Here is a 113,717-nt window from a genome sequence, read left to right on the forward strand (position 1 = left end):
GTTTCCGTGATGAAGATTTACGTGCCGATCGTCAGCCTGAATTTACCCAGATTGATATTGAGGCATCGTTTGTAGATGAGAACGATATCATGGGGATTACTGAAACCATGATTCGCCAGCTGTTCCAAGAAGTGTTAAGCGCTGAGCTTCCTGAGTTCCCGCGGATGACGTGGCAGGAAGCGATGGATCGCTTTGGCTCTGATAAGCCAGACTTGCGCATCCCGCTTGAACTGACTGACGTTGATGACCTAATGCAGCAGGTCGATTTTAAAGTCTTTTCTGGTCCGGCCAGTGCCGATGATGGCCGCGTAGCGGCGCTCAAAGTGCCCGGCGGTGCTAAGCTCTCGCGTAAAGAGATTGATGAGTACACCAAGTTTGTTGGCATTTACGGTGCTAAGGGCTTGGCATGGATTAAGGTCAACGAGCGCGCTAAAGGGCTTGAGGGTCTGCAGTCACCGATCGTCAAGTTTATGGAAAATATCGTTGAAGAGCTGCTTGATCGCGTAGGCGCGGAAGATGGCGATATTATTTTCTTCGGTGCAGATAAAGCGCGTATCGTCAACGAAGCCATTGGAGCGCTGCGTGTCAAGCTGGGCGCTGACCTGGAGCTTTACACCCAGGAATGGGCGCCGCTTTGGGTTGTCGACTTCCCCATGTTTGAGGCCGATGACAGCGGTCGTTTAAGTCCGCTACACCATCCGTTTACGGCACCTTCGTGCACACCTGTGGAGCTCAAGGCTGATCCAGCTAAAGCGCTTTCGCGGGCTTATGACATGGTGCTTAATGGTACCGAGCTCGGTGGCGGCTCTATTCGTATTCATGACCAAGCCATGCAGAGCACCGTATTTGATATTCTTGGCATTGGTGAGGAAGAGGCCCAGGAGAAATTCGGCTTCTTGCTGGATGCGCTTCAATACGGCGCGCCCCCGCATGGTGGCTTAGCGTTCGGTCTGGACCGTTTGGTGATGCTGATGGTCGGTGCTAAGACTATTCGTGAAGTGATTGCTTTCCCGAAAACCCAAAGCGCGGCCTGCTTAATGACCAATGCGCCGGGTGAAGTCAGCCCAGAGCAGCTAAAAGACCTTCACATCCGCCTACGTCAAAAAGTTAAGGCGGAAACAGTCGCAGAATAAAGCGCCTGTACCGTTGACCAGCACCGACGCTACGGCGTCGGTGTTTTTGTATGCTGCTCTGATAGTTAGGCCTAATCCACTCGAGTAACGGTGTTATGGATGAGAGAAAGCCTGCTGTACCCATACGCATACTGGGCATTGATCCTGGCTCCCGCGTGACGGGTTACGGCGTTATTGATGTGATTGGCGTCAAGCCTTGCTACGTAGCGAGCGGCTGTATCCGCACCGCTGACGGCGCTTTAGAGCAACGCTTGGCACAAATTTATGCAGGACTCAGCGAAGTCGTCGGTTTGCACAAGCCTTCTCAAGTAGCTATTGAGCGTGTTTTTATGGCTAAAAATCCGGATTCAGCACTTAAACTGGGCCAAGCAAGAGGAGCCGCATTAGTCTGTATGGCAAATCACGGGTTAAGTCTTGCCGAGTATGCCGCACGACAAATCAAACAGTCGGTGACGGGCCAGGGTGGTGCGGATAAAGCTCAAGTGCAACATATGGTGACGGCTATTTTGCAGCTCTCGGCCACTCCGCAAGCAGATGCCGCCGATGCGCTTGCCATTGCGTTAACCCATGCCTACAGCGCAACGGGGCTTACTGGCACGGTGACGCGGGGTCGCAGCCGCTCTGCAGGGCGCTGGCGTCTTTAAATCGACAATATGTAAAGTCTTACTACTGGTCATCTGTACATAGTCACTTTATAGTAAACGGCTGTTTTTACTCTATCGTTTTCACCCGAGCGCGAGCGACTTTATGATTGGACGTCTGAGTGGCCAGTTACTGGCAAAGCAACCGCCTTGGATCGTGATCGACGTTCATGGCGTAGGTTACGAGCTAGAAACGTCAATGAACACGTTGGTAGCATTACCTGCAGTCGGGGAAAGCGTTTCGTTATTCACACATCTAACCATTCGTGACGACGCTCACCTGCTATACGGTTTTGGAAGAGAGCATGAGCGTGCTCTGTTTCGAGCACTGATAAAGGTCAACGGCGTGGGGCCTAAGCTGGCGTTAGCGATTTTGTCGGGCATGGACGAAGATGCCTTTATGCGCTGTGTCCGAGACGATGACAGTAAGGCGCTAACCAAGCTGCCAGGCGTGGGGAAAAAAACCGCCGAGCGGCTGATCATCGAAATGCGCGATCGCTTTCCAGAGTGGGAAGATGGTAGCAATGCATTACTGCCTCTTGAGGCTACCAATGGCCGGGGCTCTGCACGAGACAACCTCGCCGATGCGGAGGCCGCATTGGTAAGTTTGGGGTATAAACTCACCGAAGCATCAAAAATGTTGGCGGACATAGACTCTAATCAGTCGACGGAGGCGCTTATTAAAGCCGCGCTGACGCAACGTATGAATGGCTAGCCGTAAAGGTTGAGCATAGACCGTTGTTGAATTTACGATTAAAAAACGCACTTAAAAAATGCACTTGAAAAAAGAGCACTTATGTTAGAACACGATCGGCTGATCGCCGCTGAGCCTGAGCACGGTGAGGTGCGCATTGATTACGCAATTCGCCCCAAGCGGCTGGATGAGTATATTGGCCAGCCCCGCGTTCGCGAACAGCTGGAAATCTTCATTGGCGCCGCTCGGTTACGTGAAGAGAGCCTAGATCATACTCTGGTGTTCGGGCCGCCGGGGTTAGGTAAAACCACGCTGGCTCATATTATCGCCGCTGAGATGGGGGTGGGCATGAAGTCTACCTCCGGGCCAGTGCTTGAGCGTGCCGGCGACTTAGCCGCTATGCTGACCAATCTAGAGCCTGGCGACGTGCTTTTTATCGATGAAATTCACCGCCTTTCTCCCGTCGTCGAAGAAGTCTTATATCCCGCCATGGAAGATTTTCAGCTGGATATCATGATTGGTGAAGGCCCCGCTGCGCGTTCCATAAAGCTAGACCTTCCTCGTTTCACGTTGGTCGGCGCCACCACCCGTGCAGGATTATTAACCTCACCACTGCGCGATCGGTTTGGCATTGTTCAGCGTCTTGAATTTTACAATCTGGAAGAGCTTACCGAAATTGTTTCGCGCTCAGCGCGCCTACTCGGCGTAGAAACCAGCCACGAAGGAGCTGTTGAAGTGGCGCGTCGTTCACGAGGAACGCCTCGTATAGCGAATCGCCTATTGCGCCGAGTGCGCGATTACGCCGAAATGAAGGGCAACGGTGTGGTTGATGTAGCAATCGCAGACGCAGCACTCAATATGCTCAATGTAGATCATCATGGGCTAGATCATATGGACCGGCGGCTCTTACTGGCTATGATCGATAAATTCGATGGCGGCCCGGTGGGTATTGATTCATTAGCCGCAGCGATTAGCGAGGAGCGAGACACCATAGAAGATGTGATTGAGCCTTATCTTATTCAGCAAGGTTTAATCATGCGTACACCTCGTGGGCGCGTCGTCACACGTCAGGCTTGGCTACACTTTGAGCGCGTTCCTCACGAACAGGCGTCCGACATGGAAGGGGAGCGACGCCCGTGAGTGTCTCTACCGCCGCTAGTTATCGCCTGCCGCTACGTGTTTATATGGAAGATACGGATGCAGGCGGCATTGTTTACTACGTTAATTATCTGAAGTTTATGGAGCGTGTGCGCAGTGAATGGTTACGCGAACTAGGCCTTAATCAGCAAACGCTGCTAGACGAAGGTACACAGCTAGTGGTATACCGCTTGGCCTGTGATTATGCAAAGCCTGCCTGTTTGGACGATGCGTTGGAAATTAGTGCACGGGTAACTAACGTCGGGCGCTGTCGGATGACCTTCGAGCAGCAAGTTTGGCGCGCTGAGGAACTCCTATGCACTGCCACAGTCGAGATAGCATGCTTGAGTAAAGAGCGTTTACGGCCAAAAGCTTGGCCACCCGCGCTTAAGATTTTGATACAGGCCTCTTAACCAAGAGGCCATTCACTGCGTCGGAAATACCGACCCTAATAGATTGATGAGGGCACCTGTGAACGATAACACCATGTCCATTCCCCACCTGATAATGAATGCCAGTACCGTCGTACAGCTGGTAATGCTGCTACTTGTGGTGGCGTCAATCCTCTCTTGGGTGGTGATTTTTCAGCGCAGCATAGCGCTGCGCCGTGCCAAGCAAGAATACAACCAATTTGAAGAGTCTTTTTGGTCCGGTGTCGACTTGAATGAGCTCTATCGAGAGATTCCAGTTGATGACCCTCGACACGGGGCTGAACACGTTTTCCAAGCTGGGTTTCGTGAATTCAACCGGCTAATGCCTAAAACGAGTGACGCTAGCACCGTGTTAGAGGGTGTACAGCGTAGTATGCGCGTGGCGTGGTCACGGGAAGAGGATCGCTTAACGCAGCACTTGGTCTTTCTAGCCACTGTTGCTTCTGCAAGCCCTTATATCGGTCTGTTCGGGACGGTCTGGGGTATCATGGGGTCATTTCAGGCACTGTCGTTGACCCAGCAGGCAACCTTGTCAACGGTTGCGCCATGGATTGCGGAAGCGCTGATTGCAACGGCGATGGGCCTGTTTGCCGCTATTCCAGCGGTTATTTTCTATAACCGTCTCTCTAATGACGCTTCTCGGTTGCTCGGCAAATATGAAGATTTTGCGGAAGAGTTTCACGCTATCTTGCACCGTAATCTGCAGGGTCGTGACAGCAAACCGAGCGCAAGTTAAGGGAGACGGCTATGCAAGGACCATTTAATCGTAGCGGTAAAAGCAAGCCGATGGGGGAGATTAACGTCGTCCCCTTTATCGACGTTATGCTGGTACTGCTGGTGATTTTCATGATCACTGCGCCTATGTTGACTCAGGGCGTGCAAGTTGAGCTGCCTCAGGTTTCGTCTCAGCCGATTGATGAGCAGGAAAATGATCCGATCATTATTTCGGTTGACAGTGACGGTGGTTACTTCATCACTCTCGGCGAGGACTCCACCTCAGTAACGCTCGATGAAATGTCCCAGCGCGTGGTGGCTATTTTGCAACGGCGTCCTGGAACACCGGTGATGGTGCGTGGCGACCGCAATGTGGCCTATGGCCAAATTGTTGTGCTTATGAGTACCCTCCAAGGTGCGGGGGTTGCCAACGTTGGGCTGCTTTCTGAGCCGCCGCAAGATGGGTAAGGGCAAAGCGTATATGGCAGGAAAGTCTTCTCACGACCCCCAAGATGTTGGCTATAAATGGCCCACCGTTTTGGCGATAGGCGTGCACGCTGCCATTGTGCTGTTTAGCTTGGTTAGCTTGCCCAGCCGAACGGCAGAGCCTGATAGCTCTTCGATTGTTCAGGCGACGTTAGTGAGTACGGAGACATTTACCGATCAAGCGCAGCAGGCAACGGATCAGCAGGCGGCCATGAGTGCGCCAGCTGACGCGCCTACAGAGCCTGATGCTCCCGATGAGCCTTCTGCAAGCGAGCAGCAAGCAGCAGCAGAAGCGGCTCAACGCGCTTCTCAAGCTGAGGCTCAGGCATTAGAAGAAGCGCGCGAGGCGGCAGAAACCGAAGCTCAGCGCCGTGCGGCAGAAGCGTCCGAGCAAGCTGAGCAGCAGGCAGCAGAGACAGCGGAGCGTCAAGCTGAAGCAGAAGCCGCCGCAGAACGTCAGCGTGAAGTAGAAGATGCCCGACGCCAGCAGGAGGCGGCGGAGCAAAAGCGTGAGGAGGAAGCAGCCGCCGAAGCCGAGCGCGAGCAGGAAGCCGCGGAACAGCAGCGCGAAGAAGAAGAGGCCGCCGAAGCCGAGCGTCAACGCGAAGCGGCAGAGCAGCAGCGTAAAGAAGATGAGGCCGAAGCCGCACAAAAACGTGAAGCTGAAGAGGCGCGCCAGCGTGAGGAGCAAGAGGCCGAACGCGAGCGGGAAGCCGAAGCCCAGCGTCAGCGTGAGGCACAAGAGCAGCAGCGTCGTGAAGCTGAAGCAGAAGCGGAGCGTCAACGTCAGGCCGCGGAAGCAGCGGAGGCCGCCATGCAGCGCCAGCTAGCCGGTGAAGCCGAAGCAGCTGCCAATGCACAGCAGGCTGCGCAGGCGGCCAATAGCTTTATCAATATCGTTCGTCGTGCGGTTGAGCAGGCCTGGTTGATTCCGGCCGGTGCAAGTGATTCGATGAGTGCTACGCTACAGGTACGTCTTGGTCCATCGGGTGAACTGTTAGCAACGTCGATTGTGACATCAAGCGGCGATAGTGCTTTTGACAGGTCTGTCATGCAGGCCGTGGAACATGCTGCACCGTTTGGTGAATTGAGAGATTTACCAGCCGATCAGCAGCGTAATTTACGTCAGTTTAATCTGCGATTTACTCCGGGAGATGTTCGCTGATGCAAAGCTTGAGCAAAGTGTGGTTGTTCTGTGTGCTGCTGTTCGTCAGTAGTGCAGTGAGTGCCGACAACTTGACGATTGAAATTACTCGAGGTAGCGATCAGGCGCTACCCATTGGCGTGGTGCCGTTCGCAGGTTCAGACGGCATGCCCGAAGATGTCGCACAGATTGTGCAGGATGATCTTGAACGCAGTGGCTATTTTGCCCCGCTAGCACGTAGCGCTATGTTTGAGACGCCCAGCCAGTCTGACGATGTTCAGTTCGGCACATGGCATTCTCTTGATGTGCGCTACTTGGTCGTCGGCAGCGCGCAACCAACCGATGGTGGCTTTGAGCTGCAGTTTGAGCTCATGGACATTAGCGGTCAGCGTAGGATGATCGGTGAGACAGTCACCGTAAGAGGTAATGATCTTCGCGGTGCTGCTCACTATATTAGTGATCAAATCTTTGAAGAAATCACCGGCATCCGTGGTGCGTTCTCAACCAAAATTGCTTATGTGACTGCCCAAGGTATTGGCGATAATATGCAGTTTGGTTTGTACGTTGCCGATGCCGATGGGCGTCGCAGTGAGCAGGTATTGACCTCTGATGAGCCGATTATGTCACCATCATGGTCACCCGACGGTAGTAAGCTTGCCTACGTATCTTTTGAAACAGAGCGCCCTGCCATCTATATTCAAGATGTAGCAACCGGTCAGCGCGTTCAGGCAACGTCATTTGACGGCATTAACGGTGCACCTGCGTGGTCGCCAGATGGTCGTCGTATTGCGATGTCACTGTCTAAAGATGGCCAGCCCGAAATTTATATTATGGATGTCGGCAGCAGTTCAGTAGAGCGCATCACCAATAATAATAGTATTGATACTGAGCCAGCTTGGGCGCCAGACGGCCAGAGTCTGCTGTTTACCTCTGATCGCAGCAGTGGCCCACAGCTTTATCAGTATTCGATGGGCGGTGGTGAGGCTAAACGCCTGACATTTACCGGCAACTACAACGCTCGCGGTCGCTATTCTCCTGATGGCGAGCAGATATTCTTGATACATCGTTCTAGTCGCGGGTATCAAGTGGCACGGCAAGATTTAAGCGGCGATCGCTTAGTCGTATTGAGTGAATCAACAAGAGATGAATCTCCTAGTGTTGCGCCGAACGGGACCATGGTAATCTTCGCTACCCAAGAGGGTAATAGTGGGGTACTAAGTGCTGTTTCTGCCGATGGACGCTCTTCATTTAGACTGCCATCAGCACAAGGTGATGTACGTGATCCAGCTTGGTCACCCTTCTTAAATTGATCGACTTAATTAACTAACATCGAAAATCGAAAATCGAAAATCGAAAATTTTAGTTTTCAGGCAAGGAGTCTGATTATGCAACTTAAACCGTTGGCTCGCTCATTAGCAGCAGTGCTATCTATCGTGGTAATCGCTGGCTGTTCCAGCACCGGCGGAACCCAAGATGGTGACTCGTACGGTAGCCAGGACGGCAGCACTACAGGTTCTAACACTTCCGGTACAGGCACAGGTAGCCAGTACGGTTCATCTACTGGTTCAGGCTCAGGTTCTGGTCAGCAAGCTGATTCGCGCATTCCGGAAGTGCGCACCATTTATTTCGATTTTGACCGTGACACGATCAAAAGCGAATATGAATCTGTAGTGATGGCCCATGCGCGTTACCTACGTGCCAACCCGAATGCACAAGTGGTTCTCCACGGGCATACGGACGAGCGCGGTACTCGCGAATACAACATGGCGCTAGGCGAGCGTCGTGCGGGAGCGGTAAAGCGTTTCTTAAACATCCAAGGTGTTTCCAATTCGCAAATGAGCGTTGTTAGCTATGGCGAAGAACGTCCGGCAGTGAGTGGTGAAGGCGAAAGCGCCTCTTCACAAAACCGTCGCGTTGTATTTAACTACTAAGTATTTAACTACGGTTGATTTCGGCGTGCTTATGGCACGCCGTTTTTCATCGATGGAGTTGTTATGAATCACAGTCTCAAACGTTACTTTGGGAGGCTGTGCGGTGCGGGAGCCTTAGTGCTCCCGCTGTCCGTATTGCCGTTAATTGCCGTAGCACAACAGCCGCTTGTCCAAGACCTTTCCAATGCTCCCAGCAATGGCTTTTATCAGCAGGCGCAGCGTGAAGAATCGTCTGGCGGCAATCTGGTGTTGTTTAATCAGGTGCAGGAACATCAGCAAGAACTTCAACAACTGCGGGGGCAAATAGAAGAATTACGCCACCAGCTAGAGCAGTTGCGTCGTCAATCTCAGCAGCAGTACCTGGATATTGAAGACCGGTTGATGAGCAGTGGCCCTACTCAGATTGAGCAGTCCACACCGGCCGTAGAGCCTGAAGCCGCTGAGCAAGTCGTGAATGCGCCTTCTACTAAAAACGTAAGTGAAGACGCGCAGGCTGATTACCAGGCAGCCTTTGCACACGTGCAAGCCCGGCGTTTTTCAGAAGCCATTGCAGCGTTTGAAGCCTTTGTTACTGATCACCCAGATACTAGCTTAACGGCTAACGGTCATTATTGGTTGGGTGAACTTTACGCCGCAGAAGGCGAGCTAGGGGAGGCCGACCAGTCCTTTAGCCGCGTTATCAATGATTATAGCGGCAGCAGTAAAGTGCCTGATGCTCTTTATAAGCTGGGCCTGGTCAAGGCGCGTCAAGGTGAAGCAGAAGGTAGTCGCGAGTTGCTTGAGCAAGTGCGTGACGACTACCCACAAAGCAGCGCCGCAGGTCTTGCGAACGACTTTTTACGCCAATCAGCCAGTTAACAACGTTTGCTTGAAGGAATCAGCATGAGCTGCAAGATCGACTATCAACCAGCGCCCAGCCTATTGGAAAATCGCATTGTGTTGGTAACCGGTGCAGGCGATGGAATTGGCCGCGCAGCCGCATTGAGCTATGCCCAGCATGGGGCGACCGTTATTTTGCTAGGACGCACTATTGCTAAGCTAGAGCGCGTTTATGATGAAATCGAAGCGGCAGGTGGGCCTCAGCCAGCCATTTTTCCGCTGAACTTTGAAGGTGCCACGCTTAAAGATTTTCATGATATGGCCAAAACGCTGGACAAAGAGTTCGGCCGTTTGGATGGCCTCTTGCACAACGCAGGGCTGTTAGGCCGTATCACACCGTTTGATCAGTACGATCCCGAGCTGTGGCAGCAAGTCATGCAGGTCAATATCAATGGCCCAATTTGGATGACCCAGGCGCTGCTGCCGTTATTGCAAGAGTCTGATGATGCCTCGGTAATCTTTACCTCTTCCAGTGTTGGTCGCAAAGGCCGTGCCTATTGGGGCGCTTATTCTGTCTCTAAGTTTGCCACTGAAGGGTTTGTCGATGTACTGGCCGATGAATTACAGAGCCAACCCAATATCCGCATTAACTCGCTGAATCCAGGTGCTACGCGCACTCAAATGCGCCGTTCTGCCTTCCCAGGTGAAGACCCGGCTGCGCTGCGCTCACCCGAAGCCATTATGCCGACCTACTTATGGTTAATGGGGCCTGACAGCACGGGAGTCAGCGGCCAGAAGCTAGATGCTCAGCCGCCGCGCATATAATAAATGTCTCGATGCCTGACGGCGCTTAGCGTTTAAATTCGCTTAGGGCATCGACGAGCGCTTCGCATTCTTCAAACCAGATGTCTGCAGGCCAGTCCTTATAGTTGTCCTCTTTGCTAATATAGCCATAGCCCACCGCTACCGCCGTCATTCCGGCTGCTACGGCGGCTTCTATATCGCGAACATGATCGCCAACATACCAGCACTGCTCCGGCTTAACGTTCAAGCGCTTGGCAGCTTCCCATAGTGGTTCAGGTGCCGGTTTTTTGACACTCAAGTCATCCGCGCATAGCAGCGCCCCTGGCTGTAAATTCAGCTTTTCGAGCAGTGGCAGGGTATATCGGCGCGGTTTATTGGTCACAATTCCCCACGGTTGCCCATTGCGATGCCAATCATTCAGCCAAACGTCCAAAGGCGAAAAGACTCGGCTATGAACAGCGACGGCCTGTTCGTACGCATCCAGTAAAAACTCTCGTGCCTGTATATGTTGTGACGAATCAATATCGAGCCCAAGCGCCAGCGTCACCAGCGCATTACCGCCGTTAGATACCTCACGGCGTATTACCTCAAACGGGAGTGGCGCTAAGCCATGATGGCTGCGCAACACGTTGGTGGCATTCGCCAAATCCGGTGCGGTATCGACGAGGGTGCCGTCTAGGTCAAAGAGAATCGCTTGCGGTGCTTGCTTGGTCATTTAACTGCTCACCTTGCGGCAGTACATCATGTAGTTGACCGAGACATCGTGGCTAGCCAAGCGATAGCGGCGTGTTAAAGGATTGTAGGTAAGTCCTGTCTGTTCACGCACTTCTAAGCCGCTGTTGCGCGACCAAGCGGCCATTTCTGACGGGCGAATAAATTTTGCATAGCTATGGGTGCCGCGGGGCAGCAGTTTGAGTACATATTCCGCCCCTAAAATGGCAAACGCATAGGATTTTGCGGTTCGATTTAGCGTTGAGAAAAATACATAGCCGCCCGGTCTTACAAGGACGCTGCAGGCCCTGATCACTGATGCGGGGTCGGGCACATGTTCGAGCATCTCCATGCAGGTAACCGCATCATAAAAACCGGGCTGCTTGGCCGCCATGGCCTCTACGCTGATGTGCTGATAATCTACTTCAACACCACGTTCTTGCGCATGCAGGCGGGCTACAGCAAGGGGGGCTTCACCCAAGTCAATGCCCGTCACCTTAGCCCCGCGATGGGCCATAGACTCGCTCAAAATACCGCCGCCGCAGCCTACATCAAGGACTTTTTTTCCGGCTAGACCAGCGCGGGCATCAATAAAATCCAAGCGCAGCGGATTTATCTCGTGCAGCGGTTTGAATTCGCCCTGTTGGTCCCACCAGCTGCTCGCAAGTGCCTCAAATTTAGCGACTTCCGATGCATCGACGTTGCCTTGATAGTGGTCAGCAGTGCTATCCTGTGGTGTCGCTTGCATAGTGTGGCTCCCGTTGTCATTGCACAGCTGGTGAAATAATTACACGCTGCCCAATCGTTATCGTCTAATGCGAGGTGGCATCCACCCGCGCCTTCAGTATTATGGACATTCTAACCACTCCTGTGTCGGAACGCATGAAAAGGACCTCTCTATGATTCGCAAGGCCGTGCTCCCCGTGGCTGGATTTGGCACTCGCTGCTTGCACGCATCGAAGGCTATTCCCAAGGAGATGATTACGATTGTTGATAGGCCTGTGATTCCATGAGCTGTTAGCCATGCTATGTATTTGCTACGCTCGCTTATGCTCGTCGTCATCTTGAGCTTGGAAAAGCTTTTCAAACGCTGCTGTCGCGTTACCACCTAGGAGAGTAATGCATGCGGGTGCTACTTTATGGAAGCGAATTAAGTGCCGCGACCGCCGCTGCCGCGTTAGCTTGGGTAGGCCATCAAGTGCAGTGGCTGCCACACGCGGACGCGCCCTGGTCTGCTCTTTCACAGGTCGACTGGCTACGGAGCGAACCTCAGTTGAGGGCGCACCTTGAGCAGGGCTTAGCGGAGGGCACGCTTCAAGTCATTGAGCAGCTGTCAGAAGCCGCTATCCCTGACGTTATCTGGTTAGCGTTATCACCTGCTCAACGCGGCGCTGCCAGCACGCTGCTTGAAGATCCGCTGTTAGCCGATCAGCATGGTATTGTACTGGTCAATAATTCAACCTTTCCGGTAGGGGAAACCGAGCGTCTGCATACGCTGATGGGCGCTCAGCACACCAGCGTAGCCCTTCCTGACACCTTAGAAGAAGGCCGTGCTTGGGATTCATTTACTCGCCCGACGAGGTGGCTGCTGGGTTGTGATGATGCCACCGGCGAGCAAGTGGCAAGAGAGCTTTTACGCGCGTTTAATCGGCGCAGCGAAGTATTTCAGTGCATGCCGCGCCGTGCCGCCGAGTTAACGAAGCTAGCCATTAATGGCATGCTGGCGACGCGCATTAGTTACATGAATGAAATAGCCGGTTTGGCGGATACGCTAGGCGTTGATGTTGAGCATGTTCGCCAAGGGATGGGTGCCGATTCTCGCATCGGTTTTGAATATCTGTATCCAGGCTGTGGTTTTGGTGGCCCTAGCTTCTCGCGTGACTTGATGCGCTTAGCCGATGTTCAGTTGCAGAGCGGCCGCTACTCAGCCCTGCTTGAGCAGGTAATGGACATCAACGAGCAGAAAAAAGAGACGCTGTTTCGTAAACTATGGTCGCACTTTGGTGGCGAGCTTGCGGGCAAAACAGTCGCGATTTGGGGCGCTGCCTTTAAGCCTGGTACCGCACGTATCGATCATGCCCCGGTGCTGACGCTGCTTGAGGCATTATGGGCCCAGGGCGTGACGGTTCAGTTGCATGACCCCGCCGCCGTCCCAGCGCTTCGGGCTTTTGTGGGTGAGCGCGATGACCTGCGTACGTTTACCCATGACCCCTATCAGGCGTGTGAAGGGGCCGACGTGTTGATGCTAGTCACAGAATGGAAAACGTATTGGAATCCTGACTGGCATCGGCTAGCGTCGTTATTAGACGCTAAGCTAGTACTAGACGGACGTAATATTTATGATCCTGAGTTCGTTGCCAGCTGTGGAATAATGTACCGGGGAATAGGCCGCCGTGCCGATCCAAAGACTTTTTGAGGAAATGTCATGCCAGACGCTAGCGCCTCCTCTCGTATTGTACCCGACGTGGATCAAAGCTTGACGACGCAACCTATACGCCATCGAAAAGGGCCAGCGCTCTGGCCGCTGTGGCTATTCATATTTTTGATCATGGGGCTGTTGATTGTGTCGGCGGCTGGACTTTGGTATGAGCGTGAACGATTGTTAGATGAACTGCGCGTGGTCAGCGGAGAGGTGTCCAATGTTCATGCCCGGCTTGATTCAGGCGACGGTGATGTGCAAGACACGATTACCTTTGTGCAGGCGCAAATGTCGACGCTGTTCCAAGAGCAAGAGCAGCTATCTGTTTCGCTTATTGATACTCGCGAAGAGCTGTACGGCCTGCTCACTAATAGTGATGATATGGTTTCAAGTGATTCAATTAATGCTCTCGCACAGCAGATAAAGCAGTTTCAAGAGCGGGCGGCGCTTCGCGATAGTCAGCTGATGGCGATTCGTGAATCGCTTAATACACTAGAGCAGACGGGCGTATCGGGTCGACAAAGTTTGGTTGAAGAAGTTGCCCATTTAGAGCAACTCACTGACCAGCGGCTTGAAGAACAGGATAGCCAGATCGACAGCGCTAGCCGCTCTTGGGAAGGGCAGTTGGAAGCACAAAGAGACGAGTTCGCAACGCGATTCGACTCGTTTGAAGCAGCGCTCGCTGATAGTGAAGACCCGGTTGACCAGGAAGCTTTGCAGGCATTAGAGCAGCAGTGGAGCCAGCGCTTAGGTACACTTGAAAGCGACCTGCGCCAGGTGCGTCAAGCGCAGTTAGCCTTCAGTGCTCAGTTAGAAATGTTGCGTTAAAGGAAGAAAATTCTGACGTCGACACCTGTGATTTGCTAATGCATTAAATGGGTAGAACGATGAAGCCGCTGATATAGGTTAGGAAAAAAATGTATGGGAAGACAGCAGCGATGGACTTCAGCTACAGGGCGAATTTTTTTTGTAGCGCTACCACTTTTTTGTGTATCACCTGGGGTATGGGCCGTTGATGCGACCATTGAGGGCGTCACCGGAGAAGTCGATAAAAACATTAAAGCCTACTTACAGAATGTCGACGCCGAGCAATATACCGACGTTCGCTTAGAGGGCGAAGTGCGCCGCCGCGCTCAAGAAGCCATGCGCGTATATGGTTACTATGAGCCAGAGATAACGCTGGAAAGAAACACCGACGACCGTGTGTGGCTGACCATTGAGCCGGGGCCGCAAGTAAAAGTCGAAACACTATCCGTTAACGTTGAAGGCGATGCGAGAGATGACCCGCCTTTTCAAGATGCATTAGAGGCGTTTCCTCTTAAAGAGGGTGACGTATTACGCCATGCACCGTGGGATCGCCTTAGTGGTCAACTGTCCGGCCTAGCCATTGAGCGCGGGTATTTTGACTGGGGGTTTACCGACAAGCGCATGGAGGTTCGCCCGTACTTGCAAAGTGCTCGCTTGTACATGGATTTTGACAGCGGTGCGCGCTATCAATTTGGCCCCACCTCGATCAAGGGGAGTCATATTGACCTTGACCGTCTTCGCCGTATACAGCCCTTTGAGTCTGGCGATCCCTATTTGGCAGAAAATTTAGCGCTTTATAGTCAACGTCTCGCTGACACAGGCTGGTTCAGTTCTATTTCCGTGCGCCCACGTCTCGCAACCGCTCAGGAGTTAACTATTGCGCCTCCTGGCGATAGTGATCCTTGGTGGAGTGAGGCTACGGCCTCTCAACCGCAGCGCCCGCGTTTGAGCAGCGCTGCCTTAGCCGGTGCACTCAGTATTAATAAACCCGATGATAAAGAGCTTCCTATTGATGTCAGCGTTGAACCTGCGGATCGCCATCAGTTTGAGGTAGGTATCGGTTTCGCCACCGATGTGGGCCCGCGCCTTCGCTTTGGCTGGGAACAGCCGTGGATCAATCGCTATGGCCATAGCCTTGACCACGATCTCTATTTATCTGCACCAGAGCAACGTTTCACCGGGGTATACGATATACCTCTTGAAAACCCGTTACGCGATAGCTACCGGCTTCAATACGGTGTTCGTAATCTTGATGACAACGATACTGAGTTGCTAGAAGGCACCGTGGAATTTGCGCGGCGCTGGCAGTTTGACAATGACTGGGTCCAGCTGCTGTATCTTCGCACCAGCTATGTAGACTTTGTTCAGGGCGGCGAGGCCGATAAAGTTTGGCTCTTCTATCCCGGTGTTCAGTGGACGCGTACCCGCACGCGGCCCCAGCGCTTCCCTCTATGGGGCGATCGTCAGCAGCTTTCGTTCGAATACTCAGACACCGTTTGGGGCTCGGATGCCCAGTTTGCACGCATGACGGGGGATACGGAATGGATTCGTACCATCGGTAACGATAACCGCTTTTTAGCGCGCATCAGTGTAGGGGCGATAGAAACGGAAGACTTTGATAAGTTGCCTCCATCGCTACGCTTTTTTGCCGGCGGTGATCGCAGCGTACGCGGCTACTCTTATGAAAGCCTCTCTCCGCGTAATGATGAAGGGCGTCTACGGGGTGGTCAGCAAATGCTGACGTCGACACTGGAGTATCAGCGGCGAGTTACCGGCGACTGGTGGGCAGCCACGTTTGTTGATAATGGTGATGCCTTTGATGACTGGGCTCCCGATGATCTGAAAACCGGTGCGGGCGCAGGCGTACGCTGGATTTCGCCGGTGGGACCAATTCGCTTAGACATCGCCCACCCTTTTGATGATGAAGACGCTTTTCGCGTGCATTTTTCCATCGGACCGGAATTCTAGGAGAAAGACTTGTCACAGGTTGAATCATCTACTGCTGAAAAGCGCCATGTGCTGTCTTCGAAATCTCGAATCTGGCTGTTGGTTTGGAGTCTAGTGCGTCTCGTTATCCTGCTGCCCATTTGGCTGTTTGGGCTTGTAGCGTTAATTCTGGGTGCCGCGCTATCCCCCTGGGGAACGGGCATGTTGCTTTCACAAGGCGAGCAGCGCGATTTTTTCTCCTACGCCCATCATGAAGGCGGTTTACTCGATCATTTCGTGATTGAGGATTTTCAGCTAAGGCTAGGTGAAACTCGTATTAGCATTGATGAGTTTGAACTGGCGTGGGCCGATGACTGTGTACTGTCAAAGCGCTTATGCATTGATACGCTTCGTGTTGTGGGGGCGGATGTTCGGCTAGGGGCCGCCAGTGAGCAGGAGCCCCCTCCCCAGGAAGACAGTGCGCCGCTCTCGATTCGCTTTCCCTTTCCTATCGAACTGCGCTCGTTACAGCTAGAGGACGTCAGCCTCCGACTTGCCGATGGTACCGAGATCTCGTGGCTTTCGTTAAATTCCTCAATCGTTGCGGAAGGTAACGAGGTACGCCTCGCGCCAACGCATTTAGAAGCGCCTCGCGTCTATTTGCCGCCATCCCCTGGTATTTTGCTAACCCAAGGGATAGATACGCCGCTTTATGGTGAGGCTATTGATGCTTCTATAGCGCTCCATCAGCCACAAAACGATGCAGTAGAAATCGCCGAATCAGTCGAACAACCGCTTGAAGCACGAGAGCGTCTTGCACTGCCGGATATCACACTGCCCGTCAATGTTCAGATACCTGAATTTACCGTCAGTGATTTCCGTTTAGAAGGTGCCGTTGAATATAGTGTTGAGAGCCTGCAATTAGGGCTTTTAACTGACGGTAGCGACGTTGAGGTAACGCAGTTGTCGGTCGTGACCCAGGATGCCCAGGCAGAATTAACGGCAGAGACTACCCTGAGCGGCAACTATCCTTTAGCGGCCCGTTTAGATGTAGAGCTTTTCTTACCTGAACTGTTTCCAGAGCTGAACGGTGAAACGCTGACCCTGGTGCTGTCTGGCTCAATGGATGCGCTTGAGGCGCAGCTTGAGGCCGCCGGAGTGGTGAACGCTACACTTAGCGGGCAGATTGATGCGCTAGCGCCCACGTTGCCTTTCCAGCTGCGCTTGCAAAGTGAGCAAGTGCAGTGGCCGCTGCTGGTTAATGAGACAGCCACTGCTTCTAACGAGGTTGCCGATACGCTTGAGGGCGACGATGCCGTCGATCCTTATATCATCGACGATTTAGACCTACAGCTCACGGGTACTATTAGCGACTACCGTGCCCAGCTTGGTCTTTCTGTGCAGGGCCCCAGCGTTCCGCAAACCCAAGTGAATCTCAGTGGTCAAGGCGATCTTGAACACTTCAGCTGGCAGCCTCTCACTCTGGCCGTGGGCGATAGCACTTTGAGTAGCGAAGGCACCGTCAATTGGCTAGCACCGTTGCAGGTAGATGCGAGTGTGCGCTTGGATCAATTTGACCCGGGTCTTTTTGTAGATCAGTTAGACGGTAATTTAAATGGTGATATTGAGCTGTCAGTGCGCCAACTAGAGGATCAGTGGGCTATAAGCGTGCCCAATCTGGCCATTGATGGCGAGCTACGCGACTATCCGTTAACCCTGCAAGCAGCCTTTGACGCTAACAGTAATGTGGAAATTGATATTGATGAACTGCTGTTTACTCAAGGTAATAACCGCGTAGAAGCGGCAGGCCAAATCAGTGAACAAGCGATGTCGTTGAATGCGGATATAGCCCTGCGCCAATTGCAAACGCTGTCACCAGATCTTGCCGGCACCTTGGTGGGTACACTGCAGGCAAGCGGTAGCTTTAACCAACCTCAGTTAGTTGCCAGCTTGCAAGGTGGCGCACTGCGCTTTGCTGAAAACCGTATTGAACAGCTTGAGCTAACCGCTGATGTGAAAGGGCTAGAAGATCCGCTGTTAGATGTTCAGTTAGCCATGACCAACGTATTCGCGGGTGGTCAATCACTGTCAGATATTACAGCGACGTTGTCGGGCCGTCTTTCGCAACATCAGTTAGAGCTGACGGTTCTGGGGCAAAATGATGCGGTGCTAAGCCGTGCTTTGATCGCGCTAGAAGGCCGCTTTAATCAGCAAAGTCAGCAATATCAGGCACGTTTAACGCCCTTAGAAATTGATTCTGAAGCGGGCACCATTCGCCTCGAAGCGCCGCTAGATTTACGCTACAACCTTGCCGATGGTCAGGCTCGCTTGTCACCGTTTTGCTTGCGTCGTGAAGAAGGTGGCCTTGTGTGTTCTGAAGAGGTAATTACTGCCTCGGCGCAACAAGGTAATGCAACGCTGACGGTGCGTGAAGTTCCAATGGAGATGCTAGAGCCCTTTTTGCCCGAAGAGTGGCAGTTAGAAGGTGATACCACGGCGGATCTGGCCGCAAATTGGCGGCGGGGCGGCGCTCAATGGCAGGCGGATCTTCGCATCTTAAGCGATGTGGCAATTACAGCAGTCAATGATTATGGCCAGCCAGTTCAATTGCCCAAAATCAGTTTAGATGCGCAAGTTGAGGCTAACCAGGCTCAGGCTGATGCGGACATTGCGCTGTCTCTCGCAGAGGCGGGGGATCTAAATTTAAACCTCTCGATTAACGATCCGTTAGGGCGCGGCGTGCTGGATGGGGAGCTGCGCGCCAATAATGTTTCGCTAGAGCCTTACCGACCAATGGTTGTGGGCATGGATCGCTTGGCTGGGGATTTGACGGGCAGCGTACAAATATCGGGAACGACCAGTCAGCCTGATTTACAGGGTCAGCTTGGGCTGCGCAGTATCCAAGTTAATGGTCCTGACATTCCGGTTGATGTTCAGGATGGTGAGCTCATCGTTTCATTCGATGGTGAGCAGGGCGATATTAATGGATTTCTAGCGGCTGAGCGCGGGCGTTTAGAAATAACCGGTGATGCTTATTGGCCAAGCGGCGATGACTGGCGCATTGGCGTGGACTTAAACGCCGTGCAGGAGCCAATCCTGGTCGTATTACCGCAGTTTGGCCGGCTGGAAGCTGCGCCGGATATTCGCGTGCGAGTGACGCCGGAAAGGCTGCAAGTAAGGGGCGATATCAACGTGCCCTGGGCTCGCCTTGAAATTGGCGATATGCCGTCATCCGCAGTAACGCCCAGTGGCGATGAAGTGATTATTACCGAGCGTGAGGATCGCCAGGCGGAGATTGAAAGGCAGCGTGTTGCTGCCAGCGGGGAAGGGCCAAGTACGTCGGATGAGCTTGCCGCGACCGGTATGGAGCTCGATATACTGGTAACCCTGACACTGGGTGGCGATATGCAGTTCGCGGCCTATGGCTTAGAATCAGGCCTTGGGGGATCGCTAGAAATTCGTCAAAGCGGCGGGGCATTGCAGCTGTTTGGCGATGTTAATCTGGTTGACGGTCGGTTCCAGGCTTTTGGGCAGGACCTATTGATTCGTCGCGGTGAAATACTGTTCAGCGGTCCTCCTGGTCAGCCTAGGCTTGATTTCGAAGCGATTCGTAATCCGGATGTAACCGAGGACGATGTCATCGCTGGTCTGCGGGTAACGGGCAACGCCCAAGAACCTAATGTAGCGATATTCTCTGAACCTGCGATGAATGAATCGAGCGCATTATCTTATCTGCTACGTGGCCGCGCGCCGGATGCCGCGGGTGGCGGTATTGATAGCGCTTTGACAACCGCATTAATTGGCATGTCACTGGGGCGGACAGGCGGTGCAGTGGGCTCAATCGGCCAAGCTTTTGGTATTGATGACTTGGCCCTAGATACCACCGGCACTGGTGACGATAGCCAAGTTGCCGTGAGTGGTCAGCTGACGGACGATCTGCGAATTAGTTACGGGGTGGGAATTTTCTCGCCAATTGCAGAACTAACCTTACGCTATACGCTTTTGCGTAATCTTTATTTGCAGGCCGTATCAGGCGCCAACCAAGCGGTGGATTTGATTTATACGTTTACCCGCTCTGGTAATCCTGAAATTCTCAAACAGCAATAAGTGAGGGCGATATGTCGCTATTTTCCAGCACTGTTTCAAGTACTGTTTCAAGTACTGTTTCAAGTACAGGCCGCGTATTGCCAGGCCGCGACGCCCCGATTGAAACGAGTGAAACACACACTATTAGTGGCCACTCGTTACATCCACCATTTCCCCAGGGCTATGAGGAAATAGTGCTGGGTATGGGATGCTTTTGGGGCGTAGAGCGGCTTTTTTGGCAGCTGCCTGGTGTCTACGTGACGGCAGCAGGCTACGCTGGAGGCGAAACTCCGAATCCGACTTACGACGAGACCTGCACAGGGCGCACTGGCCACACTGAAGTAGTGAGAGTGATCTTTGACCCTCAGCAAGTGACGCTTGAAACGATCTTGCAAGTATTTTGGGAGCAGCACGACCCTACTCAAGGGGACCGTCAGGGAAATGACACTGGCTCGCAGTATCGTTCAGCCATTTTCACAACGGGGGCTGCCCAGCAAGCGGCGGCTGAAAAGAGTGCCGCTGCTTTTCAACAGGCATTGAGTAACGCGGGTAAGGGGCGTATTACCACGGAAATTAAGCCGCTGGATGTTTTTTATTACGCTGAGGCTTATCACCAGCAGTACCTCGATAAAAACCCTAATGGCTACTGTGGCTTAAAGGGGACCGGCGTTACCTGCGCTATTAACTAAGTGAGTACTGTTTGAGCTAGAAACGCGCCTGTCGCAAGTGGCAGGCGCGGTAAGGGCGTTTAATCGCCTTGATGCAGGCGATCAATGCGATAAAGCGTTTCGACTTGCTCTAAGCCAGTGATAGTGCAGTTAAGGTCTTTGACACGGCCATCGCTTAATCCGTAGACCCACCCATGTACTGAGATATCCTGACCGCGCTGCCAGGCACGCTGCAAAATCTTAGTGCGACATAGACTATTAACCTGTGCTTTGACGTTAATTTCACACATACGGTCAATCTGATCCTCTATAGGAAGATGACTGAGAGCATTTCTATGCTGGTTGTACTGTTCGCGCACCGAGTGCAGCCAGTAATCGACGACGCCGCACTCGCCTCCGGTCATGGCCGCCTTAATGCCGCCACAGCCGTAGTGACCCACAATCATAATATGGCTAACTTTCAGCACGTCCACGGCAAACTGAACCACCGACAGAGCGTTCATGTCTGTATGGTGGAGTAAATTGGCTACGTTACGATGTACAAATACCTCCCCAGGCGGGAGCGCAATGATTTGGTTGGCTGGCACGCGGCTATCGGAACAACCAATCCACAAATAGTCAGGGTTTTGCTGACTGGAGAGGCGCTTAAAGTACTCAGGATCTTCCTCGCACATGCGCTCAGCCCAGGCACGATTATTATCCAGTAGCGTCGCAATAGCATCAGACATAGAGTCTCCATAATATTAAGTCGCTTGCAGCTTCAGATAATATGAAGCAATAGCAAGTATCAAATAGTAGCGGATGGTTTTAACCTTCTCTGAGAGCTAGGTCAACAAAGATAAGTTGCAATTGTTGGCATTAAAATTTTTCAATCGATAGGAGCAAACCATGGCAGACGTTTCCAAATACGACTACGACCTGCTGGTGATCGGCGCTGGTTCTGGCGGTGTGCGTGCCGCGCGAATGGCTGCAGCAACCGGCGCTAGCGTGGCAATTGCCGAAGATCGATACCTGGGCGGAACCTGTGTCAACGTTGGGTGCGTGCCTAAAAAACTCTACTCATATGCTGCGCATTTTCATGACAGTTTTGACGATGCAGCAGGGTTTGGCTGGCAGCTTCCCGGACCCGCGCATTTTGAGTGGGCGACCTTGCGCGACAATAAAATCAGCGAGATTAAACGTCTAAACGGTATTTATCAGCGCATGCTAGAAAGCGCTGGAGTTACTCTATTTAATGCCCGGGCACGGTTGGTCGATGCCCATACCGTAACGCTAAGCGGTGAGCATGGCGACACGTCAGTGACCGCACAAAAAATTCTGCTCGCCACCGGTGGCTGGCCTTGGGTTCCTACTTTTCCAGGCAGCGAATATGCCTTAGATTCAAATCAAATCTTTGACCTGGATACGTTTCCTAAGCGTTTTCTCGTGCTGGGTGGTGGCTATATTGCGGTTGAGTTTTCCAGCATCTTTAATGGGCTCGGAAGCGAGACGCACCTTGTTTATCGCGGTGAGCTATTCTTGAAAGGCTTTGATCAAGAGGTTCGCGAGTTCACCCGCACTGAAATGGAAAGAAAGGGCGTCAACCTTCACTTCAATACCAATATCGAACGCATTGAAGCGACCGACAATGTCTATAACGTCCACCTCACCAGCGGTGACATGCTTGAAGTCGATGTAGTGTTAGCCGCCACTGGGCGTAAAGCCAATATTGGCGATTTAGGGCTTGATCATCTTGGCTTGGCGTTGGATGAATCGGGAAAAGTGCCCGTTAATGAGCGTTTTGAAACGGATGTTCCCTCGGTGCTAGCACTGGGTGACTTAACGGCTGGGCCCGAATTAACGCCGGTGGCCCTGGCAGAAGCGATGCAGGTCGTTGATTATCACTTTTCAGACAGTGTGCCCAAGCCGTTAGATTACGCCACGATACCAACGGCTGTTTTTTGTCATCCTAATATCGGCACCGTGGGGCTTTCTGAAGAGGATGCGCGTGAAAAGTTTACTAATATCCGCGTCTACAGCACCGACTTTCGTGCCATGAAGCACACGCTTTCGGGTAGCCAAGAGCGTACCTTAATGAAGCTGGTAGTGGACGACGCGACCGATGTTGTTGTGGGCGCTCACATGGTCGGTGACGATGCCGGTGAACTCATCCAGGGAATTGCCATCGCGGTAAGGGCGGGGCTGACCAAGCAGGACTTTGACCGGACGGTGGGTATTCACCCAACCGGGGCAGAAGAGTTCGTTACGATGCGAACGCTGACACGCACGTAAGTCTCTTAAATTATATAAGTCGCTTGGATTATAAATGCGATTTTCTAGCGGCCTTGTATAACAAATAATTATGGAAATAGGGGCGGAGAATAATATGGTTTTTGAATTGCTCATAATCAGCTGTTATAATGGTCGTCAAATTCGCTACAGCAAAGCATAACTATGAGTACGCCGACGCAACCTTTTACTCCTTCTGCAGACCTTGCTAGGCCAACGGTCGCGGATGCCGTGGTAGGGCATGCAGAGACTCCATTATTTATACGTAAGCCGAATGCAGACGATGGCTGGGGCGTATATGAGCTGGTTAAAGCCTGCCCGCCGCTGGATGTAAATTCCGCCTACGCTTATTTGCTACTCGCCACTCAGTTTCGTGATACGTGTGCCGTAGCAACCAACGAAGGCGGCGAAATCGTTGGTTTCGTATCCGGCTATGTAAAAGACAATGCTCCCGACACATATTTTCTGTGGCAGGTGGCCGTTGGTGAAAAGGCACGTGGCACCGGGCTTGCTCGGCGTTTGGTGGAAGCCATTATGTCGCGTCCTGAGCTTGACGATGTACATCACTTGGAAACGACTATTACCCCCGATAACCAGGCTTCATGGGGGTTATTTCGCCGCCTAGCAGCACGCTGGCATGCGCCGCTTAACAGCCGCGAATACTTCTCTACTGAACAGCTTGGAGGAGAGCATGATCCGGAAAACTTGGTGCGTATCGGCCCGTTTCAAACAGGTCGAATCTAATACGCCGCTTTTATTAAAGTAAAAGCACGTTCTTAACATACTGTTTTCCCGCTCATGTTGCTCCGGGCTAAAGACGCCCTAAAGCAAAATGATCAACTAAGGAGGTCGCTAATGCAGACCCAGACACTTGAACGCATGGAATCCAACGTACGTACTTATTCACGCTCATTTCCGGTGGTGTTTACCAAAGCGCAAAATGCGCGTCTAACCGATGAGAATGGTCGCGAGTACATTGATTTTCTAGCCGGCGCGGGCACGCTCAATTACGGCCACAATAATCCGCACATGAAACAGGCGATGATTGATTACCTGGCCACTGATGGCGTTGTGCACGGTTTGGATATGTGGACCAATGCAAAACGTGATTATTTAGAGACACTGGAAGAGGTCATCTTCAAGCCACGTGGGCTTGAGTATAAAGTGCACTTGCCAGGTCCGACAGGCACTAATGCCGTAGAAGCTGCCATCCGTTTAGCGCGTGTTGCCAAGGGTCGCCACAATATTGTGACCTTCACCAACGGTTTCCATGGCGTCACCATGGGGGCGCTAGCAACCACCGGTAATCGTAAATTCCGTGAAGCAACCGGCGGCATACCCACTCAAGGCGCTAGCTTCCTGCCTTTTGATGGCTATATGGGTGAGCATACTGACACGCTTGATTATTTCGAAAAACTGCTCGGCGATAAGTCTGGTGGTCTAGATATTCCTGCCGGTGTCATTATTGAAACCGTGCAAGGCGAGGGCGGTATTAACGTGGCAGGCCTGGATTGGCTGAAACGTTTAGAAGGTATTTGTCGTGCCCACGACATCCTGCTAATTATTGATGACATCCAAGCAGGCTGCGGCCGTACCGGTAAGTTCTTTAGTTTTGAGCATGCCGGTATTACGCCCGACATTATTACCAATTCAAAATCACTTTCTGGTTTTGGCTTGCCGTTTGCGCATGTTCTTATGCGTCCTGAGCTGGATAAATGGAAACCGGGCCAATATAACGGTACGTTCCGTGGTTTTAGCTTAGCAATGGTAACGGCCACCGCTGCTCTTAAAAAATATTGGTCCGATGACACCTTTGAGCGTGATGTTCAGCGTAAAGGGCGTATTGTAGAAGAGCGTTTCCAAAAGCTGGCGGCGCTGCTAACAGAAAGCGGTATGCCGGCAACTGAACGCGGCCGCGGCCTGATGCGCGGGATTGACGTAGTGTCGGGTGATATCGCTGATAAGATTACCAGCAAAGCATTCGAGAATGGCCTGGTGATTGAAACCAGCGGCCAAGATGGTGAAGTCGTTAAATGCCTTTGCCCGCTGACCATTACCGATGAAGATCTGCTGGAAGGTCTCGATATTCTTGAGATGTGTGTCAAGTCGGTGGCTGGAAAGTAAGCTGTTGTTACGTAAATTAAGACGATAGCAGTACGTTTTTTAATTGGGGATATAGTGGCTGGTAACCGCCAGTCACTTTGAAACGGAGTACTTTTATGATCGTTCGTAACCTTGAAGAAGCGCGTAAAACAGAACGTCTTGTGACCGCCGAAAACGGTAACTGGGACAGTACTCGCCTTATTTTAGCCAACGATAATGCAGGTTTCTCGTTCCACATTACCCGCATTTTCCCCGGTACTGAGACGCACATTCATTACAAAAACCATTACGAAGCGGTGTTTTGTTATGAAGGTGAAGGTGAAGTAGAAACTTTAGCCGATGGCAAAATTTGGCCGATCAAAGCAGGCGATGTCTACATGCTAGACCAGCACGATGAGCATCTGCTGCGTGGTAAAGAGAAAGGCATGACGGTTGCTTGTGTATTTACACCGCCGATTACCGGTAATGAAGTTCATCAAGAAGACGGCTCTTACACCGCTTCTGAATAATATGCACCTGCTAGATAAAAGGTCCGTATTTAGGTAAGCGTCAGTATGAAATGGGAAAAGCAGCCTTGCTGAAGAGCAGGCTGCTTTTTTTGTTAGTGAATAAATAAACGTTTATCAGCGATCAATTTTCTCAAATGCCAGGGTGATTTCGCCGAATGTCAGGCCAAATTTGCGCATAGCGGTACGATTGATTAAGCGGCCGTCTTGCTGCAGGTACATCCAGTCATCCATGGTGAAGGTTATCTTCCGTCCACTGACTTCAATTTCGAGTGGATAGCGCATATGGAAAGCATGGCCGTACTGACGGGCTTCGACGGGACCTTCAACATCGCTAGCTGTGCCGATCCAGTGGTGCTCGTCAATGCGCTTAAATGTCCAAACCCGGCGGTCGGTTTGACCATCTGAGAAGACAAAGGACTCGTCCAGCGTCAGCGTGTCATTTTCATAGCTGCCCTCGACATCAACGCTGAAACGTCGCTGTACCTCGCCTGAGTAATCCTGCACCATGCCCCAAGCGCGGGTAGTGCCGGTAAAGTATTCGGCGATATCCAGGCGCGGATCAGAATCTGCGTAGTCTTCAACATCAACGCCAGCACAGCCAACCAGTAAAAAAAGCAGTGTAAACAAGCCCAAGCGTAGTGATCGAGCCATGTGGATGTTTCCTGTATGAAGCCTGCGTGTTTGTATACGGGTGGTGGGCATATTTATCCAGCATAGAGTAGACGATCAAGCAAAGCACTAAACTTGGTTCACTATAGATCAGATGTTGAGCAGCTTTTTTTACATCAATTGCTAAAAAAAATTTAAAGTAAATTCTAGAATAGTAACTGATTTGGCTTCCCTCATTTTATCGTATTTACACGCCTAGATTTTATCGAGCCCCTTTACTGTTTTGACGATACACGCTTTATGCCTGTGCCGAGCCGCTAGCTTTAATACAAAAATAATTCAAAAGTTTCTGACGGAACCATATAGTGAACCGGTCGAAACCGGCTCACTTAACCGCCAGGATTCTACAGGTCTTTCACGATGCGAAGGGCATCATAAATTGCTGCGTGGGTATTTCGATGCGAAATAGCATCCCCAATCCTGAATAGCTGGAACTGTCCTTCGATAGCCACAGGCTGTGGTTTGCCTGCAATCAGGTTCTCATAGTTGACGGCACCTTGATTGCTCGATAGCGGCTTCAACTCTTCGTAAAGATCTTCCATAGGTAAGGTGCCAAAGTTAACGACGACCTGATCCACGCGCCGCTCTTTGGCAACATTGGTGTAGTCACTGCTGACAGAGGCAACCAGCTCATTACCATCGCGTTTGATGCCTGTCAGGCGGAACGTCGGAGTGAATGTGGTATCCAGCACTTGTAACGTGCGCATATAGGGCACCAGGTTCATGGCCATGACTTCTGGCGCCAGGGCGCGGTCGGCTGTCATGTATTCGACCTTGCCGCCTGCTTTAGCAATAATCTCAGCGGCTTGCAGGGCGGTGTGGTCACCGGCATCGTCATAGACTAGTACGTTATTGCCTGGCGTTACATGTCCTGAAAGCAGATCCCAACCCGTAACTGCCAGCTCATTACCCTCTTTAAGCGCCTCTTCATTAGGCTGCCCACCCGTCGCCACAATGACCACGTCCGGCGATTCGCCGAGCACTTCATCCTGTTCGGCAAAGACATTGAAGTGGAACGTGACGCCCATTGCCTGACAGCGCTCGAAGCGCCAGTCGATAATACCCATCATTTCTCGGCGGCGCTCGCTCTGTGCCGTTAAGCGAACCTGCCCGCCGGGGGCATCTGCCGCTTCAAATACGACGACTTCATGTCCACGCTCAGCAGCTACGCGAGCGGCTTCCATCCCGCCTGGACCTGTGCCAATCACCACTACCTTACGTTTGGTATCAGCGGGGGGGATGGTATGCGGCATAGTGGTTTCGCGGCCGGTCGCGGCGTTATGAATACAGTACGCGGCGCCGCCCTGATAGATGCGGTCCAGGCAATAGTTGGCGCCCACGCAGGGGCGGATCTCCTCTTCCCGTTCCTCAATGACTTTCTTCATCAGGTGCGGGTCGGCCATATGGGCACGGGTCATGCCGATCATATCGACCTTGCCGGACGCAATTGCATGACGAGCCGTTGCAACATCCTGAATTTTGGCTCCATGGAAAGTGGGGAAATCGACCTCGCGCTTGATATCGCCAGCAAAATCCAGGTGGGGTGCGCTGGGCATGCCCTGGATCGGAATTACGTCCGTTAGACCCGGGTCGGTATCAATGTGCCCTTTGACGACATTGAGGAAATCTACCAGGCCACTGTCTTTCAATCGGTGAGAAATAGTCATGCCATCCCGGGCATCGAAACCGCCAGGCAGGCATTCGTCACCTGTGTAGCGCACGCCAAGCAAGAACTTTTCGCCAACACGCTCGCGAATGCACTGGAGCACTTCAAAGGTAAACCGGAGTCGATTTTCCAGGCTGCCTCCATAAGGCGCATCTAGCTCATTGGTTAATGGCGACCAGAACTGATCCATCAGATGGCCGTACGCTTGGATTTCCATGCCGTCCAAGCCCGCTGCGTACATGCGCTCGGCGGCATCGGTGTAATCCTTGATCAACCGTTCTATATCCCAAAGCTCGGCTTTTTTCGGGTAGGCGCGGTGGGAAGCTTCCCGACGATTGGATGCCGAAACGGTCGGTAGCCAATCACCTTTATCCCAGCGGGTACGGCGGCCCAAGTGTGTTAGCTGAATCATTACCGCCGTACCGTGTTCGTGGCATGCCTCGGTGAGATCGCGCATCCACGGCACCACTTCGTCTTTATACGCCAGGATATTGTTAAAAACCGGCGGACTGTCTCGGGAAACCGCCGCCGATCCGGCCGTCATGGTCAGGGCAATACCTGCCTTAGCACGTTCAACATGATAAGCCCGGTATAGTTCTTTAGGCATGCCATCTTCGGGGTAGGCCGGTTCGTGAGAGGTCAGCATTACCCGATTTTTCAGAGTTAAATGTTTTAGTTGTAACGGCTGTAGCAAAGGGTCGTTTTTCACGGTCGTCTTCCCTTGTTGTTTTGATGGTTGACACACGCTAGCCCTCTCTGTACGAGATTGTCAATATAATTGACAGCTATGTACATTAAGGTGACAGATTTCCTGATATGATCGACTTCATCAGCATGGCAAAGAGAAAAATACGTGAAAAATGGACGCGACACGATTAACCAAACGGCTTGGATTGATACTGCTTACGAGCTGCTGATTGCCTCGGGGGTCAGTGCCGTCAAGATCGTACCGTTAGCAAAGAAGTTAAAGACATCGCGAACCAGTTTTTACTGGTTATTTAAAGATCGCGAAGAGGTGCTTACTGCACTGCTACAGCGATGGGAGCGTCAAAATACACAGGCCGTCATTGAGCAATCGGAGAAATATGCGTCTTCCATAGTGGAAGCCACGCTCAATGTCTTTGATTGTTGGTTTGACCCGGCGGTATTTGATTCTGAGTTTGAGTACGCCATCAGAAGTTGGAGTCTGCAAGATCTCGCGGTTGCCAAGCGAGTTAGCCAGGCCGATAACCTACGCCTGCAAGCACTTCGAGAAATGTTTATTCGCTTTGGCTACGACTCATTGGAAGCCGATACCCGTGCGCGCACGGTTTATTTGATTCAGATCGGCTATATCTCGATGCATACCCAGGAGACCCAAGATACGCGGATCGGCCGAGTGGCTCAGTACATTAATATTTTTACCGGGCAGATGTGCGCCCATGCCGATCTTGAGCGATTTGCTGCGCGGCATAGAGCGCGGTTTACGCCCAAAGAGATGGCGGCACAACAGGAGATGACGGATGAAACCGATATTAACGCTCGGCATTATCGGGGGTAACGGCTGGTTAGGCAGTGCGTTGGGCCGCTCAGTGTTATCTAGCGGACTAATATCGCCAAACCAGCTGGTGGTGACAGCCAGTCGAGAGCATAACCGCTATCAGGACTGGCCAGGAGTGATCTGTGTCGAGAGCGCTGACGCACTGCTTGAAGTTGCTGAGGTCGTCGTGGTGTCTGTGAGGCCTGAGCAGTTTTCCCTACTAACGCTTTCACTTGAAAATCGGCTGGTGATTTCGTTAATGGCCAAGGTGCCAATAGTCGCACTGGCTGCGGCAACGGGGAGCAATCGAATCGTGCGTGGCATGCCCAACGCAGCTGCGTCAGTAGGGCGCTCCTATACCCCTTGGTGCGCAATGCCAGGCTTGAGCGCGGAAGATTGCGCTTTCGTTCAGCGCCTGTTTTCTGCCTGTGGCGTAAGCGATGAAGTAGAAGATGAATCGCAAATCGATTATCTGACCGCGTTAACGGGCAGCGGCCCTGCTTTTCCTGCGCTCTTGGCTGATGCTCTGATACAGCATGCAATCACACAAGGAATTTCTCCAACAGTGGCCCAGCGCGGCGTACTGCAAACGCTGTCAGGCGCTAGTCAACTGATGCTGGATGAGAACGCGTCGCCTGCCGACATGGTGGCCCGCTTTTTAGATTATGGCGGAACCACTACTGAAGGGTTAAATGCCATGCTGCAGCATGGTTTCCGCGATGCGGTACAGGAAGGGATGAAGGCCGCCTACGGTGCAGTTAAGTGTTGACCAAATGACGCCTATAACAATAAATGCTTTAGCAAATGCCTAGCCATAAAACGCTTTCGACACGCTATAAAAAAGAAGAGATTATGAACCTCAACAGCAGCAATAAATTTCAGATAGTGGATTTTTCTTCAGGGCAACAGACTCAACGGCGATGGGGTTTATAGAAACTGAGGCTCAATGACGTCGCTCATGAATCACAAACCGCAGCGCTCTCTGGCCATTCCTTTTGGTTCGCTTAATATATATTATGTTAAATATGGTGTGCTGTTCATTATAGCTCATAGGATTTTGTCATGAATAACATCTTATTCGTTCATGCCAGCCCGCATGGTAAGTATGCGTTAGGCTATCGTCTGGCTGAAAAGATTCTGGCAGAGGAAATGCTCATAAATTCCAGAGTGAGTTTAATCGAACGTGATTTGCTAACCGCCCCTCTGTCGCCTCTGACCCACCGCTACGCCTCTGCGCTCGTTAGCTATAACATCGGCGACAGCCCCAATGCTGACCTGACAGAGTCAGAGCAAATGATTAGTGAGCTCGAGCAGAGTGATCGCTTGTTAATCGCAATGCCGATGCACAACTTCAGCGTACCGGCTGCGCTGAAACTTTGGATAGACCATGTGGTACGTATTAACCGTACGTTTATCGCCTCGGTTGAGGGCAAGCAGGGATTATTGCAAGATCGTCCGACCACCATTCTGGTGAGCGCTGGCGGCATCTTACAGGGAGGTAATCCGCAACCGGATTTTCTGACGCCTTACCTCACGCTTATTCTCAACACTATAGGCATTCAGGATATTCGCTTTGTGTATCTGCAGGGTTTAGCGTTTGGTGAGCCCGCTATCACTCAAGCATGGCATCAGGCGCAGGCCGCGCTGGTCGAGGTTGGCGTACTGACTAACCCGCTGCCATAACGTAAAGCCAGCTACTAGGATCGATGGCGAGCGACAAGTTCCGCCAACTGCTGATAACCCTCTTCGAGTGCAGGACTCGATAGATTGGTCACGCCCAAGAGCAACCCTTTGCGTGCTTTGGTTTGCGTGGCATACCAGGGTGACAGCGGTGCCGGTGCTAAGTTAAAGGCCTTCGCAGCCTCGGCAATAGCAACGTCGTCAACATCATCATCCAGGCTGAGCAACAGTGACAGGCCCGCTATATTCTTGGCTGACACTGATGCGCTCATGAGCGCAAGCAGCGCATTCCGGCGCTGTATATACAAACGCTTCATACGCCGAATATGGCGTAAGTAATGGCCATCGCGCAGAAACTCCGCCACGGCGAGTTGGCTAGGCAGTCCAGACGCTGGCGATAAAGCGGCCGCCGTATCGCCAGCGCGCTCTGACAAGCTGGCCGGCACTACCATAAAACCTAGCCGCAAGCGTGGGCTGATGGTTTTACTGAACGTACCGATGTGGATCACCCTACCGTTTCGATCCAGCGAAGCCAGTGCCGGTGTTGCTTGGCCGCTTAGCTGCAGCTCGCTTAGATAATCATCTTCGATGATCCAGCCAGCCTTTTCTTGTGCCCATATTAGCAGTGCTTGGCGCCGGTCCAGCGACAGCTGTACACCCAAGGGGGCTTGCTGGCTTGGCGTCACAATCGCCAAACGGGCATCTGCTGCCAGCGCTATCCCTTGCTCAACACAAATCCCCTGATCATCCACTGGAACGGGAACCGGGATATATCCTGCTAGCGATAAGGCGTGCCACGTCAGTGGATAGCCGGGGTTCTCAACCCACACTTGGCGTGAATCCAGTCGCAGCAAGTGCAATGCCAGGCCCAGCGCACCCGCATAACCATTGGTAATGATAATCTGGTCGGCAGAGCAGAGCAGCCCGCGGGAGACGGCTAGATAGGCAGCAATTTCTTTGCGTAAGACGTGCTCTCCGCGCGGGTCTGGATAACGTAGTGGCTCAGCCATCGCTTGTCGCGTACAGCGCAGCATGATGCGTGACCAATGCTTAAAGGGAAACCCGTCTTGTGCTGGCACGCCCACTTGAAACAGCTTGGGCGCGCTATCTAGATCCTGATAAAGCTCAGGCAGCGGCAAGCGCGAAGCCGCAGGGGTCACTTGTGGCGCCAAGGGGAGTACGGCGCTAACAAAAGTGCCGGCGGCCCCCTTTGAAATGACGAGCTGATCATCGCTTAGCCGATCATAAGCCGTTTTAATGGTGCCTCGCGAAACGCCTAACTGCGCCGCAAGATCACGCCATGAAGGCAGCCGCGCGCCCTCATACAAATACCCCTGGCGTATGGCGTCAGCGATGCTTAAACGTATTTGCTCTGAAAGAGATTGCTCGCCTTGGCGATCAAGTGAAAAGCGAAGTATGCCCATAACGCCATGGTACATAAAAATCCGTCATTCTTGGTGCTTTTTTTAGACCATGGCGTCGCTCACAATCATATTACTTTTATCGGCCTGAACCTTTTTACTCATTCTTTGAATGAGCCCAGAACGACTGAACCCGCCCCGGACAACTTGCCAAAAGGATCAAACCAATGCGGATAATAAACATGAAACTTTCCGTTGCGATACTGCTCGCCCTGTTGGTCGGCTATACGGGCTCAGTGCAAGCAGGCGACCAACAAACAACCGATCAAGTCTATGATCAGGATGCCGATGGCGAGCAACGTGCCAAAACCGCTGGTGAGTCGCTAATAGGTCAACCTGGGCCCGAGTTGAGCGTTACCACGCTGGATGGTGACATCATTGATCTCAGCACACTGTATGGCGTCAAGCCGGTGTATATTAAGTTCTGGGCAACCTGGTGTGTGCCCTGCCGTCAGCAAATGCCAGGATTTCAGGCATTCCAGGAAGCGCATGGTGATGACATTCAGGTCATCGCCGTGAACACCGGTTACGCTGACACCGAAGCGTCCGCACGTGAGTACCGCGAGGAAATGGGTCTGACCATGCCTATCACGATAGATGATGGCACGCTGGCCGAAGCACTGAATCTGCGAGTCACCCCGCAGCACGTACTGATTGATCGCAGTGGTCACATCACTCACATTGGCCATCGTGACGATAAGGTATTGGAAGAGGCGCTACAGGCATTGCTGGAACCCACTGATCCAAGCTCAGCAACGACCGAAGGCGTTGCCGTCGGGGATATCGATGCCAGCGCCTTAACGGTGGGCGATACGGTTACGAACCTTAACGTCACAACGCGTGACGGCGATGCCATCGACCTATCCCAAGCAACGTCAGACAAGCCACTGGGTGTGGTGTTCTTTGCCACGTGGTGTGAGTCCTATCTTGCCGAGAGCCAGCCGGACACAGCCACCGCTTGCCAACGCGTACGCGAAACCGTCAACCAGCTGAGCGAAGATAACAACGTACAGTGGGTGGGCATTATTTCTGGCCTTTGGACCAAAGAGTCCGATGTCGAAAGCTATCTCGAGTCCACTGAGACGGCCATTCCCGTGCTGCTCGACGCAGACGGCGAGATACACCGTAGCTTCGGCATTCAACAGATACCAACCGTTGTGCTAATTGATGCCGACGGCAAGATAGCTGAAAAGCTTGGGCCACAAGACACCGCCTTAGCCGAAGCTGTCAAGCGTGTCAGCCAATAGCCCACCGCCATTTCGCGCAGGCCACGGCGCGGTATACCCTTTAATGGAGCCGCCCGTATCAAGCGGGCTGATAGCCAATGCCCCTATTCCTTTACCGCTACTGTGCCCTCTTTTGCCTGGTTTTAATGTTGACTCCTCAAGTCGGCGCAGCCCAAGGGTTTCCCGGCACCTCGGGCGAAGTGCTGATCAAGAGCAGCTTGGTCGCGGAAACGGATCAACCCGCTGCCGGTGCCTCTAGCACGTTAGCCGTTTTCATGGAGCCGCAATCCGGCTGGCATGGGTATTGGAAACAGCCGGGCAGTATTGGCCTGGCACCGCAGTTCGACTGGCAATTGCCGGATGGTGTCAGCGTGGGCGATGCCGCCTATCCGGTCCCACATACGCTGATGACCGGCGACCTGATGAATCATGTCTTTGAGCATCCTTACGCGCTATTGCTCCCTGTTGAAATAGATGCTTCGGTGGCGCCGGGGACCTCTCTACCAATCTCCGTCGTTTTCAACTACCTTGCTTGCCGCGCTGACGCCTGCGTTCCCGAACAATCAGCGCTTGCCATTACGCTCATCGCAGGCGATGGCCATATTACGGATGAGCGCAAAGCGCGCTTCGATGAATGGCGCCAAGCACAGCCCAGGCCTCTAGGCTCACCAGCCAGCTTCCTGACGACCGACGATAGCCATTTGCGTGTCAGCATCCCCCTTCCTGCTAGCGTGGCGCTGAACAATCCACACTTATTTGTCGCCACCGACAACATCGTGGATCCCGCTTCTGAGCAGATATTTAGCCGTGAAGGCGATACGCTAATGGTAGAAACCAAGCTGGCAAAATCCTGGCAAGCAGGCAGCCCGACTGACGAGTTCGAGGCGCTGCTGTCATTGGGCACCGGCATTGGCCTGGCACTCGTTAGCCATAGTGATAGCACGCACGTGGCAAGTGCAGCCGCCAGCGTACAAAGTAGCTCTACTTTACTACTGACAGCATTTCTCGGTGCCCTGCTAGGCGGTGTTCTGCTCAATATCATGCCCTGCGTTTTCCCGATCCTCAGCCTCAAAGTGCTTAGCCTTGCGCGCTTATCCGGTGGCGAGCGCGAAGCCCGGCGCGAGGCATTAGCCTATACCGCTGGAGTGGTTGTCGTTTGCTTAATACTTGGCGCGGCCATTATTGCTCTGCGCGCAACAGGCATCCATGTTGGCTGGGCATTTCAACTGCAAGATCCACGGGTCATCGTGGTGCTGACACTGTTGACCGCAGCCATCGGCTTTAACCTGGCAGGCCTTTTTGAGCTGGGCTCCATCAATGCCGGGGGTAAGCTAGCAAGCCAGGATGGCGTAGCCGGTGCATTCTGGACAGGCGTGCTTGCTGCCTTCGTCGCAACGCCCTGCTCCGGCCCCTTTATGGCTACGGCTCTTGGCGCAGCCTTGGTACTTCCCACGGTTGCCGCGCTGACAGTTTTCACAGGCCTGGGCCTGGGCATTGCCCTGCCTTTTCTACTGCTTGGCTTCGTGCCGGTGCTGCGTCGCCGCCTTCCTCGCCCTGGCCCTTGGCTTGCAAGCTTCCGGCATATCATGGCCATCCCCATGTTTCTAACCACTCTAGCCTTGGCTTGGATGCTTGGCCGCCAGCTCAACAACAACGGCATGATTGCGAGCCTCGCTCTGATAATGCTGCTGGCGATAGGGCTTTGGTTCACCGGACTGCGCCAACGCAGCGCCAAACGATTAAGCTGGCTTCCGGCAGGACTAGCGGCCGGACTCACGTTGATGGGAAGCGTCCTGGTTCCGGGTTCCTTTGCCCAGCAAGACGAAAGGGGCAATGCGCTCACTAACTCAGCTGAAACACGCTCGCTCGACTTCGACGCGGGCCGCTTGGCCGAGCTTCGGCAACAAGAACACGCCATCTTCGTCTATTTTTCCGCAGATTGGTGCGTCACCTGTAAGATCAACGAACAGCGGGCAATCGATATACCCAGCACGCAGCAGGCATTTGAGCATGCGGGCGTGATCACAATGAAGGGCGACTGGACCAATGGCGACCCCGCCATCACCGCTTTTTTAGAGCAACACGGCCGCTCAGGAGTGCCTCTCTACTTATGGTACGGCCCAGGCGATACAGAGGCTGAAATTCTGTCACAGATTCTTGCGCCTAATGTTTTACCTGCGTTAGCAAGCAAATCTGGTTAACCCAGTCTCGTATCTGGCATAGTCGGTGGCGACGCCGACTCCTATAAGGCTTGGGATGAACAGCGCGTCTTTTCAAAAGAAAAAGCGCGCTGTTTGACGGGTAATTCTCGGTCACGCTAGCGGCCTCTAACGCAGTGCTATAATATCCACCGCCGGTTCACTCGTTGGCACATATTCAGCCATATGAACAAGCTTCATGGTTCGGCATATCTCTGATTCTGTTAATAACCTTGCTCTCTTGGGCCTCCTTGCTTCGATCAGATTCATGAGCTGTAGTCACTGCGCACAAGACACCCTAAGTAAAGTAGGTGTTGGAAAAACCTCAATGGCGTTGGACACTAGTCCCCCTTCTCCTTATCATCCTTCCACTTATTGTCCAAGGATATCACTCGTTATGCGCCCAGGTGTTTTGTGGCTAGTAGCTGGCTTGTCGCTCTCAATCGCAGGCTGTGCAGCAACCCAGCCGGAACCTAGTGGCCCGCCGCCGTTAAGTGAAGCGTCATTCAATTCACGTATCCTTGAGCTAGAAAGCCAGCTGATGCAGCAATGCGATGCTCGCTCTGAGCTACAGTCGCGTCAACTTGATGAGCAGCAGGTTTTAACCGCGGATGTGCGTGAAGTGGGCAGCCTTCTGCGCTACCTGCGCCAAGACGTACAGCAGTTGGAAGCACGCGATGACGAGCCCGTCATCATTCGCGAAGAATGTGAAGTCGATGAAAGCCTAACCACCAAAACGCTGCTGGGTCGCAGCGAATGGGTGGGTTTGCCCAGCATGGGGACTTATCTTAAAGCGCGGGTGGATTCCGGTGCTAATACGTCATCTTTGTCTGCATCCGATATCACGCGGTTTGAGCGCGATGGTGAAGACTGGGTACGTTTCAAACTGGCGCTCAATGAGGACGATATTGCCGTTGAAGCTCAGCGAGATGAATGGATTGAAGCGCCGATAGTTCGTCGAGTGCGCATTGTTCAAGCCTCCGGCGAAGAGTCACGTCCGGTTATCTCATTATTAATGACGCTAGGCCCGATACGTGAAAACGTTGATTTTACACTCAATGATCGAACGCACCTTGATTATCCTGTGCTGCTTGGTCGGCGATTCTTGATGGATATCGCTTTGATCGATGTGGCCGATACGTTCTTGCACGATCGACCTGAGTTTCCAGGTGGCGAGTCACCCGATCAAGCTGCTGAAGATGAAGCGGTTGATGAAGACGACACCGAAGAGTAACTGATCTCCCTGGCGCTTTACCCTGAAAGGAATCTGCATGTCCCGGTTAATGTTTTATATTATTGTCGGCTTTTTATTGGTTGTTGGTATTGCGTCCAGCGTGCATCGCCATGTGCAGTTCGAAATCCCCTGGCTACCGGGTGAACAGCGCCAGGTATGGGAAATTGAGGCGGGCATTACCTTCAACGCTCAGAATGGGCCTGTGCAGGTCGATATGGCGCTGCCTTCCCATCAAGCAGGCTATCGAGTGTTAACCGAAAACACGGCTTCCTCAGGATACGGTCTTGCTTATCAGGCCGATGAGTTAGGTCGCACGGCACAGTGGACTATCCGTAACGCTGCGGGTAGCCAGCAGCTGTATTACTCGGTCCAGATGCTCGTATCTCAAGACGCACGCTCTCCGATCCAAACACCGCCCACATTAACTGCCGCCACGCCATGGGAAAGCCCCTATGATTCCGCTGCTAGCCAGCTAATTGAACAGGCCTGGGCGCGCAGCGCTAATAACGCTACCTTTGCACGTGAGCTTATTCGTGATCTTAACGGCGAACGTCAGGAAGAAAGTGCGCGGTTGCTGCTGTCACAAGAAGCCCCTGCAGCCCTGGTAGTACGCCTGCTTAATCAGTCCGGCGTATTAGCCCGTGAAGTCAGCGGTCTTATATTGGAGGACGGCCGTCGCCGTCAAACGCTAAGCAGCTGGATCCAAGTCTTTGCCGATGACGGCGAGCAATGGTCTATCTTCAATCCCGCTACCGGCGAGCAAGGCAAGCCTGATAACCTGCTGCTTTGGGAAACAGGCGGCCGAGCGGTGCTTGAAGTTCAAGGCGGCACGAATTCTCGGGTTTCATTCTCAATGATGACCCATGATCAGCCTGCATCCGCTGCGGTGCGTAATCATTACTCTGACGATACGCTGCTGAATTTCTCTATCCATAGCCTGCCATTAGAAGAGCAGGCGCTATTCCAGACTATCTTGCTTATCCCGATTGGTGCATTGATGGTGGTATTGTTGAGAGTGCTTGTGGGTCTTAAAACATCCGGTACCTTCATGCCGGTACTGATTGCCCTCGCTTTCATTCAAATCTCTCTTACCACTGGATTGATCGGCTTTTTGCTGATCGTTGCCATGGGCCTTATTATTCGTAACTACCTGTCCTATCTTAATTTACTGTTGGTAGCTAGGGTGTCGGCGGTCATCATTACGGTCATTGCGATTATCTCGATCTTTACCGTATTGGCCTACCGTATGGGGCTCAGCGCAGGGCTTACCATCACCTTCTTCCCGATGATTATTCTCGCTTGGACTATCGAGCGCATGTCGATTTTGTGGGAGGAAGAAGGTCCAAAGCAGGTGTTAATTCAAGGTGGCGGTAGCTTGGTAACGGCTGTCCTTGCTTACTTGGCGATGAACAATCCTTGGGTACGCCATATCACGTTCAACTTCTTAGGTGTGCAGTTGATACTGATGGCACTGATTCTATTGCTGGGTAATTACACCGGTTATCGTTTGTTAGAGCTGCGCCGCTTTAAGCCAATCACTGACGACGAGAAGCTTTCATGAGTTGGTTGAAAAACTGGACCTGGCCAACGCGCCTGCGCGATAAAGGTATTATCGGTATGAATCGGCGCAATATTCGCTATATTGGCCGCTATAACCGTCGTCGCCTTTATCCGCTTGTCGATGACAAGCTCAAGACTAAGCTGTTGGCTCAGCAGTATGGAATAACCACGCCAGAACTGATCGGTACTGTGACCACTCAGTTTGGCGTGAAGCACATTAGTGAAATGCTGGCTGGGCACGGCGGGTTTGTCATCAAGCCTGCCAAAGGCAGCGGCGGTAAAGGCATACTGGTAATTGAGCATGTTGATGAAGACGGTTTCATCAAGCCCAGCGGTATGCGCCAGTCCATTACCGATATTGAGCGTCATGTCTCGAACATTCTCTCTGGCCTCTATTCACTGGGCGGCTCGCCTGATGTGGCCTTGATTGAAACGCTGATTAACTTCGATGAAAGCTTGATGGACTACACTTATGAAGGCGTGCCCGATATACGGGTGATTGTCTTCAAAGGCTATCCGGTGATGGCGATGATGCGCCTTTCTACTGCGGCATCCGATGGCAAAGCGAACCTCCACCAAGGTGCGGTGGGTGTTGGCTTAAACATTGCCACTGGCGCTGCACTGCGTGCCGTTCAATTTGATATGCCTTGTTTTAGCCATCCGGATACGGGGCACGACTTAGCAAGCTTAGTGGTTCCTCAGTGGGATACGTTGCTTCATTTAGCGGCAGGCTGTTATGAGATGACGGGACTAGGCTATCTAGGTACTGACATGGTGTTGGATCGCGAGCATGGTCCGATGCTGCTTGAGCTTAACGCTCGCCCTGGTCTTGCCATTCAAATGACCAATGGCGAAGGTTTGCGCCGCCGGCTTGATCTTATTGAGCAGCAGCCAGACAATGTGCCGACTATTGAGCGCGTGGCCTTTGCACAACATCATTTTGCGCGCCAGAGCGAATTAGTCGAAAGCAAAGACACCTCGTCTGCGAATGCGTAAACTAGGTCTATAAAAACTAGGTCTATAAACATTAGGTTCTAGTCGAAATTTGCGCTGTCAGCGTTCACTGAGTTGCCCATGACCCAAGCGAATACATTACTGCAGCAGGCTGAATCTCAGTGCCATATCCGTGGCGTGCGATTTACTCCCATTCGTCGGCGAGTATTGGAGTTAATTGCTGAAAATGGCGGTGGGCTGAAAGCTTATGATTTGCTTGATAAGCTTTCCACTGAGCATGCCGCGGCTCGACCGCCGACGGTTTATCGTGCCTTGGAGTTCTTGATTGATCAGGGGCTTGTCCACCGCATTGAATCTTTGAATGCCTACGTAGCCTGTGCCTGTCCTGAGCATGCTCACGGTTTTCAACTGCTGATCTGTCGTCAATGTGGCTATGTCGAAGAGCTGCATTTAGATGAAATCAGCGAGCAGCTCGTCGCGCTTGCTCAGCGGCAAGGCTTTAAGATCGAGCGCCAAACTATTGAACTACAGGGGCTTTGTCAGCGCTGTCGAGCTACTTCTTAATCGAATTGCTAGTGAGTATATTCAATGTCCCGTTTTGATCAGGTTGCGCCAAATACTCTCTTTAAGCAGTTAGAGGGAGCGTCACCTGACGATAGCCTACCTTCTGTTGCCGCCCTCCTCGCCGCTGTCAAATTCAATACTGATGGTTTGATTCCTGCCATTGCGCAGCAGCATGATTCAAAAGAAGTATTGATGATGGCCTGGATGAATCGCGCGGCATTAGAGGAGACGCTCTCGACTCATCGCGTTTGTTATTTCTCGCGCTCGCGGCAAACACTGTGGCGTAAAGGCGAGTCATCGGGTCAGCAGCAGCAGTTAGTATCCGCAGCACTGGATTGCGATGCTGACACACTCCTTCTGTACGTCGATCAAACGGGGCCTGCCTGCCACACCGGTCGTCGCAGCTGCTTCTATATTGCGATAGATAAAAATCAGGCCGTAATTACCAGTACGCCGTTAATTGACCCTGATCAACTGTACGGTAAAAAACACGAGTCTTAGCAATGGCAAGCTGGAAATCAGCACTGCGATCAGGCCCGCGCTGGGCGTTAATGAAAGTAATGATTGGCTTGGTGAGAGTCTATCAGTATACGCTTAGCCCGCTACTAGGCCCTCGCTGCCGTTTCTGGCCTAGCTGCTCATCTTACACAATTGAGGCTATTCAGGTGCACGGCCCCCTTGCCGGCGGCTGGATGGCAATTAAGCGTATCGTTAAATGCCATCCTGGCCACGCAGGCGGCATGGACCCTGTTCCTGGGGGACGAAGTGAGCAACTTTGCCGCGAGGACGATGACTCATGCTGTGAGCACCCTCCCCGCTAAGCAATTCTTCTTACAGCTATTTTTGCTGCGCAACCAGATAAATTCTTTCTAGCATGGAGTGCAAGCCATTGCTGCGCGTGGGCGAAAGATGTTTATCCAACCCTAAGTCGGCCAAAAAGTGAGGCTCAGTAGCGCGAATTTCAGCCGCCGTTCGTTCACTGTAAATGCGCAGCAGTATCGCAATAAGGCCAGAGACAATGGCGGCATCCGACGTTGCTTTGAAAATCAGCTTATCGCCCTGCTCTTCATGGCGCATCCATACATTTGACTGGCAGCCTTGTATTTTAAACTCCTCGATTTTCCATTCATCAGGGAAGTCAGTTAGCTGCTTGCCCATATCGATAATGTATTGATAGCGATCCATCCAATTATCGAATATCTCGAAATCTTCAATCAGCTCTTGCTGGGCCAGCTCGGCGCCGGAAGTGCTCATGGTATGTCCTTCTAAATAGGGATTGCCTGCTTAAATGCTCTCATTTAGAGATTATCAACCTGCTTATTATAACGACTCAGCGGCGGCTTGAGGGAGTCATTGGTATCTGAATTACCGTGCGGGTGCGGTAATCGATGCCGTTGCTGCTCGCGATGCCACTCGTTGTCTTCACTATGCAAATAGCGTGAGGTTGTTTCTAAGCGAGCGTGGCGGGCGCTTTCCGCTAAATGCCTTAGGCTAATACCTGACTGGGCTTGGTGAGTGATAGAGGTATGTCGTAACCAGTGTGGTGTCGCCCGGCGCAGTGCGGCAACGTGCACAGGCTCGCCACCTTGATCTTCAAGCGCATCCGCCGCCTTTTGGAACGTGGCGCGAATCAGGCGATAAAGCTGGTTGTGGCCAAGGCCGCGCTGCCCATCCAGTGAGCGCAGCACCGGTGCTACAGCTTCCAGCTCGCTAGTCTGCTCAGGCAAGCCAATCGCTTGGCGCCATTGGTGCAGGCATGCCCGCATGTCATCAGGTAGCGGGATGCGCGCTACTTTGTTGCCTTTACCCACCACGGACCACCACCAGCGCCCTTCGCTGCGTTGAAAATCACCCATGCGGGCATCGGCCATTTCACTAATGCGTGGTGCAAGTAAATAGGCAAAGCCAAATATGAACTGTTGTCTTGCCTGTTCAAAATGAATGCGGCTATTTTTGCCGTTCTCTAACGGTATGTTCAGCCAGTGCCATAGCCACGCCCATAGCTCGCTTTCCAAATAGCGCTCAATGCGCGGGGTCTGATTGTTCAAGCGTCTTGATTTGTCGCGCATCAAGCGAAACGGGTTATGGCTAACCCAGCCTGCTTCCACCAGCCAGCTAAACATTCCTTGCAGTATGACTAAACTCTGGCGCCGGCTAGGTGGTGATAGCGGGCCGCGAAACGGGCGCCATGCTGGGTGCACGCGTGGCTTTGAAGGGCCAACCCACTGTTCGCTGGGCTGAGGATCGGCAAGAAATGCTTCAAAACGATGTAGCGTTTCACGATTTATATCAGGCAGCGTGAGCCCTTGGCTGCTTAACCAAAGCAATAGCCGCTCAGATTCACGCCGATACGCCTTAAACGTTTGGCTGCTATCTTCGTATTCCTTAAGCCATGCCATGACTGCCTGGGCATCATTTTTAGCAGCAATCCTGCCGCCAGCAGGCTCAGCTGTTAACACTTTGTTAAGCGTTATAAATTCTGCTTCGGCAAGAGGCTGTCTATCTGGCATTGAATAATCCCCTTCTCTTTGGCTATGCAATTGCTAGATGACTATGGGCAAAGTCTGCATCTATCGGTGTATAAATTCAAGATAATACGTGTAATCTTGAATTTATACACCGATAAATAAATAATATTACGTAAAATGTAATATGTAATAATTGCCTTTTATGTAAATTATCACGACAATAGGAATACGAATTTAGCTAAAAAGGAAAGCTCGATGGCCCGCAACGGCATTCAGTACAGCGATGTGCAGCAAGCCATAGATGTGCTGCTGACGCGTGGCGACAATCCCAGCGTACAGCGCATCCGCGATGTCTTAGGCACGGGTAGCTTTACGACAATTAGTGAGCACTTCAGGCTATGGCGCAACGAGCGCGAACAAAATCGCGATGTTCCCCCGCCCAAGGGCGTACCCGAAGCTGTGGTGACGGCGGCTAGTCAGCTATGGCAAGAAGCTCAAGAAGCCGCAAATCAAGCGCTAGTGCATTACCGCGAAGAAGCCAACCGACAGGTAGAGGCCGCGCAGCAGGCAGAACAAGAAGCCGGTCGACAAGCGGCGGATGCCGAGCAGCGTGAAAGCGCCCTCGCAGAACATCTACGTCACGTTGAGCAGCGCATGGAAGCGCTCAATCGTGAGTTGGCGGCCAGTCAGACAAACGAGCATCACTGGCAACAGCTAGCCCAAGCGGCGCGAGGTGAAGGCGTTCAGCTAAAACAAGCGCATCAGCAATTCGTGGTGCAGGCAGAAGAGAATGCGCATGCTCAGGCGGACGAGCTTAACCAGCAGCGTTCAGCCGCAGAGCAGCGTCTTGGACAAGAAGAGCAGCGCCACGAAGCCGCTGAGGACAGGCTTATGGCGATGCTAGATGCGGCACAGCAAACACGTACCCAGGAGGAAAAGGCGTTTCAAAAACGCCTTGCTCAGAGCCAGCAACGTATAGAGGCGCTAAGCGAAGAATTAAACGTTAAGCAGCAGGCCCTTCACCAAACGCAGCTAGATGCCGGTGAGCGAGAACAGCAGGTGAGCGAGCATGAGCAGCAAATCACCACGCTAACGAAGCAGCACCAAGCGTTAACGGAGCAGCTAAACCAGGCTCAAACAGCACTAAAGCAGCAGGCCCAGCAGCATGCGCAGAACGAGGCCGTGCTCCAACAAGAGTGGCAAGAAAAGCTTTGGAGCCGGATGGAGGCGTTACAGCAACAACTAACGGAGTTGCCAGCATCGCTTGCTGATAAAACGCCTCAATCAGCGTCACCAGAACGCTGATAGGCCATTTTGCTCCCATGCTCACGAAAACACCCAGCACAGGGGCTGGGTGTTTTGCTCAACAACGATAGATTATCAATAAATCCATGACAGCGGCTTCAGCCTATTGCTGCCATATTACTGATAATAGGCGTTGGTGGTATCAGAGTGGTCGGTGACGTCGCGGATGCCGGCAAGCTCCGGAATGCGCTCCATCAAGGTTTTCTCCACCCCATCTTTCAGCGTTAAATCAACCGCTGAGCAGCCCTGGCAACCGCCGCCGAAAGCTAAGACCGCGTATTGCTGCTCGGTTAGCTCTATTAACTTTATCTCACCACCGTGTGCTGCCAGGCCGGGATTAATCTCGCTGTAAAGAACGTAGTTAATACGGTCTTCAAGCGGACTATCTGCGTTAACCTTGGGCATTTTGGCGTTCGGTGCTTTGATCGTCAGCTGGCCGCCCATGCGGTCCGCGTTAAAATCGACGACCGCCTCTTCCAGAAAGGCCAGGCTGTTCTTATCGAGAAAAACGTTTATTTTCGCGAGTTCCAGCGTGACATCGGTGGGTTCTTCTTCACCGGGGCGGCAGTAAGCCAGGCAGGTTTCCGCGTACGGCGTGCCCGGCTGGGTAATGAAGATGCGTACTGCAATACCTTCTACGTTTTGCTTTTCAAGCAACTCGGAGAGATATTCCTGAGCACTATCAGTGATATCGATACCTTGAGTATCGACGCTGGTGTTTTTTTCGCTAGTCGTGGTCATGAGGGGTGTCTTCCTCCCGTGGTAGTGGCTAAGCCTAATGACTGAACCACTTCACATGTCATTTGTTACTATGGTAAGCAAAACACCGCTCTGACACAATCCCGAGTAATTTAGTAGGCTATTTAAAAGACTACTTTTGTCGGTAGATGATCACCTGTCTGTCCCACCGGCATTGTCTGGCGGCTCCTAGAGGGGCCTTTTGTACTGCCTTTTGTTATCATTATGCGCCGCTTAACCACTGATGCTGCTTTTCCGACGATAACAACATCCCCTTTGACGACTGTGACGCTGGAGAATTCCCCCTGCCATGGCTGATAGTGCTTTGATCGCAACCCTCACGCAGCGCCTTACCCAACGCATCCTGATTCTGGACGGCGGCATGGGTACCATGCTGCAGAATGCCTCGCTGAGTGAGGAAGATTTTCGTGGAGAACGATTCAGCGATTGGCCCTCGGATCTCAAAGGCAATAACGATTTACTAGCGCTCACCTGCCCCGATTTAGTCACGCGAATTCATCGCGACTATCTTGAGGCCGGTGCTGATATTATTGAGACCAATACGTTCAACAGTACCCAGCTGTCACAATCTGATTACGGTATGGAAGCGCTGGTCGTAGAGCTTAACTACGAATCGGCACGCCTGGCGCGCCAGGTCTGCGATGCGGTCGCGGCTGAAACCGGCGTGCCCCGCTATGTTGCTGGCGTGCTAGGCCCTACGTCGCGCACGGCTTCTCTATCGCCAGATGTTAATGATCCCGCCAAGCGCAACGTAACCTTTGATGCGCTGCGCGAAAATTACTATGAGGCTGCTGAAGCACTTATTGCCGGCGGCGCTGACCTGATTATGATCGAAACGATCTTCGATACACTCAACGCAAAAGCGGCCATTTATGCGCTCGAAGAGCTATTCGATGATCGTGGTGAAAGACTGCCAGTGATGATTTCGGGCACCATCACAGACGCCTCTGGGCGCACGCTTTCGGGCCAAACCACCGAAGCGTTTTGGAACTCGGTGCGCCACGCTCAGCCGCTTTCCGTAGGACTAAACTGCGCGCTAGGTGCTGAGGAGCTGCGCCCTTATGTGGAGGAACTCTCCAAGAAGGCCGATACCTTCGTTTCGGCGCACCCCAATGCTGGGCTTCCCAACGAGTTTGGCGAGTATGATCAGACGGCTGAGGAGATGTCTGAGATTGTCAGTGAGTTCGCTGCCAGCGGCATGGTCAACATCATTGGCGGCTGCTGCGGTTCAACGCCAGACCATATTCGCGCCATTGCCGACTCCGTACGCCATATGGCGCCCCGCGTTGTTCCCGAGCTTAGCCATGCCTGCCGTTTATCAGGGCTTGAGCCGTTCAATATTCAAGCCGACTCGTTATTCGTTAACGTTGGCGAGCGTACTAACGTCACCGGTTCGGCACGTTTTAAGCGGTTGATTGTTGAAGAAGATTTTACCACGGCGTTAGAAGTCGCCCTTGAGCAGGTAGAGAACGGCGCTCAGGTGATTGATATCAACATGGACGAGGGCATGCTTGAATCTAAGGAAGCCATGGAGCGCTTTCTTAATCTAATTGCCGGTGAACCCGATATCGCCCGTGTGCCTATTATGATCGACTCCTCCAAGTGGGAGATCATCGAAGCAGGCCTGAAGTGCGTCCAAGGCAAGGCGGTCGTTAACTCCATTTCATTAAAAGAGGGAGAGGCCGCCTTCCGCGAACAGGCGACCAAATGCCGGCGTTTTGGCGCTGCTATCGTGGTAATGGCCTTTGATGAAGAAGGCCAGGCGGATACTTTTGCGCGTAAAACGGAAATTTGTCAGCGTGCCTATCGTTTACTGGTGGATGAGATTGGCTTCCCTGCTGAAGACATTATTTTTGATCCTAATATTTTTGCGATCGCGACAGGTATTGAAGAGCACAATAACTACGCGGTCGACTTTATTGAAGCTACTCAATGGATTCGTGACAACCTGCCCCACGCCATGATTTCAGGCGGCGTTTCCAACGTCTCGTTCTCGTTTCGCGGCAATAATGCGGTGCGCGAAGCGATTCACTCGGCGTTTCTCTATCATGCGATCCGCGCGGGCCTCAGCATGGGCATCGTCAATGCGGGCCAGCTAGCCGTTTACGACGACTTGCCTGCAGAGCTGCGCGATGCGGTTGAAGATGTGGTGTTAAACCGCCGCAGCGACGGTACTGAACGCCTGCTCGATATTGCCGATAAGTTTAAAGGAGACGGTAGCGGCGCGCCCAAAAAAGAAGACCTTGAATGGCGTAGCTGGCCGGTCAATAAGCGTATTGAACACGCGCTTGTGAAAGGTATTACGGTTTATATAGAAGGCGATGCTGAAGAAGCCCGTAGCCAGGCCGAGCGCCCTATCGAAGTCATCGAAGGTCCGTTAATGGACGGTATGAACGTCGTTGGCGACCTCTTCGGCGACGGAAAAATGTTTTTGCCCCAGGTCGTTAAGTCCGCGCGGGTGATGAAGCAGGCAGTGGCTTATCTGATTCCTTTTATTGAAGCCGAGAAAAGCGAAAAGGTGAAAGCCAAAGGCAAGATCGTGATGGCGACGGTAAAAGGCGATGTTCACGATATTGGCAAAAACATTGTCGGCGTGGTGCTGCAGTGTAATAACTACGAAGTGATTGATCTTGGCGTGATGGTGCCCGCTGATAAAATTTTGCAGGCAGCGAAAGATCATAACGCCGATATTATCGGCCTTTCCGGTCTCATTACGCCGTCGCTGGATGAAATGGTCAGCGTGGCCAAAGAAATGCAGCGCCGCGGCATGGATTTACCGCTGCTGATTGGTGGTGCAACGACATCTAAGGCCCACACAGCGGTCAAAATTGAGCCTCAATATGAGCACCCGGTCATTTATGTCACCGATGCCTCGCGTGCAGTAGGCGTTGCGGGGCGGCTGCTCTCTTCTGAGCAAAAGCCCGCCTATGTGGCTGAAATTCGTGAAGAGTATGAAAAAGTTCGTGAGCGTAACGCCAAGCGCCGCCCGAAAGCGGCAGACCTTGATTATACCCAAGCGCGCAAACGACGTTTTCGCACTGACTGGAGTAACCACACGCCCGCTCAGCCCACAATGATTGGATTAAAAACATTCGATAACTATGATCTCGAAGAGCTTGTAGCGTTTATCGACTGGACGCCCTTCTTCATGAGCTGGCAGCTCGCGGGTAAGTATCCCAAAATTCTCAATGATGACGTTGTTGGTGAAGCTGCTCGTAACCTGTTTGAAGACGCGAAAAGCATGCTGCGCAAGCTAATCGATGAAAAGCGCGTGCAGGCACGGGGCGTTATCGGGCTTTGGCCTGCCAATAGCGTTGACGATGACGTGATTGAGGTTTATGCCGACGAGTCGCGCAGCGAGGTCGTTGAGCGCCTCCATCATATTCGCCAGCAAACCACAAAAGGCCGCGACGGCATTTGCTACAGCTTGGCTGACTTTGTCGCCCCCAAGGAAAGCGGCAAAGCCGATTGGATTGGCGGATTCGCGGTGACCACCGGCCACGGTGTCGATGAGCTGTCTAAAGCCTATGGGGCGGCGGGTGACGACTATAACGCGATTATGGTCCAGGCATTAACGGATCGACTCGCAGAAGCCTTTGCCGAACGTATGCATGAGCGTGTACGTAAGGAGTTCTGGGGCTATGTGCCAGAAGAAGTGTTAGATAACGATGCGTTAATTGCTGAGAAATACCAGGGTATTCGCCCTGCTCCCGGCTACCCTGCCTGCCCTGATCATACTGAGAAAGCCACGCTGTTTAGAATGCTCAATGCGACTGAGAATACCGGCCTAGCATTAACTGAAAGCTTTGCTATGTGGCCTGCTGCCGCTGTTGCGGGCTGGTACTTTGCTCATCCGCAGTCGAAATATTTCTCGACCGGCAAAATCACCCGTGACCAGGTTGAGGCAATCGCTGCCCGTAAGCCCATGCCGCTTGAGGAGATGGAGCGCTGGCTTTCGCCGGTGCTTTCCTACGACCCTAGCTGATTGGCATCGATGGGTCTGTTTGTCACTCGCCGTCACGGTAAGGTAATTCGCCTAGCCCTGCCGATTATGTTGGGCATGCTGTCACAAAGCGTGCTCAACTTGATCGACGCGGCGCTTGTAGGACGGCTTGGTGAAGTCGCATTGGCCGGTGTTGGCGTTGGCGGCTACGCGATGTTTATGCTCACCGCTGTTGTCTTTGGCCTCTCCTCTAGCGTGCAGTCACAGACGGCTCAGCGCGCCGACGTATCTGCCACAGAACGCTGCCATCCGCTGCAGTCAGGGTTAATGATAGGCGCTGCTGTGGCGCTTCCGCTGTCGATATTGGCATGGTGGCAGGCGCCTCTTTTAATTGGCTTTATCACCTCGGCGCTGGATGTACATGAGGTTGCCGTTAACTACTTTCGTTGGCGGATCATCTCGTTACCAGCCATTGCGCTAACGCTATGCTTTCGTGGCTACTGGAATGGTCGTCAGCAGACGCAGCTTTATTTGCAGATTATTGTGGCGGTGCACCTGCTGAATGTCGTCGCTAGTGCGGGCTTGATCTACGGCGTTGCCGGCCTGCCGCAAATGGGGGCCAGCGGTGCCGGTGCAGGCACGACCCTATCGCTGTTTGTCGGCTTGGTAGTATGGAGCAGGATTAGCTTGAAAAGTGCATTCAATACGCATTTTTTGACATGTCTGCCTAGCTTCGCCACGCTACGCTCAACGCTCGCATTAGCCATACCGCATTCTATCCAGCAGCTTTGGTTCGCTGCGGGCTATGCCGTTTTATTCTGGCTATTAAGTCAGCTAGGCACCGCTAGCGTTGCTGTTGGGCATGTCCTAATTAATCTATCGCTCCTGCTGATTTTACCGGGTGTCGGCATCGGCGTTGCTGCGATGAGCTTAGTGGGCGAAGCCCTAGGGCGAGATGCCCAGCGCGAAGCGCATCAGTGGGGTCTGGATGCGCTTCGCGTGGCCTGGCTGCTGCTGTTATTGTTGGCGCTGCCTATGCTGCTAATGCCTGAAAAGATACTTAGCGCCTTCTTTAGCAGCCCAGAACTCATCGTAATGGGCGCCGTGCCGCTTCAGCTAACCGGTGTGATGATCGTTATGGATGCGGCGGCGCTGGTGCTTGCTCAGGCGTTAATGGGCGCTGGCGCTCAACGTACTGTCATGATTCTAACCCTGGGTATGCAGTGGTTGTTTTTTCTACCGCTGGCCTGGTGGGTTGGTATTGGCTTAGGACATGGCCTATTGGGTGTATGGCTGGTGCAGTTATTATACCGGCTGGTTAACTCGATCGGATTTGTGTGGGTCTGGCAGCGCCGTCGCTGGGCCTCAATGGATTTTAAATAGCTTTTAGAACTAAAAAGATAATTATATATTCTTTTGTAGAATATGACGCCCGCGTTAAGGTGGTACTACGCTAACCCCCGTCTCAACGTGACCATTTCGCTTTTTAGCAGGATCGTGCCACATGTACCGTTATGATATTCACGACCAAACGCTGGTTGATGAGCGTGTCGCTCAGTTTCGCGACCAAATGGAACGCTATCGCGCTGGGCGTTTGGGCGAAGAAGAGTTCCGTCCGTTACGGTTGCAAAACGGCCTTTATATTCAACGGCATGCGCCAATGCTGCGCATTGCAATTCCCTATGGCATGCTGGCTGGCCATCAGCTGCGTGCCCTGGCTGAGATTACTCGCCGCTATGACCGTGGCTACGGCCATTTTACCACGCGTCAAAATTTACAGCTGAACTGGCCGGCTCTCGAAGATGTGCCGGATATCTTGGCCGATCTCGCCAAGGTTCAGATGCACGCGATTCAAACGAGCGGCAACTGCATTCGTAACACGACCAGCGATCAGTTCGCGGGTATCGCCAATGATGAAGTGGAAGATCCGCGCGCCTGGTGCGAACTAATCCGCCAGTGGTCTACCCTGCACCCCGAATTCGCTTATTTGCCCCGTAAGTTTAAAATCGCGGTTAGCGGTGCAGCGCAAGACCGCGCAGCGATTCAAGTGCATGATATTGGTCTGCGCTTTTGGTACAACGCCGAGGGTGAACTGCGCATTAAAGTATTGGCTGGTGGCGGCTTAGGCCGAACGCCCATGATTGCTGACGTAGTGCGTGAAGACCTGCCTTGGCAGCACTTGCTGACGTATCTGGAAGCCTGTGTACGGGTTTACAATCAGTTCGGCCGGCGCGACAACAAGTTCAAAGCGCGGATCAAAATTCTCGTTAAAGCGCTTGGGATTGATGAATTCCGCCGCCGGGTAGATGAAGAGTGGACGCACTTAAAAGATGGCCCCCAAACGCTTAATCAAGCCGCTGTCGACGCCGCTAAAGACCACTTCCCTGAGCCTGATCGCCGTCCAGTAGCCGCCTCAGCCACTGAAGATTTTGATCGCCTGCGCGCGGATAATCGCAGTTTTGCGCGCTTTGTGACCAACAACGTCACTAATCACAAGGTGGCTGGTTATAAAGCGGTGACGTTGTCGCTTAAACGCCGAGAGCATGCCCCGGGTGACGTCACCGCTGATCAGATGGAAGCCGTCGCAGATTTGGCTGACCGCTACAGCTTTGGCGAAGTGCGCGTGACGCATGAACAGAACTTAGTGCTGTCCGATGTTCCTGTCGATGAAATGCAGGCGCTTTGGCAAGAGCTAGACGCGCTCGGCATGGCGAACCCTACGGTAGGAACGCTCAACGATATTATTTGCTGCCCAGGCGGCGACTACTGCAGCTTAGCCAACGCAGTGTCTATTCCTATCGCACAAGCGCTGCAGGAACGTTTTGAAGACCTGGATTTCTTGTATGACCTTGGCCCTCTGGATCTGAATATATCTGGCTGCATGAATGCCTGCGGGCATCACCATGTCGGCCATATCGGTATTTTGGGCGTCGATAAAAAGGGTGAAGAGTACTATCAGATATCGATTGGCGGTAACTCTACCGACGATGCCTCGCTGGGCAAAATTTTGGGCCCTTCATTCTTCCGCCAAGATGTACCTGACGTGGTCGAAAAAGTATTGGCGGTCTATGTGGACCAGCGCCATGAAGACGAGCGCTTCTTAGATACTTACCGTCGTATTGGCCTAAAACCCTTCAAGGAGCATGTTTATGCCAAATAAGAGCATGCCAACGACAGACGCGCTCAATGATGAGGCGGAGGTGCTAGAGCAGACGCCGGTGCACGCTGATCATTTAATTGTGAATGGCGAGCTAGCGGCCGAGAACGCCTGGTGCGTCTCCTATGACACCGATACCTTGCCTGAACAGCGCCCTGCGTTTGTACCGCTGGCGTTATGGCAAGCGAATCAAGAAGATGCTGAACTGGCGCCGCTGCTTACCAGTGATACCGAATTAACCCCCGCGCTGAGTGAGCAGATCGGCAGTGTGGCGGCCATTGCGATTGATTTTCCTGCCTTTACCGACGGGCGCGGCTACACGGTCGCTCGATTGCTGCGTGAGCGCTTTCACTACGCAGGTGAAGTGCGTGCCGTCGGCGATGTCTTGGTTGATCAATTGGACTACATGCGCCGCTGTGGCTTTACGTCAATGGCCCTGCGCGACGACCAGCATCCAGAAGATGCCTTGCGTGCGCTGAATGCTTTTAGCGTTCGTTATCAAACGGATGTTGAAGAGCGCCAGGCGTTGTTTGAACGCCGCTTAGTTGCCAGCAAGTAACATTGAGTATCAGCCGGCAAAGGCCCAGCGCCTTTGCCGTTTTTTTTGATTTTAAAGCGCGAGCCTAAGGTTTGACGCCACTTCGTCTATCAATGATTCCGGCACGCCGTGTTCGCCGGCAAGCTTTCGCCACTGGGCAACGTGTGCAATGGTTTCATCAATCATGGCGTTGATTTTTTTGCGGGTAAACAAAGGGCTCAGCCTTTCTAGCGAATAAAGGTCACTGCGAGAGAAATGGTCGCGCTTACCATTGAGGCTCATCCAGTGGCTGTTCACCCACGGGCTCCCCGGTTTGTAGCTGTAAGCAAGGTCATAGGCTGGTGAAAGTGACCAGGCTCCCCCTTTCAGCATAAATGCAAAATTTTTCGCATGATCATCATGGTTTCTAGCCACTATATTAAAAACCATGCGTCTAAAGAGCTGTTCGGCATCTGCGGCAGAAAGCTGTAGCTGTCTCGCCACACCAAATAATTCAGCGTATGAGAATGAGCCTGGTTTTTTATAGTCAACGTGGGCTATGCCGTTCAGGGTTTGTACGTGCAGTTTACGATTGCCGATTCGATCAAACCGTTGCGTTATAAAGTGACGCCGCGGACCTTCATTAATCAGCTTACAAGGCATCATCTCAATGCCGCAGGCTTTCGCTAACAGGTGATAAACGTACTCCATGGCACCATAGCCTAGCGGGTCGCCAAACGTCTCACGATTTTTATTATGCTCACTGACACCATCAAACTTCATTAGAAAGTGAGCAAACCCATCCGGTACGCGTGTTTGTCCCGAGCGCACTTGGGTGAAATCCTGATTAAACGCCAGAACCGCTTTAGGACGAGCGCCTCCAGCACTCATTCCGACAGACAGTAGTGCCATCATGGCTTCTCTGTCTTCCTGGCCGTCTTTGTTAAGCTCAACGGAAAAGGTTGATCGGCTATCGAGTATTTCCTGCGCAATGCCGACTAAGGTGGCTATTTCAACGTGAGCGGAGGCATTGAGACTTTTTAATTTCGTGGCGGGCGAATACTCCAGCGCTCCCATGCCCCGCTTGCCGGTATATTGCAGCCTTTGCAGCGGCGTAATATCGCCAGCCTGCCCGCCTTTGCTGGCCACCCATGCATTAAGCACGGCATTACCAAAGTCATCGGGCAGTGAGTCGGCAATGAGTCCTGGCAGGCCCTTGAAGGTTTCAATATTGAGCTCAGGAAAGCTGAATATTTTTTTGCCAAGTGGCATTTTAATAGGAGAAAGCTCAACGCCGTCGTTAATAAAGGCGCCATCGTATTCAAAGGCACCAACGCCGGTACGAGTATCGAAACTCACTGCCCCTACGTAGCGGTCGAGATAGCTGACGTTGATAACTTCCATTACCATTCAAGCGGCTCCTCATCCTTGGTTTTTCTCTGGCCAGAGGCACGCTGACGCTGCTTGCTCTGTAGCTTGGAAAGCTGCAGTGGTGAAATAGTTTGTGGTGGTAAAAAGTGCTCTAGCTGGGCCGTCATATCGAGAGCCATCATGATGGCTACCAGTCCTTCTAATTGGATTTTTCCCTTTTCAGCATTCAGCACCACCTTTCTGGATAAACCCGCTAGAGCTGCTACTTCTGCTTGCGTCATGTCATGATTGAGGCGCGCCTGCTTTAGGCGCTCCCCTAACGTTTCAGCAATCGCGGCGGGTGATTTATTTTCAGTAATCATAAGATGCTCTTAAGCGAACATAGTTGAAAAAAATATCTGCTATGATCTAAATATAGCACATTATGAAGCATGGTTATTAAGTAGATCAATTAATATCAAGCCATCAGTTTTTAAAGATCTAAAACAAGGACATTAATGGCTTAAAATGGCTTAATGTTACAATAATAGCATCTTGTGATGAGTCTAATTCAATTAGCCACGTCTCTTTTGCTGGCGCTCGCGGTTATTGGCTTTAGCGCGATCGCTTTTACGCAGCATTACCCACGTGGCGCCTAGCCCTCCTTCAGACGGCTGGGCTGATACATACGCCTGCACTTCCTCAAATTGGCTGAGCCACTTGGCAAGATAAGAGCGCAGAACGTTAGCCGGACTATCAATCTCACGCCCGCGGCCATGCACGATCAGCACCGAGCGTAAATCGTGGGCATAGGCTTCCTGAATAAAAGGAAAAAGCAGCCGCCGACACTCGCTTAAAGGACGCCTGAGCAGATGGAGCTGGGACTGAACGCTATAACCGCCGTGCTTTAATTTATCGACAACGCCCTGCTGTATGCCCTCACGGCGATACTCGATAGGATCAAAAGGAGGAAGCAGGTCGACAAAGTCGTCGGATAAAAAATTGCGCGCTCCTCGCTCTTCTTCTGCCCACTCACGCCGTGCCAGCTGAGCGTCAGAAGGACATTGACGATGAGCAGTAGGATCGGCGCGGTTACTTGCCGGTAGCGGCCTAACATCACCGACGAGAGCTCGAAAATCCATATCATCACGAAGTGGCTGATTCATTGCAGGCTCCTCTGACAGGGTCTAATGACTATCCTAACAAACTCGAAGACTGTGCTTAAACAGATTAAATAAGTCGATAACATAGGGCTTGTCATCATCTATTCAGAGCGCCAAGCTATGCCTGCACTTATTTACCATTCAGTGAGAGGCACTCTGTTTTGGCTAAAACAGTTTGGTTGAAACGCCTAGCGATCGGCAGCGGTGTGGGGATTGTGGGCATGGCAGGATGGCTGTGGCTAACCATGCTCAGCCCATGGTTTTATGATCGCCCAGACGATCTAGACGACATCGAGCAGCGCATCCATCAGGTCTTTGTATACGGTACGCTGCGCTATGCTCCGGTGCGCCTGGCCGTCATGGGGAGTTTCGGCTCTCCTGAAGACGCCGTGCTTGTGGGTTATCAGCGCAATGGTCTCGACCTTTCGTCCCAGCCCGGGAGTCAAGTCAATGGGCTGCTACTCACTATAGACGCCGCTGAATTGCGCCGCCTAGACCGCTATGAACGACTGGGCGTACGCTACGATCGTAGGACTATAACTCTTGAGGACGGCACTCGTGCCTGGGTTTACTTGCGCCGTCCAGGTACACGAACTGCGCTTGCCTCCTACCCAGCATTGCCGGTAGCTCTGGTACCATAGGACAGATAGGCTTATCTGTATTTACCAAGACCGCTTTTATGACCTTATTCAGGAATGATGATGAGTGATATGACCCCATACGTTTTGGTTCTCTACTACTCTCGCTCCGGCGCTACCGCCACCATGGCGCAGCAAATCGCAGCCGGCGTAGAAAGCGTACCCGGTATTCAGGCACGTTTGCGCACTGTGGCACCGGTTTCAACAACCTGTGAAGCCGTTGATCCCGAAATTCCTGTTGAGGGCGCGATCTATGCTGATCTAGACGATCTGCGCAACTGCAGCGCGTTGGCACTGGGCAGCCCAACGCGATTTGGCAACATGGCAGCGCCGCTTAAGTATTTTATCGATTCCACTAGCAGCCTATGGATGAACGGTGCACTGATTGATAAACCTGCCTGCGCATTCACATCAACCTCAAGCCTACATGGCGGTCAGGAGAGCACATTGCTGACGATGTTGGTGCCTTTGCTGCATCATGGCATGGTTTACGCGGGTGTGCCGTATAGCGAAACAGTGCTATTAGAGACACGCACGGGCGGAACGCCCTATGGTGCGAGCCACCTAGCTGGAGCTCGCAGCGATCACTCTGTTGATGCGCATGAGCGCGCGCTTTGCGTTGCACAGGGAAAACGGCTGGCTCGACTTGCGTTAGCGTTGGATGTCATGCGGCAGAATGCTTTATGAGGCAGTGGCTGGAAGATATCGAGGCACGTCATGGATTAGATAAGCTCACGCTAAAAAGCCGCCAGTTGGTGCTAATCAGTAGTGCCATCCTGCTGGTATTAGTTATTTATCGAAGCTTTTTAGTACAGGGCGATGAATTCAACTGGCGCCCTGTCGTGGCTTTTGTGCTTCCTCTTGTGCTGTTCTTACCTTCGATTATTGGCCGGCGGGCGCGTGGACACGCATGGCTTGCGTTCGTCAGCCTGCTCTATTTCACTCAAGGTGTCATGCTGGCAAGCGTTCCAGGGCAAAGCTTTCGTGGCATTTCGGAAGCCATCGTTTCGCTTGCCCTGTTTGCGGGCTGTATGGGCTATGCGCGTTTTCGTAGCCGGCAGTTGCGCCAAAAATAATTCTATTAACAGTTCTATCAAAAATAACGCTGTACTCACTTGCTGGCGAAAGCCAAGTGGATCGCTCTAAATTCTTTGAGAATCGAGAGTAGCGGTTTGAGCTTTGAGGTGAAACCGGCGACCATGGATGAAATTCAAGGGAGAGTCATTCGATGACACGTAACATAGCCGATATTAGGCGTGATTATGAAGGCGGCAGGCTAGATGAGTCGCTGGCACCCAACGATCCTTTTGTACTATTTGATGAATGGTTCACTCTCGCCCTGGAAAAAGAAGGCCAGGATGGCAACGCCATGACGCTGGCGAGTGTGGATAGCCAAGGCAGGCCTCACGCACGGGTAGTGCTGTTAAAAGGCTTTGATGAACGCGGAATGGTGTTTTTCACCAACTACCATAGCCATAAGGGTAGTGAGTTAAGCAATGTGCCCTACGCGGCGATGACGTTTTGGTGGCCATCACTTTCCCGGCAGGTCCGTATCGAAGGACTCGTTGAGCGGATACCCACCGAAGAGTCAGATGAGTATTTTGCCAGCCGCCCGCGCGGGAGCCAGCTTGGTGCCTGGATTGCTACGCAAAGCGTTGTGATTCCAGGGCGTAACTGGATTGAAGAGCGTCAAAAGCGCTTTGAACAAGCCTACGACGGACAAGATATACCGCGCCCAATTCACTGGGGCGGCTACCGCGTAGCACCTGACATGATCGAGTTTTGGCAAGGCCAGCCCAGCCGTTTGCACGACCGACTGCGGTTTGAACGTCGCGATAGCCATGAGTGGAGCCGTTTTCGCTTAGCGCCTTAACGCGAAGAGTACATAAAAAGCATTCGAGAGGCCTGCAGGGATATAGCGACAGGCCTTTTGAGATTAGTCTGGCAGGCTCTCGAGGCGATGCCGCTGCCACTCACTGTCAGGTTCATTGAGGCGTAGCACGGCATCAATCACCTGCTCTTCCATGTTGTAACGGCATTTAAAACCTAAGTGTTTCATCAAGGCCCGCATCGGATGGTTATCGACCATGATTTTGCCGATCATTTCCAGAGTGCCGATGTTAGTGCAGTAGTCGATCATCTTCTTCATTAACAGGCTGCCAATGCCGAGCCCCTGCAGGTCATCACGAATGATGATTGAAAACTCGGTACGAATATTGTCAGGGTCGTTCCACACCCTCGCCACGCCAAGCATCTCTTTGTTATCGTCTTCACCTAAATATTCAGCGATAAAGGCCATCTGGCGGTCGTAATTGATATGCGACAAAATCGACAAATCACGCTGCGTTAAATTGGATTTATTGTGGAAGTAGCGAAAGCGAATGCTCTCTTCTGAAAGCTGGCGGTGGAACGTGGTAATTAAATGCGCATCTTCAGCACGAATAGGCCTGACCTCGACCTTCCAGCCATTTTTTAGCGTCATCCATTCACGTAGTTCTTCTGGATAAGGCATGATCGCAAAGCGCGACGGCGTACCCAGATCCATTGCGAAATCAACGGCTATCATACCATCGCGATTAAGTATTAGCGGATTCACTTCAAGCCCGCGTAGATCGCTGAGATCTGACGCCATCTGCGATAATTTAACCAGCATTTGGCAAAGATGCTGTATATCCCGCTCAGGGTCGGCGGAGTGTTCGCGGATTAACGAGGCCGCATGCGTTCTGCCCACTACGTCGGCGGCTAGGCTCATGTTCAGCGGCGGCAGTGCTACCTGGCGATCAGCCAAGACATTGACCTTATAACCCCCGATACCAAAGACAATAAGAGGGCCAAACACCGGATCACGGGTAATTCCTGCGCAGATCTGCATGGAATGCTTGCCGCGCTGCATGGGCTGCAAACAGTATTCGCGGATCGCATACTCCGGGAATTTTTCCGCGACTTTATCGCCCAGCTGACGAATACCCTCAGCCACCTGCTCTGGGGTTTCTAAATCCTGCAACAAGCCTGCAGAAATTTTATGCGGATGCTTACGGTAGCGATAAGGACGGCAATTGCCTTCATGGACAACCTTGAGGGCTTTGCTTCCCGAAATGCTTACGGCTTTTTCAAGCGCTTCTTCAGGGCTAGATAAATACACGCTGGGTGCCGTGGGAATACCGTATGCCTCAAGCACTTGAGCAGTTTCAGAGTGAGTTAACGTTTGCCGGCCCTGTTCTTTTGCCTGCTTGATGAGCGTGCGGCACTGAGCGCGTATTTCAGGGCTCGTTGAAAAAGGTAAGCTGGGCGGAATTTCCTGCAGCAGCGCCTGAACACGCTGGTAGATCACCATGTGCATGAAGGCCTTAACGGCTTTCTCCGGTGAAATGTAGGTAGGGATTCCGGCTAAATTACATATATGACGTGCATTCAGAGCTTCTTTTAGGCCCATCCAACTGGTCAGTAAGTTGCGACGAAACTTCTTACGATTATCAATCAACACTTGTGCCGTGACGAGCGATGGCGCCATACGAGTGGGCGCGTGAACGACCAGTACGGCATCGACATTGGCATCAGATGCGACAATTTCTAGCGCTTGAACAAATCGCTCTGGCGACGCATTGCCGCCTAAATCCACCGGGTTCTCTCCCGGCTTACTCATATCGACCTGGCTAAGATGCAACGCCGCCTGCGTTTCAGCGCTAAATTCGGCTAACTTACCGCCAGCGCTAATCAGCTTATCGATAGCTAGCATGGCTGGCCCCAATCCGTTCGAGACAATGGCCAGGCGATCCCCCTTCAGGGGTTTCATGCGTGAAAGCGTTTCTAGTGCATCAAGCAGCTCATCAGAATCATCAACGCGCACAACGCCAGCCCGGGCAAAGGCAGCATCAAATACCACATCGCGATTCGCAATGCCGGGCGTTGGCGCCATGCCCGAAATGTCAGATTCGGGCGTACGCCCGCTTTTTATCGCCAGCACTAAGCGATTACGCGATGCATCGCGCACGGCCGTCATAAAATGCTGGGCATCATTAACCCGCTCGAGGTGTAGCAATATAGCCTGAGCTGGCGAGTATTGATTAACGTAATCAATAAGATCCGGCAATAGAACGTCTACGCTATCGCCAACCGTAATTAGATGCGAAAAGCCTACATCTCGCCCAGCGGCCCAATCTATCATTGCATTGGCCAGCATGCCGGACTGGCCCAAATAAGCGACACGCCCCGCTTTTACCGGCTGACTGGCGTAAGAAACATTAAGATTTTTGCCCGGTACAATCAGCCCCATGCATTCAGGACCCAATACCCGAATACCCGAAACGCGAGCCGCACTCAACATCCTTTCACGGATAGAGCCTTTATTGCCCTTATCACGATCCAGATAAGCACCGCCAGACAGTACCAGAGCGGCTTTGACACCTGCTTGCCCAAGCTTTTTAATTAAACTGGGTATACCCTCAATAGGTGAGCACACCACGGCTAGGTCGGGCACTTCGGGCAGCTCACTTACGCGGCTAACGCACGGGACTCCGAATACCTGAGCATAGCCTTTCAAGTTCACGGCCCATAGCGACCCTTTGAAGCCGCCCTCTTGAATGTTTCTCAGCACTAAACCGCCCAGCGATGAGGGCTTTTCAGAGGCACCAAACACCGCGAGTGTACGAGGTTGAAAAAAATGGTGTAAGAAGCGCGTGCTCACAAAGGGATCTCCCCTGACATAAATAGCGGCTGTACGACTTATTGAGACTGTCGCGTAGGGCCTGGAGGCGATTAAGGTGTCATCAATAATAATGGAGCGCTTGAATGATTACCGCCTACCTTACCCACCCCGATTGCTCATTGCATCATATGGGGCCAGAGCATCCGGAAAGCCCACAGCGTCTGGAGGCTATTCGCGCCCACCTATCGCTTGCTGGTTTACTACAGCAGACCATGCAGGCCGACGCTAAAGAAGCGAGTGAAGAGGCATTAGCCAGGGTACACCCCTTGCGTCATCTTCGCTCGCTGGAAAAGTGTTTACCCAAAGAAGGCATCATCGCATTGGATGACGATACCATGATGAATCCTGACAGCCTGCAAGCCGCTAGAATGGCTGCCGGCGCTGTTATTAAAGGGGTTGATCAGGTTTTTAAGTGCCAGGCAGATAATGTGTTTTGTGCCGTTAGGCCGCCTGGGCATCATGCGGAAGCCAGCGATGCGATGGGCTTCTGTTTTTATAATAATATTGCCGTTGGCGCAGCCCATGCCCGCGAAAAATATGGTGCTAAGCGTATTGCCATACTGGATTTTGATGTGCACCAGTGCAACGGCACGATTGATATTTTCAAAAACGATCCTGACATTCTTATTTGCACAAGCTTCCAATACCCGTTTTATCCGTGGCGCTATCTGCGCAGTGAGTGGCAAAACGTTGTGAATACGCCATTAGAAGCCGGCACCGATGGGCCCGAGTTCAGGCGCATTATCGAAAGCCATTGGCTGCCCGCTTTGCATGCTTTTAAGCCAGATTTAGTTATGATATCTGCAGGCTTTGATGCCCATCGTGATGATCCAATGGGCGACATTTGCTTGGAGGATGAAGACTTTTACTGGATCACTCATCTTGCTATGGAAATCGCTACACGATACGCCGATAACCGCATTGTTTCGGTGCTTGAAGGTGGCTATAACCCAAAATCGTTAGTCAGTGGTGTCGAGGCGCATCTAAAAGCGCTGCTTGGTCTGCCCTTCGCCGAAGTGCCTTAAGGCCCGACTCTATTGGGCCTGGCTAATGGGAGTGAGTTTGAGCTGTGCTATCATATTTATATTCAAATGCACCACGTTAACGCAGCCAATGTGACGATTTATGACCGCAACTACTGAAGAGCATGCCGCGCTGCGTATTGCATCGGGAAGCAAACCGTTTGTTGAACCGCTGCGCCTGGGCGAACGACTCAAGCAAATTCGTCTTGCTAACCAATGGACGCTGGAAGATGTAAGCCAACGTACAGGGCTTGCGCGTTCAACGCTGTCTAAAATTGAGAATGATCAAGTGTCACCTACCTTTAGCGTGGTGCAGAAACTGACGACGGGCCTGAACATTGACCTGCCCCAACTGCTGACGCCACCTAAGCGTGAGCGTTACACCATGGGCCGTCGCGATTTAACCCGTAAAGGTAAAGGCCAGCTACATCCTACGCCTACCTACGAACATGAATTGCTCGGGCATCAGCTAGCCCAAAAGCGCATGATCCCCTTCAAAACTATCGTACGCGCCCGCAGTTTCGATGAGTATCAACAATGGGTGCGCCATGATGGCGAAGAATTTTTAATGGTGCTGCATGGCGATATCATGCTCCACACCGAGTTTTATGCCCCGCTAGTCTTAGCCGAAGGCGATAGTATCTACTTCGATAGTGATATGGGCCATGCGCTCGTGTCGACCAGCCATAGCGATGCAGTGGTGCTTTCGGTGTGTACGCGCGGCGATGTTGCTTAACGTGATAGAAAAATGCGTGTTAGAGGCAATTAGTCGGCTTTGGCAAACCGGCTAACCGGGCAATTCTTTTAGGTGGGCTGCCTGGGAAAAGCTGCATCAAGTAGATGGAACGCCCCTTCTCTTCACCCAGTGCCGTTTTGGTTGCTTTTACCAACGGCCTCATCGCCGGTGCCATTTCATAGCGCTGATAAAAAGCCCGGACGACATCAATTATTTCCCAGTGTGCCGGCGTTAACGGCAAACCTTCTTCATTGGCCATTAACTCAGCCACTGATTTACTCCAGTCCGTTTGGTTAACTAGATATCCTTCAGGATCGAGGCCCCATTTTTTTTCTAAATCAAGATAACGGTATACTTTTTCGATAGACATGCTTAATACCACGTTACTGTTTTTTCATTCTGCTCTGTCAATACTACAAAACCGTCTACATCTACAGTAGGTAGTCCATTATCAGCAGCTATGTTTGCAAGGCCTCTAGAAGTAAGGTCTTCAGAAAGCAAATAGATACGCTGATGGAAGTGCTGCCATGCGCTCCAAGTAGGATTAAGAGCGGCTGTCACCGCCTCTTCAACCAATAGCACTGTATCTTGAGCCCCTACCGCATGCTGCATTTGAGTAAATGCACTACTATCTGGCGTATTGGTGAGGATGTGTAACATGGTCATTGCCTCACTAAAAGCTAAGTATTTTGGCGTGTTGCTGCAATAAATCAGGTATATCTACATTCGCTATTAACGTTACGCCGTCGACAAGCGCATCTGTGGATATATCTAGGCTTTGTAGTGCCTCTTTAGGCACCCAGAGTTTATCAATATCGTACATTTCTAGCATATCGATTGTTGGCAGCGTGGCTTTCTGACCTGGCGCGCCACTACCCTGCTCTTTTAATAGTGCCATTATACCCTGCCCCATAAATAGCAGCTCCACCGGCTGCCCAAAAGCCGCTGCAACCAGTGCTGCATCTAACCCTTCACGCAACCAACTAGAGCCGTGAGGTGCATGGCGAATAATCACCAGCAGTGTGTCAGGTGTCGCCATTGACTCCCCTTTTAAGCAAAAGTAATAAACCGGTCAGACCGCTGCTGTAATTCAAGCAATTGTCCAAGGCCGGTTAATTCAAAGGGCTTTTCAATATTAAAGACTTGCTTACCATGCCGCTGCGCTTCTGATTCGCTCATTAGCCCTCGACGCAACGCTGCGGCAATACAGACATCTAATTGTACGTCATGTAGGCGATGAAGCTCGAGCCAAGCTTCATTGAGATTGAGTTCATCCTGCGGAGGTGCCATTAGTGAAGACGCATTATGAACACCGTCGTGATAGAAAAAAACTCCCGCTAACCGATGCCCCCGCGCAATAGCTGCGTGGGCAAAACGTAAAGCAGAATGCGGTGCAGGACTGCTATAAGGGGCGCCCATCACCAGTAAACCGTACTGCATCATCTTAATACCTAGTCACAGCTAGCTCAAAAAAAAGACAGGCCCTCCAAAAGGGCCTGTCCTATCGTCTAACGCTGTTTAAAATCAGTCGTTACTCATAATACCCAGAATCGACAGGAGGCTAATAAACAGATTGTAGATGGATACGTAAAGCGTCACGGTAGCGAGAATGTAGTTAGTCTCACCAGCGCGGTGAATGATTTCACTGGTTTGATACAGAATGGCAGCTGAAGCAAACAGTACAAAGCCTGCAGATACCATTAGTGACAGCGCGGGAATATTGAAGAAGATGCCCGCGACCATGGCAAGAATCAGCACGATGGCACCAGCCATCAGGAAATTACTTAAAAAGCTAAAATCCTTTTTGGTCGTAAGTGCCACAGCGGACAAACCAACAAACGTAAGCCCGGTCATAGCAAGCGCATTCATGATCAATGCACCGCCGTTTGGGAGCGTTAGGTACGCAGAAAGAATCGGCCCAAGGGTAAAGCCCATGAACCCCGTAAACGCAAACGTAGCCAGCAACCCTGTCGCTGAATTCGCCGTTTTATGGACAAGGAACATCAGTCCATAAGCACCGACAAAGAACACGATAATGTTCATTTGCTGGATGCCCATTGCAACAGCGGCACCCGCTGTTACTGCCGAAAACAAGAGTGTCATCGCCAGCAGTGCGTAGGTATTACGCAATACTTTATTCGTACTGACACTGTTTGCCACACCACCGGACTGGGGGCGTGCCATACGTGAGTCGTTGTAAGCCATGTGTTAATGCTCCCTAATAGTATTCTACCGACAGACAAGAATGCCGTTACTGAGTTCCAGACGCAAGTACTTGTCTTCTACGCAAATGGTAATTCAACGTTGCACTACTCGCAGGTGAGCTTGAAACAGCGGGCATTGCCTACGAAGTCGGTATTTATTCCGGTGCCCCGCACGCATTTAGCGTGTTTGGAAGCGCTGCCTACCGAGAAAACGCCGACCAGCGTTCGTGGGCAACGTTTAAAGGCTGGCTAAATGAGATACCTAAATAAGTCTAACTCTTACGAACACCTAGTGACGCGAGCCGTGCCACTAGGTCATCGTCTGATGGAAGAATTATTTAACTTTGTGCTTCTTCTTCATCATCTTTGTGGGCGGTCACGGTCGTGACTGCCGTTTGACGGGCATCTTGAGGAGAGCTATATAGACGTGCATCGATCACATGCAACACTGCCAATTGAGCAAATAGCACCGCAAAGCAGACAATCAATCCTTTCAACATGGTAGATCTTCCTTAGTGAATTAATAGCATCAAGCTGACAGCATAATAACGATTATTTTTAGATAAACAACGGGGCCTAACGTGAATTAAATAATGTTAACCGCTCTTAGAAGACTTTTGGATGATATTTCTATTCACAATTATCTATCTCTCAAATACTTAACGCCTGTATCAGGTGGTCCGCTTCAGCAGGATTGGTGTTTTTTCCATCGATAGAATCAATCCTTAACGGTTACTTTTCGCAGGTCATCGACGGAGATGCCATCCGGCAGCTCTGACTCGCTGCTCGGCAGCCAGACAGGTGAGAAGTCGCTATCTTCTCTACCATCATCATGCGTATGCCCTGGAATACGATAAACCACTTGCTCGCGTCGATGATCCCATGCGAATACACGCTCCATACGCCACTCCTCGTTAAAGAATATTTCAGCTAAGACACTAGTGCCTACGTTGACGTTCCGTCACGAGCAGACCCGATGGTTGATTGCCATTTTACGGCTCTAAGGAATATTCGCATATCAATGGCGGAGATATGCTTCGCATTCGCACGCATAAATTTTAGCCAATCGACATAGACCGCATAGATGCTGTTAAATGTAGCAGGATTATTTAACTGATAAGGAGTTATCCATGAAAGCACTCATTCCACTGTGTTTAATTGCCGTACTGCTGGCAGGCTGCAGCTCAGGTCCTTCTTCATCACGAACCGCAGATTGCCGCGATGTAGCAGAAAAAATGGGCGACACGATGGCCTACGGTGACTGTATGCGAGGGACAAAGATTAATACGTCTGGTTTTTGATACGGCTCAGCCGGGTTCTCTAGAAAGCTAGAAGCCTTTTCAGCAAGGCTCTAAGCCCCCCACCGCGACAAGCGTAGGGGCTTAGAAGTCGACATTAGAGGTAAATGATAGGAAAGATTAAATCCTAGCCACGGAATTAATTCTTATCGCCTGTTATTTCACCCGCGATTTTTCGCAGCCCTTTTTCAATAAGATGTTCCTCACCTTCTCTTTCAAAGTCTGCTTCCGCGGTTGGCTCAAAAAGCGCTGCCCCACAAGAATCACATGTAGGTGTCGCTTTAGATTCGATCTCAACGTCGGGGTTGTAGTCCTTACCGCACTTTTGGCACTTATCTACACTGTTCATGGCAGATCTCCTTTTGCCGTACCCATATCTATTGAGCAACAAGCAGAAGAATAGGTTCAACCAAGGATGATGAAAAGATAAGTGACTCTTAATGAAAGATAGCTCGTGCACACAGGAGAATTTTAGAAAAAAATGCCCCTGGCGAGTCAGAGGCATTAAAGTGGCTTCTATGAGTGAACTATACGGGTCGCGCCTATACCACTGTCGTTGGCGAGGTTGAGTATCTCCAGATGGGAAAGCGAATTTGAGCCTTTGCTCTACTGCAGCGGCACAATGAACAGACTGCCCAGGACGCTATCTAGCAAGTAACCCCAGCAATGAAGCGCTATATTAACAACAACCTTGTGAAAGCTAGAGGCAAATAAATATCACGAAATACCAGAAAACATAGCGCTTCGACACAGGTAGGCAAAACGAACTCTGTCCCGTTTTTTTTTCAAAATAACAACAATATGGCGGAAATCGCGACGCCTGTTGTGCCCATCATTATCACGCAGAAACCCATAATATCGCGCGCCTTGAGCCCAGCAATTGCCAATACGGGCAGTGCCCAGAATGGCTGAATCAAATTGGTCCAAGCATCACCCCACACAAACGCGATAACAACGTCCGCGAGATCTGCGTTTAGCGACTGGGCCGCCTCGACAAGAATAGGCCCTTGAACCGCCCATTGCCCTCCTCCCGATGGAATGAAGATATTGAGTATGCCCGCCGATAGAAAACTCACAAACGGCAATGTGCCAGGCGTCGAAATATTGGCAAACGCTTGTGCTAACTCAGCCCCCAGACCTGAAGCACTCATCATGCCCATAATCCCAGCATAGAACGGAAACTGGATAAGCACGCCGGAAACCCCGCGCGCCGCCTCATCGATAGCGGCAAGAAAGCTGCGTGCGCTAGCGTGCAGAGCCAAGCCTAGAAAAATGAGCACGAAGATGATGATGTTTAGATTGAGGCCACCCCCATTTACGGCATAAACGACCACCGAAGCAAAGCCCAATGCCGCACTTACCCATGCTAATGTCTTGGACCGCTCTAAACGTTCAGCCGGACGCAGCGCCTCTGATGGGCTGTCCTTAACGACGTCTTCTTTTAGGTTGTCAGAATTTACAGTCACAGGCTTATCGATACCCCACATCAATAAGCGGCAGGTCAGCGGTAACACGATAAGGATCGCCGCGCATATACTTAGGTTAAGTGCACTGAAGATTGTTTCGCTGGTCGGGATCAAACCGATCTGATCTTCAAGAAAGTGCCCTGGCGTTGCAATAAGCAGCGTTGCTGACCCTGATAGGCCAGCATGAAAGCTGATGAAGCCCGCATAGGCACTGGCCACCAATAGTCGATAGTCGACACCTTCGACTCGCCGGGCCAATTCGCGGGCAAGAATTGCACCAGCCACTAGGCCCATGCCCCAGTTAATCCAGCATAGGACTAACGTTGTGAAACTCACTGTTAAAATGGCACGTCCAGGCGTTTTCGCTACGCCAGCGATACGATCTACCAGCCCCATAAATACTGGCGTACGCGCTACGGAGAACCCTGCCACAAGAATAAGCGTCATCTGCATTGCAAAACTTAGCAGATTCCAAAACCCATCTTGCCAATAGCCGAGCATTGCCACAGGTGCTTGGCCTTGAAAAACAATGCCAGCTAAGAACACAATTAATGTGATGAAAAGTACCAGAATTAGCGGGTCGGGCATGTAGCGATCAAACGCGTTAACAAAGCCGTTAGTGAATGTTTTAAACATGATGTGGTTCCGCCTGGAGGTCAGTGATTAATACCGCGATGATGACGGTAGGTCAGAGTGGCGCTGGTCAGTTTTTATAGTGTTATCCCAATCGATATGCTGGTGTTCCACCATCCGGCAGACATCGACGAATACCCTTCCTCTGGTAGTACTATGCTCCTTTCTCTGCTAGCACTATTTCACGAGCAGACCACAGGGTGAGACCATGACGCGTGATAAGCGCATAACCATGTTCTCATTTCCCGCTTGGGCTGACTTGGGATCTCGTCTTGGAGTGCACACTTCATTTACCTCCTTTTTGTTTTATTCTTACGTGGCGATTGTAATCTCTGTCAACGGCACGGCCTGACAGGTTAAACACTGATTTGCTTCCAATTCGCTGCCGCTAAGATGCGCGACTTCTCCATCAATAAGCTCGCAGATACAGCTCTCACATTGACCGACGCGACAACCGCTCGGTAGCGCAAAGCCATGCTCAAGGGCGGCGTCAAGGATCGAGCCCATTTCTGGTCGCCACTCAAAGCTATTCCCTGTTCCTGCTACGTGAACGATTTGAGGCTGTAACTCAAGGGGAACAGGGTTAGGCGAGGTAAAGGCCTCGAACATGATGTCAAACGCCGGAATGCCTAGTGCTTTCATCGCCTGGTTCGCACTGTCAATGAAGCCAGGGGATCCACAGATGTAGATGAGTGGTCTTCTTGACTGGAGCAGAGTGACCGCCGAAAAATCTACCCGACCGTGAACCGCGTAATCCTTGCCAATCTCATCGGACGGTAGAGGAGCAGAATATGCGGTGATGCTATGCAGATTAGGCAGCGCCGTACGAAACTCTTTTAGCCTGTTTGAAAAGGGGTGCTCGTCCCCACTTCGGCATCCATGAAGCAACATGATTTCAGTGTTTCCACTTTCGGCCACGAGGCGTTCCAGTGCACTGATAAACGGTGTGATGCCAATACCAGCTGCGATGAAGACAATGGGTCGGTCACCATGCGTTGGAGGATTAAACACCCCGGCTGGAGATTCAAGCTGGAGGCCGTCACCGATAGATAATTTATGAAGGGAAGCTGAGAGCGATTTTCCTTCCAGCCCTTCGAGGTCTGTGCCCTGACGCCGAACGGCAATCGATAGTGTGTTGGAGAACAAGCCAGAGCCGGTCAATGAATAGGAACGGGCTGGGCCATCTGGGCCGACTCTGGTAGCGACATATTGCCCTGGCAGAAACTCCGGCAGGGCCTGACCGTCCGCAGGTGCCAGTTCAATAGCGATGATATTGCTACCCTCTGGCCGTATTCGAACAATGTTGAAATCACGCCAACCGTTCCAACGCCCGATATTCCGGGTTGGGTGCGGGCTGATTTCGCACTGGATGGCACGCAATGGAACTGAACCGCTGACAGGATCGTGTGCTGTATCGCTCAGTACCGCATTTATATTACTTGTGTTTGGACCAGATACTGGAGTTTCAGCACGGTTAAGAGCTAGCGAAGACTGCCACCAGCCAAATTCAGCCAGAACCACACGATCGTCCAGCGCCTCATTCAGTTTCACCCGCAGCAGAGCTTTACCGGCAGTAGTCGCGACATAGGCCCAGTCTCCTTCGGACAGCCCACGTGAACGCGCAAGCGTCCCGCTAACTTCTATCATGGGGTCAGGTGATTTCTTACGGAGGGACGTAATATGCCGATGAGAGCTGTGCACGAACCAGCCGGATTTTGCAGTAGTCAATGTAAGAGGGAAGTTCGCTCCCTTGCTATCCGCGTGCATTGGGCTTTCCAAAGGCTCGACATGGCAGGCAATGGCGGGGTAGTGAATGTCTAGAAGTTGCTCAGAATAGAGTTCGACAAGCCCCGAGCTAGTAGGAAATCCTTTAAGCCTATCCTTTAGCGCGAGCTGGCCATGTTTCTGCAATGACGATGGTTGGGGAAACCTCTTTCCGCCGGGGGATTGTCGCAATTGATTGACCGTCACTCCCAATGGCTCAAGCTGCCAATTCCACCCCGCCTCTATGCTACCGCCAAAGAAATCCACCTCAAGACCCAGACGGCAGGCAAGATCGAAAACAATGTCATAGTCGGCGCGAGCATCGAACTCACAATCGATCATTTTGGGGCGAAACTGGAGGGTCTCAACCGCCGCCTGATTGATTTCGAAACCGATTTTTAATGCATCACGCTCTGGGGACAAATTCACCGGTAGTATGATGTCAGCACACTCCGCTGTCGGGTTCATGAAAATGTCCGCGTGTACATGGAAGTCTAATGCGCGTAACGCCGCCAGATTGCGCTCAGCATCAGCCTGCGATACCACAAAGTTAGTACCGAAGCTCATCAATGCCCGAACTCGGTAAGGTAAATGTTCGGTAGCTGCACGGCTGAAATCGCGGGCGGTAATCCATCCGCGGGATGGAGGTCCAAGGGGCAGCTCAGAAAGTCCAAGGGCCTTCTCCTTCTGCCCTTTCGGTAACAGTGAAAGCTGATTGACGGTACGCGTCGGTGGCGGTGTCGGCCATATATTTCCGCCAGGTATATCGCACGCGCCCGTCAAGGCATACATACTCGCAATGGCACGCTCGATGGCAGTGGCATTGGTATGTTGCCCGACCCCCGTCCAAGAATGGTATGCCAGCTTTGGATTACCCTCGAGTAAGGCGTAAAACTGTATAAGTGCGGACCTATCTACCCAACTGACGTCAGCGACATGTGCCGGTGTAAAAGGTTCGGCAGTTTCCTCAAGCAAGGAGTAAACCGTCTTGGCGATAAATTCGGTACCGTTTCGATCGGTCAGCCGAAGTTCATGGTTGAGTTTGAAATCATCAGCCATTGCTTCAGAGGCCCAAGGATCGAATCTTCGCGGTACTCCACTCTTATCGACCACAACAAGATGCTTGGGCCCTTCCCCGCCCCAGAGATCTTCCGCGCGGACAAGATGGCCCGTTTGCTGGTTGACCAGCACGCAGGCGTTTGTCCACCGGCGGACAAACGCATCATCATAGGTGTTCGTTTTGATTAGATGGCGGATGGCGCCCATCGCGATCGCCGAATCAGCTCCTGGACGCACTCGCAGCCAAACGTCGGCTTGCTGCCCAGATCCATTTGGCTTGGGGTCAATGACGACAACCTTCGCGCCTCGGCTGCGAGCTTCGGCAATTCGACTAGCCTGGGCAAGCCATGTCCTTGCCGGATTATGACCCCAAAGGAGGATAACGTCGGCATTTTCATAGTCGGCAAAACCGATGCCGCGTCCGAAGGTTAGTTCATGGGCATAGTCCTTGTGCCAGCCACAAACCTCAACGGCGTAGATAAGATTGGGCGAGCCGAAACACCTAACGAAACGTTCAACCCACTCGAAACTATCCACCATGGGGGTACCGCTCGGCGTGGTAATCGCAAAAGCAACCGCTTCGGGACCGTCTACTTCCCTGATGTCACCCAGGTGGCTAGCAACTTCGTCAAGCGCATCGTTCCAAGAAATTGCCTCCCATTTGGGGTTCGGAGCGCCTTTGGGAGAAATTCGCCGTAGAGGAGTGCGTAGCCTCTCAGGACTGTGAACCATCTCGGGAGAAGCTCGCCCCTTCGCGCAAAGAGCACCGCCAGTTGGGTGGTCGCGCAAGGGCTCAATAGACACAACACGGTTACCACGCACAACCGTCTCTGAGCCACAGCGTGAACGGCAGAGCGTGCAATATCCCTTGAACCTTTGTTCAGTCATGAGCCGACCTCGCACTTTTAAATGCATTATTGTAGCGCGCTACAATAATGCATTTGGATTCTGGCCTTGTCAAAGGTAACGAATTATCATTGAAAAAATGCATCCAAAAATCTGAGTGAACACGCCAATGCAACAGAATCTTCGCGAGCGCATCCTGAAGCAGCTTCGCTCCGAAATCATTTCAGGTGAGAGCCTTCCAGGGACGCTCTACTCCGTCCCTGCATTATCAGCTGAGCTCGATGTTTCAACGACTCCCGTTCGTGAAGCATTGCTCGAATTGGCAAATTCCGGGTTGGTCGAGCCTGTTAGAAATAAAGGCTTTAGGGTTTCGCGACCGTCGATGAAGGAGCTGCACGATCTTTTCGCTATGCGCGATCTTTTAGAAATACAGGCCGCAAAATTGATGATGGCCGATACGCCATGCGACACAGAACCGCTAAAACACTATGCCCGCGAAATCGAACGTGCCGTCAAGGAGGATGATGTTCGTGCTTATCTTGTCGCCGACCGTTCCTTTCACAACGCCATGTTCATGGCGTCTGGAAATGAACTGTTAGCCAAGACAGCACTCTCCCTTCGAGATAGGATGCGCCTCTTCGGTATTCGCTCGGGTGCAGGGGTGGACCGACAACGTGAATCAGTCGGGGAGCATTACAGCATTATTGAACTTATTGATGCCGGTGAGACGGGCGAGCTTATTACACTCTTGCAGCACCACATTCTTAGCTGGAGGCCAATATTTTCGGCGGCTCTAGAACAAGACGACCTTCGCACTCGAAAAAAACGACTTTTGGGGAGTCAGTCATAATGTTGAATGAGAATGAGCAAGGGGTGATCCTTCGGCTGTTTATGTAGGCGATCCGCACCCACGCCAGGTTAAAAAGAGACAAATAAGTATGGTTTCGCTCAAAGTGTTGCAACAGATCACGTGCATCAATCGTATCTTCGTGGATTACGAAGTAGTGACAGCCGGTACACTTGGTCTACTGTACACGAAGCGCGGAAACCGATGCCCCAAAACGGTCGCTGAGTTTCCTGCCAGGTAAGGCTGCCGCATAAAGGTCTGGTCGTTGGTTCACTACAGCATCCACTACCAGCCCACCATTGGATTCGCCCTGGACAACCAAACCAGTTTCCATCGTGATGCCTTGCGTTATAAGGAACTCACTGACCGCGATAAAATCATCAAAGACATTCTGCTTGTTCTCCAACTGTCCCGCTCGGTGCCAAACTTTAGCGCTGCCTATCCCCGGCAGTTGATCCGTGCCGTCAGCAGTACCATCAAGCGTGAAGCGGCGCATCTGAGTATGCGCATCACAGAGATAAGTCTGTCAGCAGATGTACGCCGAACAGGGCCGCATCGTTCATGACATCCTTATTCTCAGGTATGGCAAGCTCGGTCGCCAATTCGGCATCGGCCAGATTGATAGCCACAACTTTACGTCTTTCGGCATCCGGTTGTTTCACGCCTGACAAACCGAAATATCAAGCTTCTCGCTCAAAATAGTGCTGGCCATCTACTCGCGCTTATAAGGGCTGCTGCCGAGTAAACTGGCAACTTTCAGCATATCGATAAAGAGCACAGGCCGTATGCTGGACTGCCTGATATTAAACTTTAGAAGCCCATTCAAGCTGCTTGCCGAGCTTTTCCACGAAGCTCGCCATGCTTTCATCGCCTAGATCTACCGCCTTTGCCCCACCTCCAGCCACTAGCGTTACGTCGGAAATACCAATGACATTCAGTACCAGACGCAAATATTGAGTTGCGATATCGCGGTTCTTAATGGGTGAGCCCTCGGTGTATACACCTCCAGATGCGATCAGTACAGTTGCCTTCTTGCCAGTCACTAAACCGCTTCCATCAAAGCCAAGCGTCAAACCCTTACGAACAATGTGATCTACCCAAGCCTTCAGGACAGCCGGAACATTGTAATTGTAAACAGGTGTTGCAATAACGATGTGATCAGCGGCGAGCAATTCCGCAACAAGTTCGTCTGAAAGCTGCAATGCGGCAGCCATTTCGGGTGAATGTTTATCCGCAGGTGTGAAGTAGGCTTGTAGCCATGCAGCATCAACGAACCGAAGTCCTGTCTCCAAAAGGTTGCGGTTGATGATGACACCATCAGAGTGAGCGGTTTCCCACTCTTGTACAAATCTCCGCGCCATGTTGTGTGATACTGAGCTTTCACCGCGAGGGCTAGCTTCTATAACCAAAAGCTTTTCCATTTTAAATCCCCAAAAAAGTAAAGAAGATAGCGCCGTATCGGCGTGTCTCTCCAAATGAGTGTGTTTGGAAAATATAAAGACATTTGTTAATTACCGGAAGTGATTAAATTATGATTAAGTCAATCGGTTTTTATGATAGAGATTGAGGAGAATCCACTTTGATAGAAAGCCTTACACTTGATCAGCTACGCGTTTTAGTGACGATTGCTGATGAGGGAAGCTTTTCAGCGGCGGGCCGGAAACTGGGTCGCGTCCAATCGGCAATTAGCCAAACGATCGCGACGCTTGAGGATATACAGGGCGTCTCGCTGTTTGAGCGTAGTGGCTACCGTCCCGTATTAACGGACACAGGACGAGTGCTTGTCGAGCAGGCGCGATTAGTATTGGCAAGCGCTGCTAGGTTTGAGGGAGTCGCTATGGGAGTGCGCATGGGATTGGAACCAGAGCTTGTCATTGCAATCGATCCTTTAGTTCCATCGGCACCCCTCATCGAAAGCCTATCTGCCTTAAACCAGACCTTTCTGAATTTGCCCGTCAATTTTTCGACCGAAGGATTGGGAGGTTCGCTGCGAAAGCTAAGAAGCGACTCGGCAGCCATTGGTATCTGCTTGCTGCTTCCTGCCATTCCGGATGATATGACTGCCTATCCACTGCTTCGCGTTCGGATGCAGGCTGTGGTAGCTCCTGGGCATCCGCTGGCACAACTTGGACGAGCGGCGACGCAACTCGACCTGGAGCCATATGTTCAGCTCGTTCTATCGGATCCGATCGATCCAGGAAGCGCTAACTTTGGGCTTGCAAGCGCAAGAATTTGGCGCTTCGCGGATCTTGGCCGACGGCTGGATTTTCTGCTGGGTGGTTTCGGTTGGTGCCGCATGCCGGAACATCTCATAGCGAAGTCAGTCAGTGCTGGAAATTTGGTACCACTGCGCATTGAGAACGATCCAACGCCTGAGGAAGGGTTAACAATTTATGCCGCGCATAAGCGTAACCGGCCCCTAGGGCATGCTGGACAATGGCTACTGGATGATCTCAGAAGGCGTTTGCAATCTTAAGGCCGCATCTCTCTGTGGTGTGTCACTCCAGCGAGGCTGAACTAAGGCAGCTCTGAGTTGAACCTAATAGAGATGGCCCAAACGTAATTGTAAGAGCCGCAGATACTTGCAGCCAAGGTACTCTCTCGCTGCAAAGCAGGCATAGGATTTCCCCAACTGTATTTCCCTTGTTACAGACACAAAAAAGCCGCTGAAATCAGCGGCTTTTCCCTAATAGGTGGCGGAGGGACAGGGACTCGCGAGAAAAGGGAATAACTTCTTGAAATGCTTGTATGAAGCGGTTTTTTTGCTAATTTGGGACAAATTACTGGGACAAATCAGTAAAATTAAAGGGAGCATGCATAGGTGATGATTTGGTATCAAAGGGATTGACTTAGCACGCACGAATTAAGCTACCTGAGTCGCTCTTGCACTATAATAAAGAGAAGAAAACCTTACCTATATTTAAGATAAATTAAGATGTTATTTGAAAATTTTTCTGGCTCTAGGCGAATTCTTCGGATTGCCGCAGGTTTCTTGAACTTAGCAATGTTATCTTTTTTGGCTTCAAAACTGTCCATACCTCTAAATGTATAAACAATTTATAGCCTCTATCTACCCCCCTGCTGCCTTCCCCCCTAGCCAACCATAGATAAAATATTCTAGGGCATGTAGGTGCCTTGCTGGCTGTTTTGATATCAACAAAGCGAACCTTGATGACAAAATTTTTTTGTAGCAAAATGCTGGTAAGCACACCAAAGTATAAAGATGTGTAAAGCAGCACTAACATAATTTATAATTAGGGTGAGTAAATGTCGAATGAAAAACTTTTAAATTTTGGAGAGCTATCAGCTCTAAGAGTCGAAATTCTAGAAAGAAACGATGTTTTTGTTTTGAAAAAGAAACAATTAGCTAAATTCTTTCTACAACGACTATTAGGACTTGATTCCAAAACTAACTACTCAAAAGTTGAAGAAGCTTATAGACAATCGGCTTATAGCGGCCTTGAAGAATCTGCTAAAACGGAAAACTCAAGTGACTTTTGGACTAATATTGAAAAACATTTTCTATATTTAAAATCCGAACCAATCGATGCATTTCTTCAGCTATCACTTGATATTATAAACGACCTTAAAAAAATTGATAAAAACTTAGAAAGAATTAGTAGCAAAGAGAAATATATAGAAGAAAACAAAAAAAATGGTAGATTAACAGCTGAAGAGCGATATTTGAAAAAACAACTCACTTACTATAAAGATAAAAATAGAGGAGCAAGGTCTGAAATAGTAGATTTCATGACCAATAACATTCAAGCCTATGCAATAAATATAAGTTCTGAACCTCCATTAAATAGTACTAGCCTTATTGGTTTTAATAGCATCCAGAAACCTTATAAGTTTGGAAGAAGATTTATGTGGGAAACTTCAGATTCCTACGACTATAGAAACCTTGATGAGTATTCAAACAAGTTCGGGGATCTTTACATAGGTGATCATAAAGAATTAGTTAGCCTTTGCCAAGAGTCTCACGAGAATTTTAAGGAGGTAGCCTACTATTACATTAACGGCGAGATAGATTATATTGATAGTGCAAGAGAAAAGTTAGAAAGACTTGTCAGAGAATCTCATATCCTGAATCGTCGTAAAAAAATTATTGAAACAATGTTAATGCATTTTGAAAAAAAAGATTTTATTTCTTTTGTTAGCATTGCTCCGCTTCAAGTAGAAGGTATATTTGCTGATATTTGTAGGGAAGTAATGGTGTCAGAAAAAGAATTAGACTTTTCTTCACTTAACAACAAACTAGATCGTTTAGATGAAAAGCTAGGAAGATTTTTATATTTTGAATACTATTCATTCAAGTTTCCAGTACTTAGAAATATGATAGCCCACGGTGAGTTAATTGATGGTGATTTTGAAGAAACAGCTTTAAAGCTTATGCTCGATTTAATACCAGTTTGCGAATTCGCAGATGAAAAAGAACTTCCCACTAATCGTCACCTGAGTATACTTTATGAAGCTAGCAATGGAAGGAATGAAAAATTAGTAGAGTGGGCTTGGTTAAGTAAAGAAGAAAATCCAATTCCAGACTTTTATGATATTAGTGAACAACTACAATTGATTAATCAGCATTATCAATCTCAAGCCTTTTGGGATTATTTAAAGAATGAACTTAAAAAGGTTAGGTCTGTTAAAGAGATTAAAAGAAGCAAACCTGATAAAATTGCAGGACTTCTTAAATGTAAAGGTATTGCAGAACAACAAGCATTAGAATTTTTCAAATCTTCGACAAGCATAGTAGAGAATGCTATTAAAGAAAGAGAAAGGGTGTCTGCATTATTCAGAAGAAAAGAAAAATAATCACTCACCTTAATTTCAGTTGACAACATCTACTCTATTTTATAAGGGCATAAGCTTTACTGGCTTCAGCCCTTTTATATAGATCTAAGCTAAAGAAACAAAGCAATGTCTTCTGTTTTACATTGATTGAAATTAGTTATTCCTAATTTCTTCAAAGAACATTCGATAGATTGTTGCTCTTCATCGTTATGATATGTTACCAGCCAATGCATATTTCTTGGGGTCTTCTTTACCACTTCCTCAAAGTAAGGTTGGTCAACTATTGATAATGAGTGCCCTATAACCACAACCTGCGATGCAGCATATAAGTTATCAAAAAAATATTGATTATCCTGAACAATTTTTGATGTTGGCTTAAACGTATCTTTAAAATAACTATTTAGCAATTCGTTTCCCTCCATCACCCTTGTATCCATATCTTCTGGATTTGGAATATTATTAAAATTTGGAATGGTTGAAGGTTCCCAAGCATGACCTAAAATCATTTCTTGGTTTGTAGCTCTGCTTCCATGGATATATAGAATACTTTTACTATCAACGTTATAAAGCAATTCAAGTGTATCTGTATAATTAAAGCTTAATACAATATCCGATGATATTATATTAAAGCCTTTGTTAGCGGATATTGCCTCTACATCCAGTGAATATATCCAATCGGTAAAGTGCCTTTTTAAATCACTTGAAACCGCACCGAGTATTTTATCTAGCTCATACTGATAGTCATGATGGTAGGCATCGCTCCAATCTTCTGCTGAGTAAGACTGGAGAAAATTACTTGCTTCATCAACCGCTAAATCAACATCAAAATCCGCGAGTGATAATTCAAGTGTATTCCAGTCTCCCTCAAGGTGAAGATATTCTTCAATAATGCTGTGAAGGGAGCTATCTTGGGATCTCAAATACTCGGAGAATTGATTTAAACTACTTGGCAATCCGTGAAATAAATCAAATCCATTTCCTATAATGAATAATCTAAATGTCATTTTTAATCGCCCTTATCAAAATGATATCGTCCTGAACTGTGATAACACCTAAGTTCTATATTTCCGTAATTATCATGCTATTCCGCATAATCAACACACCCGCAGTTAGAGCATCTTAGTTTTATTCCAATACTTTCTTCATTTTTAGCCTGATAAAATAACTTCTGAAATCTGAGTTTTTTTGCAATCTCACTTGTTTCATTGAAAGATTAAAATTTAAGTTAAACCAAGAACACCTTCCCTTAACTCTCTAGCATCCCTGCTAGAGGCTTTTGTAGACCGTAGTTATCTGATGGGTCTGGAAAAACGCTTACGATCTACGTTAGTCCGGAAATGAGAGAATGATTCATGGTGAATATAGGGAAGAGAAATTAGCTGTGCTTTGGGACAAATGATAGGTATGTGGGAGCTAATTGTTGAAACAGAAGATTGGGACAAATCGAAAAACAAAAGCCCCGTAAACTGTTGATTTACGGGGCTTTTTTAATAATGGCGGAGGGACAGGGATTCGAACCCTGGGTAGGTTATTCACCTACGTCGGTTTTCAAGACCGGTGCATTCAACCGCTCTGCCATCCCTCCGGCTTATGCGTGCATATACTACCAGCTTTTCCTTGTAAGTCAACGCCCTTAGTACAATCGAATACCAACGCGAGTAATGTTTCCACCTTCCATCTCGCTGACTACCCAGTGAATGCCGTGCCAGTCCACATCATCCCCTAGCACTGGATGCCCTCCTACGCGCATGGCAACAAATTCAGCCAGCGTTATGCTCGCCTCTCCGTCGCTTAACGTTAAACCATAGGCTAGGGCCACATCTTGCATTAGTGAGGTGCCATCCAGCGTAAAGGTGCCGAAGAACTCGCGCTCCTGTTTTAGTTTCGCATCACCATTAAACAACCGATTAAGGGTATTCAAATCCGCTGAGCGACCAATAACGCAAATCACGTCGCCCAGTTGCAGGCGCGTACTGCCCTTCGGTTGCAGCATGGCGTGATTACGAAACAGCGCAGAAATTAATGCCCCAGAAGGAAAACGCAGCAGGCGAATAGGCACGTCTTCTAAATCTTGATTTTCTACGCCATAAACAAATAGCTCAAAGTCATTTTCGGGCAAAATACCCAGCGGACCCCGTCGGTTGGGGACGGTGCCAACCGGCACCTCTACCTTTAGGTACCGGGCCATTAGCGTTAGCGAGCCGCCCTGGACCAGCAGTGACATCAATACAACAGCAAAGGCGATGTTAAAGTACAGAGAGGCATTTTCGACCCCGCCTATAACGGGGAAGATGGCCAGTACAATCGGAACGGCGCCTCTCAACCCTACCCAGGATATGAAGAAGGTTTCGCGCCAGCGGAATTTGAAAAATGGCTTAATAGCAATCAGCACGGCCAATGGGCGAGCGATAAATATCAGCGCTAGCGCCACCAAGCTGGCAGGCAGCGCTACGTCCCATAGCTCACTGGGCGTTACTAATAAACCCAGCACCAAGAATAGGCCGATTTGACTGAGCCATGCCAAGCCGTCATGTACAGGCAAAATGAAATTGAGGTGCCGCCCCGGCTGATTGCCAATCATCAGACCGGTTAGGTAAATCGCCAAAAATCCGCTACCGCCCAATACGCTGGCGAAGCCGAAAACGCTAAATCCTAACGCCAGCGCTAACATTGCATAAAGGCCCGGTGCTAAGTCGAGCCAGCGCAGCAATTTGGCACTTAGCCAGCCACCGCCGATCCCAACAATTAAGCCAATTCCAAATTGCGAAATGAAAAATAGCAGCGTGTCCGTTGGGCCGCCAATCTCACCTACCAGCAACTCCACCAACATTAGCGTCAGGAAAATCGCCATCGGGTCGTTGGTGCCTGACTCTATTTCAAGCGTAGCCCCTACCCGCTCATTAAGATTAACGCCGCTGCCACTAAGCATTGAAAATACGGCAGCAGCATCGGTCGAACCAACAATCGCACCGACTAATAACCCCTGCACCAGCGTGAGATCAAAAATCCACATCGCGATTAAGCCAACGATACCACTGGTGATAAAAACGCCAAACGTGGCCAAAGAAAGTGCCGGTTTAAAACCAACCCGGAAGGTTTTAAGGCGAGTACGCAAGCCGCCATCTAACAAGATCATGGCAAGCGCGAGATGACCAATAGCAAACGCCATGGAGTAATCATCAAACACCACACCAAGCACGCCCTCTTCACCCGCCAGCATGCCCAGCCCTAGGAAAATAAGTAGTACAGGTACACCCATCATTGAAGATAAGCGGCTTGCCAAGATGCTCAGCGCCATCAGCGCGCCGCCCACCAAAAAGAACATATAAATTGCATCCATGACTCTCTGCCTCTACTTCAATACAGCGCTATTATTGCATGTAACCATTTAATTTACTGTGCCTTGACGGCTTACGCTTATGCCTAAAGGGCTGGTCAGGAGCTTTACTCCGCGGCTACACTTCGTCGTCACAAGATTTGGAGTTACTGACTATGCTGCGCTGCCGATCACGCCAGTGGCACTTTGCGTTACTCACCGTTATTGTCACTTTGTTGCTCTTCACTTCCGTTTGTCACGCTGACAACGACGATCAGAAAAACGACCAGACAGCGATTCCGCTGACGCTAGAAACCGTTGTGGTAGTGCCACCTTCACTGTGGACTCCTATTGAGGATATCAGCGAAGATAAAGTGCCGACCATGGCCCTGACACCGGCGCCTGCGCTAGAGCCACCGCCATTAAAAAACATTACGTTAATGCTGGATTGGTACTTAAGCCCCCAGCATGCAGCGCTCGTGGTGGCCAAAGAACGTGGCTACTATGCCGCTCAAGGCCTTGAGGTAGACATTCAGTCACCGGCAGATCCATCTATCGCTATCAAACTACTAACGGCCGGGGAGGTAGATTTAGCGTTAACGCGCCAGCCTTTGCTACACCTTTATGCCCATGAAGGCGCCCCTATTATTCGAATTGCGACACTGATTGAAACAGCATTAACAGCGGTAGTCGTAATGGGGCCTGAGCAGCTTGATAACGCAAAAAATCTAGCGGGATTGCATTATGGCTACACCACCCGCGAAGGACTTAATTTAAGTATCCCACGACTAGTGCCGCGCTCTGTACAACAAACAGATGATTTTTCTGCCCCTCAGAATTTACACTTTGATCCGACAAGAGCATTGAGAGAGGGCCAGGCAGACGCAGTGGCTGATGGTTTCTTTCACTACCTACCGCCGCAGCTAGCAACCGAAGGGATTACCACGCACTTGATACGCTTTGAGGAGCTGGACATCCCTCGCCACGATGGGCTAGTGGTGCTCGCGAACAGTGATTCCGTCGTGCGCCGCGCAGATACGTGGTCACGCTTCACAACCGCTATTGAAGAGGCGAGCAATTGGATAGTTGAAAACCATGACGCAGCATGGGCGCTATTAACCGCCACTCATCCCGTGCTCGACAATGACATCAACGCGGCCGCCTGGCAGGATATCTTACGCCGCATGGCACTGAGCCCTGCCGCCGTTGACAGTCACCGCTACACCGCATTTGAAACTTACTTGCTGCAAATGGGCCTTATAGACGACACGCTCCCTCTCTCACGTTTGGCAGTAGACCCACATGTACTCTAACTGCTTACTTATCGCTTGGGAGTCGCATGAGCGAAACCGCCCTCATTTTTATTGATTTAGAAACAACGGGAACACGCGCGACACGTGACCGTATTACCGAAATAGCGGCCTTAAAAATTGCTAACGGCGAGGTGATTGATCGTTGGTCGAGCTTGATCTACCCAGAGGGTAAGGTACCGGCACAAATTAGCCAGTTGACCGGTATAGACGATCGCATGCTAAGCAGCGCCCCACGATTTGTGCAGATAGCTAAGCCGCTGCGCGAGTGGCTTGGCGATGGGCATTTAGTCGCGCATAACGCACGCTTTGACTACAGTTTTTTACGCAACGAATTTAAACGCGCAGGTCTGGATTACCGCACATCGATTATCTGCACGCTACGCATGTCGCGGCGATTAGCGCCTCAAGAGCGGCAGCATAATCTCAAAGCATTACTCAGCCGTTACGATATCATTCCCCTTCGCCATCATCGGGCTGGCGACGATGTCAATGCGCTGTGGTCGCTATGGCAGGCCTGGCAGAAGGGACACAGTACCGATACGTGGCAGAACCTTCTTAATGAAGAGCAGCGCCACCGCACGCTGCCTGCGCATCTTGATAGCGCTCAACTCGAAGGATTACCCGCCACGCCGGGTGTTTATTTATTTTATGGCCACAATCGACTACCACTCTACGTGGGTAAAAGCATTAATCTGCGCAGCCGCGTGCTGGGCCACTTTCAGCGTGACCACCAGGACGATAAAGAGATGCGCTTGGCGCAACAGGTTCAGCAGATTGAATGGGAGGAGACAGCCGGCGACCTAGGCGCTCAATTGCGCGAAGCGCAGCTAGTGAAAAGATTAATGCCCATTATGAATCGGCAGCTACGCAAACAGGGAAAACTGGCGACCTGGCATTGGCCGGAAGGCGCAAACTGCCCCGAGCTCATTAGCGGTAGCGCCCTCAACCAACCACAGAGTAAAAAGCTGTATGGTTTATTTCGCAATGCAACGGATGCTAAGAAGGCACTTCGCTCAATCGTTGAGGAACACCAGCTTTGCCCACGCGTTATGGGACTTGAGAAGGGAAAGGGCCGCTGTTTTGCTAACCAGCTGGGCAAGTGCAATGGAGCGTGTAACGGGCAAGAGCCCATAGCTGTTCACACACAGCGCGCAAAGGGCGCGTTACAGCAACTGCAAATCAATGCATGGCCTTGGTCTGGCAGCATTGCTATTGAAGAGCGCCCGACAGGCAACTCCCCTCCTGCCTGGCACGTGGTTCGCCAGTGGTGCTACCTCGGTAGCGCGGCGAGCATTGAACAAGCCAGAGCGTTAGCCGATACCCCTACGCTCTTTGATGTTGATAGCTATCGAATTTTAAACCGTTTTTTGCGTCATCCAGAGCAATATGGACTTACCGTTACAGAGCTTTGATCGCCATCTCGCTTATTGAGCGTTTAAAAAAATCTCAACGGCCTGCTGGAAAGCCTCAGGCTGATCGGCGTGCAGCCAATGACCGGCATTTTTAAGCGTTACGACGCGTGCGCTGGGCATTACCGCACGTAGTGCGGGTAGCATGGCGTCAGCGACATAAGGGGAATCAGCCCCACGCAGCACCAGCGTCGGCCCTTCGTAGGGTTGCTCACCGTCCGGCTCGCCAATAATATCGCTATAACCCCGTTTGATCTGATCTAGCCCCACTCTTAACGCCATCACGTTATCGTCGTTACGCACCAGGTTAGTCGCTAAGAAAAGCCGCGTGGGGCGAGAGTCGACATGTTCGCCCAACATTACATCGGCCTCACTGCGCGTTTTAGGCTTACCTTCACGAACGCTTTCGAGTGCGGCAAACACATCATCGTGGCCATGCTCATACGCGACTGGCGCTATGTCGGCAACGATCAGCGAAACAACCCGCTCAGGTGCTAGGCGGGCCAAGCTCATTGCTACTTTGCCCCCCATTGAGTGGCCCAGCACATGCGCACGCTCAATTGAAAGGCTGTCGAGCAGTGCTATAACATCGTCCGCCATCATTGCGTAGCGCATGCCCTCAGCATGAGGAGACCTGCCATGGTTGCGCAGGTCGACAGCAATGACCCGACGCGAGCGCTGCCACGCTTTCAAATGCGAGCGCCAGTTGTCAGCACTTCCTAGCAAACCGTGAATTATCACCAGCGGAGTAGCGTCAGAGGCATTCTCATCAGCGGGCATATCAATACAGTGGAGATCAACGATGGCAGCGTCAGTCATGCAAGCTCCTATGTCTTAGCAATGTTTTTACAAACAATGTTTTTAGGCAGTGCGCGGCACGCTATCTACCTGCCCTGTCCAAACAACTAAACGGCGCGATAACCAGGCGAGTAGCAGGCCATACAGTGGCAAGAAGAATAACAGGCTGATCGCTAATTTGATTGCATAGTCGACGGCGGCAATTTCAACCCAATGGGCCGCCATAAACGGATCAGGGCTGTTGTAAAACGCCGTAGAGAAAAATGCGAACGTATCGGCAAGGTTACCCAGCACCGTTGAACACACTGGCGCGACCCACCAGGATAACTGGCGTAAACGGTCAAACACCTGGACATCAAGCAGCTGACCTATCACATAGGCTAAGAAGCTAGCGAGCGCGATGCGAGCGACAAATAGATTCCATTCAGAAAGCGCTGCAATACCGGCAAAGCTCCCCCGTGGAAACACAACTGAGACCACGTAGGACACCACCAGGGCAGGAAGCATAACGCGAAGAATGATAGCGCGGGCGGGCCCTTTGCCAAATAAGCGCACTGTTAAATCAGTGGCTAAAAAAATAAACGGAAAGCTGAAGGCTCCCCAGGTGGTATGAAATCCAAACAGTGTAAACGGCAACTGAACAAGATAATTACTGGCGGCAATAATGCCAATGTGAAAGGCCACCATTACTAATAAGCAGCGGCGGTGCTGAGCGTCACTCAATGCGAACATGTCGATAAGCCTTTTTGTACATAAGAAGAGGGGTTAGGGAACCCTCGAGGTCATTAGCGCAAGGTGGCGCTAGGGAGCAGCATTATACGGCTTCTACCGCGCAATGAAAGCCGCTCAACTACGTGAGCGGCGTATGGCATCAATCAAAGCGGCGTGGCTTTGTCGGCGGCACCCACCGAACGCTGGCGCATAGTCGTATGAATATCGGCCAAGCTAGCAGGGTCATCAATGGTAGAAGGAATACCAAACTCTTTTCCATCAGCAATCGTACGCAGCAGCTTTCTCAAGATCTTACCCGAGCGAGTTTTAGGTAATCGATCAACCACTAACACCTGCTTGAAACAGGCAATAGGCCCAATGTGCTCACGAACTCGAGCGATTAGCTCTGCCTCCAGAGTCGCCTCATCGCCTGTGAAGCCATCTTTGGGAATCACCAGCCCGATAGGCAGTTGCCCTTTCAGCTCATCATGAATACCAATTACCGCACACTCTGCGACGGCAGGATGTGCACCCACCACTTCTTCTATCTCTCCAGTAGAAAGCCGATGCCCTGCAACATTAATAACATCGTCGGTACGGCCCATAATAAACAAATAGCCCTGCTCATCAAAATAGCCGCCATCACCGGTTAAATAGTAGCCGGGAAACGCCGCCATATACGCCGAGTGGAAACGCTGAGGGTCTCGCCATACGCCAATTAAGCAGCCTGGAGGCATCGGCTGCTTAATGACGACACTGCCCTGCTCCATAGGCTCAGCTTGGTCTCCTTCGCGGTTAAGCACCTGCACATTGAAACCTGGTACAGGGTACGTCGCGGAACCGGCTTTGGTCAGCATCGGTTCGATACCAGGCAAATTTGCCGCAATCGGCCAGCCGGTTTCAGTTTGCCACCAGTGATCAATAACCGGCACTTCAAGCAAGTCATCAAGCCAATGAAACGTCGGAGGATCAAGCCGCTCACCGGCGACGTAAAGATGCTTCAGACTACTGATATCATATTTTTTCAGCAGCTCGGCATCGGGATCTTCTTTTTTCATTGCCCTGAATGCAGTGGGCGCCGTGAAGAAGCTGGTGACTTTATACTCTTCAATTAAACGCCAGAAGCTGCCTGCATCGGGTGTTTTAACCGGCTTACCTTCATATACAACAGTCGTGCAACCCAGCAGTAAGGGGGCGTAAACAATATAAGAGTGGCCGACCACCCAGCCTACATCGGATGCGGTGAAAAACACTTCACCGGGCTTCATGGCATAAATAGCTTCCATTGAATACGCCAATGCCACCGCGTATCCACCGGTGTCACGCACCACACCCTTGGGCTTACCGGTCGTACCTGAGGTGTAAAGTATATAGAGCGGGTCAGTACCCTTCACCGGGACACAATCGGCAAATGGCGCTCCTGCGACTAAATGATCCCAGTCATAGTCGTTAGCGCCTAGCGGTGCCTGATGCGCTGCGCGCTGGTAAACGACACAAGCGTTTGGCTTATGAGCACTGAGAGTAATCGCCTGATCAATCATCGGTTTATAAGGCAGCACTTTACCTAGTTCGATGCCACACGAGGCGGCAACCACCACCTTGGGCTCAGCGTCTTCAATACGTGCGGCCAGCTCATGGGGTGCAAAGCCCCCAAAGACGACCGAATGAACTGCCCCCAACCGTGCACAGGCATACATCGCAATCAATGCCTCGGGAATCATAGGCATATAAATAATGACACGATCACCCTTTTCAACGCCTAGCTGGGCTAAGGCACCGGCGAAATGAGCGACGCGATCACGCAAGTCCCGATAGCTGATAGTTTGCTTAGACTGCGTGGCGGGGGAATCCCAGAAAATGGCCGCTTGATCACCTCTGCCCTGCTCAACGTGGTAATCCAAAGCTGCATAGCAAAGGTTCATTTCTCCATCGCTGAACCAGCGTGCGTGATGCTGATCGTCATAGCTGAGTATCGTGCGGGGCATCGTGTACCAGGGGATACGTTTAGCCTCCTCGGCCCAAAATGTTTCAGGGTGTTCAACCGACTGCTGGAAAGCATTGTGGTAGCGACTCATAGTGTTCTCATCGTTATTATGCAAACGCATTGTTGACACTGTATAAAGTAAATCGCCTTAGCACCCTCATACTATCGGCTAACGTGCCATAGAAGGATGCAACACCCCTTCTATTGTCGACAATGCACCAAAGGACTTACCATTGATAAACCGTTAAACAAAGCCTTGGACAAAACTCGCTAAATTACTGATCATTAAACAACTTGATCTTCGCGACGCGACGATGCCGAGATAAATTATAACAATGTATATAAATAAGCTTATGTAACAGTGTAGGCGAGGAGATCACTATGTCTGCTTCTACAAGCGCCGCGACACGTTTGCTTGAACACAACTGCCGAGCTATTGAGGCGGGAACCAGCTTACTGAAAGCATTGGCAAACGAAAAACGCTTACAAATACTGTGCTTACTTGCTGAAAAAGAGCTGTCAGTTACTCAAATAAATCAACAGCTTGCCTTGAGTCAGTCAGCTCTATCCCAACATTTAGCGATATTGAGGCGTGATGAGTTGGTCAGCACACGCCGAGAATCACAAACCATCTACTATTCATTAAGCAGTGAAAGCGCCAAAGCCATTCTTGCTACGTTGGCGCACCACTACTCAGAATGAGTGCTAGCGGCGCTGCCATCCAGCCGCCTCGATCAGTCCCAGTGCCTTGAGCGCTGCTGTTTCGACACCCGCTGAAACGGCTAAGCCAAGCTTCCGGCCCATTGTTTTAGGCGCCTCAAGCTTGACGGTATAAACCTGTACCTGCGCCATACGCTCTGTCAAATAGGCTTCGCTGGTCCCTACGCTATCGACAAGCAGCTGGGGCAATGCCTCACTGCCGTACCAAATTTCACCGGTGGCCAGCGAGTCAATGTCCATGGTGGGACGACGCTCTGCAACATAGTGTTTAAATAATCGATGGGTGTTCTCTAAATCATCCAAGAACTTGTCTTTGCCTTCTTCGGTATTTTCACCAAGTACGGTCAACGTACGCTTATATTTTCCCGCGGTTAGCAACTCGACATCAATATCGTGCTTTTTGAGCAGTCTATGGATGTTAGGCACCTGCGCCACAACGCCTATCGATCCAATAACAGCAAAAGGAGCAGCCTTAATATGCTGCGCGGTACAGGCCATCATATAGCCACCGCTGGCCGCCACTTTATCGATGCATACCGTCGTAATAAGGCCTGCAGCACTTAGCCGGTCCATCTGTGCAGCCGCTAAGCCATAGGCATGCACTAAGCCGCCCGCTGACTCCAGCCGGATCACCACTTCATCCTCTTCACTAGCTACGTCGATAATAGCGGAGATCTCTTGAGCAAAATGCTCGGTTTGTGAGGCTTTTAAATCACCATGAAAATCCAACACCCATACACGAGATGCTGGTGGCGCTTGTTGATCGTTTCTTTGAACCTTTAAGCGCTTTTTCTCATTTTGACGAAATGTTTTTAGCAGCTTTTTACGCGCAGAAGGCAGTGCAGTGGCCAAACGCAGGCGGCGGCTACGATCCAATCGCTGGTCATTAAGCGGCTCAACACGAAGCGTCAGACCACGCTCTTTAGCTTGCCTAGAGCGAGTTACGAGCAATAAACCAATCACCAGCATCGCTATCACGATGGCTGTCTGGACTAAAAACGTACCTAATTCTGCAACCCATTCACTCATTTACGTTCTCCACTAGGTAATTAAATTCTAAAACAGAGACAGTGCTCACATGTATCCTAAAGACGCATAATTGTAGCGCTTGATTGAAACGCGCGTATGAAATAGTCTCGTCCCATATCCGATTGTTTCTTTGAACTACTATCGATAACCTTAAGCTAATTTATCTACTTACTTGCGAGATTTATGATGTCAACGACTACCCTTGATAAGCTGAAAGCACGTTTCAATCCAGAAGCCGCCAAGGGGATGAACGAAATTTTTCAATTTCATTTCTCAGATGCGGGCAGCCACTATCTGAACATTCAAGATGGCGCGCTTGATGTTCAAGAAGGCGAACACGATGACCCTTCCGTCAGCTTAAGCCTAAGCACCGAGACGCTGAAAGGCATCATGAGTGGTGACATCAACGGCATGACTGCGTTCATGACTGGAAAGCTAAAAGCAACCGGCAATGTGATGCTGGCCACTAAACTGACCAGCCTGTTTCCTAGCAAGTAAGCAAGTTTAAGCACGCGGCGTTCTTCAGCGCCAGCGTGCTAAATGTGTCTCGATAAGTTCACGCGATATCGAATACGGCGGTGGCAAAGACGGCAGCTGACGAGGGGAAAACCACGCCGCATCGCTGATTTCGACACCGTCAATACGTATGCGTCGCGTCGTTGCTTCGGCAAAGTAGCCAAACATCAGTGAATGAGGGAAAGGCCACGCCTGACTTTGGTGGTAGCGTAGTTGATCAATATGCACCCCCACTTCCTCAAATACCTCTCGATGCACGGCCTCTTCTGCAGACTCACCTGGCTCAATAAACCCAGCCAGGGTCGAATAGCGGCCCGGCGGAAAACGCGGGCTGCGGGCAAGTAGCATCGCCTCGCCGCTGGTCACCAAGGTAATAATGCACGGCGAAATGCGCGGATAATTACGATGTCCGCAGGCGTTGCAGTGCATCGCAAATTCGGCAGCCAGTTTGGTGGCAGAAGCCCCACAGCGGCTACAGAAACGATGATTTTCTAACCATGCGCCTACCTGTAAGGCTGTCGATAGCAGGCTAAACCATGCGGTGGGCAGCTCGCTCATCCACTGACGACCATCAATCCAACCACTTTCAGCCTGGGGATCCACAAGCAGGGCTACGGGTTCATCATCCCAATAGCACAGCGGCTGCATCTGCTCGGTCCAGGGCTGAAAAGGCTGTAACGGAGTGAGTTGATCACTGCCGCTTAACGGAGCAGGCGCCAATAAGCTACGTGATAGCCGAATAACACGCCCTGCCTGCTCATCATAGGGAATTTCTCGCCTAAGCATCGTTACTTGCGTCCTCAAACCAAGTCAGCTGGTGTGCTTCACACTTAGCTTCATGCGCTGCTTGTTCCTGCTCGGTGGGGCGAACCACGCTCAGTTGACCGGGCGTTAGCGTTAAACGTTGAATCGACAGCCCTTCACTAGAGGTGTCGGTTTGCTGCTGCTCGGAGGCAGAGGCGGCATCTAATGTCAGCGCCGTCTGCCCGCCCGTCATCGCTAGGTATACGTCAGCGAGGATTTCGGCGTCTAGCAAAGCGCCGTGCAGCACGCGATGACCATTATCAATATCGTAGCGTTTGCACAGCGCATCAAGGCTATTGCGCTGACCAGGGTGCATTTTCCTAGCCATCGTCAGCGTATCAAGAACGCCGCAGTGCTCACGAACAGGCCCTAATGACAAACCGCTGCGATGCTTATTTAGCATGCCGAGCTCATGATCTATAAAGCCCACGTCAAAGGGCGCGTTATGGATCACCAGCTCAGCGCCATCAATAAATGCCCAAAACTCATCGGCTATTTTGGCAAACACCGGCTCATTGGCTATTTTAGCGTTATCAATACCGTGAATAGCCACTACTTCAGCATCGATATGACGCTCAGGATTTATATACTGGTGGTAGGTACGTCCAGTGAAACGACGATTAACCATCTCCACGGCACCAATCTCAACTAAGCGATGCCCATCTTTAGGGTCAATACCCGTCGTTTCAGTATCTAAGATGACTTGCCGCATCACACTTTCCTCTTCTGGTGCTCATCGATAGCCTCATTGGCCAGCGTGTCGGCGTGCTCATTGCCGGGATGGCCGCTATGCCCTTTCACCCAATGCCACGCCACTTGATGGCGCTGAGTCTCTTCGTGAAGGGTTTTCCATAGCTCGGCATTTTTAACTGGCTGCTTGGCGGCAGTTTTCCACCCCCGCTTGATCCAGTTATGAATCCACTGAGTGATACCTTGGCGCACGTACTGAGAGTCAGTCCACAGCGCCACTTCGCAGCGTGTATTGAGTGTGCGTAGCGCCATAATCGCGGCCATCAATTCCATACGGTTATTAGTCGTATCTGCCTCATAGCCTTTTAAGGTCTTTTCATGCTCACCACTCGCCAGCACGACGCCCCAGCCACCGGGGCCAGGATTACCCCGGCAAGCGCCATCGGTATACACCGTCACACAGGGTAGGTGCTCGGCAGCCTTATTAGTCAATCTCTTGATCTCTCTTTGAATGCGTTGGAGCCTGATGCTCTTGATAGGATTGCAAGTGAGCGGATGAGCCAGAGCGGGTAACGCCTAATGACGCCGGAGACGCCGGTGCTTTTAATCCAAATCTCAGGCGCTGAACGGGCGCCTGGCGCTGCTTGCGCCGGGCAAGAATCATATAGCTTTCACCGAGTGGCAGGTTATGCCGACGCCCCAAAGACTCCCAATACTCACCACACTTGGCGTTTATGCGCCCTCTAAAGCAGCAATAGTCTACGCGCTGAACATCAAAGTCGACAAACGCCAACCAGTCGCGAAGACGGTTCGACGAACGCCAGTCGCCACTCCAAGGGTACTGCTGCTGGCGTTTACGCAACTGGCGGACAAGCCCACTGACGCCAATAGGATTAAAGCCAAAAAGCACTAAAATGCCATTATCAGCGGTTACCCGAGCAGCCTCTTTGAGCGTCAGATGAGCATCCGGCAGATGCTCAAGCCAGTGGTGAATAACCATCACGTCTAAACAGCGGTCTGGCAGTGCCAGTTGATCAGGCGGGCACACCAAGGTCGTATCTGAATGCGCTAGCTGGCGAGTTGGCGACCAGCGTATGGCATGCGGAATGGCTGACATTGTCAGCATTGCAGGCCCCATGCCCATTTCCAAACTGTGCCCTCCCACTCGCGTTTCAGCCACAGGTCCAAGACACGCCCGCTGAGACTCCCAAAGCGAGCGACCGGCCTCGCTTTGCCAATACGTCTGGCTATTTATCAAGCGCTTGGCGAGTGTTGTAGCCGTCGTCGAATTTGACATGAACAGCACTTCCCTCCAAAGTAACGGCTTTTAGCGCCTTTTAAGCACCAATTTAGCGCCATGTTTTGCATTTTTAGCTGCGTTTTACATTTATACGTTCTTTTTACCAGCTCTATTTTTTGACACTTAAAGGATCTCGCCGATGATGAGCGTGACACCGATTCCAGCCCTTAGCGACAACTATATTTGGCTATTAAGACAAGATACCAGTCAAAACGTTTGCGTGGTGGACCCGGGTGAAGCCGCCCCTGTAATCGAGTTTCTGGAGCGAGAGTCGCTACGCCTAGAGAGCATTCTGATTACTCATCACCATCATGATCATACCGGCGGCCTAGCCGAATTGATCAAACGTTATTCTCCGCATGTGATCGGCCCCAACAACCCCACCATTCAAGGTATTGATGAGTTTGTGGAGGATGGCGACCAAATCCGCATTATGGGGCGGTTATTTGAAGTCATGGCGACGCCCGGCCACACGCTTGACCATATCAGCTATTTTACGCCGGGCATCCCTGCCCTGCTGTTTTGTGGTGACACACTTTTCTGCGCTGGCTGTGGCCGTTTATTTGAAGGCACTCCGGAACAAATGTTCACAGCGTTGAAACAATTTGCGGAACTCCCAGAAGATACGCTGGTCTTTGCAGCCCATGAGTACACACAAGCGAATCTTGCGTTTGCTCGTGCTGCGGACCCTGATAATGATGATGTCAAACACGCCTTACAGGAGTGTGAAAAGGCCAGGGCACTGGATCGCCCGACCTTACCCAGCACGATAGGACGCGAGCTGAAAATTAATCCCTACTTACGCGTGGCCACCGATAGCGTGCGCCAAGCAGCTGGCACTCAGGGTATTAATGATAATGATCTCGCTACGTTCACTACTCTACGTGAGTGGAAGAACCGTTTTTAATAACGCTATCGAAACGAAACGAATGCAACTATGACCTATCGAACGATTCGCCAGCGCTTGATGCTGAGCGCTGGCAGCTCCGTCATTATGGGCCTAATTTTAGCCGCCGCTGCAAGTTCTCAGGCATCGGCGTATGAAGCATCAACATCGTCTACCGCCACCGCGCAATATGCTGCAAATACTGGCATGCCGGATGCTACACCAAGCCCCTCAGCTTTCCAGTCGCATTTTTGGGAAGCTTTGGAGCTAGAGCCTCAAGACGCCTGGACAACGCTACGTAAAAGCTTCCAATGGCAAGATGCCCCGCTCTCAGCAGATGCCCAAGCAAGGGTAGATGCGTGGATTGAGCACTATCAGTCAAGCCCAGAAAATATCGCCACCATCACTGAACGCGCAACACCCTGGCTTGCCTGGATTAGCCAACAGGTAAGCGAGCGTGGTCTTCCGGGCGAAGTTGCTCTAATTCCCTTTGTAGAAAGCTCGTTTGACCCCGCTGCCAAAAGCCATCGTGGAGCCGCTGGCCTTTGGCAGTTTATGCCCGGTACCGGCGACGCATTAGGCCTAGTGCGCAACGGCAACTATGATGGTCGGTTAGACGTTGTAACATCTACCGATGCGGCACTTGACTACTTAGAAATGCAGGCTGACCAGTGGTATGAAGGTGATTTAATGCTTTCATTGGCCGCTTACAATGCCGGTGCTGGGACTGTCAATCGTGCTCAGCACCAGGCCCAGGACCAGGGTTTAAACGGCGGTTACTGGGACCTTTCCCTGCCATATGAAACTATGCAATACGTGCCTAAGCTAAAAGCCATCGCAACGATTATCAATGATCCAGAACGTTACGGTGTCATTTTGCCTGAGATCCACTCTGATCCAGCGTTTGCAAAAGTGCAGCTAGCCCATGCGGTGAGCCTTTCTGAAGCTTCTCAGTTGCTAGATGTAAGCCAAACTGCACTGGCGGAGCTGAACCCCGGCCTGCTTAATGGCAGCATTGATCCGCGTAGTGCTCAGACGCTGCTAGTCCCTGAAGAGGTCGATGCTCAAGTGTTGGCTCAATTGGCACAAGGCAATAGCCCGGCATTCGCGCAAAACGCTAGTAGCGAGACACATCGCGTTGAGCGAGGCGACAGCCTTTCAGCGATCGCGGCCCAGTATAATATCAACCAGCAAGACCTAATACGCTGGAATGCGATTGATCGGCCCGGCGCTCTACAGCCTGGCCAATTACTGACGCTTTCAGAGCGCTGACACTATGCCGAGTAAAAATCGTCAGCGTTTAGAATAATCGTTGTTTTTAAGCAGCCATTGATCATACCGTACTGATAGCATTGTCATAACAGTAGGCTTTTTTCACATAGGAAATCACCAATGCCGCGTGGTGTATTTTTTGCGAAAACGTTGTTATTCGTCAGCTGCTTAGTTTTCAATGTATCGGCGCTCGCGATAGAGCAAACGCCTGATACCGAGGCGCCCTCCTACGTTGCTAAAAACAGCGTTGATAGAATCAGCGTTGATAGAAATAGCGTTGTCGGTGATCTAAATACTGATGAAAACAACGTAGTGCCGGTGGAAACGGTTCATGGGCTATCGCTCTATGATAGCCCCGAGCTCCCCGAGGACTTTGCCTACTTTCCGCATGTAAATCCCCATGCCCCCAAAGGTGGCACAATTACGCATACAGCAGTAGGCGCAAGCTTCGACTCTATCAATCCGTTTATTATTCGAGGCACCCCCGCCAGCGGCATTTCACAAATTTACGACACACTGATGGCCAGTAACCCCGGCGAACCGTTTAGTCTTTACGGCCTGCTTGCAGAAGGCGTGCGTCTTGATCCTGATCGGCACTGGATTGAGTTTGACCTGCGCCCAGAAGCACGTTTCCAGGATGGCGAGCCCGTCACCGCGTACGACGTTGTTTTCACGCTTAACCTATTACGTGAAAAAGGTAACCCGTTTTACGCCAGCTACTATGCGGGCGTGGAAGAGGTGATAGCACTCAACGAGCATCAGGTGCGTTTTACCTTTAACGATACCGAATCTAGAGAACTACCATTAATCGTTGCACAGCTGCCTATACTGCCCCGCCACTATTGGGAGCAGCACGAATTTACGTCGCCGACACTCGTAGCACACCCTGGCTCCGGCCCTTATCGCATTAGTGACGTGGATCCCGGTCGGCGAATTACGTTTCAGAGCGATGAGAACTACTGGGGTAAAGATTTACCGGTCAACGTTGGGCGTTACAACATTGATCGCATTGTTTATGACTATTACCGCGACCGCGACATCGCCTGGGAAGCATTTAAGGCAGGGCTAACCGACTTTCGTGAGGACGCACGCGCAGCCACCTGGGCCATTGGTTACGACTTCCCTGCCTATGAAGAAGGCTTGGTGAAACGCCTAACCATTCCTGACGTCAACCCTTCAATGATGCAGGCCTTTGTGTTCAACCTGCGTCAACAGAAATTTCAAGATCCCCGGGTACGTGAAGCGCTTAGCCTCACTTTCGATTTTCCCTGGTTGAACACCAATATTTTTTACGATGCTTATAAGCGTACCGAAAGTTTTTTCCAAAATTCAGAGATGGAAGCCACCGGCCTGCCTTCTGAAGAGGAGCTTGCACTGCTAGAGCCCTTACGTGAAGAGCTTGAATCCTCACTTCACTCTGACCGCTTATTCACTGAAGCATTGCCAATTAATACCCCGACTGACCTGCGTGAACGCCTTCGCTTAGCACTTTCGCTGCTACGTGAGGCCGGTTACGCGGTAGAAGACGGCGTGCTGGTTAATCAACAAACGGGGGAGCCTTTAAGTCTGGAAGTGCTGCTCTACGACTCGGCGCTGGAACGCGTTGTGCAGCCTATGTTGCGCAACATGGCCCGCCTTGGTGTACAAACATCACTGCGTATCGTTGATATCAATCAGTATTTAAACCGGCAGCGCAATTATGACTATGACATAGTGATTAGCCACTTCCCTCAGTCGAACAATCCGGGTAATGAGCAGCGCGATTATTGGACCAGCGCCGCCGCAGAGGCTCCGCAAAGCCGCAACCGCATGTCACTGGCTAATCCAGCGATAGATTCGCTGGTGGAAACGTTGATTCGCGCAGACGGGCGCGCAGAACTTGATACCGCTACGCGCGCGCTCGACCGCGTTTTGCGCTGGGGGTTTTACGTTATTCCTCATTACCATTCCGGCGAAAAGCGCATTGCGGTGTGGGATAAATTTGGCTATCGCGAACCTTTTCCCGCCTACGGCATGGATCTGGATGCATGGTGGGTCGACACCGATCGTGAAATAGAACTGCAGCGCCGCCGCTGACCCCGACTTAATAGCAACGGCTTATTGTCAAACATTCGTGGAGTGATCTGTGGCCCGCTATACCCTTCGCCGACTGCTGTTAATGATCCCGACCCTATTAGGGATCATGCTACTCAATTTTATGATTGTTCAAGCGGCGCCAGGCGGGCCCATTGATCAAATGCTAGCGCGTTTTGAAGGTGCCGACGCCATGGCTAGCACCCGTTTAGACATGGGCGGTGCGGACGTGCAGATTAGCGACGATTCCCGCGGTGCACGCGGCATTGACCCACGTTTTATCGAACAGCTAGAACAGCAGTTCGGTTTTGACAAGCCCGCACACGAACGCTTTATCGGCATGATGGCAGACTATCTTAGCCTTGATTTTGGCACTAGTTTTTTTCGTGACCGACCCGTGATCGAATTGATGATCGAGCGCCTTCCCGTCTCTATATCGCTTGGCCTTTGGACGACACTACTGGTGTATTTAATCTCCATTCCATTAGGCATTCAGAAAGCACTGCGCCATGGCTCTCGTTTTGATGTCTGGTCATCGGGACTCGTCATTGTCGGCTACGCCATCCCCGGCTTTTTGTTTGCAATCCTATTGATTGTTCTTTTTGCCGGCGGCACCTATTGGGACCTGTTCCCGTTACGCGGCTTAACCTCACCTGACTTTGACCAGCTATCGATACTGGGTAAAGTGAAAGACTATTTCTGGCATATCACGCTACCGGTCATCGCTGCTGCTATTGGCAGTTTTGCCACCCTCACCATGCTGACCAAAAACAGCTTCCTTGATGAGATTCACAAACAATATGTAATTACCGCTCGCGCAAAAGGCGCCGATGAACGTCGCGTGCTTTATGGGCATGTCTTTCGTAATGCCATGCTCATCATTATCGCGGGCCTGCCTTCCGCGATGATCGGTATCTTCTTCACCGGCGCACTATTGATCGAAGTTATCTTCTCGCTTGACGGCCTGGGCCTACTTGGCTTTGAGGCGGTAATGCAACGGGACTATCCGGTTATTTTCGGCACTTTGTTTTTGTACACCGTGATCGGACTAATTCTCAAGCTGATTTCCGATCTGACCTACGTGTGGGTAGATCCGCGTATCGACTTTTCAACCCGGGAGTCGTGATAATGGCCTTACTATCGTCACGCTTATCACCTATTACTCGCCGCCGCCTGGCCGCGTTTAAAGCCAATCGCCGTGCCCGCATTTCCCTTTGGCTATTTGGCGCGCTATTTATTGTCAGCCTGTTTGCAGAGCTTATTGCTAACGACAAGCCCATTGTCATGCACTACGAAGGCCAGTGGTACGTTCCCTTGCTGGTGGACTACCCGGAAACCGAATTTGGTGGTTTTCTGCCTACACGCACCGACTATCTAGATCCCTTCATTCAGCAGCAAATTGATGACCACGGCTGGGCGCTGTGGCCGGCGAACCCTTTCTCTTATCAAACGCTTGATATGTATATGACGCAGCCCTCGCCTGCACCGCCGGACCGCCGCCATCTGCTGGGAACTGATGATCAAGGCCGCGATGTATTAGCACGCGTGATCTATGGGTTTCGCCTTTCCGTTGCGTTTGCGCTAGTGCTCACCGCAGGGTCACTCATCATTGGCGTTTTTGCGGGCGGTGTGCAGGGCTACTTTGGCGGTAAAGTGGATCTAATCGGCCAGCGCGTGACTGAAATTTGGTCAGGCTTACCGGTATTATTCTTACTGATTATTTTAGCCAGCTTTGTTCAGCCAGGTTTCTGGTGGCTGCTAGGGATTATGCTGCTGTTTTCATGGCTAGGCTTAGTGGATATTGTCCGCGCCGAATTCCTGCGGGCGCGCAATCTGGAGTACGTGCGCTCAGCGAAAGCAATGGGGCTCCCATCACGCTTAATCATGTGGCGCCACGTGCTACCTAACGCGATGGTCGCGACGCTTACCTTTATTCCTTTTTTATTCACCGGCGCCATCGGCACCCTGACAGCCTTGGATTTCCTTGGATTTGGCCTCCCGCCGGGCGCCCCTTCATTGGGCGAGCTGGCGGCACAGGGTAAAAATAACCTGCATGCCCCTTGGCTGGGCATTACCGCATTTATGACGCTAGCAGTAATGCTTTCGCTGTTGGTATTTATTGGCGAAGGCCTACGTGATGCGTTTGACCCTCGTCACGTGCAGCAGTCCCAGCGCCCAGCAGGTCCTAGCAAAGAGACTCAACATGTCTAATAACCCGCTCCTGCGCCTTGAAAATATAGACGTCGCTTTCGATGGCCACCAAGTCGTCCACTCGCTGTCGCTCACCCTCAACGCGGGGGAAACCCTGGCTATCGTTGGCGAATCTGGTTCGGGTAAATCGGTCTCTGCGCTAGGCATCGCTAATTTACTGCCCAACAATGCCACTATTCAAGGCGAGCGCTGGCTGGGAGAGACGAATCTTGCCAACTTAACGCCCAGACAGTGGAACGGCATTCGCGGCAATCAGGTCGGGTTTATCTTTCAAGAACCCATGACCTCGCTTAATCCTCTTCATCGCGTTGGCAAGCAGATCGGAGAAGCTCTGCGCCTACATCAAGGTCTCAGCGGCCAAGCGGCACGTCAGCGTAGCAAAGTGCTGCTTGAGCAAGTAAAACTACCGCGCCCGGACGAGTTGCTTGATGCTTGGCCCCATCAGCTTTCAGGCGGACAGCGTCAGCGCGTGATGATTGCCATGGCGATTGCTAACAATCCATTACTGCTGATAGCCGACGAGCCCACCACCGCCCTGGATGTGACGGTGCAGCAAGAGATCCTTGCTTTGCTGCGCGAACTACGCGATCACCACGGAATGGGCATGCTGTTTATCAGCCATGACCTAAACCTGGTACGCCGCCATGCTGATCGCATCTGCGTGATGTATCAGGGGCGTATACAAGAAATAGGGTCAGTTGAGCAGGTCTTTGAGCACCCACAAAGCGATTATACCAAAGCGCTGCTGGCCGCCGAGCCAGAAGGTCGGCCGCAGGCCATTAAACACGCGGCCCCAGTACTTACTGCCCGTAAGCTAAGTGTCAGTTTTAAGCGCGCTAAAACGGGCTTGTTTAAACCGCAGCGCCCTGATTTTGTGGCCGTTCATCCGATTGACTTTTATATCGCACCAGGCGAAACCTTAGGTATTGTGGGTGAGTCGGGTTCAGGTAAAACCACGCTGGCATCAGCGGTCATGCGTCTGGTTGCGAGCCAAGGCGAGGTCATCCTTGGCAACGATAAATTAAGCAGCCTAACCGGCAACGCATTGCGGCGTCATCGCCACCGTCTGCAGATGGTGTTCCAAGATCCTTATGGCGCGCTCTCCCCAAGGATGCCGGTGTTTGACATCGTAAGTGAGGGGCTGCGCTTTCACTATCCTCACCTGACTGATGCAGAGGTCAATCAGCGGGTTAATCAGACCCTGCGTGAGGTGGGATTACCGGAAAGCTGCGCTGCTCGTTATCCACATGAATTTTCCGGCGGCCAGCGCCAGCGCATTGCAGTGGCCAGAGCAATCATTTTAGAGCCAGAGCTTCTAGTGCTTGATGAGCCAACCTCAGCATTAGACCGAACCGTTCAAAAGCAGCTAGTGACGCTGCTGCGCGACCTTCAAGCTCGCCGCCAGTTAAGCTATCTATTTATTAGCCACGATTTAGCCGTTATTCGTGCCATGGCTCATCGCATCATGGTGCTTAAAGATGGTGAAGTGGTTGAGCAAGGTGATTGCCTGGATGTACTTGTATCCCCACAGCATTCTTATACTCAGGCACTGATTTCAGCGGCTCACTTAACAAGCTAGGGGACTTATTATCCGAAATCGCGCGACGTTAAGCGGGTAGCTCTAACGCTAGAAGCCATACCTTTTCGCCTGCGGGCACGTTTTTGTTAATTTCATTGTTATACGAGATAACGGTATAAATCATCTACTCAAGTATCACTGCATTAGCCCTAAGCATAACAAAGCCGCGCCCCTAACAAGGGAAGCGGCTTAAACTATTTCGGCATTTAAAATTTGAAGTCACACCAGCAAGTAAAAGCCTCTACTTAGAAGCTGGCAATTTCGGCTTCGGTTAATTCACGCCATTCGCCTGGGGCCAGATTCTCATCCAATGCAACATCACCGATCGAACTACGATGCAGCGAATTCACGTGATTGCCTAATGCAGCAAACATACGCTTTACCTGGTGGTAGCGCCCTTCCGTAATGGTGAGTTCTGCCTGAGTGGGCGAAAGGAGTCGTAACACAGCGGGCTGGGTCAGCGTTTCCTCACCATCAAGCATTAAGCCATCAGCAACTTGATTAATCGCCCAATCCGCGGCTGAGCCTTCCATCGGCTCAGCTAGCTCAGCGATATACACTTTGCCACAGCGGTGGCGTGGTGACGTAACGCGGTGCGACCAGTGACCGTCATCGGTTAATAGCAGCAAGCCGGTGGTATCTACATCCAAGCGCCCTACTGGCTGCAAGCGCTCGGCTTTGGGTAGATCTATCAAGTCGATCACCCTTGGATAGAGCCCACGGCGGGCGTTACATTCAACGTCCACTGGCTTATGCAGCATAATATAGCGAATGCCAACGAGCGCCAGCCGTTCGCCGTTGAGTACGACGACATCGTTATCCGTATCAATCTGGGTCGCCGACTGTTTAATGGGCTCACCGTTCAAGGTGACTTCACCGTTTTTCAGTGCCCGCTTGGCTAGGCTACGGGTTAACGGAGAGGTTTCACTTAAAAATCGATCAAGGCGCATCATTGACCCACTCCTGACAGCAGCTCAAAACGATCGGCATCTTGCCAAGCAGGGAATTTTTCACGAAAAGCATCAAGGGCAGTTTTATCCAACGTGCCCGTTTCTATAAACGGGGTATGGGCGGGGTGATCAATTAGCGGTTCGCCTTTGAAGTCGACCAATAAGGAATCGCCGCTGTAGGCAAGCCCCTTAGCATCTTCTCCAACGCGATTAACACCAATGACATAGCTTAAGTTTTCTACCGCCCGGGCTTGCAGCAGCGTACGCCAAGGGTGGCGTCGCGGTGCTGGCCAGTTAGCGACACAGAGAAGGGCATCATACTCGAAATGCTCCCCTTCTGCTGGCTGCTGCCTCATCCAAACCGGAAAGCGCAAATCGTAGCAGACACTTAGCAGCAGTTTAAAACCCTTTAGCTTAACGATATTGCGCTCTACTCCCATGCCATAGCGCTCATGCTCGCCGGCCATACGAAATAGATGACGCTTATCGTAATAAGTGATTTCACCGTCAGGTGTCGCCCAAATTAAACGGTTAAAAAATGCCCCCTGCTCTTCAATCGCTACGCTGCCAGTCATCACACACTGGCGAGTTTTCGCTTGCGCCTGAAGCCAGGCAATGCTGGTGCTTTCCGCCATTGGCTGGGCCATTTCACGCGAGTTCATGGTAAAACCGGTGGCAAACATTTCCGGCAAGACAATTAGATCCGTATCGCGGCTGTCCAGCTCACCCAATAACTGTTCAAGATGTGCATGATTTGCCTGAGGATCCTCCCAACGCAAATCGCACTGCACTAAACTGGTTCGTAGTTCGCTCATTCAACACCTCCATTGCCAGTGTTATTTCAAAGTTTATGCTAGATTAGCATCTTTAAATAATGAGGCTGCCATGCTTCCCACATCAACACGCGATCCTGAAGCAGTCAAAGGCGTTATGTTTGGGCTCACCGCCTATGTAATGTGGGGATGTTTCCCATTATTTTTTGCCTTGTTTGACGGTGTTCCCGCCTTTGAAATATTAATTCATCGCATCATTTGGGCGTGCTTGTTTTTAGTCGGCCTCATCACCGTATTACGTCGCTGGTCCCCGGTTGTCGCCGCGCTTAGCGAGCCTAAACGCTTGGGCCGCGTGTTGGCCTGCGCGCTATTGATTGCCTTTAACTGGGGAATTTATATATATGCAGTGGAATCCAAGCAGGTACTGCAGGCAAGCTTGGGCTACTTTCTGACACCTCTAGTTAACGTTGCGCTAGGTGTTTTAGTGCTGCGAGAAGTGATGGCTAAACTGCAGCTGGTCGCGCTGGGCTTGGCCAGTGCAGCGATTGCCACGCAGTTCATGGTGATTGGCGAACTGCCTTGGATTAGCCTGATGCTGGCACTCAGTTTCGGTAGCTACGGGCTGTTTCGCAAACAGGTGCCGCTGGACGGTTTATCGGGGCTGTTTGTCGAGACGTTGCTGCTCTTCCCTCTGGCACTTATCGCATTAACGTGGCTTAGCTGGAACGGCAGCTCACATTTTTTACAAAATGCCTCATCTACCAGCTTGCTCATTGCCAGCGGGGCTTTGACCGCTCTTCCCTTAATGGCTTTTGCTGGCGCCGCACGCCGGCTTCGTTTGGCGACGCTGGGCTTTCTAATGTATATCAATCCCAGCATCCAATTTCTGATTGCCTTAACCGTATTCGGTGAGCCCCTAGGCGTTATCCAACTTGTGACCTTTGTGCTTATCTGGATAGGGCTCGCGCTTTATTCATGGTCTGCATGGCAATCCCGCCCGGGTAATATGGCGGCTAGTTAAAACCATTGCATATAAGCGCTGCAACAAAATGAAATATCACTTACCCTTAATCTTCTGCCCCATCTACAACGCCTGGAATCCATGCTAAAGCGCTATTTGCCCATTCTGACGTGGCTCCCTCATTATCATAAGCGACTACTGGGGGCCGACGTGTTAGCGGGGTTGATCGTCACCGTGATGGTCATTCCTCAATCGCTCGCCTATGCGCTATTAGCAGGGCTACCTGCCGTCGTTGGTCTTTACGCCAGTATTCTCCCGCAGCTCATCTATACCCTATTTGGTACCAGCAAAACGCTTGCGGTTGGGCCGGTTGCTATCATCGCGCTAATGACCGGTGCGGCACTCTCTTCGGTGGCGGCAACGGGCACGGAAACGTATTTACAGGCAGCGCTGATACTGTCATTGCTCTCAGGCGGCATGTTGATGGTGATGGGTCTGCTGAAGATGGGCTTTTTCAGTAACTTTCTTAGTCATCCGGTCATTTCGGGTTTTTTAACCGCTTCCGGCATTTTGATTGCGGTAAGCCAGCTGGGCAGCTTATTAGGTGTTGAAAGTAGCGGCTTCACGCTGGTTGAGCGCCTATTTACGTTAGTACCTAACCTAGCCACTTACAATTTATCTACCTTACTGATTGGTAGTGGCACCTTGATTTTTTTGATTACGATGCGCCTGCGCGGTAAAGCCACACTACATAAAGTAGGTTTCCCCCTTTTCCTGGCAGATCTTTGCGCCAAAGCTGGGCCGGTATTTGCAGTAGTGATTACTACCTTAATAACCTGGCACTGGCAATTAGCCGGCGCGGGCGTGGCGGTGGTGGGCGATATTCCTAATGGGCTGCCCGCACTTAGCTTCCCCTGGGGCGACTATTCACTTTGGCAGTCGCTGTTAATTCCAGCGCTGCTGATTAGCTTAGTGGGTTTTGTTGAATCGGTATCGATGGGGCAAATGTTGGCGGCTAAGCGGCGTCAGCGCATTTCACCTAACCAAGAGTTAGTCGGCTTAGGTGCCTGCAATCTTGCTGCAGGTTTTACAAGCGGCATGCCGGTTACCGGCGGCCTATCACGAACAGTCATTAACTACGATGCAGGCGCGCAAACACCCGCAGCGGGCGCCTTTGCAGCGCTAGGCATTGCATTAGTAACGATGTCGTTTACCGGCTGGCTCTATCATTTACCTATTGCGACCCTGGCGGCGACGATTACCGTCTCGATTTTAACCCTCGTCGATATTCCCATGCTGCGCCAGACTTGGCGCTACTCACGTAGCGACTTTGCCGCCATGGCAGTCACCATTGTGCTCACGCTGGGTGAAGGCGTCGAAGCAGGCATCATTAGTGGCGTCACGCTCTCAATTGCGCTGTTTTTATATCGTACCAGTCGCCCGCACAGCGCTTTGGTGGGCCGAGTGCCGGGGACCGAGCACTTTAGAAATACCGCACGCCATGATGTAGAAACAGCTAGCAATGCAGCCCTGCTGCGAATAGATGAGAGCCTTTATTTTGCCAATGCCCGCTATTTGGAAGATACCGTTTATAACCTAGTGGCTAGCCATCCTGAGCTTGAACACGTGGTATTGATCTGTTCAGCGGTTAATTTGATCGATGCGTCGGCGCTAGAAAGCCTGGACGCTATTAACGCGCGCTTAAAAGACTCTGACGTAAAACTGCATTTATCTGAAGTGAAAGGGCCTGTCATGGACCAGCTCAAAAAAAGTGACTTTTTAGAGGCGCTTACTGGCCGCGTTTTTTTGAGCACCTACGCTGCCTGGCGTGAATTCTCCTAATTTTCCCAAAACAAAAGCGTTATTCAAAGCACGTCTCTGAAAGCTATTTCATTGAAAGCTATGTCATTCAGAAACCAGGCCATCGCCTGGTTTTTTTATATCTGTCTGTTAAGCGCTAGATCAGTTCACCAGAACGTCATTGACAGCAGCCTAGCGGCTTCTCTACTATCAGCCGACCACTTAGCAAAACACAATACCGCACAGCAAAACACGAAGTAACAAAACGTAACCACTGCCGTCATCACAACACAATAAAGGAGCATTCCAATGCATCCATTTGCTCATCGCCTACTCCTCGCTGCATTACCTTTATCACTACTGGGCGCAGCGGTAAGCCATGCCAGTGAAGTTGAGCTTCCCAGCACCATGGCTTGGACTGCCTATGGCACCAACTCCAGCGGCTACGCGCAAGCCGTCGCTATCGGCAATATGCTGCAGAATAAATATGACTCATCGGTACGTATCCTGCCTGGTGATAACGACGTATCTCGCATGACACCTCTTAAACAGGGGCGCGTTGACCTTTGCGCCTGTGGCATCGCCAGCTATTACGGCGCTGAAGGCGTGATGATGTTTGCCGACCGCGATTGGGGTCCTCAGCCGCTGCGTATCATCACCACCTCAACAGCGTCTTTTGGGCTTTCCCTTGCGGTGGCCGGTGATTTAGACGTCGAAACACCAGCTGATTTGGCAGGCAAGCGCATCGCTTATATCCGTGGTGATGACGCCTTAAATAAAGGCACAGAAGCTTATTTGGCCTTCGGTGGTCTTACCTGGGATGACGTCGAGCGTGTTGACTACCCAGGCTACGGCCGCTCATTTGACGGCATTATCGCCGGCGATGTGGACGCCTCATTTACCACCACGGTGACGCCGCCAGCACAGCAGCTTGCCAGCAGCCCCCGCGGTATCAGTTGGCCGGTGTTAGATCCCAACGATGCAGCAGGCTGGGAGCGCATGGCAGAAGTCGCACCCTATTTCCGCCCTCATGAAGTGACCTCTGGCGCTGGCGACATTAGCGTCGACAATCCGCTGCCCAGCGCAAGCTACCCTTATCCAATCGTGGTTGCCAATCAAGACCTGGATGACAAAGTCGCCTATGGATTGATTAAGGCCCTTCAGGAAAATTTTGATGACTACAAAGACAATGCGCCTGGCGCTTTGGGCTATGCCTTAGAGTCGCAAGATCTTCAATGGGTAGTGCCGTTCCACGATGCCGTGGTGGAGTATTACAAAGAAATCGATGTATGGACGGATGAAATGCAGGCCCATCAAGACGAATTAGTAGAGCGCCAAAACGTTCTATTAATGGCCTGGGAAAGCTTTATGGAAGATGCGCCCAGCGATGATGCTGATATGTTTACGGCTGATTGGATGCAGGCTCGCGCCAGCGCATTAAATGATGCGGGCTTCGAACCAATCTTTGAGTAAAACGCCACGGGGCGGCACTGGCCGCCCTTTGCTGATCGACGGATCTTTCCATAACCACAGATACCTCGCCATGACTACAGATACCGCACCTGCGAATACTCAGCAGGTTAAAGAAAAGATCAGCCAAATTCGCCAGCTCCCCACCGCGCTGCGGTGGGTTCCCGCCTCTGTTACCGTCATTTTAATGCTGATGACGTTGGATTATCTTTTTAACTTAGGCTTATTTACTTTTGTCACCGGTCTTGAAACTCAATTCTATTACGCCGTTGTTGCACTACTACTTCCACTGGTCTTTTTACTTTGGCCGATGCGCAGCAGCCAGCAAGAGCAGCCAATCCCCTGGTACGACTATCTTTTAAGCGCAAGCACGCTGATCGTGGGCGGCTACTTTGTGTATAACGCGGTGCCTATTTTAGAGCGTGGCTGGGCATTCGCCGCGCCTGATATGGCCATCTATGCAAGCTACGCTTACTGGCTATTAATCGTTGAAGCCTCTCGCCGGGCGGGTGGTTTACCGATCGCGATTATCGCCGGCGTGTTCTCACTTTATCCCTTAGTAGCTGATATCGTCCCCGGCCCCATTCAAGCCTTTCCCTCGACGCTAGAACAAACGGCCATGTATCACACCATGAGCACCGAAAGCATCATGGGTGTACCGCTTCAAGCCTTTGCGGGCCTGGTGATTGGCTTTTTAGTGTTTGGCGTAGTGTTACAAAAAAGTGGTGGCGGCAAGTTTTTCATCAACCTTGCCTTTGCCCTGCTCGGCCACGTGCGCGGCGGCCCTGCCAAAGTCGCCATTTTTTCAAGCGGCCTGATGGGTTCTATGAGCGGTAGCGTTATTAGCAACGTGCTTACCACCGGGGTGTTATCAATTCCCGCCATGCGCCGCATTGGTATGAGCCGCTCATTTGCAGGCGGCGTCGAAGCCTGTGCCTCCACGGGCGGTGTATTAATGCCCCCGGTGATGGGCGCCACCGCGTTTGTAATGGCCATGTTTCTCGATATTCCCTATTCGGCCGTTGCACTAGCCGCGGTAATACCCTCGGTGCTTTATTTTTTAGGCCTGTTTATTCAAATTGATGCCTACGCCGCGCGCCACGATATTAAAGGTCTGCCTGCCATAGAATTGCCCTCACTTAAGCAAACGCTGAAAGAAGGCTGGTACTTTATTTTCGTCTTCGCCTTGCTGGTATGGATGCTGCTGATTATGCAGCGCGAAGCCGTCGCACCGTTTTACGCTACTGCCCTTTTGTTAGTACTCAATCAGCTTTCTAAGCACAACCGCTGGGGCTGGAAAGACGTAGCAGACACGCTGACATCCGCCGCTAAGCTATTTGCCGAACTAATCGCCATTTTAGCCGGTGTGGGTATGCTGGTCGGTGCGCTTTCGATGACCGGCCTTTCAGGCACGATTGCTAACGACTTTATCAACATTGCCGGTGGCAGCGTCCCACTACTGTTAATCATGGGCGCAGTGACCAGCTTTGTACTCGGTATTGGCATGACGGTGACCGCTGCATACATCTTCCTAGCGGTAGCGCTGGCACCTGCCTTGATCCAAGGCGGCGGTCTGGATCCGATGGCCGTTCACATGTTCATCCTTTACTGGGGCATGCTGAGCTTTATCACCCCGCCGGTAGCGCTGGGCGCGTTTGCTGCAGCCACCGTCGCCGGCGCGCGGCCGATGGCTACTGGTCTACAAGCAATGCGTTTGGGTAGCGTGATTTACTTTATCCCGTTCCTGTTCGTACTTAACCCGGCGCTGATTATGCAGGGCGCGCCGCTAATGATTGTGGTGGTATTTGTGCAGGCGGTGATTGGCATCATTTTGTTTGCCTCTGCGATGCAGGGCTATTTGATGGGCGTTGGTCGATTGGGCTATGGCGCATTTCAGGAGATCATTATTCGCAGCCTGGTATTGATCTCCGGCCTGCTGCTAGCACTACCCGGCGGCGGCATGGTGCCACTTAGCCAGTGGGAACTGATTGCTCTGGCGGCAGCGGCTCTTGTGCCCGGCGTATTGCTGGCACGGCTGAGTCAGCGCCACCATCAGCAGTCACTTAGCACACCTGCCATATAGTATTGGCATCGACAACATACGTTAAATGACCCTATTGAATAGATCATTATTCATGTCATCAAATACAGTACGGGAGCCAACCATGTCTGTTCATTATCAGCGCCACGGCGATATTGGCGTTATCCAAATCGACAGCCCGCCGGTTAATGCCCTAGGTCATGCGGTGCGCAGTGGCTTAATCAATGCGCTTGAAGAAGGTATTGCCGATACACACGCGAGCGCACTGGTGCTGTTAGCCAACGGCCGTACGTTTATCGCCGGTGCGGACATTCGCGAGTTTGGTAAACCGCCCCAGGCACCGCTACTTCCCGATGTTGTTTCCCAGCTGGAAGCCTGCCCCAAACCGTTGATTGCCTCTCTGCACGGTACGGCGCTTGGCGGCGGCCTGGAAGTTGCGCTTGGGTGCCATTACCGGGTCGCGCTAACCGATACCCACGTGGGGCTACCTGAGGTAAAGCTTGGCCTACTTCCGGGCGCAGGTGGCACGCAGCGTTTGCCTCGCTTGGTGGGTGTCGAGCGTGCACTAGAAATGATCACCAGCGGGCGCTTTGTAGGTGCTGAAGAAGCGCTTGAAGCGGGTATTATTGATGCCATTAGCGATGCTCCAACACCACTTGAAGCAGGATTAGCCGCGGCGAAAAAAGTGCTAGCCGGACAGCAGACATGTCGGATCACCGGCGAGCTTCCCCCGCCTGCGGCTAATGCCCAAGCCATAGCCGCCACGCTTGAGCATCTGAGTCAGTCATCGCCAGCGCTATTTTCGCCATTTCGCATTGTTGAAGCGATTGAAGCCTGCGTAACGGCGCAGTCGCTTCAAGACGGGCTTCGCCGTGAGCGAGAGCTATTTTTAGCCTGCATGGACTCCCCCCAGCGCGCGGGGCTTATCCATCTCTTTTTTGCCGCGCGCAGCCCGCACGTGGTGCCTGATGCTGAAAAAAACAGCGCCGCTAGCTTAAGCAGATATAACAACGTGGCGCTTCTTGGCCAGCATCCGCTGTTTGAGAGACTCAAAAAAGCCGCCCAGCGGGCCGGCATTACCCTGACAAGCAAGCCCACCAATGCAACGGAGCTGTGCTTGTTAGCACCGGGTGCGCATACAGGCGACAGCAGAGCTTTGGTTGCTGGCATCCCCGCCATAGCACTACACGAGATCGATACTCCAGCGCGTAGTGAGTCGAGGCTAAGTCTAGTTATAGTTGAAAACAGCGACATCATTGAGCTAGTCAATATTAGCGCTGAGCCACTGATCCAGCAGCAGGCAGCGCTTACCTTGAAAGCACTGCGTACCAACGTGGTGGTAAGCCAGCAGCGTAGCCTGCTTAGCGCAATGCACGATGCCATGCAGCAGGTTTCAGTTGATGACCAACAGTCAGCACTTGAAAAAATCAGCATCAGTATTGCTGAACAGGGCTACTGCTATCGCGAAAGCGATATCGATTTACTGGCCGTAGAAGCGCTGGGCTATCCACGCCACTTAGGCGGGCCACATCGCCAAGCAACGCTCGCAGCCGCGGCCAAGGGCGCACAAAAATGAATCTGACTTTTAGCCCTGAAGAACAGGTCTTTCGTACTGAGGTTCGCCGCTTTCTTAGCGATTCATTACCCGGCGATATCCGCGAGCGCGTTCGCTTAGGGCGCTATCTGCGTGCGGATGATCATCTTCGCTGGCAAAACATTCTCAGCGAACAAGGCTGGTTGGCATCGAACTGGCCAACAGAACACGGCGGCCCCGGCTGGGGTCCGGTTCAGCGGCATATTTTTGATGAAGAGTGCGCCGCTGCTCATGCACCTACCGTCGTGCCCTTTGGAGTTAACATGGTGGCGCCAGTCATCATGAAATTCGGTACCGCTGAACAGCAACAGCACTATTTGCCGCGCATTCTTAACAATCAAGACTGGTGGTGCCAGGGATATTCCGAGCCGGGCGCCGGTTCTGATTTGGCGAGTTTAACGACCCGCGCAGTGCGCGACGGCGAGCACTACATCGTTAATGGCCAAAAAACATGGACCACCCTGGGCCAGCACGCCAACATGCTGTTCTGCTTAGTGCGCACTGACTTGGCGGCTAAAAAGCAGGCGGGCATCAGCTTTCTGCTGATTGATATGCAAACCCCAGGCATCTCCGTGCGTCCGATTATAACGCTCGACGGTGCCCACGAAGTGAATGAAGTGTTTTTAGAAAATGTCCGCGTACCGGTTGAAAACCGCGTGGGTGAAGAAGGCCAAGGGTGGACCTGCGCCAAGTTTCTACTGACTCATGAGCGCACCGGTATCGCAGGGCTTGGCCACGCTAAGCAGGCCTTACGCCATTTGAAATCACTTGCTAGTCGTATTGAGCACCGTGGTAAACCGCTGCTGACGCTACCCAGCTTTCGCCAGCGGGTCGTAAAAGCCGAGCTTGAACTCATGGCGCTTGAAGTTACTAACCTGCGCGTGATTGCCGCTGCCCGCAATGGCAGTGCCCCCGGGGCGGAAAGCTCGCTGTTAAAAGTACGCGGGTCTGAGCTTCGCCAAGAGCTAAGCGAACTAACCCGCCGCGCACTTGGCCCTGCCGCCCTGCCATTTTTCCCTGAGTTTCTACATGGCGAAGCCAGCCTAGATGAAGGTTTAGCTCAACGTGCAGCCGCCAGCGCTCAGTATTTTAATCGCCGCAAGCTATCGATTTATGGCGGCGCCAACGAAATACAAAAAACGATCGTCGCTAAAACTATTTTAGACATGTGAGGAGCGCAGCATGGATTTTGCTTTAACCGATGAACAGCGCATGCTCGAAGAGACGCTCACGCGCTTAGTCGCCGACCAGGTTTCACCCGAGCAGCGCCGCACGCTGCTTACTGCAGCCGGTATGGAGACATCCGGGCTATGGCGTACGTTTGCTGAACTGGGCATTCTTCACATGCCTTTTAGCGAAGACGTTGGCGGACTAGGCGGCGATGGTACCGACCTGATGATTATCATGCAGGCGCTGGGCCGCGGGCTGGTACCCGAGCCTTATCTCGCTAGCCTGTTGCTCCCCGGTAAGCTCTTAGCGCTTACCGCGAACAGCGCGCAGCAGCTGCGCTGGTTAACACCGCTGCTAGAAGGTGAACATCAGTTGGCGCTTGCCTGGCAAGAGCATCATGCTCGTTACGATGCCTTTGCCGTTTCTACTCAGGCGATCCAACGTAACGGCCAGTGGCTATTAACGGGCAGAAAGGACGTCGTAATGAACCTTAAAGCCGCGGCGGCGACGCTGGTTACGGCACGTGTCGAGAGCGGTAAACTAGGGCTATTCATAGTCCCCGCTGGCACTGCCGGTAGCACGATGCATCACTACCGCACCATGGATGATCAGTCCGCCGGGGATTTAACGCTGGAAAACGTTACGCTAGCGCTAGACAACTGCTTGAGTGAGGACGTCAGTAACGCGCTTTCCGAGGTGTTGGCTATTGGCCGAGCGGCGCTGTGTGCCGAGGCTATCGGTGCCATGGAAACAGCCTGCGATCAGACGCTGGCCTATATTAAAGAACGAAAGCAGTTTGGCTTGCCGCTAGCAGCCTTCCAAGCATTGCAACATCGTATGGTGGATATGCATCTGCACTTAGAGCAGTCTCGCTCGATGGCTATTTTGGCAGCGACTAGCCTGACGTTACCTCCCCACGAGCGCGATTATAAAATCGCGGCGGCCAAGGCATATTGCGGCGAGTCAGCTCGTTTTATTGCCGAGCAGGCCATTCAGCTTCACGGTGCCATGGGTATGACGGATGAGTGCTATGTCTCCAACTACGCCAAGCATCTGGTCATGTTCGACCACTACCTGGGTGACAGCGACTATCATCTAGAAACGGTCAGCGAACGTTTAGAGGTCGCTTAAGGAGCATAGATGCCAAATCAAACTGACGACTTAATTCATATAAGCACTATCGAAAATGGCGTTATAGAAGTCACCATTGCGCGTCCAGAAGTGCGCAATGCGTTAAATGAACCCACCGCTCTGGCCCTTAATAACGCGCTGGCAGCAGTAGCAAAGGATGCTCAAATTCGCTGCGTGATTTTACGCGGCGAAGGAAGTTCTTTTTGCGCCGGTGCTGACCTGGCAGAGTTTGAAAAGGCAGCCTCGCAGCCAGCCAGCGAACGGCTTGAAACACTCTTTCTGCCCGCCCTGCGCTGCCTGATGACGATGGATAAACCGGTGATTGCAGCAGTCACGGGCGCCGCGGCGGGCATTGGCGTTTCCTATGTTCTCGCCAGCGACATGGTCGTTATGGGACGTTCCGCCTACCTGAAACTTGCTTTTATCAACATAGGATTGATTCCAGACGGTGGCGCCTGCTGGCATTTAGTGCGTACGCTTGGCCATGCCCAGGCGTTTGAAATGGCCGCCCTTGCCACACCCATTTCGGCTGAGCGCTGCCTGGCGCTGGGTCTGGCTAACCGGATAAGCGACGATGACCAGGTACTCGAAGAGGCTCGCCGCTTAGCGCAGATGCTAGTGGCGCAATCCCCCCAAGCCTTGAGCGCCACTAAGCGTGCACTCCGTGAAGCGGCGCAGGTCTCGCTTAATGACACCATGACCCTTGAAGGTGAACTGCAGGATCAATGCAAAGCTTCTGACGATTTTCAGGCCCGGGTGGCAGCGTTTCGTCAAAGCCGCCGCAAATGATCCAGCGCTTTCTGGTAATCATGGCGCAGCGTGGCGACTTCTTCGGCTACGCTGCGAAGAGACGTAATCGCGCCCACACCCTGCCCTGCGCCCCAAATATCCCGCCATGCCTTTGCCTTACTGCTACCGTCAGAGCCGTAGCGCATTGCGGCTTTATCGCCCTCTGGCAGCGTATCGGGATCAAGGCCTGCCAGCTCAATACTGGCGCGTAAATAGTTACCGTGTACGCCGGTAAATAGGTTGCTATAGACGATGTCTCCTGCCGCAGCATCGAGCACCATTTGCTTATAAGCCGCTTGTGCGTTGGCTTCTTGAGTGGCAATAAAGCGGGTTCCCATATACACCAAGTCCACGCCTAACGCCTGAGCAGCCGCAATCTGCTCGCCTTTAGTAATCGCGCCTGCGAGCACTAGCGGCCCATCGTAAAAACGACGCACTTCAGCTACAAAGGCAAAAGGATTGAGTCGCCCTGCATGGCCACCAGCGCCGTGGCATACCAAAATCAAGCCGTCGACACCAGCATCAATGGCTTTTTGAGCGTGTCGCAGGGTAGTCACATCGTGGAAAACCAGACCGCCGTACGCATGCACCTGTTCAACTACTCGATTAGGCGCATGAAGACTAGTAATAACCAGCGGCACCTTAAACTCGGCGCATAGCGCTATGTCGTGCTCCAGACGATCATTAGTGGGATGGACGATTTGATTAACGGCAAACGGCGCCGACGGGCTTTCCGGATGCTGCTTGTCATAGTCAGCTAAGCTCTGCGTAATATGGCTCAACCACTCTCGGAGTACGTCGGCTGGGCGCGCATTGAGCGTAGGGAACGCGCCGACAATACCTGCCTGGCACTGAGCAATGACCAGCTCTGGCCCTGAAACGATAAACATCGGGGAGCCGATGACCGGCAGAATTAACGAAGCGGTTAGACGCGATAGCATGGAACGGCTCACTGGTTATTATTTTAAGAGGTATCAATAGCGCAAAAAAGGCCCCTCGCAGGGGCCCTAATCTATGATTCGAACGCTTACAGCTTGCTTTCAAGCTCAGGCAGGATCTCGAACAGGTCACCAACCAGGCCGTAATCGGCCACTTGGAAGATCGGCGCTTCGTCATCTTTGTTGATCGCGACGATCACTTTAGAGTCTTTCATGCCCGCCAGGTGCTGAATCGCGCCAGAAATACCCACGGCAATGTACAAGTCCGGCGCGACGATCTTGCCCGTTTGCCCGACCTGCATGTCGTTAGGCACAAAGCCTGCGTCTACCGCGGCGCGAGATGCGCCAATGGCCGCGCCCAGCTTATCGGCAATGCCGTCGAGCAGCTTGAAGTTTTCGCCGTTGCCCATGCCGCGACCGCCGGAGATCACCACCTTGGCGCCGCCTAGCTCGGGCCGGTCTGACTGGGCCAGCGCTTCTTTGACAAAGCGGGACTGGCTGTTTTCAACCACGACGTCGACCGCTTCTACCGGGGCGTTATTACCTTCGCCCACGGCATCAAAGCCGGTGGTGCGCACGGTGATAACTTTCAGCGCATCGTCACTTTTCACCGTGGCAATCGCATTGCCGGCATAAATCGGGCGCTTGAAGGTGTCAGCGCTTTCGACGGCGATAATGTCAGAAAGCTGGCTG

106 protein-coding genes, 1 tRNA gene and 1 pseudogene (1 of these 108 cut by a window edge) are annotated in these 113,717 nt (G+C 51.6%); 67 read left to right on the top strand and 41 right to left on the bottom strand.

The annotated features are described in order from the left end of the window. The 12 genes from aspS to ACT3TR_RS13735 form a co-directional block, all read left to right on the top strand. Positions 1–1,133 carry the 3' portion of an aspartate--tRNA ligase gene (gene aspS / locus ACT3TR_RS13680; RefSeq protein ID WP_444625459.1) on the top strand. 649 nt of this gene lie to the left of the window's left edge, so 1,133 of the gene's 1,782 nt are visible here — the last part of the coding sequence; the start codon falls outside the window, past its left edge; its stop codon occupies positions 1,131–1,133. Positions 1,134–1,228: 95 nt separating this feature from the next. Beyond that, on the top strand, positions 1,229–1,777 hold the full coding sequence (gene ruvC, locus ACT3TR_RS13685) for a crossover junction endodeoxyribonuclease RuvC (RefSeq protein WP_096280101.1): 549 nt from the start codon (positions 1,229–1,231) through the stop codon (positions 1,775–1,777). A gap of 103 nt (positions 1,778–1,880) precedes the next feature. Further along, the gene (ruvA, locus tag ACT3TR_RS13690; protein ID WP_096280098.1) at positions 1,881–2,489 is read left to right on the top strand and encodes a Holliday junction branch migration protein RuvA; all 609 of its coding nucleotides are present in this window, start codon (positions 1,881–1,883) and stop codon (positions 2,487–2,489) included. An 81-nt stretch (positions 2,490–2,570) separates the two neighbouring features. Beyond that, positions 2,571–3,608, top strand: a complete 1,038-nt coding sequence (gene ruvB, locus ACT3TR_RS13695) for a Holliday junction branch migration DNA helicase RuvB (protein WP_441683691.1) — start codon at positions 2,571–2,573, stop codon at positions 3,606–3,608. Next, positions 3,605–4,018: a tol-pal system-associated acyl-CoA thioesterase gene (gene ybgC, locus ACT3TR_RS13700; protein WP_444625458.1), complete on the top strand. Its 414-nt coding sequence runs from the start codon at positions 3,605–3,607 to the stop codon at positions 4,016–4,018. The genes ruvB and ybgC overlap by 4 nt, the downstream gene beginning before the upstream one ends. A 58-nt stretch (positions 4,019–4,076) precedes the next feature. Further along, positions 4,077–4,772: a protein TolQ gene (gene tolQ / locus ACT3TR_RS13705; protein WP_096280094.1), complete on the top strand. Its 696-nt coding sequence runs from the start codon at positions 4,077–4,079 to the stop codon at positions 4,770–4,772. Positions 4,773–4,783: 11 nt separating this feature from the next. After that, positions 4,784–5,218: a protein TolR gene (gene tolR, locus ACT3TR_RS13710; protein ID WP_096280092.1), complete on the top strand. Its 435-nt coding sequence runs from the start codon at positions 4,784–4,786 to the stop codon at positions 5,216–5,218. A gap of 13 nt (positions 5,219–5,231) precedes the next feature. Beyond that, complete coding sequence (gene tolA / locus ACT3TR_RS13715) at positions 5,232–6,401, top strand: cell envelope integrity protein TolA (RefSeq protein ID WP_444625457.1); 1,170 nt, start codon at positions 5,232–5,234, stop codon at positions 6,399–6,401. Then, a complete protein-coding gene (tolB, locus tag ACT3TR_RS13720) occupies positions 6,401–7,690 on the top strand; it encodes a Tol-Pal system beta propeller repeat protein TolB (RefSeq protein WP_096280088.1) in 1,290 nt (429 codons plus the stop codon). Before tolA ends, tolB begins: the two co-directional genes overlap by 1 nt. A 75-nt stretch (positions 7,691–7,765) precedes the next feature. Further along, positions 7,766–8,311 (top strand): peptidoglycan-associated lipoprotein Pal, encoded by a 546-nt coding sequence (pal, locus tag ACT3TR_RS13725; protein WP_096280086.1) that lies wholly within the window; start codon positions 7,766–7,768, stop codon positions 8,309–8,311. 63 nt (positions 8,312–8,374) lie between these two features. Next, positions 8,375–9,169 (top strand): tol-pal system protein YbgF, encoded by a 795-nt coding sequence (gene ybgF / locus ACT3TR_RS13730; RefSeq protein WP_096280084.1) that lies wholly within the window; start codon positions 8,375–8,377, stop codon positions 9,167–9,169. Positions 9,170–9,193: 24 nt separating this feature from the next. Beyond that, positions 9,194–9,955: a YciK family oxidoreductase gene (locus tag ACT3TR_RS13735; protein ID WP_096280082.1), complete on the top strand. Its 762-nt coding sequence runs from the start codon at positions 9,194–9,196 to the stop codon at positions 9,953–9,955. A 25-nt stretch (positions 9,956–9,980) separates the two neighbouring features. On the opposite strand, the gene ACT3TR_RS13740 is transcribed toward ACT3TR_RS13735, so the two are convergent. After that, on the bottom strand, positions 9,981–10,649 hold the full coding sequence (locus tag ACT3TR_RS13740) for an HAD-IA family hydrolase (RefSeq protein ID WP_096280080.1): 669 nt from the start codon (positions 10,647–10,649) through the stop codon (positions 9,981–9,983). Next, positions 10,650–11,393, bottom strand: a complete 744-nt coding sequence (ubiG, locus tag ACT3TR_RS13745) for a bifunctional 2-polyprenyl-6-hydroxyphenol methylase/3-demethylubiquinol 3-O-methyltransferase UbiG (protein ID WP_444625456.1) — start codon at positions 11,391–11,393, stop codon at positions 10,650–10,652. Positions 11,394–11,544: 151 nt separating this feature from the next. Here ubiG and ACT3TR_RS13750 point away from each other — a divergent pair. The 6 genes and pseudogenes from ACT3TR_RS13750 to msrA form a co-directional block, all read left to right on the top strand. Beyond that, a pseudogene (locus tag ACT3TR_RS13750) lies at positions 11,545–11,652 on the top strand (UTP--glucose-1-phosphate uridylyltransferase); the annotation flags it as partial. Between the two features lie 116 nt (positions 11,653–11,768). After that, positions 11,769–13,061 (top strand): nucleotide sugar dehydrogenase, encoded by a 1,293-nt coding sequence (locus tag ACT3TR_RS13755; protein WP_444625455.1) that lies wholly within the window; start codon positions 11,769–11,771, stop codon positions 13,059–13,061. Positions 13,062–13,070: 9 nt separating this feature from the next. Then, positions 13,071–13,892: a hypothetical protein gene (locus ACT3TR_RS13760; RefSeq protein WP_444625454.1), complete on the top strand. Its 822-nt coding sequence runs from the start codon at positions 13,071–13,073 to the stop codon at positions 13,890–13,892. Positions 13,893–13,985: 93 nt separating this feature from the next. Further along, positions 13,986–15,839: an autotransporter assembly complex protein TamA gene (tamA, locus tag ACT3TR_RS13765; RefSeq protein WP_444625453.1), complete on the top strand. Its 1,854-nt coding sequence runs from the start codon at positions 13,986–13,988 to the stop codon at positions 15,837–15,839. A 9-nt stretch (positions 15,840–15,848) separates the two neighbouring features. Continuing rightward, positions 15,849–19,904 (top strand): autotransporter assembly complex protein TamB, encoded by a 4,056-nt coding sequence (tamB, locus tag ACT3TR_RS13770; RefSeq protein WP_444625452.1) that lies wholly within the window; start codon positions 15,849–15,851, stop codon positions 19,902–19,904. Between the two features lie 11 nt (positions 19,905–19,915). Continuing rightward, positions 19,916–20,572, top strand: a complete 657-nt coding sequence (gene msrA, locus ACT3TR_RS13775) for a peptide-methionine (S)-S-oxide reductase MsrA (protein ID WP_444625451.1) — start codon at positions 19,916–19,918, stop codon at positions 20,570–20,572. A 59-nt stretch (positions 20,573–20,631) separates the two neighbouring features. Here the strand turns inward: msrA and can are convergent, their stop codons facing one another. Further along, on the bottom strand, positions 20,632–21,279 hold the full coding sequence (gene can / locus ACT3TR_RS13780) for a carbonate dehydratase (RefSeq protein WP_096280066.1): 648 nt from the start codon (positions 21,277–21,279) through the stop codon (positions 20,632–20,634). A gap of 160 nt (positions 21,280–21,439) precedes the next feature. Here can and gorA point away from each other — a divergent pair, with 160 nt between their 5' ends. From gorA to ACT3TR_RS13800, 4 genes are all read left to right on the top strand, one after another. Next, entirely contained in the window at positions 21,440–22,822 is a 1,383-nt protein-coding gene (gene gorA, locus ACT3TR_RS13785) for a glutathione-disulfide reductase (protein ID WP_444625450.1), read from the top strand. 162 nt (positions 22,823–22,984) lie between these two features. Then, positions 22,985–23,563, top strand: a complete 579-nt coding sequence (gene ectA, locus ACT3TR_RS13790; RefSeq protein WP_444625449.1) for a diaminobutyrate acetyltransferase — start codon at positions 22,985–22,987, stop codon at positions 23,561–23,563. 111 nt (positions 23,564–23,674) lie between these two features. After that, positions 23,675–24,943: a diaminobutyrate--2-oxoglutarate transaminase gene (gene ectB / locus ACT3TR_RS13795; protein ID WP_096280061.1), complete on the top strand. Its 1,269-nt coding sequence runs from the start codon at positions 23,675–23,677 to the stop codon at positions 24,941–24,943. Between the two features lie 95 nt (positions 24,944–25,038). After that, entirely contained in the window at positions 25,039–25,431 is a 393-nt protein-coding gene (locus tag ACT3TR_RS13800) for an ectoine synthase (RefSeq protein ID WP_096280059.1), read from the top strand. A gap of 114 nt (positions 25,432–25,545) precedes the next feature. Here the strand turns inward: ACT3TR_RS13800 and ACT3TR_RS13805 are convergent, their stop codons facing one another. Both ACT3TR_RS13805 and ACT3TR_RS13810 read right to left on the bottom strand, forming a co-directional pair. Next, on the bottom strand, positions 25,546–26,082 hold the full coding sequence (locus ACT3TR_RS13805) for a DUF3833 domain-containing protein (protein WP_444625448.1): 537 nt from the start codon (positions 26,080–26,082) through the stop codon (positions 25,546–25,548). Between the two features lie 362 nt (positions 26,083–26,444). Further along, on the bottom strand, positions 26,445–28,475 hold the full coding sequence (locus ACT3TR_RS13810) for an oxidoreductase (protein WP_444625447.1): 2,031 nt from the start codon (positions 28,473–28,475) through the stop codon (positions 26,445–26,447). A gap of 144 nt (positions 28,476–28,619) precedes the next feature. On the opposite strand from ACT3TR_RS13810, the gene ACT3TR_RS13815 reads away from it, so the two are divergent. The 3 genes from ACT3TR_RS13815 to ACT3TR_RS13825 all read left to right on the top strand — a co-directional run bounded on the left by ACT3TR_RS13815 (position 28,620) and on the right by ACT3TR_RS13825 (position 30,968). After that, positions 28,620–29,306, top strand: a complete 687-nt coding sequence (locus tag ACT3TR_RS13815) for a TetR/AcrR family transcriptional regulator (protein ID WP_096280053.1) — start codon at positions 28,620–28,622, stop codon at positions 29,304–29,306. Further along, positions 29,269–30,054 (top strand): pyrroline-5-carboxylate reductase family protein, encoded by a 786-nt coding sequence (locus tag ACT3TR_RS13820; RefSeq protein ID WP_444625446.1) that lies wholly within the window; start codon positions 29,269–29,271, stop codon positions 30,052–30,054. The genes ACT3TR_RS13815 and ACT3TR_RS13820 overlap by 38 nt, the downstream gene beginning before the upstream one ends. A 293-nt stretch (positions 30,055–30,347) precedes the next feature. Then, positions 30,348–30,968: an FMN-dependent NADH-azoreductase gene (locus ACT3TR_RS13825; protein ID WP_096280049.1), complete on the top strand. Its 621-nt coding sequence runs from the start codon at positions 30,348–30,350 to the stop codon at positions 30,966–30,968. Between the two features lie 14 nt (positions 30,969–30,982). Here ACT3TR_RS13825 and pdxR read toward each other — a convergent pair whose 3' ends face one another. Beyond that, positions 30,983–32,404 carry a MocR-like pyridoxine biosynthesis transcription factor PdxR gene (gene pdxR / locus ACT3TR_RS13830; RefSeq protein ID WP_444625445.1) on the bottom strand — a complete coding sequence of 474 codons (1,422 nt, stop codon included), beginning with the start codon at positions 32,402–32,404 and terminating at the stop codon, positions 30,983–30,985. A gap of 164 nt (positions 32,405–32,568) precedes the next feature. Between pdxR and ACT3TR_RS13835 the strand changes: the two genes are divergently transcribed. From ACT3TR_RS13835 to yidD, 8 genes are all read left to right on the top strand, one after another. Beyond that, a complete protein-coding gene (locus ACT3TR_RS13835; protein ID WP_444625444.1) occupies positions 32,569–33,633 on the top strand; it encodes a TlpA family protein disulfide reductase in 1,065 nt (354 codons plus the stop codon). Positions 33,634–33,758: 125 nt separating this feature from the next. Continuing rightward, the gene (locus ACT3TR_RS13840; protein WP_444625443.1) at positions 33,759–35,813 is read left to right on the top strand and encodes a protein-disulfide reductase DsbD family protein; all 2,055 of its coding nucleotides are present in this window, start codon (positions 33,759–33,761) and stop codon (positions 35,811–35,813) included. A 394-nt stretch (positions 35,814–36,207) separates the two neighbouring features. Beyond that, the gene (locus tag ACT3TR_RS13845) at positions 36,208–37,044 is read left to right on the top strand and encodes an ATP-dependent zinc protease family protein (protein ID WP_096280044.1); all 837 of its coding nucleotides are present in this window, start codon (positions 36,208–36,210) and stop codon (positions 37,042–37,044) included. A gap of 37 nt (positions 37,045–37,081) precedes the next feature. Next, on the top strand, positions 37,082–38,605 hold the full coding sequence (locus ACT3TR_RS13850) for an inactive transglutaminase family protein (protein WP_441683666.1): 1,524 nt from the start codon (positions 37,082–37,084) through the stop codon (positions 38,603–38,605). Then, the gene (locus tag ACT3TR_RS13855; RefSeq protein WP_096280039.1) at positions 38,602–39,600 is read left to right on the top strand and encodes an alpha-L-glutamate ligase-like protein; all 999 of its coding nucleotides are present in this window, start codon (positions 38,602–38,604) and stop codon (positions 39,598–39,600) included. The genes ACT3TR_RS13850 and ACT3TR_RS13855 overlap by 4 nt, the downstream gene beginning before the upstream one ends. A gap of 78 nt (positions 39,601–39,678) precedes the next feature. Continuing rightward, positions 39,679–40,122 (top strand): Fur family transcriptional regulator, encoded by a 444-nt coding sequence (locus tag ACT3TR_RS13860; protein WP_096280037.1) that lies wholly within the window; start codon positions 39,679–39,681, stop codon positions 40,120–40,122. A gap of 24 nt (positions 40,123–40,146) precedes the next feature. Next, positions 40,147–40,623: a phosphoribosyl-AMP cyclohydrolase gene (hisI, locus tag ACT3TR_RS13865; RefSeq protein ID WP_444625442.1), complete on the top strand. Its 477-nt coding sequence runs from the start codon at positions 40,147–40,149 to the stop codon at positions 40,621–40,623. Between the two features lie 2 nt (positions 40,624–40,625). After that, on the top strand, positions 40,626–40,943 hold the full coding sequence (yidD, locus tag ACT3TR_RS13870; RefSeq protein WP_193063180.1) for a membrane protein insertion efficiency factor YidD: 318 nt from the start codon (positions 40,626–40,628) through the stop codon (positions 40,941–40,943). 16 nt (positions 40,944–40,959) lie between these two features. Here the strand turns inward: yidD and ACT3TR_RS13875 are convergent, their stop codons facing one another. Together ACT3TR_RS13875 and ACT3TR_RS13880 are read right to left on the bottom strand one after the other, a co-directional pair. Next, positions 40,960–41,376: a SufE family protein gene (locus ACT3TR_RS13875; RefSeq protein WP_444625441.1), complete on the bottom strand. Its 417-nt coding sequence runs from the start codon at positions 41,374–41,376 to the stop codon at positions 40,960–40,962. A 44-nt stretch (positions 41,377–41,420) separates the two neighbouring features. After that, positions 41,421–42,632, bottom strand: a complete 1,212-nt coding sequence (locus tag ACT3TR_RS13880; protein ID WP_444625440.1) for a tyrosine-type recombinase/integrase — start codon at positions 42,630–42,632, stop codon at positions 41,421–41,423. A gap of 213 nt (positions 42,633–42,845) precedes the next feature. Between ACT3TR_RS13880 and ACT3TR_RS13885 the strand changes: the two genes are divergently transcribed. Beyond that, positions 42,846–43,895 carry a DNA-binding protein gene (locus ACT3TR_RS13885; protein WP_444625439.1) on the top strand — a complete coding sequence of 350 codons (1,050 nt, stop codon included), beginning with the start codon at positions 42,846–42,848 and terminating at the stop codon, positions 43,893–43,895. 117 nt (positions 43,896–44,012) lie between these two features. Here the strand turns inward: ACT3TR_RS13885 and nfuA are convergent, their stop codons facing one another. Beyond that, on the bottom strand, positions 44,013–44,636 hold the full coding sequence (gene nfuA / locus ACT3TR_RS13890; RefSeq protein ID WP_441683657.1) for a Fe-S biogenesis protein NfuA: 624 nt from the start codon (positions 44,634–44,636) through the stop codon (positions 44,013–44,015). 307 nt (positions 44,637–44,943) lie between these two features. Here nfuA and metH point away from each other — a divergent pair, with 307 nt between their 5' ends. From metH to ACT3TR_RS13910, 4 genes are all read left to right on the top strand, one after another. Beyond that, on the top strand, positions 44,944–48,639 hold the full coding sequence (gene metH, locus ACT3TR_RS13895; RefSeq protein WP_444625438.1) for a methionine synthase: 3,696 nt from the start codon (positions 44,944–44,946) through the stop codon (positions 48,637–48,639). A gap of 9 nt (positions 48,640–48,648) precedes the next feature. Further along, entirely contained in the window at positions 48,649–49,980 is a 1,332-nt protein-coding gene (locus tag ACT3TR_RS13900) for an MATE family efflux transporter (RefSeq protein ID WP_444625437.1), read from the top strand. Between the two features lie 121 nt (positions 49,981–50,101). Continuing rightward, complete coding sequence (locus ACT3TR_RS13905; RefSeq protein ID WP_444625436.1) at positions 50,102–51,757, top strand: nitrite/sulfite reductase; 1,656 nt, start codon at positions 50,102–50,104, stop codon at positions 51,755–51,757. Next, on the top strand, positions 51,747–52,313 hold the full coding sequence (locus ACT3TR_RS13910; protein ID WP_444625435.1) for a DUF934 domain-containing protein: 567 nt from the start codon (positions 51,747–51,749) through the stop codon (positions 52,311–52,313). The genes ACT3TR_RS13905 and ACT3TR_RS13910 overlap by 11 nt, the downstream gene beginning before the upstream one ends. A gap of 51 nt (positions 52,314–52,364) precedes the next feature. On the opposite strand, the gene ACT3TR_RS13915 is transcribed toward ACT3TR_RS13910, so the two are convergent. The 3 genes from ACT3TR_RS13915 to smrA form a co-directional block, all read right to left on the bottom strand. Then, positions 52,365–53,681, bottom strand: coding sequence for a type II toxin-antitoxin system HipA family toxin (locus ACT3TR_RS13915; protein ID WP_444625434.1), 1,317 nt, complete (start codon positions 53,679–53,681; stop codon positions 52,365–52,367). Then, entirely contained in the window at positions 53,675–54,004 is a 330-nt protein-coding gene (locus tag ACT3TR_RS13920; RefSeq protein ID WP_096280014.1) for a helix-turn-helix transcriptional regulator, read from the bottom strand. Before ACT3TR_RS13920 ends, ACT3TR_RS13915 begins: the two co-directional genes overlap by 7 nt. Before the next feature lie 192 nt (positions 54,005–54,196). Beyond that, positions 54,197–54,787, bottom strand: coding sequence for a DNA endonuclease SmrA (gene smrA / locus ACT3TR_RS13925; protein ID WP_096280012.1), 591 nt, complete (start codon positions 54,785–54,787; stop codon positions 54,197–54,199). A gap of 158 nt (positions 54,788–54,945) precedes the next feature. On the opposite strand from smrA, the gene ACT3TR_RS13930 reads away from it, so the two are divergent. From ACT3TR_RS13930 to pdxH, 4 genes are all read left to right on the top strand, one after another. Further along, the gene (locus tag ACT3TR_RS13930; protein WP_225734413.1) at positions 54,946–55,425 is read left to right on the top strand and encodes a gamma-glutamylcyclotransferase family protein; all 480 of its coding nucleotides are present in this window, start codon (positions 54,946–54,948) and stop codon (positions 55,423–55,425) included. Between the two features lie 60 nt (positions 55,426–55,485). Next, positions 55,486–56,109, top strand: coding sequence for an NAD(P)H:quinone oxidoreductase (gene wrbA, locus ACT3TR_RS13935; protein ID WP_096280010.1), 624 nt, complete (start codon positions 55,486–55,488; stop codon positions 56,107–56,109). Further along, on the top strand, positions 56,106–56,498 hold the full coding sequence (locus ACT3TR_RS13940; protein ID WP_096280008.1) for a DUF2069 domain-containing protein: 393 nt from the start codon (positions 56,106–56,108) through the stop codon (positions 56,496–56,498). The genes wrbA and ACT3TR_RS13940 overlap by 4 nt, the downstream gene beginning before the upstream one ends. A gap of 152 nt (positions 56,499–56,650) precedes the next feature. Beyond that, entirely contained in the window at positions 56,651–57,295 is a 645-nt protein-coding gene (pdxH, locus tag ACT3TR_RS13945; RefSeq protein WP_096280006.1) for a pyridoxamine 5'-phosphate oxidase, read from the top strand. A 63-nt stretch (positions 57,296–57,358) separates the two neighbouring features. Here pdxH and ACT3TR_RS13950 read toward each other — a convergent pair whose 3' ends face one another. After that, positions 57,359–60,106: a bifunctional acetate--CoA ligase family protein/GNAT family N-acetyltransferase gene (locus ACT3TR_RS13950; protein WP_444625433.1), complete on the bottom strand. Its 2,748-nt coding sequence runs from the start codon at positions 60,104–60,106 to the stop codon at positions 57,359–57,361. Positions 60,107–60,210: 104 nt separating this feature from the next. Between ACT3TR_RS13950 and ACT3TR_RS13955 the strand changes: the two genes are divergently transcribed. Continuing rightward, positions 60,211–61,152, top strand: a complete 942-nt coding sequence (locus ACT3TR_RS13955) for a histone deacetylase family protein (protein ID WP_444625432.1) — start codon at positions 60,211–60,213, stop codon at positions 61,150–61,152. 100 nt (positions 61,153–61,252) lie between these two features. Further along, on the top strand, positions 61,253–61,885 hold the full coding sequence (locus tag ACT3TR_RS13960) for a helix-turn-helix domain-containing protein (RefSeq protein WP_096280000.1): 633 nt from the start codon (positions 61,253–61,255) through the stop codon (positions 61,883–61,885). Between the two features lie 19 nt (positions 61,886–61,904). Here the strand turns inward: ACT3TR_RS13960 and ACT3TR_RS13965 are convergent, their stop codons facing one another. The 5 genes from ACT3TR_RS13965 to ACT3TR_RS13985 form a co-directional block, all read right to left on the bottom strand. Continuing rightward, positions 61,905–62,255 (bottom strand): TusE/DsrC/DsvC family sulfur relay protein, encoded by a 351-nt coding sequence (locus ACT3TR_RS13965; protein ID WP_441683639.1) that lies wholly within the window; start codon positions 62,253–62,255, stop codon positions 61,905–61,907. 2 nt (positions 62,256–62,257) lie between these two features. Next, on the bottom strand, positions 62,258–62,545 hold the full coding sequence (gene tusB / locus ACT3TR_RS13970) for a sulfurtransferase complex subunit TusB (RefSeq protein ID WP_096279996.1): 288 nt from the start codon (positions 62,543–62,545) through the stop codon (positions 62,258–62,260). A gap of 13 nt (positions 62,546–62,558) precedes the next feature. Then, on the bottom strand, positions 62,559–62,924 hold the full coding sequence (gene tusC, locus ACT3TR_RS13975) for a sulfurtransferase complex subunit TusC (protein ID WP_444625431.1): 366 nt from the start codon (positions 62,922–62,924) through the stop codon (positions 62,559–62,561). Between the two features lie 11 nt (positions 62,925–62,935). Continuing rightward, positions 62,936–63,325 (bottom strand): sulfurtransferase complex subunit TusD, encoded by a 390-nt coding sequence (gene tusD, locus ACT3TR_RS13980; protein ID WP_096282355.1) that lies wholly within the window; start codon positions 63,323–63,325, stop codon positions 62,936–62,938. Between the two features lie 84 nt (positions 63,326–63,409). Continuing rightward, positions 63,410–64,090: a Bax inhibitor-1/YccA family protein gene (locus ACT3TR_RS13985; RefSeq protein ID WP_096279991.1), complete on the bottom strand. Its 681-nt coding sequence runs from the start codon at positions 64,088–64,090 to the stop codon at positions 63,410–63,412. A 152-nt stretch (positions 64,091–64,242) separates the two neighbouring features. On the opposite strand from ACT3TR_RS13985, the gene ACT3TR_RS13990 reads away from it, so the two are divergent. Further along, entirely contained in the window at positions 64,243–64,359 is a 117-nt protein-coding gene (locus ACT3TR_RS13990) for a dienelactone hydrolase family protein (RefSeq protein ID WP_444647236.1), read from the top strand. 68 nt (positions 64,360–64,427) lie between these two features. On the opposite strand, the gene ACT3TR_RS13995 is transcribed toward ACT3TR_RS13990, so the two are convergent. Further along, entirely contained in the window at positions 64,428–64,589 is a 162-nt protein-coding gene (locus tag ACT3TR_RS13995) for a hypothetical protein (RefSeq protein WP_176483395.1), read from the bottom strand. A 218-nt stretch (positions 64,590–64,807) separates the two neighbouring features. Then, a complete protein-coding gene (locus ACT3TR_RS14000) occupies positions 64,808–64,990 on the bottom strand; it encodes a hypothetical protein (protein WP_096279987.1) in 183 nt (60 codons plus the stop codon). Positions 64,991–65,219: 229 nt separating this feature from the next. Here ACT3TR_RS14000 and ACT3TR_RS14005 point away from each other — a divergent pair, with 229 nt between their 5' ends. After that, positions 65,220–65,390 carry a hypothetical protein gene (locus ACT3TR_RS14005; protein WP_176483394.1) on the top strand — a complete coding sequence of 57 codons (171 nt, stop codon included), beginning with the start codon at positions 65,220–65,222 and terminating at the stop codon, positions 65,388–65,390. 136 nt (positions 65,391–65,526) lie between these two features. Here ACT3TR_RS14005 and ACT3TR_RS14010 read toward each other — a convergent pair whose 3' ends face one another. The 3 genes from ACT3TR_RS14010 to ACT3TR_RS14020 form a co-directional block, all read right to left on the bottom strand. After that, positions 65,527–65,736 (bottom strand): hypothetical protein, encoded by a 210-nt coding sequence (locus ACT3TR_RS14010; RefSeq protein WP_444625430.1) that lies wholly within the window; start codon positions 65,734–65,736, stop codon positions 65,527–65,529. A gap of 436 nt (positions 65,737–66,172) precedes the next feature. Continuing rightward, a complete protein-coding gene (locus ACT3TR_RS14015; protein ID WP_096279983.1) occupies positions 66,173–67,489 on the bottom strand; it encodes a short-chain fatty acid transporter in 1,317 nt (438 codons plus the stop codon). Between the two features lie 309 nt (positions 67,490–67,798). Next, entirely contained in the window at positions 67,799–71,197 is a 3,399-nt protein-coding gene (locus ACT3TR_RS14020) for a molybdopterin-dependent oxidoreductase (protein ID WP_444625429.1), read from the bottom strand. A gap of 127 nt (positions 71,198–71,324) precedes the next feature. On the opposite strand from ACT3TR_RS14020, the gene ACT3TR_RS14025 reads away from it, so the two are divergent. Then, positions 71,325–72,005, top strand: a complete 681-nt coding sequence (locus tag ACT3TR_RS14025; protein ID WP_096279979.1) for a GntR family transcriptional regulator — start codon at positions 71,325–71,327, stop codon at positions 72,003–72,005. 175 nt (positions 72,006–72,180) lie between these two features. Here the strand turns inward: ACT3TR_RS14025 and ACT3TR_RS14030 are convergent, their stop codons facing one another. The 3 genes from ACT3TR_RS14030 to ACT3TR_RS14040 form a co-directional block, all read right to left on the bottom strand. Continuing rightward, entirely contained in the window at positions 72,181–72,498 is a 318-nt protein-coding gene (locus tag ACT3TR_RS14030; protein ID WP_444625428.1) for a prolyl oligopeptidase family serine peptidase, read from the bottom strand. A 13-nt stretch (positions 72,499–72,511) separates the two neighbouring features. Then, on the bottom strand, positions 72,512–72,664 hold the full coding sequence (locus ACT3TR_RS14035) for a hypothetical protein (RefSeq protein ID WP_444625427.1): 153 nt from the start codon (positions 72,662–72,664) through the stop codon (positions 72,512–72,514). Positions 72,665–72,805: 141 nt separating this feature from the next. Continuing rightward, positions 72,806–73,423 carry an FMN-dependent NADH-azoreductase gene (locus tag ACT3TR_RS14040; protein ID WP_444625426.1) on the bottom strand — a complete coding sequence of 206 codons (618 nt, stop codon included), beginning with the start codon at positions 73,421–73,423 and terminating at the stop codon, positions 72,806–72,808. Positions 73,424–73,581: 158 nt separating this feature from the next. On the opposite strand from ACT3TR_RS14040, the gene ACT3TR_RS14045 reads away from it, so the two are divergent. Together ACT3TR_RS14045 and ACT3TR_RS14050 are read left to right on the top strand one after the other, a co-directional pair. Continuing rightward, positions 73,582–74,478, top strand: coding sequence for a LysR family transcriptional regulator (locus ACT3TR_RS14045; RefSeq protein ID WP_444625425.1), 897 nt, complete (start codon positions 73,582–73,584; stop codon positions 74,476–74,478). A 791-nt stretch (positions 74,479–75,269) separates the two neighbouring features. After that, positions 75,270–76,817 (top strand): hypothetical protein, encoded by a 1,548-nt coding sequence (locus ACT3TR_RS14050; RefSeq protein WP_444625424.1) that lies wholly within the window; start codon positions 75,270–75,272, stop codon positions 76,815–76,817. Between the two features lie 89 nt (positions 76,818–76,906). On the opposite strand, the gene ACT3TR_RS14055 is transcribed toward ACT3TR_RS14050, so the two are convergent. The 3 genes from ACT3TR_RS14055 to ACT3TR_RS14065 form a co-directional block, all read right to left on the bottom strand. Next, entirely contained in the window at positions 76,907–77,800 is an 894-nt protein-coding gene (locus tag ACT3TR_RS14055) for a bacteriophage abortive infection AbiH family protein (protein WP_444625423.1), read from the bottom strand. Positions 77,801–78,290: 490 nt separating this feature from the next. Then, positions 78,291–78,381 (bottom strand) — tRNA-Ser (locus tag ACT3TR_RS14060). 48 nt (positions 78,382–78,429) lie between these two features. Next, positions 78,430–80,136 (bottom strand): potassium/proton antiporter, encoded by a 1,707-nt coding sequence (locus tag ACT3TR_RS14065; protein WP_441686068.1) that lies wholly within the window; start codon positions 80,134–80,136, stop codon positions 78,430–78,432. 152 nt (positions 80,137–80,288) lie between these two features. On the opposite strand from ACT3TR_RS14065, the gene ACT3TR_RS14070 reads away from it, so the two are divergent. Beyond that, a complete protein-coding gene (locus ACT3TR_RS14070) occupies positions 80,289–81,425 on the top strand; it encodes an ABC transporter substrate-binding protein (protein WP_444625422.1) in 1,137 nt (378 codons plus the stop codon). A 26-nt stretch (positions 81,426–81,451) separates the two neighbouring features. After that, positions 81,452–82,837, top strand: coding sequence for an exonuclease domain-containing protein (locus ACT3TR_RS14075; RefSeq protein ID WP_444625421.1), 1,386 nt, complete (start codon positions 81,452–81,454; stop codon positions 82,835–82,837). A 12-nt stretch (positions 82,838–82,849) separates the two neighbouring features. On the opposite strand, the gene ACT3TR_RS14080 is transcribed toward ACT3TR_RS14075, so the two are convergent. The 3 genes from ACT3TR_RS14080 to ACT3TR_RS14090 form a co-directional block, all read right to left on the bottom strand. Further along, positions 82,850–83,653, bottom strand: coding sequence for an alpha/beta fold hydrolase (locus tag ACT3TR_RS14080; protein WP_444625420.1), 804 nt, complete (start codon positions 83,651–83,653; stop codon positions 82,850–82,852). 42 nt (positions 83,654–83,695) lie between these two features. Continuing rightward, the gene (locus ACT3TR_RS14085; RefSeq protein WP_096279963.1) at positions 83,696–84,364 is read right to left on the bottom strand and encodes a 7-cyano-7-deazaguanine/7-aminomethyl-7-deazaguanine transporter; all 669 of its coding nucleotides are present in this window, start codon (positions 84,362–84,364) and stop codon (positions 83,696–83,698) included. A 143-nt stretch (positions 84,365–84,507) separates the two neighbouring features. Beyond that, a complete protein-coding gene (locus ACT3TR_RS14090; protein ID WP_444625419.1) occupies positions 84,508–86,448 on the bottom strand; it encodes a propionyl-CoA synthetase in 1,941 nt (646 codons plus the stop codon). Between the two features lie 260 nt (positions 86,449–86,708). On the opposite strand from ACT3TR_RS14090, the gene ACT3TR_RS14095 reads away from it, so the two are divergent. Next, positions 86,709–87,029 carry an ArsR/SmtB family transcription factor gene (locus ACT3TR_RS14095; RefSeq protein WP_444625418.1) on the top strand — a complete coding sequence of 107 codons (321 nt, stop codon included), beginning with the start codon at positions 86,709–86,711 and terminating at the stop codon, positions 87,027–87,029. A gap of 3 nt (positions 87,030–87,032) precedes the next feature. Here ACT3TR_RS14095 and sohB read toward each other — a convergent pair whose 3' ends face one another. Beyond that, positions 87,033–88,076, bottom strand: a complete 1,044-nt coding sequence (gene sohB, locus ACT3TR_RS14100; RefSeq protein ID WP_444625417.1) for a protease SohB — start codon at positions 88,074–88,076, stop codon at positions 87,033–87,035. Between the two features lie 186 nt (positions 88,077–88,262). Between sohB and ACT3TR_RS14105 the strand changes: the two genes are divergently transcribed. Then, complete coding sequence (locus ACT3TR_RS14105; RefSeq protein WP_444625416.1) at positions 88,263–88,574, top strand: SCP2 sterol-binding domain-containing protein; 312 nt, start codon at positions 88,263–88,265, stop codon at positions 88,572–88,574. A 24-nt stretch (positions 88,575–88,598) separates the two neighbouring features. Here ACT3TR_RS14105 and nudC read toward each other — a convergent pair whose 3' ends face one another. Genes nudC through ACT3TR_RS14125 form a run of 4 tightly spaced genes read right to left on the bottom strand, consistent with a single transcriptional unit; the run spans position 88,599 to position 91,383 of the window. Continuing rightward, positions 88,599–89,378, bottom strand: coding sequence for an NAD(+) diphosphatase (gene nudC / locus ACT3TR_RS14110; protein ID WP_444625415.1), 780 nt, complete (start codon positions 89,376–89,378; stop codon positions 88,599–88,601). Further along, positions 89,371–90,108 carry a DNA polymerase III subunit epsilon gene (dnaQ, locus tag ACT3TR_RS14115; RefSeq protein WP_444625414.1) on the bottom strand — a complete coding sequence of 246 codons (738 nt, stop codon included), beginning with the start codon at positions 90,106–90,108 and terminating at the stop codon, positions 89,371–89,373. Before dnaQ ends, nudC begins: the two co-directional genes overlap by 8 nt. Next, positions 90,108–90,578 carry a ribonuclease HI gene (rnhA, locus tag ACT3TR_RS14120; protein ID WP_096279947.1) on the bottom strand — a complete coding sequence of 157 codons (471 nt, stop codon included), beginning with the start codon at positions 90,576–90,578 and terminating at the stop codon, positions 90,108–90,110. The genes dnaQ and rnhA overlap by 1 nt, the downstream gene beginning before the upstream one ends. Then, a complete protein-coding gene (locus ACT3TR_RS14125) occupies positions 90,571–91,383 on the bottom strand; it encodes a class I SAM-dependent methyltransferase (RefSeq protein WP_444625413.1) in 813 nt (270 codons plus the stop codon). Before ACT3TR_RS14125 ends, rnhA begins: the two co-directional genes overlap by 8 nt. Before the next feature lie 142 nt (positions 91,384–91,525). Between ACT3TR_RS14125 and gloB the strand changes: the two genes are divergently transcribed. The 6 genes from gloB to ACT3TR_RS14155 all read left to right on the top strand — a co-directional run bounded on the left by gloB (position 91,526) and on the right by ACT3TR_RS14155 (position 99,407). Next, positions 91,526–92,293: a hydroxyacylglutathione hydrolase gene (gene gloB / locus ACT3TR_RS14130; RefSeq protein ID WP_096279943.1), complete on the top strand. Its 768-nt coding sequence runs from the start codon at positions 91,526–91,528 to the stop codon at positions 92,291–92,293. 30 nt (positions 92,294–92,323) lie between these two features. Beyond that, entirely contained in the window at positions 92,324–93,544 is a 1,221-nt protein-coding gene (locus ACT3TR_RS14135; protein WP_096279941.1) for a transglycosylase SLT domain-containing protein, read from the top strand. A gap of 120 nt (positions 93,545–93,664) precedes the next feature. Continuing rightward, positions 93,665–95,620, top strand: coding sequence for an extracellular solute-binding protein (locus ACT3TR_RS14140; protein ID WP_444625412.1), 1,956 nt, complete (start codon positions 93,665–93,667; stop codon positions 95,618–95,620). Between the two features lie 49 nt (positions 95,621–95,669). Continuing rightward, positions 95,670–96,743, top strand: a complete 1,074-nt coding sequence (locus ACT3TR_RS14145) for a microcin C ABC transporter permease YejB (protein WP_096279936.1) — start codon at positions 95,670–95,672, stop codon at positions 96,741–96,743. 2 nt (positions 96,744–96,745) lie between these two features. After that, complete coding sequence (locus ACT3TR_RS14150; RefSeq protein WP_444625411.1) at positions 96,746–97,828, top strand: ABC transporter permease; 1,083 nt, start codon at positions 96,746–96,748, stop codon at positions 97,826–97,828. Beyond that, complete coding sequence (locus ACT3TR_RS14155; RefSeq protein ID WP_441686745.1) at positions 97,821–99,407, top strand: ABC transporter ATP-binding protein; 1,587 nt, start codon at positions 97,821–97,823, stop codon at positions 99,405–99,407. The genes ACT3TR_RS14150 and ACT3TR_RS14155 overlap by 8 nt, the downstream gene beginning before the upstream one ends. A 245-nt stretch (positions 99,408–99,652) precedes the next feature. Here the strand turns inward: ACT3TR_RS14155 and ACT3TR_RS14160 are convergent, their stop codons facing one another. Together ACT3TR_RS14160 and ACT3TR_RS14165 are read right to left on the bottom strand one after the other, a co-directional pair. Beyond that, entirely contained in the window at positions 99,653–100,357 is a 705-nt protein-coding gene (locus ACT3TR_RS14160) for a pseudouridine synthase (RefSeq protein ID WP_096282354.1), read from the bottom strand. Further along, on the bottom strand, positions 100,357–101,172 hold the full coding sequence (locus ACT3TR_RS14165; RefSeq protein WP_444625410.1) for an amidohydrolase: 816 nt from the start codon (positions 101,170–101,172) through the stop codon (positions 100,357–100,359). The genes ACT3TR_RS14160 and ACT3TR_RS14165 overlap by 1 nt, the downstream gene beginning before the upstream one ends. A 70-nt stretch (positions 101,173–101,242) precedes the next feature. Between ACT3TR_RS14165 and rarD the strand changes: the two genes are divergently transcribed. The 8 genes from rarD (at position 101,243) to ACT3TR_RS14205 (ending at position 112,086) form a co-directional block, all read left to right on the top strand. Beyond that, on the top strand, positions 101,243–102,151 hold the full coding sequence (gene rarD / locus ACT3TR_RS14170; protein ID WP_096279928.1) for an EamA family transporter RarD: 909 nt from the start codon (positions 101,243–101,245) through the stop codon (positions 102,149–102,151). Positions 102,152–102,232: 81 nt separating this feature from the next. Beyond that, a complete protein-coding gene (locus tag ACT3TR_RS14175) occupies positions 102,233–103,933 on the top strand; it encodes a SulP family inorganic anion transporter (RefSeq protein ID WP_096279926.1) in 1,701 nt (566 codons plus the stop codon). Positions 103,934–104,200: 267 nt separating this feature from the next. After that, a complete protein-coding gene (locus ACT3TR_RS14180; protein ID WP_444625409.1) occupies positions 104,201–105,364 on the top strand; it encodes a TAXI family TRAP transporter solute-binding subunit in 1,164 nt (387 codons plus the stop codon). 70 nt (positions 105,365–105,434) lie between these two features. Continuing rightward, positions 105,435–107,444, top strand: coding sequence for a TRAP transporter permease (locus ACT3TR_RS14185; RefSeq protein ID WP_444625408.1), 2,010 nt, complete (start codon positions 105,435–105,437; stop codon positions 107,442–107,444). Between the two features lie 82 nt (positions 107,445–107,526). Then, on the top strand, positions 107,527–108,978 hold the full coding sequence (locus ACT3TR_RS14190; RefSeq protein WP_444625407.1) for an enoyl-CoA hydratase/isomerase family protein: 1,452 nt from the start codon (positions 107,527–107,529) through the stop codon (positions 108,976–108,978). Further along, positions 108,975–110,168: an acyl-CoA dehydrogenase family protein gene (locus ACT3TR_RS14195; RefSeq protein ID WP_444625406.1), complete on the top strand. Its 1,194-nt coding sequence runs from the start codon at positions 108,975–108,977 to the stop codon at positions 110,166–110,168. The genes ACT3TR_RS14190 and ACT3TR_RS14195 overlap by 4 nt, the downstream gene beginning before the upstream one ends. Before the next feature lie 10 nt (positions 110,169–110,178). Further along, positions 110,179–111,297 (top strand): acyl-CoA dehydrogenase family protein, encoded by a 1,119-nt coding sequence (locus ACT3TR_RS14200; protein ID WP_444625405.1) that lies wholly within the window; start codon positions 110,179–110,181, stop codon positions 111,295–111,297. Between the two features lie 9 nt (positions 111,298–111,306). Beyond that, the gene (locus ACT3TR_RS14205; protein WP_444625404.1) at positions 111,307–112,086 is read left to right on the top strand and encodes an enoyl-CoA hydratase/isomerase family protein; all 780 of its coding nucleotides are present in this window, start codon (positions 111,307–111,309) and stop codon (positions 112,084–112,086) included. On the opposite strand, the gene ACT3TR_RS14210 is transcribed toward ACT3TR_RS14205, so the two are convergent. Beyond that, positions 112,068–113,027: an NAD(P)H-dependent flavin oxidoreductase gene (locus ACT3TR_RS14210; protein WP_444625403.1), complete on the bottom strand. Its 960-nt coding sequence runs from the start codon at positions 113,025–113,027 to the stop codon at positions 112,068–112,070. The two genes, ACT3TR_RS14205 and ACT3TR_RS14210, sit on opposite strands and share 19 nt — an antisense overlap. 86 nt (positions 113,028–113,113) lie before the next feature. Then, the coding region (locus ACT3TR_RS14215; RefSeq protein WP_444625402.1) for an electron transfer flavoprotein subunit alpha/FixB family protein at positions 113,114–113,717 on the bottom strand (604 nt) is incomplete at its 5' end.

Source organism: Halomonas sp. AOP12-B1-6 (assembly GCF_052379225.1).
Taxonomy (GTDB): Bacteria; Pseudomonadota; Gammaproteobacteria; order Pseudomonadales; family Halomonadaceae; genus Vreelandella; species Vreelandella casei.

Bases quoted from the DNA above. Each gene is read 5' to 3' on its own strand.
- ACT3TR_RS13900 (WP_444625437.1), top strand. From the start codon at position 48,649: ATGGGTCTGTTTGTCACTCGCCGTCACGGTAAGGTAATTCGCCTAGCC.
- ACT3TR_RS13880 (WP_444625440.1), bottom strand. From the start codon at position 42,632: ATGCCAGATAGACAGCCTCTTGCCGAAGCAGAATTTATAACGCTTAAC.
- ACT3TR_RS14125 (WP_444625413.1), bottom strand. From the start codon at position 91,383: ATGTCAAATTCGACGACGGCTACAACACTCGCCAAGCGCTTGATAAAT.
- ectB (WP_096280061.1), top strand. From the start codon at position 23,675: ATGCAGACCCAGACACTTGAACGCATGGAATCCAACGTACGTACTTAT.
- ACT3TR_RS14015 (WP_096279983.1), bottom strand. From the start codon at position 67,489: ATGTTTAAAACATTCACTAACGGCTTTGTTAACGCGTTTGATCGCTAC.
- ACT3TR_RS14055 (WP_444625423.1), bottom strand. From the start codon at position 77,800: ATGACATTTAGATTATTCATTATAGGAAATGGATTTGATTTATTTCAC.
- can (WP_096280066.1), bottom strand. From the start codon at position 21,279: ATGTCTGATGCTATTGCGACGCTACTGGATAATAATCGTGCCTGGGCT.
- tusD (WP_096282355.1), bottom strand. From the start codon at position 63,325: ATGCAGTACGGTTTACTGGTGATGGGCGCCCCTTATAGCAGTCCTGCA.
- ACT3TR_RS14140 (WP_444625412.1), top strand. From the start codon at position 93,665: ATGCCGCGTGGTGTATTTTTTGCGAAAACGTTGTTATTCGTCAGCTGC.
- ACT3TR_RS14075 (WP_444625421.1), top strand. From the start codon at position 81,452: ATGAGCGAAACCGCCCTCATTTTTATTGATTTAGAAACAACGGGAACA.
- smrA (WP_096280012.1), bottom strand. From the start codon at position 54,787: ATGAATCAGCCACTTCGTGATGATATGGATTTTCGAGCTCTCGTCGGT.
- ACT3TR_RS14175 (WP_096279926.1), top strand. From the start codon at position 102,233: ATGCTAAAGCGCTATTTGCCCATTCTGACGTGGCTCCCTCATTATCAT.
- pdxH (WP_096280006.1), top strand. From the start codon at position 56,651: ATGACACGTAACATAGCCGATATTAGGCGTGATTATGAAGGCGGCAGG.
- ACT3TR_RS14160 (WP_096282354.1), bottom strand. From the start codon at position 100,357: ATGCGCCTTGATCGATTTTTAAGTGAAACCTCTCCGTTAACCCGTAGC.
- ruvB (WP_441683691.1), top strand. From the start codon at position 2,571: ATGTTAGAACACGATCGGCTGATCGCCGCTGAGCCTGAGCACGGTGAG.
- ruvA (WP_096280098.1), top strand. From the start codon at position 1,881: ATGATTGGACGTCTGAGTGGCCAGTTACTGGCAAAGCAACCGCCTTGG.
- rarD (WP_096279928.1), top strand. From the start codon at position 101,243: ATGCTTCCCACATCAACACGCGATCCTGAAGCAGTCAAAGGCGTTATG.
- ACT3TR_RS13805 (WP_444625448.1), bottom strand. From the start codon at position 26,082: ATGGCTCGATCACTACGCTTGGGCTTGTTTACACTGCTTTTTTTACTG.
- ACT3TR_RS13955 (WP_444625432.1), top strand. From the start codon at position 60,211: ATGATTACCGCCTACCTTACCCACCCCGATTGCTCATTGCATCATATG.
- ruvC (WP_096280101.1), top strand. From the start codon at position 1,229: ATGGATGAGAGAAAGCCTGCTGTACCCATACGCATACTGGGCATTGAT.
- tamA (WP_444625453.1), top strand. From the start codon at position 13,986: ATGGGAAGACAGCAGCGATGGACTTCAGCTACAGGGCGAATTTTTTTT.
- ACT3TR_RS14085 (WP_096279963.1), bottom strand. From the start codon at position 84,364: ATGTTCGCATTGAGTGACGCTCAGCACCGCCGCTGCTTATTAGTAATG.
- ACT3TR_RS13755 (WP_444625455.1), top strand. From the start codon at position 11,769: ATGCGGGTGCTACTTTATGGAAGCGAATTAAGTGCCGCGACCGCCGCT.
- wrbA (WP_096280010.1), top strand. From the start codon at position 55,486: ATGAGTGATATGACCCCATACGTTTTGGTTCTCTACTACTCTCGCTCC.
- tusB (WP_096279996.1), bottom strand. From the start codon at position 62,545: ATGTTACACATCCTCACCAATACGCCAGATAGTAGTGCATTTACTCAA.
- ACT3TR_RS13735 (WP_096280082.1), top strand. From the start codon at position 9,194: ATGAGCTGCAAGATCGACTATCAACCAGCGCCCAGCCTATTGGAAAAT.
- gloB (WP_096279943.1), top strand. From the start codon at position 91,526: ATGATGAGCGTGACACCGATTCCAGCCCTTAGCGACAACTATATTTGG.
- ACT3TR_RS13920 (WP_096280014.1), bottom strand. From the start codon at position 54,004: ATGATTACTGAAAATAAATCACCCGCCGCGATTGCTGAAACGTTAGGG.
- ACT3TR_RS13965 (WP_441683639.1), bottom strand. From the start codon at position 62,255: ATGTCTATCGAAAAAGTATACCGTTATCTTGATTTAGAAAAAAAATGG.
- ACT3TR_RS14165 (WP_444625410.1), bottom strand. From the start codon at position 101,172: ATGAGCGAACTACGAACCAGTTTAGTGCAGTGCGATTTGCGTTGGGAG.
- ACT3TR_RS13995 (WP_176483395.1), bottom strand. From the start codon at position 64,589: ATGTTGAAAGGATTGATTGTCTGCTTTGCGGTGCTATTTGCTCAATTG.
- ACT3TR_RS14195 (WP_444625406.1), top strand. From the start codon at position 108,975: ATGAATCTGACTTTTAGCCCTGAAGAACAGGTCTTTCGTACTGAGGTT.
- ubiG (WP_444625456.1), bottom strand. From the start codon at position 11,393: ATGCAAGCGACACCACAGGATAGCACTGCTGACCACTATCAAGGCAAC.
- msrA (WP_444625451.1), top strand. From the start codon at position 19,916: ATGTCGCTATTTTCCAGCACTGTTTCAAGTACTGTTTCAAGTACTGTT.
- ACT3TR_RS13820 (WP_444625446.1), top strand. From the start codon at position 29,269: ATGAAACCGATATTAACGCTCGGCATTATCGGGGGTAACGGCTGGTTA.
- yidD (WP_193063180.1), top strand. From the start codon at position 40,626: ATGGCAAGCTGGAAATCAGCACTGCGATCAGGCCCGCGCTGGGCGTTA.
- nfuA (WP_441683657.1), bottom strand. From the start codon at position 44,636: ATGACCACGACTAGCGAAAAAAACACCAGCGTCGATACTCAAGGTATC.
- ACT3TR_RS14155 (WP_441686745.1), top strand. From the start codon at position 97,821: ATGTCTAATAACCCGCTCCTGCGCCTTGAAAATATAGACGTCGCTTTC.
- pal (WP_096280086.1), top strand. From the start codon at position 7,766: ATGCAACTTAAACCGTTGGCTCGCTCATTAGCAGCAGTGCTATCTATC.
- ACT3TR_RS13915 (WP_444625434.1), bottom strand. From the start codon at position 53,681: ATGGTAATGGAAGTTATCAACGTCAGCTATCTCGACCGCTACGTAGGG.
- ACT3TR_RS14080 (WP_444625420.1), bottom strand. From the start codon at position 83,653: ATGACTGACGCTGCCATCGTTGATCTCCACTGTATTGATATGCCCGCT.
- ACT3TR_RS13840 (WP_444625443.1), top strand. From the start codon at position 33,759: ATGTTGACTCCTCAAGTCGGCGCAGCCCAAGGGTTTCCCGGCACCTCG.
- ACT3TR_RS13875 (WP_444625441.1), bottom strand. From the start codon at position 41,376: ATGAGCACTTCCGGCGCCGAGCTGGCCCAGCAAGAGCTGATTGAAGAT.
- ACT3TR_RS13835 (WP_444625444.1), top strand. From the start codon at position 32,569: ATGAAACTTTCCGTTGCGATACTGCTCGCCCTGTTGGTCGGCTATACG.
- ACT3TR_RS13905 (WP_444625436.1), top strand. From the start codon at position 50,102: ATGTACCGTTATGATATTCACGACCAAACGCTGGTTGATGAGCGTGTC.
- nudC (WP_444625415.1), bottom strand. From the start codon at position 89,378: ATGCTTAGGCGAGAAATTCCCTATGATGAGCAGGCAGGGCGTGTTATT.
- hisI (WP_444625442.1), top strand. From the start codon at position 40,147: ATGTCCCGTTTTGATCAGGTTGCGCCAAATACTCTCTTTAAGCAGTTA.
- ACT3TR_RS13940 (WP_096280008.1), top strand. From the start codon at position 56,106: ATGAGGCAGTGGCTGGAAGATATCGAGGCACGTCATGGATTAGATAAG.
- ACT3TR_RS14210 (WP_444625403.1), bottom strand. From the start codon at position 113,027: ATGCTATCGCGTCTAACCGCTTCGTTAATTCTGCCGGTCATCGGCTCC.
- ACT3TR_RS13825 (WP_096280049.1), top strand. From the start codon at position 30,348: ATGAATAACATCTTATTCGTTCATGCCAGCCCGCATGGTAAGTATGCG.
- metH (WP_444625438.1), top strand. From the start codon at position 44,944: ATGGCTGATAGTGCTTTGATCGCAACCCTCACGCAGCGCCTTACCCAA.
- ACT3TR_RS14025 (WP_096279979.1), top strand. From the start codon at position 71,325: ATGCAACAGAATCTTCGCGAGCGCATCCTGAAGCAGCTTCGCTCCGAA.
- ACT3TR_RS14135 (WP_096279941.1), top strand. From the start codon at position 92,324: ATGACCTATCGAACGATTCGCCAGCGCTTGATGCTGAGCGCTGGCAGC.
- tolA (WP_444625457.1), top strand. From the start codon at position 5,232: ATGGCAGGAAAGTCTTCTCACGACCCCCAAGATGTTGGCTATAAATGG.
- ACT3TR_RS14090 (WP_444625419.1), bottom strand. From the start codon at position 86,448: ATGCGTTTGCATAATAACGATGAGAACACTATGAGTCGCTACCACAAT.
- ACT3TR_RS13960 (WP_096280000.1), top strand. From the start codon at position 61,253: ATGACCGCAACTACTGAAGAGCATGCCGCGCTGCGTATTGCATCGGGA.
- ACT3TR_RS14050 (WP_444625424.1), top strand. From the start codon at position 75,270: ATGTCGAATGAAAAACTTTTAAATTTTGGAGAGCTATCAGCTCTAAGA.
- ACT3TR_RS13910 (WP_444625435.1), top strand. From the start codon at position 51,747: ATGCCAAATAAGAGCATGCCAACGACAGACGCGCTCAATGATGAGGCG.
- ACT3TR_RS13760 (WP_444625454.1), top strand. From the start codon at position 13,071: ATGCCAGACGCTAGCGCCTCCTCTCGTATTGTACCCGACGTGGATCAA.
- ACT3TR_RS14010 (WP_444625430.1), bottom strand. From the start codon at position 65,736: ATGAACAGTGTAGATAAGTGCCAAAAGTGCGGTAAGGACTACAACCCC.
- tolR (WP_096280092.1), top strand. From the start codon at position 4,784: ATGCAAGGACCATTTAATCGTAGCGGTAAAAGCAAGCCGATGGGGGAG.
- tolB (WP_096280088.1), top strand. From the start codon at position 6,401: ATGCAAAGCTTGAGCAAAGTGTGGTTGTTCTGTGTGCTGCTGTTCGTC.
- ACT3TR_RS14105 (WP_444625416.1), top strand. From the start codon at position 88,263: ATGTCAACGACTACCCTTGATAAGCTGAAAGCACGTTTCAATCCAGAA.
- ACT3TR_RS14185 (WP_444625408.1), top strand. From the start codon at position 105,435: ATGACTACAGATACCGCACCTGCGAATACTCAGCAGGTTAAAGAAAAG.
- ACT3TR_RS13885 (WP_444625439.1), top strand. From the start codon at position 42,846: ATGGCCCGCAACGGCATTCAGTACAGCGATGTGCAGCAAGCCATAGAT.
- ACT3TR_RS14190 (WP_444625407.1), top strand. From the start codon at position 107,527: ATGTCTGTTCATTATCAGCGCCACGGCGATATTGGCGTTATCCAAATC.
- ACT3TR_RS14000 (WP_096279987.1), bottom strand. From the start codon at position 64,990: ATGGAGCGTGTATTCGCATGGGATCATCGACGCGAGCAAGTGGTTTAT.
- ACT3TR_RS14095 (WP_444625418.1), top strand. From the start codon at position 86,709: ATGTCTGCTTCTACAAGCGCCGCGACACGTTTGCTTGAACACAACTGC.
- ectA (WP_444625449.1), top strand. From the start codon at position 22,985: ATGAGTACGCCGACGCAACCTTTTACTCCTTCTGCAGACCTTGCTAGG.
- ACT3TR_RS14180 (WP_444625409.1), top strand. From the start codon at position 104,201: ATGCATCCATTTGCTCATCGCCTACTCCTCGCTGCATTACCTTTATCA.
- ACT3TR_RS14030 (WP_444625428.1), bottom strand. From the start codon at position 72,498: ATGCGCCGCTTCACGCTTGATGGTACTGCTGACGGCACGGATCAACTG.
- ACT3TR_RS14070 (WP_444625422.1), top strand. From the start codon at position 80,289: ATGCTGCGCTGCCGATCACGCCAGTGGCACTTTGCGTTACTCACCGTT.
- ACT3TR_RS13850 (WP_441683666.1), top strand. From the start codon at position 37,082: ATGTCCCGGTTAATGTTTTATATTATTGTCGGCTTTTTATTGGTTGTT.
- ACT3TR_RS14065 (WP_441686068.1), bottom strand. From the start codon at position 80,136: ATGGATGCAATTTATATGTTCTTTTTGGTGGGCGGCGCGCTGATGGCG.
- ACT3TR_RS14150 (WP_444625411.1), top strand. From the start codon at position 96,746: ATGGCCTTACTATCGTCACGCTTATCACCTATTACTCGCCGCCGCCTG.
- ACT3TR_RS13860 (WP_096280037.1), top strand. From the start codon at position 39,679: ATGACCCAAGCGAATACATTACTGCAGCAGGCTGAATCTCAGTGCCAT.
- ACT3TR_RS13985 (WP_096279991.1), bottom strand. From the start codon at position 64,090: ATGGCTTACAACGACTCACGTATGGCACGCCCCCAGTCCGGTGGTGTG.
- tusC (WP_444625431.1), bottom strand. From the start codon at position 62,924: ATGGCGACACCTGACACACTGCTGGTGATTATTCGCCATGCACCTCAC.
- sohB (WP_444625417.1), bottom strand. From the start codon at position 88,076: ATGAGTGAATGGGTTGCAGAATTAGGTACGTTTTTAGTCCAGACAGCC.
- gorA (WP_444625450.1), top strand. From the start codon at position 21,440: ATGGCAGACGTTTCCAAATACGACTACGACCTGCTGGTGATCGGCGCT.
- ACT3TR_RS13855 (WP_096280039.1), top strand. From the start codon at position 38,602: ATGAGTTGGTTGAAAAACTGGACCTGGCCAACGCGCCTGCGCGATAAA.
- ACT3TR_RS14005 (WP_176483394.1), top strand. From the start codon at position 65,220: ATGAAAGCACTCATTCCACTGTGTTTAATTGCCGTACTGCTGGCAGGC.
- dnaQ (WP_444625414.1), bottom strand. From the start codon at position 90,108: ATGCGGCAAGTCATCTTAGATACTGAAACGACGGGTATTGACCCTAAA.
- pdxR (WP_444625445.1), bottom strand. From the start codon at position 32,404: ATGTACCATGGCGTTATGGGCATACTTCGCTTTTCACTTGATCGCCAA.
- ACT3TR_RS14205 (WP_444625404.1), top strand. From the start codon at position 111,307: ATGCCAAATCAAACTGACGACTTAATTCATATAAGCACTATCGAAAAT.
- ACT3TR_RS13800 (WP_096280059.1), top strand. From the start codon at position 25,039: ATGATCGTTCGTAACCTTGAAGAAGCGCGTAAAACAGAACGTCTTGTG.
- ACT3TR_RS14040 (WP_444625426.1), bottom strand. From the start codon at position 73,423: ATGGAAAAGCTTTTGGTTATAGAAGCTAGCCCTCGCGGTGAAAGCTCA.
- ACT3TR_RS13740 (WP_096280080.1), bottom strand. From the start codon at position 10,649: ATGACCAAGCAAGCACCGCAAGCGATTCTCTTTGACCTAGACGGCACC.
- ybgF (WP_096280084.1), top strand. From the start codon at position 8,375: ATGAATCACAGTCTCAAACGTTACTTTGGGAGGCTGTGCGGTGCGGGA.
- ACT3TR_RS13845 (WP_096280044.1), top strand. From the start codon at position 36,208: ATGCGCCCAGGTGTTTTGTGGCTAGTAGCTGGCTTGTCGCTCTCAATC.
- ACT3TR_RS14200 (WP_444625405.1), top strand. From the start codon at position 110,179: ATGGATTTTGCTTTAACCGATGAACAGCGCATGCTCGAAGAGACGCTC.
- ACT3TR_RS14020 (WP_444625429.1), bottom strand. From the start codon at position 71,197: ATGACTGAACAAAGGTTCAAGGGATATTGCACGCTCTGCCGTTCACGC.